General features: G+C 51.9%; 100 protein-coding genes and 1 tRNA gene (2 of these 101 running past the window's edge). 44 read left to right on the top strand and 57 right to left on the bottom strand.

Annotated elements, in window-relative coordinates; genetic code table 11:
* The 3 genes in view from NMD08_RS09275 to NMD08_RS09265 are tightly spaced (at most 15 nt apart) and all read right to left on the bottom strand, a layout consistent with a single transcriptional unit that may run on beyond the window.
* Positions 1 to 530: the 5' portion of a fumarylacetoacetate hydrolase family protein gene (locus NMD08_RS09275; protein WP_151219823.1), read on the bottom strand. It extends 172 nt beyond the left edge of the window; only the first 530 of its 702 coding nucleotides appear in the window; it begins with the start codon at positions 528 to 530; its stop codon lies beyond the left edge, outside the window.
* Between the two features lie 15 nt (positions 531 to 545).
* Positions 546 to 1,583 carry a gentisate 1,2-dioxygenase gene (gene gtdA / locus NMD08_RS09270; protein ID WP_210904567.1) on the bottom strand — a complete coding sequence of 346 codons (1,038 nt, stop codon included), beginning with the start codon at positions 1,581 to 1,583 and terminating at the stop codon, positions 546 to 548.
* Positions 1,584 to 1,594: 11 nt separating this feature from the next.
* Positions 1,595 to 2,953, bottom strand: a complete 1,359-nt coding sequence (locus tag NMD08_RS09265; RefSeq protein WP_286538944.1) for an aromatic acid/H+ symport family MFS transporter — start codon at positions 2,951 to 2,953, stop codon at positions 1,595 to 1,597.
* 127 nt (positions 2,954 to 3,080) lie between these two features.
* On the opposite strand from NMD08_RS09265, the gene NMD08_RS09260 reads away from it, so the two are divergent.
* The 8 genes from NMD08_RS09260 to preA all read left to right on the top strand — a co-directional run bounded on the left by NMD08_RS09260 (position 3,081) and on the right by preA (position 10,073).
* The gene (locus tag NMD08_RS09260; RefSeq protein ID WP_151219826.1) at positions 3,081 to 3,989 is read left to right on the top strand and encodes a LysR substrate-binding domain-containing protein; all 909 of its coding nucleotides are present in this window, start codon (positions 3,081 to 3,083) and stop codon (positions 3,987 to 3,989) included.
* Between the two features lie 131 nt (positions 3,990 to 4,120).
* Positions 4,121 to 4,519 (top strand): CidA/LrgA family protein, encoded by a 399-nt coding sequence (locus tag NMD08_RS09255; RefSeq protein WP_016153711.1) that lies wholly within the window; start codon positions 4,121 to 4,123, stop codon positions 4,517 to 4,519.
* The gene (locus tag NMD08_RS09250) at positions 4,516 to 5,211 is read left to right on the top strand and encodes a CidB/LrgB family autolysis modulator (protein WP_370620012.1); all 696 of its coding nucleotides are present in this window, start codon (positions 4,516 to 4,518) and stop codon (positions 5,209 to 5,211) included. The genes NMD08_RS09255 and NMD08_RS09250 overlap by 4 nt, the downstream gene beginning before the upstream one ends.
* A 148-nt stretch (positions 5,212 to 5,359) precedes the next feature.
* Positions 5,360 to 6,244: a cytidine deaminase gene (gene cdd, locus NMD08_RS09245; RefSeq protein ID WP_187253409.1), complete on the top strand. Its 885-nt coding sequence runs from the start codon at positions 5,360 to 5,362 to the stop codon at positions 6,242 to 6,244.
* A 163-nt stretch (positions 6,245 to 6,407) separates the two neighbouring features.
* Positions 6,408 to 7,127, top strand: a complete 720-nt coding sequence (sanA, locus tag NMD08_RS09240; protein ID WP_151219829.1) for an outer membrane permeability protein SanA — start codon at positions 6,408 to 6,410, stop codon at positions 7,125 to 7,127.
* 2 nt (positions 7,128 to 7,129) lie between these two features.
* Positions 7,130 to 7,369: a DUF2542 family protein gene (locus NMD08_RS09235; RefSeq protein WP_005129200.1), complete on the top strand. Its 240-nt coding sequence runs from the start codon at positions 7,130 to 7,132 to the stop codon at positions 7,367 to 7,369.
* Positions 7,370 to 7,602: 233 nt separating this feature from the next.
* Entirely contained in the window at positions 7,603 to 8,844 is a 1,242-nt protein-coding gene (locus NMD08_RS09230; RefSeq protein ID WP_210904564.1) for an NAD(P)-dependent oxidoreductase, read from the top strand.
* Positions 8,838 to 10,073 (top strand): NAD-dependent dihydropyrimidine dehydrogenase subunit PreA, encoded by a 1,236-nt coding sequence (gene preA / locus NMD08_RS09225; RefSeq protein ID WP_151219831.1) that lies wholly within the window; start codon positions 8,838 to 8,840, stop codon positions 10,071 to 10,073. The genes NMD08_RS09230 and preA overlap by 7 nt, the downstream gene beginning before the upstream one ends.
* Before the next feature lie 57 nt (positions 10,074 to 10,130).
* Here preA and mglC read toward each other — a convergent pair whose 3' ends face one another.
* The 6 genes from mglC to folE all read right to left on the bottom strand — a co-directional run bounded on the left by mglC (position 10,131) and on the right by folE (position 17,050).
* Positions 10,131 to 11,141: a galactose/methyl galactoside ABC transporter permease MglC gene (gene mglC, locus NMD08_RS09220; protein ID WP_003027393.1), complete on the bottom strand. Its 1,011-nt coding sequence runs from the start codon at positions 11,139 to 11,141 to the stop codon at positions 10,131 to 10,133.
* Between the two features lie 15 nt (positions 11,142 to 11,156).
* Positions 11,157 to 12,677: a galactose/methyl galactoside ABC transporter ATP-binding protein MglA gene (gene mglA, locus NMD08_RS09215; protein WP_005129207.1), complete on the bottom strand. Its 1,521-nt coding sequence runs from the start codon at positions 12,675 to 12,677 to the stop codon at positions 11,157 to 11,159.
* Positions 12,678 to 12,748: 71 nt separating this feature from the next.
* Positions 12,749 to 13,747, bottom strand: a complete 999-nt coding sequence (mglB, locus tag NMD08_RS09210) for a galactose/glucose ABC transporter substrate-binding protein MglB (RefSeq protein ID WP_003027399.1) — start codon at positions 13,745 to 13,747, stop codon at positions 12,749 to 12,751.
* A 295-nt stretch (positions 13,748 to 14,042) separates the two neighbouring features.
* Positions 14,043 to 15,065: an HTH-type transcriptional regulator GalS gene (gene galS / locus NMD08_RS09205; RefSeq protein WP_151219832.1), complete on the bottom strand. Its 1,023-nt coding sequence runs from the start codon at positions 15,063 to 15,065 to the stop codon at positions 14,043 to 14,045.
* Between the two features lie 144 nt (positions 15,066 to 15,209).
* Entirely contained in the window at positions 15,210 to 16,367 is a 1,158-nt protein-coding gene (gene yeiB, locus NMD08_RS09200) for a DUF418 domain-containing protein YeiB (protein ID WP_370620010.1), read from the bottom strand.
* 14 nt (positions 16,368 to 16,381) lie between these two features.
* Positions 16,382 to 17,050 carry a GTP cyclohydrolase I FolE gene (gene folE, locus NMD08_RS09195; RefSeq protein WP_003027410.1) on the bottom strand — a complete coding sequence of 223 codons (669 nt, stop codon included), beginning with the start codon at positions 17,048 to 17,050 and terminating at the stop codon, positions 16,382 to 16,384.
* 321 nt (positions 17,051 to 17,371) lie between these two features.
* On the opposite strand from folE, the gene fghA reads away from it, so the two are divergent.
* Positions 17,372 to 18,208, top strand: coding sequence for an S-formylglutathione hydrolase (fghA, locus tag NMD08_RS09190; RefSeq protein ID WP_370620008.1), 837 nt, complete (start codon positions 17,372 to 17,374; stop codon positions 18,206 to 18,208).
* 279 nt (positions 18,209 to 18,487) lie between these two features.
* Positions 18,488 to 20,473, top strand: coding sequence for a ligand-gated channel protein (locus NMD08_RS09185; RefSeq protein WP_151219839.1), 1,986 nt, complete (start codon positions 18,488 to 18,490; stop codon positions 20,471 to 20,473).
* A gap of 63 nt (positions 20,474 to 20,536) precedes the next feature.
* On the opposite strand, the gene lysP is transcribed toward NMD08_RS09185, so the two are convergent.
* Together lysP and yieE are read right to left on the bottom strand one after the other, a co-directional pair.
* Complete coding sequence (gene lysP / locus NMD08_RS09180) at positions 20,537 to 22,006, bottom strand: lysine-specific permease (protein ID WP_003027419.1); 1,470 nt, start codon at positions 22,004 to 22,006, stop codon at positions 20,537 to 20,539.
* 195 nt (positions 22,007 to 22,201) lie between these two features.
* Entirely contained in the window at positions 22,202 to 23,083 is an 882-nt protein-coding gene (gene yieE / locus NMD08_RS09175) for a DNA-binding transcriptional regulator YeiE (protein ID WP_151219840.1), read from the bottom strand.
* Between the two features lie 119 nt (positions 23,084 to 23,202).
* Between yieE and NMD08_RS09170 the strand changes: the two genes are divergently transcribed.
* From NMD08_RS09170 to NMD08_RS09160, 3 genes are all read left to right on the top strand, one after another.
* Complete coding sequence (locus NMD08_RS09170) at positions 23,203 to 24,252, top strand: YeiH family protein (protein ID WP_151219841.1); 1,050 nt, start codon at positions 23,203 to 23,205, stop codon at positions 24,250 to 24,252.
* Positions 24,253 to 24,317: 65 nt separating this feature from the next.
* Positions 24,318 to 25,175, top strand: a complete 858-nt coding sequence (gene nfo, locus NMD08_RS09165) for a deoxyribonuclease IV (RefSeq protein ID WP_151224731.1) — start codon at positions 24,318 to 24,320, stop codon at positions 25,173 to 25,175.
* Positions 25,176 to 25,177: 2 nt separating this feature from the next.
* Positions 25,178 to 26,266: a sugar kinase gene (locus NMD08_RS09160; RefSeq protein ID WP_151219843.1), complete on the top strand. Its 1,089-nt coding sequence runs from the start codon at positions 25,178 to 25,180 to the stop codon at positions 26,264 to 26,266.
* Positions 26,267 to 26,312: 46 nt separating this feature from the next.
* Here NMD08_RS09160 and NMD08_RS09155 read toward each other — a convergent pair whose 3' ends face one another.
* The 4 genes from NMD08_RS09155 to hypT all read right to left on the bottom strand — a co-directional run bounded on the left by NMD08_RS09155 (position 26,313) and on the right by hypT (position 30,737).
* Entirely contained in the window at positions 26,313 to 27,563 is a 1,251-nt protein-coding gene (locus NMD08_RS09155; protein ID WP_187258698.1) for a NupC/NupG family nucleoside CNT transporter, read from the bottom strand.
* 96 nt (positions 27,564 to 27,659) lie between these two features.
* Positions 27,660 to 28,595, bottom strand: coding sequence for a pseudouridine-5'-phosphate glycosidase (locus NMD08_RS09150; RefSeq protein ID WP_187253415.1), 936 nt, complete (start codon positions 28,593 to 28,595; stop codon positions 27,660 to 27,662).
* On the bottom strand, positions 28,583 to 29,524 hold the full coding sequence (locus NMD08_RS09145) for a pseudouridine kinase (protein ID WP_151219845.1): 942 nt from the start codon (positions 29,522 to 29,524) through the stop codon (positions 28,583 to 28,585). The genes NMD08_RS09150 and NMD08_RS09145 overlap by 13 nt, the downstream gene beginning before the upstream one ends.
* Positions 29,525 to 29,825: 301 nt before the next feature.
* Positions 29,826 to 30,737 (bottom strand): hypochlorite stress DNA-binding transcriptional regulator HypT, encoded by a 912-nt coding sequence (hypT, locus tag NMD08_RS09140; protein ID WP_210904560.1) that lies wholly within the window; start codon positions 30,735 to 30,737, stop codon positions 29,826 to 29,828.
* Positions 30,738 to 31,089: 352 nt separating this feature from the next.
* Here hypT and NMD08_RS09135 point away from each other — a divergent pair, with 352 nt between their 5' ends.
* Both NMD08_RS09135 and NMD08_RS09130 read left to right on the top strand, forming a co-directional pair.
* Positions 31,090 to 31,809: an aspartate/glutamate racemase family protein gene (locus NMD08_RS09135; RefSeq protein WP_187253416.1), complete on the top strand. Its 720-nt coding sequence runs from the start codon at positions 31,090 to 31,092 to the stop codon at positions 31,807 to 31,809.
* A gap of 76 nt (positions 31,810 to 31,885) precedes the next feature.
* Positions 31,886 to 33,184, top strand: coding sequence for an anaerobic C4-dicarboxylate transporter (locus NMD08_RS09130; protein ID WP_103770442.1), 1,299 nt, complete (start codon positions 31,886 to 31,888; stop codon positions 33,182 to 33,184).
* Positions 33,185 to 33,266: 82 nt separating this feature from the next.
* On the opposite strand, the gene fruA is transcribed toward NMD08_RS09130, so the two are convergent.
* From fruA to fruB, 3 genes are read right to left on the bottom strand one after another with little or no spacing between them, the layout of a single operon-like run.
* Complete coding sequence (fruA, locus tag NMD08_RS09125; RefSeq protein ID WP_151219849.1) at positions 33,267 to 34,955, bottom strand: PTS fructose transporter subunit IIBC; 1,689 nt, start codon at positions 34,953 to 34,955, stop codon at positions 33,267 to 33,269.
* A 16-nt stretch (positions 34,956 to 34,971) separates the two neighbouring features.
* Positions 34,972 to 35,910 (bottom strand): 1-phosphofructokinase, encoded by a 939-nt coding sequence (fruK, locus tag NMD08_RS09120; RefSeq protein ID WP_151219850.1) that lies wholly within the window; start codon positions 35,908 to 35,910, stop codon positions 34,972 to 34,974.
* Positions 35,910 to 37,040, bottom strand: coding sequence for a fused PTS fructose transporter subunit IIA/HPr protein (gene fruB, locus NMD08_RS09115; protein ID WP_151224734.1), 1,131 nt, complete (start codon positions 37,038 to 37,040; stop codon positions 35,910 to 35,912). Before fruB ends, fruK begins: the two co-directional genes overlap by 1 nt.
* A 368-nt stretch (positions 37,041 to 37,408) precedes the next feature.
* Here fruB and setB point away from each other — a divergent pair, with 368 nt between their 5' ends.
* A complete protein-coding gene (gene setB / locus NMD08_RS09110) occupies positions 37,409 to 38,590 on the top strand; it encodes a sugar efflux transporter SetB (RefSeq protein ID WP_187253417.1) in 1,182 nt (393 codons plus the stop codon).
* Here the strand turns inward: setB and NMD08_RS09105 are convergent.
* Entirely contained in the window at positions 38,587 to 38,841 is a 255-nt protein-coding gene (locus tag NMD08_RS09105) for a YkgJ family cysteine cluster protein (protein WP_151219853.1), read from the bottom strand. The genes setB and NMD08_RS09105 overlap by 4 nt on opposite strands.
* A gap of 158 nt (positions 38,842 to 38,999) precedes the next feature.
* Here NMD08_RS09105 and yeiP point away from each other — a divergent pair, with 158 nt between their 5' ends.
* Positions 39,000 to 39,572, top strand: coding sequence for an elongation factor P-like protein YeiP (gene yeiP, locus NMD08_RS09100; protein WP_151219854.1), 573 nt, complete (start codon positions 39,000 to 39,002; stop codon positions 39,570 to 39,572).
* Between the two features lie 54 nt (positions 39,573 to 39,626).
* On the opposite strand, the gene torD is transcribed toward yeiP, so the two are convergent.
* The 3 genes from torD to torC are packed head-to-tail and all read right to left on the bottom strand — an operon-like array spanning position 39,627 to position 43,890.
* Entirely contained in the window at positions 39,627 to 40,259 is a 633-nt protein-coding gene (gene torD / locus NMD08_RS09095) for a molecular chaperone TorD (protein WP_187253418.1), read from the bottom strand.
* Positions 40,249 to 42,747, bottom strand: coding sequence for a trimethylamine-N-oxide reductase TorA (gene torA / locus NMD08_RS09090; protein ID WP_370620005.1), 2,499 nt, complete (start codon positions 42,745 to 42,747; stop codon positions 40,249 to 40,251). Before torA ends, torD begins: the two co-directional genes overlap by 11 nt.
* Before the next feature lie 9 nt (positions 42,748 to 42,756).
* Entirely contained in the window at positions 42,757 to 43,890 is a 1,134-nt protein-coding gene (torC, locus tag NMD08_RS09085) for a pentaheme c-type cytochrome TorC (protein WP_252837773.1), read from the bottom strand.
* Positions 43,891 to 44,054: 164 nt separating this feature from the next.
* On the opposite strand from torC, the gene NMD08_RS09080 reads away from it, so the two are divergent.
* Positions 44,055 to 45,527: a PLP-dependent aminotransferase family protein gene (locus tag NMD08_RS09080; protein ID WP_370620002.1), complete on the top strand. Its 1,473-nt coding sequence runs from the start codon at positions 44,055 to 44,057 to the stop codon at positions 45,525 to 45,527.
* A gap of 45 nt (positions 45,528 to 45,572) precedes the next feature.
* On the opposite strand, the gene uxuA is transcribed toward NMD08_RS09080, so the two are convergent.
* Positions 45,573 to 46,763, bottom strand: a complete 1,191-nt coding sequence (gene uxuA, locus NMD08_RS09075; protein ID WP_187253422.1) for a mannonate dehydratase — start codon at positions 46,761 to 46,763, stop codon at positions 45,573 to 45,575.
* Positions 46,764 to 46,965: 202 nt separating this feature from the next.
* Between uxuA and NMD08_RS09070 the strand changes: the two genes are divergently transcribed.
* The 9 genes from NMD08_RS09070 (at position 46,966) to yejF (ending at position 58,626) form a co-directional block, all read left to right on the top strand.
* On the top strand, positions 46,966 to 48,432 hold the full coding sequence (locus tag NMD08_RS09070; protein WP_151219857.1) for a mannitol dehydrogenase family protein: 1,467 nt from the start codon (positions 46,966 to 46,968) through the stop codon (positions 48,430 to 48,432).
* A gap of 119 nt (positions 48,433 to 48,551) precedes the next feature.
* A complete protein-coding gene (locus NMD08_RS09065) occupies positions 48,552 to 49,538 on the top strand; it encodes a GTP-binding protein (protein WP_210904554.1) in 987 nt (328 codons plus the stop codon).
* 34 nt (positions 49,539 to 49,572) lie between these two features.
* Entirely contained in the window at positions 49,573 to 50,286 is a 714-nt protein-coding gene (locus NMD08_RS09060) for a phosphatase PAP2 family protein (protein WP_370620000.1), read from the top strand.
* A 413-nt stretch (positions 50,287 to 50,699) separates the two neighbouring features.
* Positions 50,700 to 51,269, top strand: coding sequence for a bifunctional murein DD-endopeptidase/murein LD-carboxypeptidase (gene mepS, locus NMD08_RS09055; RefSeq protein ID WP_003027474.1), 570 nt, complete (start codon positions 50,700 to 50,702; stop codon positions 51,267 to 51,269).
* Between the two features lie 172 nt (positions 51,270 to 51,441).
* Entirely contained in the window at positions 51,442 to 53,001 is a 1,560-nt protein-coding gene (locus NMD08_RS09050; protein ID WP_370619998.1) for a cyclic di-GMP phosphodiesterase, read from the top strand.
* 99 nt (positions 53,002 to 53,100) lie between these two features.
* Complete coding sequence (locus tag NMD08_RS09045) at positions 53,101 to 54,915, top strand: extracellular solute-binding protein (protein WP_151219860.1); 1,815 nt, start codon at positions 53,101 to 53,103, stop codon at positions 54,913 to 54,915.
* On the top strand, positions 54,916 to 56,010 hold the full coding sequence (locus NMD08_RS09040) for a microcin C ABC transporter permease YejB (protein ID WP_003834575.1): 1,095 nt from the start codon (positions 54,916 to 54,918) through the stop codon (positions 56,008 to 56,010). It abuts the gene before it with no gap.
* Positions 56,010 to 57,035 carry an ABC transporter permease gene (locus NMD08_RS09035; RefSeq protein WP_151219862.1) on the top strand — a complete coding sequence of 342 codons (1,026 nt, stop codon included), beginning with the start codon at positions 56,010 to 56,012 and terminating at the stop codon, positions 57,033 to 57,035. Before NMD08_RS09040 ends, NMD08_RS09035 begins: the two co-directional genes overlap by 1 nt.
* A gap of 1 nt (position 57,036) precedes the next feature.
* Entirely contained in the window at positions 57,037 to 58,626 is a 1,590-nt protein-coding gene (yejF, locus tag NMD08_RS09030; RefSeq protein ID WP_151219863.1) for a microcin C ABC transporter ATP-binding protein YejF, read from the top strand.
* Between the two features lie 3 nt (positions 58,627 to 58,629).
* On the opposite strand, the gene NMD08_RS09025 is transcribed toward yejF, so the two are convergent.
* The 3 genes from NMD08_RS09025 to rsuA all read right to left on the bottom strand — a co-directional run bounded on the left by NMD08_RS09025 (position 58,630) and on the right by rsuA (position 61,221).
* A complete protein-coding gene (locus NMD08_RS09025) occupies positions 58,630 to 58,974 on the bottom strand; it encodes a YejG family protein (RefSeq protein WP_087051313.1) in 345 nt (114 codons plus the stop codon).
* Between the two features lie 333 nt (positions 58,975 to 59,307).
* Positions 59,308 to 60,498 (bottom strand): Bcr/CflA family multidrug efflux MFS transporter, encoded by a 1,191-nt coding sequence (locus NMD08_RS09020; protein WP_151219864.1) that lies wholly within the window; start codon positions 60,496 to 60,498, stop codon positions 59,308 to 59,310.
* 15 nt (positions 60,499 to 60,513) lie between these two features.
* Positions 60,514 to 61,221: a 16S rRNA pseudouridine(516) synthase RsuA gene (gene rsuA, locus NMD08_RS09015; RefSeq protein ID WP_151219865.1), complete on the bottom strand. Its 708-nt coding sequence runs from the start codon at positions 61,219 to 61,221 to the stop codon at positions 60,514 to 60,516.
* A gap of 150 nt (positions 61,222 to 61,371) precedes the next feature.
* On the opposite strand from rsuA, the gene NMD08_RS09010 reads away from it, so the two are divergent.
* The gene (locus tag NMD08_RS09010) at positions 61,372 to 63,132 is read left to right on the top strand and encodes a DEAD/DEAH box helicase (protein WP_151219866.1); all 1,761 of its coding nucleotides are present in this window, start codon (positions 61,372 to 61,374) and stop codon (positions 63,130 to 63,132) included.
* A gap of 124 nt (positions 63,133 to 63,256) precedes the next feature.
* Positions 63,257 to 63,541: a 50S ribosomal protein L25 gene (gene rplY, locus NMD08_RS09005; protein ID WP_006683755.1), complete on the top strand. Its 285-nt coding sequence runs from the start codon at positions 63,257 to 63,259 to the stop codon at positions 63,539 to 63,541.
* Between the two features lie 101 nt (positions 63,542 to 63,642).
* Here the strand turns inward: rplY and yejK are convergent, their stop codons facing one another.
* Positions 63,643 to 64,650, bottom strand: a complete 1,008-nt coding sequence (yejK, locus tag NMD08_RS09000) for a nucleoid-associated protein YejK (RefSeq protein WP_151219867.1) — start codon at positions 64,648 to 64,650, stop codon at positions 63,643 to 63,645.
* A 134-nt stretch (positions 64,651 to 64,784) separates the two neighbouring features.
* Here yejK and NMD08_RS08995 point away from each other — a divergent pair, with 134 nt between their 5' ends.
* The 4 genes from NMD08_RS08995 (at position 64,785) to narP (ending at position 67,800) form a co-directional block, all read left to right on the top strand.
* A complete protein-coding gene (locus NMD08_RS08995) occupies positions 64,785 to 65,012 on the top strand; it encodes a YejL family protein (protein WP_003027506.1) in 228 nt (75 codons plus the stop codon).
* Between the two features lie 31 nt (positions 65,013 to 65,043).
* A complete protein-coding gene (gene yejM, locus NMD08_RS08990; protein ID WP_151219868.1) occupies positions 65,044 to 66,804 on the top strand; it encodes an LPS biosynthesis-modulating metalloenzyme YejM in 1,761 nt (586 codons plus the stop codon).
* Between the two features lie 74 nt (positions 66,805 to 66,878).
* Positions 66,879 to 66,955, top strand: a tRNA-Pro gene (locus NMD08_RS08985).
* A 197-nt stretch (positions 66,956 to 67,152) separates the two neighbouring features.
* The gene (gene narP / locus NMD08_RS08980) at positions 67,153 to 67,800 is read left to right on the top strand and encodes a nitrate/nitrite response regulator protein NarP (RefSeq protein WP_016153764.1); all 648 of its coding nucleotides are present in this window, start codon (positions 67,153 to 67,155) and stop codon (positions 67,798 to 67,800) included.
* 101 nt (positions 67,801 to 67,901) lie between these two features.
* Here the strand turns inward: narP and NMD08_RS08975 are convergent, their stop codons facing one another.
* From NMD08_RS08975 to napF, 15 genes are all read right to left on the bottom strand, one after another.
* Positions 67,902 to 68,951 carry a cytochrome c-type biogenesis protein CcmH gene (locus NMD08_RS08975; RefSeq protein ID WP_151219869.1) on the bottom strand — a complete coding sequence of 350 codons (1,050 nt, stop codon included), beginning with the start codon at positions 68,949 to 68,951 and terminating at the stop codon, positions 67,902 to 67,904.
* Entirely contained in the window at positions 68,948 to 69,505 is a 558-nt protein-coding gene (gene dsbE, locus NMD08_RS08970; RefSeq protein WP_005129316.1) for a thiol:disulfide interchange protein DsbE, read from the bottom strand. Before dsbE ends, NMD08_RS08975 begins: the two co-directional genes overlap by 4 nt.
* Positions 69,502 to 71,457: a heme lyase CcmF/NrfE family subunit gene (locus tag NMD08_RS08965; RefSeq protein ID WP_187253428.1), complete on the bottom strand. Its 1,956-nt coding sequence runs from the start codon at positions 71,455 to 71,457 to the stop codon at positions 69,502 to 69,504. The genes dsbE and NMD08_RS08965 overlap by 4 nt, the downstream gene beginning before the upstream one ends.
* Entirely contained in the window at positions 71,454 to 71,933 is a 480-nt protein-coding gene (gene ccmE, locus NMD08_RS08960; protein ID WP_016153767.1) for a cytochrome c maturation protein CcmE, read from the bottom strand. The genes NMD08_RS08965 and ccmE overlap by 4 nt, the downstream gene beginning before the upstream one ends.
* A complete protein-coding gene (ccmD, locus tag NMD08_RS08955; protein WP_370619996.1) occupies positions 71,930 to 72,142 on the bottom strand; it encodes a heme exporter protein CcmD in 213 nt (70 codons plus the stop codon). The genes ccmE and ccmD overlap by 4 nt, the downstream gene beginning before the upstream one ends.
* Positions 72,139 to 72,876 (bottom strand): heme ABC transporter permease, encoded by a 738-nt coding sequence (locus NMD08_RS08950; RefSeq protein WP_151224740.1) that lies wholly within the window; start codon positions 72,874 to 72,876, stop codon positions 72,139 to 72,141. Before NMD08_RS08950 ends, ccmD begins: the two co-directional genes overlap by 4 nt.
* A gap of 75 nt (positions 72,877 to 72,951) precedes the next feature.
* Positions 72,952 to 73,611 (bottom strand): heme exporter protein CcmB, encoded by a 660-nt coding sequence (gene ccmB, locus NMD08_RS08945; RefSeq protein ID WP_151219873.1) that lies wholly within the window; start codon positions 73,609 to 73,611, stop codon positions 72,952 to 72,954.
* The gene (ccmA, locus tag NMD08_RS08940) at positions 73,608 to 74,228 is read right to left on the bottom strand and encodes a cytochrome c biogenesis heme-transporting ATPase CcmA (RefSeq protein ID WP_151219874.1); all 621 of its coding nucleotides are present in this window, start codon (positions 74,226 to 74,228) and stop codon (positions 73,608 to 73,610) included. The genes ccmB and ccmA overlap by 4 nt, the downstream gene beginning before the upstream one ends.
* 20 nt (positions 74,229 to 74,248) lie before the next feature.
* Positions 74,249 to 74,851, bottom strand: a complete 603-nt coding sequence (napC, locus tag NMD08_RS08935; RefSeq protein ID WP_003027548.1) for a cytochrome c-type protein NapC — start codon at positions 74,849 to 74,851, stop codon at positions 74,249 to 74,251.
* Between the two features lie 9 nt (positions 74,852 to 74,860).
* Positions 74,861 to 75,310 (bottom strand): nitrate reductase cytochrome c-type subunit, encoded by a 450-nt coding sequence (gene napB / locus NMD08_RS08930; protein ID WP_151219875.1) that lies wholly within the window; start codon positions 75,308 to 75,310, stop codon positions 74,861 to 74,863.
* Positions 75,307 to 76,170, bottom strand: a complete 864-nt coding sequence (gene napH / locus NMD08_RS08925) for a quinol dehydrogenase ferredoxin subunit NapH (protein ID WP_370619993.1) — start codon at positions 76,168 to 76,170, stop codon at positions 75,307 to 75,309. Before napH ends, napB begins: the two co-directional genes overlap by 4 nt.
* Positions 76,157 to 76,852, bottom strand: a complete 696-nt coding sequence (gene napG / locus NMD08_RS08920; RefSeq protein ID WP_370619991.1) for a ferredoxin-type protein NapG — start codon at positions 76,850 to 76,852, stop codon at positions 76,157 to 76,159. Before napG ends, napH begins: the two co-directional genes overlap by 14 nt.
* Before the next feature lie 6 nt (positions 76,853 to 76,858).
* Positions 76,859 to 79,345, bottom strand: coding sequence for a nitrate reductase catalytic subunit NapA (napA, locus tag NMD08_RS08915; protein ID WP_370619989.1), 2,487 nt, complete (start codon positions 79,343 to 79,345; stop codon positions 76,859 to 76,861).
* Entirely contained in the window at positions 79,342 to 79,605 is a 264-nt protein-coding gene (gene napD, locus NMD08_RS08910) for a chaperone NapD (RefSeq protein WP_151219879.1), read from the bottom strand. Before napD ends, napA begins: the two co-directional genes overlap by 4 nt.
* Positions 79,595 to 80,086, bottom strand: coding sequence for a ferredoxin-type protein NapF (napF, locus tag NMD08_RS08905; protein ID WP_151219880.1), 492 nt, complete (start codon positions 80,084 to 80,086; stop codon positions 79,595 to 79,597). The genes napD and napF overlap by 11 nt, the downstream gene beginning before the upstream one ends.
* Positions 80,087 to 80,499: 413 nt before the next feature.
* On the opposite strand from napF, the gene eco reads away from it, so the two are divergent.
* Entirely contained in the window at positions 80,500 to 80,997 is a 498-nt protein-coding gene (gene eco, locus NMD08_RS08900; RefSeq protein ID WP_187253580.1) for a serine protease inhibitor ecotin, read from the top strand.
* Between the two features lie 47 nt (positions 80,998 to 81,044).
* Here the strand turns inward: eco and mqo are convergent, their stop codons facing one another.
* On the bottom strand, positions 81,045 to 82,706 hold the full coding sequence (gene mqo / locus NMD08_RS08895) for a malate dehydrogenase (quinone) (RefSeq protein WP_151219881.1): 1,662 nt from the start codon (positions 82,704 to 82,706) through the stop codon (positions 81,045 to 81,047).
* 276 nt (positions 82,707 to 82,982) lie between these two features.
* Between mqo and NMD08_RS08890 the strand changes: the two genes are divergently transcribed.
* On the top strand, positions 82,983 to 84,230 hold the full coding sequence (locus tag NMD08_RS08890; RefSeq protein ID WP_151219882.1) for a SulP family inorganic anion transporter: 1,248 nt from the start codon (positions 82,983 to 82,985) through the stop codon (positions 84,228 to 84,230).
* On the opposite strand, the gene mgtE is transcribed toward NMD08_RS08890, so the two are convergent.
* The 6 genes from mgtE to NMD08_RS08860 all read right to left on the bottom strand — a co-directional run bounded on the left by mgtE (position 84,193) and on the right by NMD08_RS08860 (position 91,531).
* Positions 84,193 to 85,629 carry a magnesium transporter gene (gene mgtE / locus NMD08_RS08885; RefSeq protein ID WP_187253435.1) on the bottom strand — a complete coding sequence of 479 codons (1,437 nt, stop codon included), beginning with the start codon at positions 85,627 to 85,629 and terminating at the stop codon, positions 84,193 to 84,195. The two genes, NMD08_RS08890 and mgtE, sit on opposite strands and share 38 nt — an antisense overlap.
* A gap of 105 nt (positions 85,630 to 85,734) precedes the next feature.
* Positions 85,735 to 87,378 (bottom strand): multidrug ABC transporter permease/ATP-binding protein, encoded by a 1,644-nt coding sequence (locus NMD08_RS08880; RefSeq protein ID WP_151224743.1) that lies wholly within the window; start codon positions 87,376 to 87,378, stop codon positions 85,735 to 85,737.
* A gap of 75 nt (positions 87,379 to 87,453) precedes the next feature.
* Positions 87,454 to 88,104 carry a DNA oxidative demethylase AlkB gene (alkB, locus tag NMD08_RS08875; protein ID WP_210904546.1) on the bottom strand — a complete coding sequence of 217 codons (651 nt, stop codon included), beginning with the start codon at positions 88,102 to 88,104 and terminating at the stop codon, positions 87,454 to 87,456.
* Positions 88,104 to 89,168, bottom strand: coding sequence for a bifunctional DNA-binding transcriptional regulator/O6-methylguanine-DNA methyltransferase Ada (gene ada, locus NMD08_RS08870; RefSeq protein ID WP_151219886.1), 1,065 nt, complete (start codon positions 89,166 to 89,168; stop codon positions 88,104 to 88,106). Before ada ends, alkB begins: the two co-directional genes overlap by 1 nt.
* A gap of 79 nt (positions 89,169 to 89,247) precedes the next feature.
* Positions 89,248 to 90,300: an FAD:protein FMN transferase ApbE gene (apbE, locus tag NMD08_RS08865; RefSeq protein ID WP_187253439.1), complete on the bottom strand. Its 1,053-nt coding sequence runs from the start codon at positions 90,298 to 90,300 to the stop codon at positions 89,248 to 89,250.
* Positions 90,301 to 90,415: 115 nt separating this feature from the next.
* A complete protein-coding gene (locus tag NMD08_RS08860) occupies positions 90,416 to 91,531 on the bottom strand; it encodes a porin OmpC (RefSeq protein WP_151219887.1) in 1,116 nt (371 codons plus the stop codon).
* Between the two features lie 738 nt (positions 91,532 to 92,269).
* Between NMD08_RS08860 and rcsD the strand changes: the two genes are divergently transcribed.
* Positions 92,270 to 94,939 carry a phosphotransferase RcsD gene (rcsD, locus tag NMD08_RS08855; RefSeq protein WP_187253441.1) on the top strand — a complete coding sequence of 890 codons (2,670 nt, stop codon included), beginning with the start codon at positions 92,270 to 92,272 and terminating at the stop codon, positions 94,937 to 94,939.
* A gap of 16 nt (positions 94,940 to 94,955) precedes the next feature.
* On the top strand, positions 94,956 to 95,606 hold the full coding sequence (gene rcsB / locus NMD08_RS08850; RefSeq protein ID WP_003027592.1) for a response regulator transcription factor RcsB: 651 nt from the start codon (positions 94,956 to 94,958) through the stop codon (positions 95,604 to 95,606).
* 49 nt (positions 95,607 to 95,655) lie between these two features.
* Here the strand turns inward: rcsB and rcsC are convergent, their stop codons facing one another.
* The gene (gene rcsC, locus NMD08_RS08845; RefSeq protein ID WP_151219889.1) at positions 95,656 to 98,502 is read right to left on the bottom strand and encodes a two-component system sensor histidine kinase RcsC; all 2,847 of its coding nucleotides are present in this window, start codon (positions 98,500 to 98,502) and stop codon (positions 95,656 to 95,658) included.
* Between the two features lie 365 nt (positions 98,503 to 98,867).
* Between rcsC and NMD08_RS08840 the strand changes: the two genes are divergently transcribed.
* Positions 98,868 to 99,623 (top strand): MurR/RpiR family transcriptional regulator, encoded by a 756-nt coding sequence (locus NMD08_RS08840; RefSeq protein WP_278237792.1) that lies wholly within the window; start codon positions 98,868 to 98,870, stop codon positions 99,621 to 99,623.
* A 93-nt stretch (positions 99,624 to 99,716) separates the two neighbouring features.
* Here NMD08_RS08840 and NMD08_RS08835 read toward each other — a convergent pair whose 3' ends face one another.
* The 5 genes from NMD08_RS08835 to gyrA form a co-directional block, all read right to left on the bottom strand.
* A complete protein-coding gene (locus NMD08_RS08835) occupies positions 99,717 to 100,733 on the bottom strand; it encodes a Gfo/Idh/MocA family protein (protein ID WP_278237791.1) in 1,017 nt (338 codons plus the stop codon).
* 11 nt (positions 100,734 to 100,744) lie between these two features.
* Positions 100,745 to 101,758 (bottom strand): PTS sorbitol transporter subunit IIB, encoded by a 1,014-nt coding sequence (locus NMD08_RS08830; RefSeq protein WP_278237790.1) that lies wholly within the window; start codon positions 101,756 to 101,758, stop codon positions 100,745 to 100,747.
* Positions 101,739 to 102,137 (bottom strand): PTS glucitol/sorbitol transporter subunit IIA, encoded by a 399-nt coding sequence (locus NMD08_RS08825; RefSeq protein WP_006683706.1) that lies wholly within the window; start codon positions 102,135 to 102,137, stop codon positions 101,739 to 101,741. Before NMD08_RS08825 ends, NMD08_RS08830 begins: the two co-directional genes overlap by 20 nt.
* Positions 102,138 to 102,146: 9 nt before the next feature.
* Positions 102,147 to 102,668 (bottom strand): PTS glucitol/sorbitol transporter subunit IIC, encoded by a 522-nt coding sequence (locus NMD08_RS08820; RefSeq protein ID WP_006683705.1) that lies wholly within the window; start codon positions 102,666 to 102,668, stop codon positions 102,147 to 102,149.
* Between the two features lie 357 nt (positions 102,669 to 103,025).
* Entirely contained in the window at positions 103,026 to 105,662 is a 2,637-nt protein-coding gene (gene gyrA, locus NMD08_RS08815) for a DNA topoisomerase (ATP-hydrolyzing) subunit A (RefSeq protein WP_370612251.1), read from the bottom strand.
* A 158-nt stretch (positions 105,663 to 105,820) separates the two neighbouring features.
* Here gyrA and ubiG point away from each other — a divergent pair, with 158 nt between their 5' ends.
* From ubiG to yfaE, 4 genes are all read left to right on the top strand, one after another.
* Positions 105,821 to 106,549, top strand: a complete 729-nt coding sequence (gene ubiG, locus NMD08_RS08810; RefSeq protein WP_151224749.1) for a bifunctional 2-polyprenyl-6-hydroxyphenol methylase/3-demethylubiquinol 3-O-methyltransferase UbiG — start codon at positions 105,821 to 105,823, stop codon at positions 106,547 to 106,549.
* Between the two features lie 444 nt (positions 106,550 to 106,993).
* A complete protein-coding gene (gene nrdA, locus NMD08_RS08805; protein ID WP_151219896.1) occupies positions 106,994 to 109,279 on the top strand; it encodes a class 1a ribonucleoside-diphosphate reductase subunit alpha in 2,286 nt (761 codons plus the stop codon).
* Positions 109,280 to 109,393: 114 nt separating this feature from the next.
* Positions 109,394 to 110,524 (top strand): class Ia ribonucleoside-diphosphate reductase subunit beta, encoded by a 1,131-nt coding sequence (gene nrdB / locus NMD08_RS08800; protein WP_151219897.1) that lies wholly within the window; start codon positions 109,394 to 109,396, stop codon positions 110,522 to 110,524.
* Positions 110,524 to 110,778: a ferredoxin-like diferric-tyrosyl radical cofactor maintenance protein YfaE gene (gene yfaE, locus NMD08_RS08795; RefSeq protein ID WP_016153800.1), complete on the top strand. Its 255-nt coding sequence runs from the start codon at positions 110,524 to 110,526 to the stop codon at positions 110,776 to 110,778. Before nrdB ends, yfaE begins: the two co-directional genes overlap by 1 nt.
* Positions 110,779 to 110,951: 173 nt before the next feature.
* Here the strand turns inward: yfaE and glpQ are convergent, their stop codons facing one another.
* Both glpQ and glpT read right to left on the bottom strand, forming a co-directional pair.
* A complete protein-coding gene (gene glpQ / locus NMD08_RS08790; protein WP_151219898.1) occupies positions 110,952 to 112,019 on the bottom strand; it encodes a glycerophosphodiester phosphodiesterase in 1,068 nt (355 codons plus the stop codon).
* Positions 112,020 to 112,022: 3 nt separating this feature from the next.
* The gene (gene glpT, locus NMD08_RS08785; RefSeq protein WP_151219899.1) at positions 112,023 to 113,381 is read right to left on the bottom strand and encodes a glycerol-3-phosphate transporter; all 1,359 of its coding nucleotides are present in this window, start codon (positions 113,379 to 113,381) and stop codon (positions 112,023 to 112,025) included.
* 270 nt (positions 113,382 to 113,651) lie between these two features.
* Between glpT and glpA the strand changes: the two genes are divergently transcribed.
* Together glpA and glpB are read left to right on the top strand one after the other, a co-directional pair.
* Positions 113,652 to 115,280, top strand: coding sequence for an anaerobic glycerol-3-phosphate dehydrogenase subunit A (glpA, locus tag NMD08_RS08780; protein ID WP_370619984.1), 1,629 nt, complete (start codon positions 113,652 to 113,654; stop codon positions 115,278 to 115,280).
* A protein-coding gene (gene glpB / locus NMD08_RS08775) for a glycerol-3-phosphate dehydrogenase subunit GlpB (RefSeq protein WP_151219901.1) crosses the window boundary here: on the top strand, positions 115,270 to 115,343 show its start. 1,186 nt of this gene lie beyond the right edge of the window; the window shows 74 of its 1,260 coding nt (coding positions 1-74); it begins with the start codon at positions 115,270 to 115,272; the stop codon falls past the right edge of the window. The genes glpA and glpB overlap by 11 nt, the downstream gene beginning before the upstream one ends.

Here is a 115,343-nt window from a genome sequence, read left to right as displayed (position 1 = left end):
TGACGAATATCGCTCCGCTGATGATCATCGCCATTAACCTGCAACCAGATAGGCGCACTGTTAACATCCGCGCTTTCACTGGCTCTATGCAACGGCGCGATAGGGGCAGAGAGATCAAACGCTTTGCCAATTTCCCACGGACGCCCCATCTGGCGCATTTCCATCTGCCTGTCGCGACGGGTCATATCCAGACCAGTGGCATAGCCCCAGATATACTCGTGCGCTTTTTCCAGCGGTATATCACTGCCCTTTTTACCGATCGCCACCACCAGCTCTATCTCATAGTGATAGTTATCGGTCTGCGCCGGGTATGGCAGCGCCAGGATTTGACCGGCTGCTACCGGGACCACCGCGTCGGCGGGTTTACAGAAGAAGAACGGCGGTTCGCGATCCGGGTCAAAACCCATTTCACGCGCATGAGCGGCATAGTTACGGCCCACACAGTAAACACGGTGCACAGGAAATAGTTCATCACTACCAACCACCGGAACGGTAACAGGCGCTTGCGGTTCGAATACGTATTGCGTCATTTTTTCTCTCCCAAATTAATAACGTGCTTCACGGAACAACCCCAGCGCTTCCTGAACCGGTCTGTCCGAAAAACTAAATAAAACGGTGTCTTCGCCGGTCTGGAACGACACGCCGTGCCAGGTTGGGACCACAAAGATATCTTTTGGCGAAAAATTGAAAGTCTCATTACCGATGGAGACTTGTCCGCGGCCTTCCACAACATGGTAGATAGTGCTGTCGGTGGTTCGCGCCATCCGCGAAGTAAAGCCCTTCGGCAACAGTTGCAGGAAGGTCCCCATTGAAGGCATGGGATAGCCGCCGGTTACCGGGTTGACGTAGCGCATCTTGTAGCCATCCCACTCGTCGGCATCGCCGAGGCGAGTCAGGTCATACAGCGCTTCACGACTGCGATCGTAGCGATAATTAAAAATTGGCGATGAGTTACCTTTCTGATGACGCAGCGGCAACATATTGGCTGCATAGCGCGGTAAATAATCTCCTTCCTTGCGCGTGACCGGCTGCTGATCCTCCGGGTAGTCTTCCGCAAAGCCGCAGCCCAGCAGATTCACCAGCGGCAGATCCAGACCGTCCAGCCACACCACCGGTTCACTGCCCGGATTGCCGTGATCGTGCCAGCGCCACTGCGGCGTCAGAATAAAATCGCCTTCATGCATCTGGGTTCGCTCACCGTCTACGGCGGTAAATGCCCCTTTCCCTTCAACAATAAAACGCAGTGCAGACTGATTATGGCGGTGACTCGGCGCAACCTCGCCCGGCATGATTAACTGCAATCCGGCATACAGGGTTGGGGTGATTGAAGACTGACCGCGCAGCATGGGGTTTTCCAGCACCAGTACGCGCCGAATCGCCTCTTTCGCGCCAATCAGATCGCCGCTTTCCAGCAGTAACGGACGGATCTCCTGATAATTCCAGTACGCAGGCGCGCAGTTCGCGTTCGGCGTTGGCGGCACCAGACGGTGCAGCGACTCCCACAGTGGGGTCAGATTCTGCCCGGAAATATGCTGGTAAAACTGCTGACGGCTGTTCTTAACATCCTGATTCAGTTCAGACATAGGGATTCTCCTTATTCATTCACAACGCTTGCACGTGGCAGGGTATTTGAGGCAGAGGCCGACTGGCGGATAACAACCGTCAGTAGCGTAAGCATCACCGCACTGATGGCCGCCGGAACGGCAATGATGAAAAACAAATTATCGAAAGAGAAATTCATTGCCATCATCACGCCGCCGGAAAGCGAGCCGACAATCGCGCCGCAGCGGCCAATCGCATTAGACCAGCTGACGCCCGTGGCCCGGCTCTGTGTCGGATACAGCGTGGCGGTTAACGCATTGAGACCCACCTGCGATCCGCTGATCCCGATACCGGTGCCAAAAATGGCCAGCGCCATCAGCCACAGGCCGTTTTCGCTTAAGCCAATCATGACGATACACACCGCCCCCAGCGCATAGCTCACTGCCAGCACGCGGAAAGGATTGTATTTATCCATCAGTACCCCGAGCGCCAGCGCCCCGAGCGTGCCGCCAATCTGGAAGGCGGCGGTCACCCATGAGGCGTGCTGCAGGTCAATTCCACGATGGTTTAACAGCGTTGGCATCCAACTGGAGAGCAGATAAATAATCAGCAGGCTCATAAAGAACACTACCCATAACATCAGGGTAATGGGCAACTGTCGCCCGACGAACAGTTGGCGGATGCTGCCTTTAGCAATTGCGGTGCCTTCGTTGAGATAAAAATGGGTATTGTCATAACGTTCCCGGGTGATGGCGCTAACGGTTCTGGCAATCACGTTAGGCGGCAACTGACGACGAACCTGCCAGCGCGGAGATTCCGGTAGTGCAAACAGCAGAGCGACAAACAGCATCAGCGGTAGAACGCCTCCCAGCACCAGAATGCCGTGCCAGCCAATAACCGGCACCAGTTGCGCACTCACAATCCCGCCCATCGCCGATCCCAGGGTAAATCCACAAAACATCATGGTCACCAGCGCGCCACGCCGCCGCGCTGGCAGGTATTCTGACGTCATGGTGATGGTATTCGGCATCGCACCGCCCAGACCTAATCCGGTAAGAAAGCGCAAAATAACCAGCGTTTGTAGATCGGGAGAAAAAGCCGAAATCAGGCTCAGGGCGCCGAACAGCGCCACGCAGAGTTCTATCACCCGTTTGCGGCCAAAACGGTCTGACAGCGGGCCGCAGAGCAGTGCGCCAGCGGTTAGTCCCAACAGGCCTGCGCCAAACAACGGTGCCAGATCGCCGGCAGTCAGCTGCCAGTGAGTCCGGATGTCTGGAGCGATGAAGCCGATAGCTGCGGTATCAAATCCGTCGAGCATGACGACCAAAAAACAGCAAATGATGACGCGCCATTGCGTCTTACCGACAGGAGCGGAATCGATCAGTGCTTGTAGATCACGTTGTTGAGTCATAGTGAATGCCTCAGTGCAGGTATAAGTAGATGTCTGTTTTGTTTTAGGTATGTTGCGACTTTGTATGTTTGGAGATGAAATGTACAATGGCTTTTCATGCAGAGGCATAACCTGGAGGTTATAGCAAATGGCTAACTGGGCGCAGAAACTTAAGTTGCATCACCTGCAAACGCTTATCGCACTGGGGGAACAGGGAAATTTGACTCACGTCGCCCGAATGATGAATATCACCCAGCCGGCGCTGTCAAAATGGTTATCACAGCTCGAAGATGAGATTGGCATCACGCTCTTTGAACGCCACAGTAAAGGCTTACGTCCCTCCGAAGGCGGCAAGCTGCTACTGCAGCACGCGCAACGCCTGATCAATGATATGGAACGTTCTCAGGTTGAAATCGCCCGTTTTAAACAGGGCGGTCTGGTAGGAAGTCTGAAGATCGGCTGCTCGCCAGTGGCGACCGACTGCGTCTCACAAGCGATACTGGGTTTGCTTAAAGAACTGCCGACCCTGCATCTTAATATTGAAGAGAAGGTGATGACCCCGCTGCTGCACGATCTGCTCGCGGGTTCGGTGGATGTGGTCGTCGGGCGCGTCGGGGGCCGGGCGCTACAACTGCCGCTCAATTATCAGGTGCTGTATACCGAGCCGGTTTGTTTCGTCGCCCGCCCTGACCATCCGCTGGCAAACTCTCCCCTGCTCACCTGGAATGATCTCGCTGACTGGCGCTGGATTGTCTGGCCGACAGGAACGCCCATTCGCATCAGCATTGACAACGCGCTGGTTGACAACGGTGTGATGCTGCCGGAAAACACGATTGAATCTGCATCAATGAACGTCAGCACCAACCTGCTGCAAAGTAGCGATATGATCTCTATTCTTTCTCTGCGTCTGGCGCAGCGTTATGCCACCCAGGGACAGCTGGCTATTCTGAATTTGCCGAAGATTGAACAAAAAGGCAGCGTGGGCGTATTCTGGCGCAACAATGAAACGCCCTCCACGGCCCTGAGTCGTTTTCTGTATTACCTGGCACAGGTTTAACGCGCTGATTTAGGGGCATCGCCTAATGTTCCCAATGTCTATTTCTCCTATGCTTAGAATTCATGATGTGATCGGTAGCACGTTTTAAAGTTTAATTGTATGATGAATCAGTCTCGTCAAGGGTTCCAATTATGAGCAAAGCACTGAATATTATCTGGCAATATTTGCGCGCATTCGTCCTGATTTATGCCTGCCTCTATGCAGGTATTTTTCTTGCATCGCTACTTCCTATCACCATTCCGGGCAGTATTATCGGCATGCTGATTCTGTTTGTCTTACTGGCTTTGCAGGTGTTACCGGCAAAATGGGTTAATCCCGGCTGCTACGTCCTGATTCGCTATATGGCCCTATTGTTTGTCCCAATTGGCGTAGGGATCATGCAGTACTTTGATCTGCTCCGCGCGCAATTTGGTCCGGTGGTGGTGTCCTGTACCATCAGTACGCTGGTCGTTTTCCTGGTGGTGAGCTGGAGTTCACATATTGTGCACGGTGAGCGCAAAATCGTTGGGCAAAAAGGGTCTAAAGAATGATGTCGTATATCTGGTGGTCGTTACCGCTTACCCTGACGGTGTTTTTTGCCGCACGTAAGCTGGCAGCACGATTTAAAATGCCACTATTGAATCCGTTGCTGGTCGCCATGGTGGTGATTATTCCGATACTGATGTTGACCGGTATTCCCTACGATCACTATTTCAAAGGCAGCGAGGTGCTGAACGATTTGCTACAGCCTGCCGTGGTCGCACTGGCCTATCCGTTATACGAACAGTTGCACCAGATTCGCGCCCGCTGGAAATCAATCATTGCCATTTGTTTTGCGGGGAGCGTCGTGGCGATGGTGACAGGTACAACAATCGCCTTATTGATGGGCGCATCGCCGCAAATTGCCGCATCTATTATGCCGAAATCGGTCACTACGCCTATTGCTATGGCGGTGGGAGGCAGCATTGGCGGTATTCCGGCTATCAGCGCCGTATGCGTCATTTTTGTCGGTATCCTCGGGGCGGTGTTTGGTCATACATTGCTCAACGCCATGCGTATTCGTACTAAGGCCGCTCGTGGGCTGGCCATGGGTACCGCTTCGCACGCCCTGGGCACTGCACGCTGCGCAGAACTGGACTATCAGGAAGGCGCGTTTAGCTCACTGGCGCTGGTTATTTGCGGCATTATCACCTCGTTGGTTGCCCCATTCCTGTTCCCAATTATTCTAGCAGTGGTCGGTTAACCTTTACTTTTTGCTGATTTATTTGCGATGCGTTGCACATTTTTAATTTAAGTTTCATAAGTTGCACACACAATGGGATTTGGATCACATATAAAGCCGTAACAGGCCCGTAAACTACGATTCCATTACATTGTTATGAGGCATCGCCATGCATCCACGTTTTCAAACTGCTTTTGCCCAACTCGCGGATAACTTGCAAACAGCCCTGGCCCCTGTTCTGGCGGATGTGCACTTCCCCGCTATGCTGACTGCTGAACAGGTCTCTTTGCTGAAACGCGAATCGGGACTGGACGAAGACGCGCTGGCATTCGCTCTGCTGCCGCTGGCTGCGGCCTGCGCACGTACCCCGCTGTCCAACTTTAACGTCGGTGCAATCTCTCGCGGCATCAGCGGAACCTGGTACTTCGGTGGGAACATGGAGTTCCTGGGCGCAACAATGCAGCAAACCGTTCATGCCGAGCAGAGCGCTATTAGCCATGCCTGGTTACGTGGCGAAAAAGGACTCGCCGCGATTACCGTCAACTACACCCCTTGCGGGCACTGCCGTCAGTTTATGAACGAACTAAATAGCGGACTGGATTTACGTATTCATCTGCCAGGTCGTGCGCCACACGCGCTGCGCGATTACCTGCCTGATGCCTTCGGCCCGAAAGATCTGGAAATTAAAACGCTGCTAATGGACGATCAGGATCACGGCTTCGTGCTGCAGGGCGATGCGTTGACCCAGGCAGCAATCACCGCCGCCAACAGATGCCATATGCCGTACAGCAAATCCCCAAGCGGTGTTGCGCTGGAGTGTAAAGATGGCCAAATTTTTAGCGGCAGCTATGCTGAAAACGCCGCCTTCAACCCAACTCTTCCGCCGCTGCAGGGCGCGTTAAACCTGTTGAATCTCAACGGCTATGACTACCCGGATATCCAACGCGCCGTGCTGGCTGAAAAAGCCGATGCGCCATTGATTCAGTGGGATGCGACCTCCGCCACCCTGAAAGCGCTGGGCTGTAATAATATTGAGCGCGTTCTCCTGAGTTAATCGTCTCAATAACGCCAGTTCGTAGGCCGGATAAAGTGTTTACACCGTTATCCGGCAATATGCAGAATGTCTAAAATCCCCTCAATCAGATTGCTGTTTCTTGCGCTACGTCTTCGGGTACAGTAGCCTGATTGAAATTCCATCCAAATAACGAGTTTTCTGCATGTTAAAGCGCGTGTTTTACAGCCTGTTAGTCTTGTCTGGCTTGCTGCTGTTGACTGTGCTTGGACTCGACAGATGGATGAGCTGGAAGACTGCTCCCTACATTTACGACGAACTGCAGGATTTACCCTACCGCCAGGTAGGTGTGGTTCTGGGCACGGCGAAGTATTACCGCACCGGCGTCATCAATCAGTATTACCGCTACCGCATTCAGGGTGCATTGAACGCCTATAACAGCGGGAAGGTAAACTATCTGCTGCTGAGCGGCGACAACGCGCAGCAAAGCTACAACGAACCGATGACGATGCGTAAGGATCTGATTGCTGCAGGCGTTGATCCGGCTGATATTGTGCTTGATTACGCCGGGTTCCGTACGCTCGACTCCATCGTGCGTACCCGCAAGGTATTTGATACCAACGATTTCATCATTATTACTCAGCGATTCCACTGTGAGCGCGCCTTATTTATTGCGCTTCATATGGGGATTCAGGCCCAGTGTTATGCGGTACCTTCGCCAAAAGATATGCTCACCGTGCGAGTACGTGAATTTGGTGCTCGTTTTGGCGCACTTGCTGATCTCTACATTTTCAAACGTGAACCGCGCTTTTTAGGCCCCCTGGTGCCAATTCCTACTATGCATCAGGTACCGGACGATGCACAGGGATATCCGGCGGTCACAGCCGAACAATTGCTCGAATTACAAAAGAAACAAGGAAAATAAGCATGGATGTACAAACCCTTTTTGTCGTATTGGCCTTTCTGCTCATCCCTGTGTTTTGTTTCCGTGAAGCCTGGAAAGGCTGGCGTACTGGCGCGGTAGATAAAATTAAGAAGAATGCGCGTGAGCCGGTTTATGCCTACCGGAATGAAGCCCCATTACAGTTCTGGTCTTATGTATTGGTTTATGCCGGATGCGGATGTTTATCTTTCGGTATGGTTATTTATTTAGTCTTTTATCGCTAAAGAGATTACCTTTATATTAGCGCTTGAGAATAGCTAATATTATGATAATGGTTAACATTTCAATATAAGGGATTAATGCTGCGCGCCAGCATTTCCCTCAAACTATCTTCTATTTGTGAATCTTTTCACAGAATACTCTTCCTGCAGTGCTTAGCCTTAAGAATAGCCTTTCTGTTTTTATATTTTGTTATTAACAGCTTGCCTTAATTTACTCAAGCATTAAGGAATAAAATATGCCACAACAAAATTATCTGGATGAGCTCACGCCTGCTTTTACCCCATTATTAGCAATAAAAGAGGCTTCCCGCTGTTTATTATGTCACGATGCCCCCTGTAGTCAGGATTGCCCGGCGCAAACCGATCCCGGAAAATTTATTCGATCCATTTATTTCCGCAATTTTAAAGGCGCTGCCGAAACTATCCGGGAAAATAATGCGCTCGGTGCAGTATGCGCCAGGGTTTGCCCAACCGAAAAATTATGTCAGCGCGGATGTACACGTTCAGGTATTGATAAACCGATCGATATTGCACGTCTGCAGCGCTTTATTACCGATTTTGAACAGCAAACGGCAATGAAAATCTATCAGCCAGCGACAAAAAAGCTGGGCAAGGTTGCCGTCATCGGTGCGGGCCCGGCAGGGTTACAGGCCAGCGTAACGCTAAGTAATCTTGGTTATGACGTCACCATCTTCGAAAAACAGGCTCAGCCAGGTGGCTGGTTGCGCTATGGCATCCCTGAGTTTCGTCTGCCGCAATCGGTTTTGGATCTTGAAATTGCCCGTATCGTTGAAATGGGCGTGACCATCACGTGCAATTGCGAAGTCGGCAATGCCCTTTCCGTTGAGCAACTCAAAGCGAATTATCGCGCCGTACTGGTTACCGTGGGGATGTCTTACGGTTCAACGTTACCTCTGTTTGAGAGAGCGAATAACGTTGAAATTGCCGTCGATTTCCTGCAACGCGCCCGGCAAGCCAGCGGCGATATTACCGTCGCGCAAAGTGCATTAATCATCGGCGGTGGCGACGTGGCGATGGATGTCGCCAGTACCTTAAAGTTGCTGGGCTGTCCGTCAGTCACCTGTGTAGCGCGTGAAGAACTGGCTGATTTCCCGGCCAGCGACAAAGAATTCAACAGCACCCAGGCATTAGGGGTATCGATTATTGACGGTTTCACGCCTGTGGCGGTTAACGGAAATCGGGTTTCCTTTAAACACGTACGCTTGCCAGGTGAACTCTCGCTTGAAGCCGAGCACATTATTCTTGCCGTCGGCCAACACGCTCAGCTTGATAATTTTGCCGCGTTAAAGCCCCAGCACAATCTTATCGATACGCAAAACTACCAAACCACCGATCCTGTCCTGTTTGCTGCTGGTGATATTGTTGAGGGCGATAAAACGGTTGTTTACGCCGTGAAAACCGGTAAAGAAGCAGCTCAGGCCATTCATCACTATTTAGAGGGAGCTTGCTCATGTTAACGAAAGATCTTTCTATTACCTTTTGCGGCGTCAAATTCCCCAACCCATTCTGCCTCTCTTCCTCTCCGGTGGGCAATTGCTATGAAATGTGCGCCAAAGCCTATGAAAGTGGCTGGGGCGGTATTGTTTTTAAAACGATCGGGTTCTTTATTGCGAATGAGGTCTCTCCGCGCTTTGATCATCTCAGCAAAGAAGATACCGGCTTTATTGGCTTCAAAAACATGGAGCAAATTGCCGAGCATCCGCTGGAGGAGAATCTGGCCGCAATCCGCCGACTGAAACAGGACTATCCGAACAAGGTTCTGATTGCGTCGATCATGGGGGAAAATGAACAGCAATGGCAGGAACTGGCCCGCCTGGTTGAAGAGGCCGGTGCCGACATGATCGAGTGTAACTTCTCGTGCCCGCAAATGACCTCGCATGCTATGGGCAGCGATGTAGGACAAAGCCCTGAGCTGGTTGAAAAATATTGTCGGGCAGTGAAACGCGGATCGCCCCTGCCAATGCTGGCAAAAATGACGCCGAACATTGGTGATATGAGTGAGGTGGCGCTGGCGGCAAAACGTGGAGGTGCGGATGGTATCGCGACCATCAATACGGTTAAATCCATCACTAACATCGACCTGAACAGGAAAATCGGGATGCCGGTCGTCAACGGCAAATCCAGTATTTCCGGCTACTCCGGCAAGGCCGTTAAGCCTATCGCCCTGCGATTTATCCAACAACTGCGGATGCACCCTGAACTGCGGGATTTCCCAATTAGCGGCATCGGAGGAATTGAAACCTGGGAAGATGCAGCCGAGTTTTTACTGTTAGGCGCGGCCACGCTGCAGGTGACCACCGGGATCATGCAGTATGGATATCGGATTGTGGAGGACATGATCAGCGGATTGTCACATTACCTCGCCGATCAAGGGTTTGACTCACTGGAGGAGATGGTGGGTCTGGCCAATGCCAATATTATCCCCGCTGAGGAACTTGACCGTAGCTACATCGTCTATCCGGATATCCATCTGGATAAATGCGTTGGCTGCGGTCGCTGCTACATCTCCTGTTACGACGGTGGGCATCAGGCGATGGAATGGAACGATGAAACCCGCACGCCGCACTGCAACACGGAAAAATGTGTCGGATGCTTGCTGTGCGGTCACGTTTGCCCGGTAGCCTGTATCGAACTGGGTGAGGTGAAATTTAAACCTGGTGAGAAAGCGCACGAGTTAACGTTGTAATACTGACAAAAAAGCCCGGTACAGATTGCGCTGTGCCGGGCTTTTTGCGTTATACGATTACTTCTTACGCGCGTACTTCAGTGAGTCCAGCGCGACCGCGAAGATAATAATGCCGCCCTTGATAATATACTGCCAGTAAGGGTTCACACCAATGTAGGTCAGACCATAGTTGATAACGGTGAAGATAATCACACCGGTCACCACGCCAAACACGGTCCCTACCCCGCCGCTGAACGACACGCCGCCAACCACGCACGCGGCAATCGCATCCAGCTCATACATAAAGCCGAGGTTGTTGGTTGCCGAACCGATACGCCCGGCTTCGAGCAAACCACCAAACGCATAGAACACGCCAGACAACGCATAGATGATCAGCAGGTTCAGCGCAACGTTTACCCCGGACACTTTCGCCGCTTCCGGGTTTCCGCCGATAGCAAAAATATTCTTACCGAAGCGGGTTTTATTCCACAGCACCCATACAAAGGCCACGGCAATCAGCGCGTAGAAGGTGATGTAGGAGAGTCGGAAACTGCCCAGCGCAATAAAGCCCTGCGCAAAGGTTGAGAATCCGCTGTCAAAGCCAGAAATTGGCGATGCGCCGACGAAGTCGTAGTACAGGGAGTTGATCCCGTAAACGATAATCATCGTACCCAGGGTGGTAATAAACGGCGTCACGTTCAGATAAGCGATGATGATACCGTTCACCAGACCGATAATGGCGCCAATCACGCAGACAATCAGCACCACCACGATAATTGGCATCGTCGCCATTTCCGGGAACACCTTGTTGGCGTTCTCCATCGACTGCAGCAAGGTTGCCGCCACGACCGCCGCAAGGCCAACCTGACGTCCCGCAGACAGGTCGGTCCCCTGGGTAACAATCAGCCCTGCCACACCCAATGCGATAATAATACGCACCGAAGATTGCGTCAGAATATTACTCAGGTTCAGTAAGCTTAAGAAAGTGGGATCCTGGAAAATAATAATCGCCAGCAAAACCAAAAGAACAACGTAAATTCCGCCTTCTTTCAGATAAGTAAGAAAACTTTTCTTATTTAACGCACTCATGAGGAGCCCCTAATCTTAAAGGTGCAAAGACGCAAGACGGAGGATTTCGTTTTGCGTTGTCGTTTTAGTGTCAACAATCCCGGCAACGAGACCATTACTCATCACCAGGATACGATCGGTAATACCCAATAGCTCCGGCATTTCAGAGGAAATAATAATAATCCCCTTATCCTTTTTCGCGAGTTCGGCAATCAGCTGATAAATTTCAAATTTCGCGCCGACATCGATACCACGTGTAGGTTCATCCAGCATCAGAATTTCTGGCTGCGTTAATAGCCAGCGGCCAATAACCACCTTTTGCTGATTACCACCAGACAGTGAACCGATTTGTGTACGATGGCCCGGCGTTTTCACCCTCATGGAGTCAATTACCCATTGGGTATCACTCTTCATGCGGGAATTATCCAGCAGACCGACTTTATTTTTATAGTTTTGGATATTGGAGATTAACGAGTTAAAACCAATATCCAGGTACGCGTAAATACCGGTTGAGCGGCGTTCTTCCGTGACCAGCGCAAAACCATGATTGATGGCCTCATTTGCGCTGTGGTTATTAATTTTTTTGCCGTGTAGCGTAATTGTACCCGATGATTTCTCACGAATACCAAACAGCGTTTCAACGATATCAGTACGTTTAGCGCCGACCAGACCAGCAATCCCGAGAATTTCCCCTTTGTGCAAATCAAACGAGACATCACGAATTGACGGCTGACGCAGCGAGGTCAGGTTACGCACTTGCAGAATCACTTCACCGGGCTTGTTTTCTTTGTCCGGAAAACGTTGGTTCAGTGAACGCCCTACCATCATGGCGATGATCTTATCCATATCCAGCCCTTCCAGCGGCTGGGTCGCAATCCACTGGCCGTCGCGCAGCACGGTGATTTCATCACACAGTTGGAAAATTTCTTCCATTTTGTGAGAAATATAAACAATACCGCATCCACGTTCTTTCAGCTTACGGATGATGGTGAACAGATGATTAACTTCTTTCTCGGTTAACGATGACGTTGGTTCATCCATGATGACGATTTTGGCGTCATAGGAGAACGCTTTCGCAATTTCAATCATCTGCATTTGTGAAACGGATAATGTGCCGACGCGTGCGCGCGGATCGATATCAATATCCAGCTCATCAAATATCGCTTTGGTATCACGGTACATTTTTTCCTGATCGACAAACATACCTTTGGTGGGATAGCGTCCCAACCACATGTTGTCCATCACAGAACGTTGTAATACCAGGTTTAATTCCTGATGTACCATCGAAATACCATTCTCAAGCGCTTCTTTAGCAGAATGAAAATCGATTTCTTTACCCTGAAATAAAATACTGCCGGAATCTTTTTGATAGATGCCGAAAAGACATTTCAATAATGTGGATTTCCCCGCACCATTCTCCCCCATTAAGGCGTGGATCGAATGTGGGCGGACTTTTAAATTGACATTATCAAGAGCCTTAACGCCGGGGAAGGACTTGTTGATGCCGGTCATTTCCAACAAGTATTCGCCTGACGACTGAGTATGTGTGCTGACCATAATTATACCTTGTTGGCCTTGCAGAGTGCGTTATTAAGGGCGCAATGATATTGCGCCCACAGACGGAGTATTTACTTATTGGTAAACTCTGCCAGATTATCTTTATCAACACCTACGTACGGAACACGAACAATTTTGTTCTCAATTTTCCAGTTGGTGCCATCAGCCGCACCTTTGCCATCAGCAAGGTTTTTCGCCAGATCAAAGGTAGCTTTCGCCTGGTTGTTAGCATCGTTCAGCACGGTACCGGCCATAGCGCCAGATTTCACCAGCGCCAGTGCTTCAGGCAGGGCATCCACGCCAAATACCGGTACGCTGGTTTTGTTATGTGCCTTCAGCGCTTCAACTGCGCCCATTGCCATCGCATCGTTGTTGGCGATAACCACTTCGATTTTGTTCGCGTTCGGACCGGACATCCACGCATCCATCTTATCTTTCGCCTGAGCGGTATCCCACATTGCAGTATCTAACTGCAGTTGCTCAGTTTTAATGCCTTTGTCGTTCAGCTCTTTAATCACGTAAGTAGTACGTGCTTCAGCATCCGGGTGTCCCGGTTCGCCTTTCAGCAGAACAAACTGAATTTTGCCGTCTTTGTTCAGGTCCCAGTTCGGGTTAGCTGCCCAGTGTTTAGCAATCAAATCACCCTGAATAATACCGGACTCTTTAGAGTCAGTACCGACGTAATACGCTTTGTCATAGCTGTCCAGCGCCTTGCGAGAAGGTTCTTTGTTGAAGAACACGATCGGTACGTTCTGCCCGCGTGCTTTTTCAATGACCGTGCCTGCCGCTGCCGGGTCAACCAGGTTAATCGCCAGTGCTTTAACGCCTTTTGCCAGCAGCACGTCGATCTGATCGTTTTGTTTGGACTGGTCGTTCTGCGAGTCGTTCATCAGCAACTGTACATCTGGCGCCGCTTTGGCATCTTTTTCAATAGCCTTACGTACTACTGACATAAAGTTATCGTCATACTTATAGATAGTCACACCAATGCGGGTATCAGCAGCGTGCGCAGCCGCGCCGAATAACATGCTTGCCATTACAGCAGACAGGGTCAACACCTTCTTATTCATGGTATCTCCGGTTTTAATATGCAGGGTAGTACTTGAGATAAATGCTCGGCAGGCAGAACGTTACTGAAGTGTTACTGAACGCCGAAGCTCACTTTTAAAAATATTTCTTCCGTGTCTGGCAACGCTCCAAAAACAGGCTTTATTAGTTGTTTAAGGCAGCTATACCTCGATGAAAGTGATTATTCACCGTTACATAGTAGTTACAGCGCAACAAACAGTGTCATCATAGCTATCGCATTGTTAATATACTGTGAATTTACTCACATATTGAAAGCGGTTACATCGCGCTGAGTTATTAGTTAGTGATCGATGCCGCATTCTGCCGCAGCGCCACTGAATGGCGACGTACCAGCGTCGGCATAAAGCAATGCGTCGCCTGCGGATCTAACGTACCTGCCGCCCCTTGTAACGCGAGCTCCGTCGCCATTTTTGCCATTGAGGCAATGGGATAACGCACGGTGGTCAGTTGCGGATCGGTGTAACGTGCGATGGGAATATCATCGAAGCCAATGATTGAAAGGTGTAATGGAATAGCAATACCGTTATCTTTTAGCGCGGTCAGCGCGCCGGCAGCCATATTGTCGTTGTAGGCGAACACCGCCGTTAGTTGTAAATTGCGCCCCAGCAGTTCCACCATCGCAGATTCTCCGCCCTGCATATCGGGCGAACCGGTGCCGACCCAGCTTTCTGCCGCCACTATCCCCTGCTCATTCAGGGCGCTTAACCATCCCTCTTTACGCATGGCATCATCTTCAATGCGGTGGCTTGATGCCAGATACCCGATGCGTTGATGACCATTATTAAGCAACATGCGGGTCGCCATTTTGGCACCGCTGATGTTATCCAGGCAGACGCAACGATGGGCGTAACCCGGCACCAGGCGGTTGATCAGCACCATGCCAGGGATCTGATCCATAAACTCAGCCAGCTCCCGATCGCTCAGTGCTTTAGAGTGAACAATCAGTGCGTTACAGCGTTGACGAATCAACACTTCAATGGCGTGGCGTTCTTTTTCAGCCTCATGGTAGCTGTTGCCAATCAGGACGTACTTCTGATGCTGTTGGGCAACCATATCCACGGCTTTTACCAGCGCGCCAAAAAATGCGTCTGAAACATCCATGACCACAACGCCAATTGTGTCGCTCACCTGCGTCGCCAGCGCTTGCGCGTTGGCATTTGGTCGATAGCCCAACTGAGTGACCGCCTTCATTACCGCTTCACGCGTATCGGGACTCACCAGCGCGCTGTTATTCAGTACGCGGGAAACGGTCGCGACCGAAACGCCAGACTGCCGTGCCACATCACGGATGGTTACCATATTCACTGCCCTGTTTTAGATTGCGGTTAACCGCAGACACCCCAGGCTGGATATTTTGTCAGCACAATGAAATGGGCTGCGTGAGTGAGGTCACAGGAATGAAAGCGCTTACATCCATTTTGTTAACGAATGTGATCCAGATCGTTATCTGGATGTACGAGGCAATGACGTCCCCGCCGCACGCAGAGTTAATTGGCGCCACAACCACTCCACCGGGCCCTGCCGGTAAAAACGTAGCCATATGACGGAGAACAGCAGATTTACGGCCCAGACCGGAATGACGAAATACAGCAGCTCCAGCCGGCCGAATTTCATAAACAAGCCCGCCTGGTAAAACAGCGTGGTACAGATTAAGGTCTGTAACAGATAGTTGGTTAGCGCCATGCGCCCCACGCAGGCGATGGCAATGACCCATTTTAAGCGGCTAAGCTGCGGCCAGAAACCGAACATCAGCGCTGCATAACCAAGGGTCTGCAACGGCGCGCCCAGCTCTCGCGGGGCTTGTAACAGGAAAGCACACCAGCGGTAGGCCCAGTCCAGTTGCCACTGAGCGATGATAGCAGGCAGGTTAATCGCCATCCCTGTAATGATCAGCAGCACGCCGGTACGTCTATAGTGCTGCAAACTATACTGTCCTTTTAGCCAGCCGCTGCGCATTAATGCTGCGCCGAGCAGCATCATCCCCGCCAGTTGCCAGCCGTACTGCGCACCCAACGCCAGCAAGCTATTGGACATCATATCCACGCGATTGCTGGCTGCTTCCATTCCGCCGTTCACCTTCCAGTATTTTTCATACAGCAACGCTGAAGCATCCGGTGTCCAGGCGCGACTGGTCTCACTCCCGGAGATCACGCCCAGCAGCAGCAGTACGCCAACGCCCACCAGATAAAGCAGCACGCCGGTATTAAATAAACTTTTTACCGACGGCGCATCACGGATCAACCGCCAACAAATCAGGCCGATTAAGCCATATGCCAGCAGAATATCGCCATCCCAGAAGAGTAAACCGTGAATAAAACCCAATAGCACCAGCAGCGTAAGCCGCGACTGGATCCAGCGTTTACCGCGTGGGAGCAGCATTTGCAGACCAGCACCGAACAGCAGCGCAAAAAGCGTGAGGAATTTTACCTGCGCAAAGAGATCAAGCAGCGCCCAGGTCCAGGCGTCGGATAAGGTGATGTTGCCATACCACGCGGGATTGAGGTATGCCGCCTTTGGCAGGCCAAAGGCGCTAATATTGAGAAGCAGGATACCCAGGATGGCGACGCCACGAATAAAATCCAGCGTGACATTACGCTCCATGGTCCCTGCCCCGATCAGTTGTGGTGGCGTACTGCGCGCAGGAATTCCTGACGCGTGTTCTGGCTGGACTTAAACAATCCGCCAAGAGACGTGGTCGTGGTCGCGCTGGTCGCATCACGAATGCCGCGCGCTTTCACACAGTAATGTACCGCATCAATCGACACTGCTACATTGTTCGTCCCGAGCAGCGTTTGCAGCGCGGTGAGAATTTGCTGAGTCAGGCGTTCCTGTACCTGCGGACGCTGAGCGAAGAACTGCACAATGCGGTTAATCTTCGACAGACCAATGACCGAATCTTTCGGGATGTACGCCACTGTAGCCTTGCCATCGATAGTGACAAAGTGGTGTTCGCAGGTGCTGGTCAGCGTGATATCGCGGACCGTGACCATCTCATCCACCTTCATTTTGTTTTCAATGACGGTGATTTTCGGGAAGTTGGCGTAATCGAGGCCGGAGAAAATCTCATCAACATACATTTTCGCAATGCGATGCGGAGTTTCCATCAAACTGTCATCGCTCAAATCAAGGTTGAGCAATTGCATAATCTCGGTCATATGACCTGAGATCAGACGTTTGCGCGTTTCGTTATCCATCTCTTGCACGGGCGGGCGTAGTGGTGTTTCAAGACCACGCGCCACCAGCGCTTCATGAACCAGGGCCGCTTCTTTACTGAGTGATGACATTTCTTCTTCTCCTGCAGGTGGGGCGCCTCTGCCCTGCATGGGGCAAAGTTTTTAGGCTGTGTCACAGCCAGAACATTGTGCGTGAGGCGGCGCACATAATCCAGTATTCACCGCGATAATTATTGAAATTGGCACAGCCTTTCAGCGTAGCAATTTCACTTACTGTTTAGCCCGGTGATATCGAGTGTTAATGTAAAGTTATATAGATGATGAAGTATGTTTGCTCAATGCGGAAGTGAAAGTTACTCACGGTGCAATGAATAATCTGTATTATGGTGAGTTCGCAAACACATTCAGGTTCAACACAACAAGGAGCCACGCATGGAAATGCTTGAAGAGCACCGCTGTTTTGAAGGTTGGCAGCAACGCTGGCGTCACGACTCCGCCACGCTAAATTGCGCTATGACCTTCAGTATTTTTCTTCCCCCACCCCGCGATAACGCCCCGCCTCCGGTGCTGTACTGGCTGTCAGGTTTGACCTGCAATGATGAAAACTTCACGACGAAAGCCGGGGCGCAACGCATCGCGGCTGAGCTGGGTATAGTCCTGGTGATGCCGGACACCAGCCCGCGTGGCGAGCAGGTTGCCAACGATGAGGGTTACGATTTAGGTCAGGGAGCCGGTTTTTACCTTAATGCCACCCAGCAGCCGTGGGCAAGCCATTTTCGCATGTATGACTATCTGCGTGATGAGCTTCCGGCCCTGATCCAATCGCAGTTTAACGTCAGCGATCGCTGCGCGATCAGCGGGCATTCTATGGGCGGTCACGGCGCATTAATTATGGCGCTGAAAAATCCCGGGAAATACACCAGTGTTTCCGCCTTTGCGCCGATCGTAAATCCTTGCCGCGTTCCCTGGGGCGAGAAAGCCTTCAGTGCTTATCTGGGTGAAGATAAATCGCTGTGGGCCGAATGGGATAGCTGCGCGTTAATGTTGGCCAGCAAGCCCGCAGATGCGATTCCAACGCTGATTGATCAGGGTGATAGCGATCAGTTTCTTGCCGATCAGTTGCAGCCCGCGGTACTGGCCGAAACAGCACGTCAGACCGCATGGCCAATGACCTTACGCATCCAGCCGGGTTACGATCACAGCTATTACTTTATTGCGTCGTTTATCGAGGATCACCTGCGATTCCACGCCCAGTATTTGCTGAAGTAACGCCTGATTGAGGGCGGCACAGCCCTCTTCATTTCTCCATCATTCCTTCACTTTCTCTCCTTTTTATTTCATCGCTATCTCATTGAACAGAAGAACTTTTTCCTGAAAATCACATTAAACACAAATGATTTCTATTATCATTTGTGTTTACAAATATTAATGATTTTGTACAATCACCCCGCTTCTTTACTGAAAAGAGTCCTTAAAAGACAAATACATACAATTGTCATGGCCTTTCACATGACGCGCAGTTTGATTCATTTAAATGGAATGATACAAATGACTATACCTCACGTTAAGGCTGTAGCTGCCGCAGTATGCGTCGCCAGTCTCCCATCACTCGGCCATGCCGCAGAACAAGACACCGTGGTAGTAACCGCTACCGGCTTTGAGCAGAAAATACAGGATGCTCCGGCGTCGATATCTGTTATTACCAAGCAGCAGATCGAAGATAAAGCCTATCGCGATGTCACCGATGCGCTAAAAGATGTCCCTGGCGTCGTCGTCACCGGCGGGGGGAGCAGCAGCGACATCAGTATTCGCGGTATGGCTTCGCAATACACGCTCTTCCTGGTCAACGGTAAACGCATCAGCACCCGCGGCACACGCCCGAACAGCGACAATTCAGGTATTGAGCAAGGTTGGCTGCCGCCGCTGGAATCCATCGAGCGTATTGAAGTCATCCGTGGCCCGATGTCGTCCCTGTATGGTTCCGATGCGATGGGCGGCGTCATTAACGTCATCACCAAGAAAGTCTCGAATACCAAAGCCTGGACCGGCTCTCTGCACGGCGACGCCACGTTCCAGGAGGACAGAGACTCCGGCGATATTTACCAGACCAACGCCTATGCGTCCGGGCCACTGATTGACGGATTACTTGGTGCGAAGGTGACCGGGTTATTCTCCCATCGGGCGGAAGATAAAATCCTCAATGGCTACAATGAACAGCGTATGCGTAACGGAGGGTTAACCCTGAACTTTACGCCAGATGATAAAAATGACGTCGACTTCGATTACGCTCGTGAATTGCAAGACCGCGACAGTACGCCGGGCAAATCTATGGCTGAGGAAAACTGCCGCAACGGAAGCTGTAAGCCCAACAGTAAAAGCGAAAGCAAGTATGTACACACGACCTATTCCTTAACTCACAGTGGTTATTACGACGACTTCAACTCCACCAGCTATGTCCAGCAGGAAGAGAGCGAAAACCCGGGTCGCCAGATGAAGTCTTACAACACGATTTTCAATAACCAGAATCAGGTCTTCCTCGGGGCGCACACCCTGACGTTAGGCGGGCAATACCGTTATGAGAAATTGCGTGATAACGGGAATCAGCTACAAGCTGCTGATGGGCTGAACAAACTGACCCGCTGGAGCTGGGCGTTGTTTGCTGAAGATGAATGGGCCGTTACCGATACCTTTACGTTGACCGGTGGTCTGCGTATGGATAAAGATGAAAACTACGGTGACAACTGGACGCCGCGCGGCTATGGCGTATGGCATCTGAGCGATCAATGGACCTTAAAAGGCGGCGTTTCGGCGGGCTACCGTGCGCCAGACCTGCGCCAGTCATCAGCAAACTGGGGACAGGTCACCGGCGGCGGACGTCTGAACGGAATCATTGTCGGCAATCCAGACCTGAAGCCGGAGAAAAGCCTCAGCGAAGAAATCGGCTTACTGTGGGATAACGGCGACAACCTCAACGCAGGCGTCACCCTGTTCAATACCGACTTCAAAAACAAAATCACCGAGGTGCGTCGCTGTAACAGCAGTTCCGACCCGGCCTGTACTATCGGCAATACCACTTATGACTTCGTCAGCGATCGCGTTAACGTCGATAAAGCTAATATGCGCGGCGTAGAATCCACCTTCGGCTGGAAAATAACCTCCGACGTCAACTGGACGGCGAACTACACCTACACGGAATCTGAGCAGAAAAGCGGTCAGTTCTCCGGCCAGCCATTGAACAAAATGCCAAAGCATATGTTCAACACCACGCTGGACTGGCAGGCCACGCAGGATCTCGGTTTCTGGAGCCGCCTGAATCTGCGCGGGAAAACGTCTGAATACCTGAGCCGTACTTCTATGGCGCAGGGCACGCCGTCCTATACCCAGGTCGATGTGGGTTTACGCTACTATGCCACCAAGGATCTGTTGATGACTGCCGGCGTGTATAACGTGCTGGATAAGCAAATCGATTACGATACCTACGACACCGTCCTCGATGGTCGTCGTTACACGGTTGGCCTGACTTACAGCTTCTAAGTCTGGCGCAATAAAAAACCCCGGCACTCACCATGCCGGGGTTTTGTTATGCTTTTTATACTGTTATTTCTTCACGCGGCCCGGGAATTTCATTTCGCTATAGCGAACAAAATGGGTTCCTTTCGTCAGCTTATAGCCAAACCAGATAATCAGGAACAGTGGGATACCGATATAGGTAGCCATCACGCCGCCCCAGTCAATGCTGTCTTTCAGGAACGCTTCGTAGTTCTGACCGAGGGTAATAATCAGGCACAGCACAAAGGCGAAGATCGGCCCCAGCGGGAAGAAGCCAGAACGATACGGCAGATCTTTCACATCATGACCTTGCAGCACATAACCGCGACGGAAGCGATAGTGGCTAATGGCGATCCCCAGCCAGGCGATAAAGCCCGTCATCCCGGAGGTATTCAGCAACCACAGGTATACGGTCTGGTTGCCAAACATCGAGGTCAGGAAGCACAGCCCCGCCACCACGGTGGTCGCATACAGCGCGTTACGCGGTACACCGCCACGAGACAGTTTGCCGAAAATACGTGGCGCTTTGCCGTCACATGCCAGGGTGTAAAGCATACGCGTGGAGGCATACATCCCGGAGTTACCCGCAGATAGCACTGCCGTCAGGATAACTGCGTTCATCACCGCCGCCGCAGACAGCAGACCCGCATGCTGGAATACCAGCGTGAACGGGCTAACGCTGATGTCTTTCACATCGTTACGCAGCAGGCTCGGATCGGTGTACGGAATGATCAGGCTGATAATCAAAATCGCGAACACATAGAACAGCAGGATTCGCCAGAACACCTGACGGACCGCACGAGGGATATTCTTCTCAGGATCTTCAGATTCGCCTGCCGCGATACCGATCAGCTCAGTTCCCTGGAAGGAGAAGCCAACGATCATCGCCACGCCAATCATCGCAGCAAAACCACCGGCAAACGGTGCATCACCGGTCGTCCAGTTGCTCCAGCCCACTGGCTGAGCGCCTTTGAAGATACCGAAAATCATCATCACGCCAACCACGATGAAGATAATGACGGTGGTCACTTTGATCAGTGAGAACCAGTATTCCGCCTCACCGAATCCGCGAACGGAAATGTAGTTCAGCAGGAAAATAACGCCGAGGAACAGCGCGCTCCAGATCCAGCCCGGCGTGTCCGGGAACCACCAGCTCATTACCAACTGTGCGGCCACCAGGTCAACGGCAATCGTTACTGCCCAGTTGTACCAGTAGTTCCACCCCAGCGCGAAACCAAAGCCTTCTTCTACATAGTTCTGACCGTAGGTGGAGAACGAGCCGGAAACCGGCATGTAGGCAGCCAGTTCACCGAGACTGGTCATCAGGAAGTACACCATCAGGCCAATCAGAATATAGGAAAACAGCGCGCCGCCAGGACCCGCCGCAGAAATGGTTGCACCAGATGCAACGAAAAGACCCGTACCGATGGAACCACCAATGGCGATCATCGTCAGGTGACGCGCCTTCAGTTCACGACGTAGCGTGGGCGCTTCTGTGGTTTTAGTTTCGGAAACCATGTGAAAATGCTATCCATCCAAAAAATGAGGCGCGATTGTAGCAGACGAAACGGCATTCTTCCGGCACAAATGCGCTGTTATAAGAGACCTTCATGACTGGCCGCGGATTATAAGTAAAGCAGAAAACAGAGGGTGCAAGGCGGTTAAAACGTAACCGCCATTATGCAAAAAGGAGTCATCACGACAGTGAACGTCTTATTCCCCCTGCTCTACCTGGTCGCTGTAGTGCAAAAAGCGCGTAATGGCATTGGAGATATGTTTTTGTCGATGATGAACACGCCATAGCGTGCGGACCAAATGCGGAAGCGGCACGGGAACTTCGCTCAGCGTTCCCGCCTGTAACTGCTCGGCAATGACCCGCCGCGACAAACAGCTGATCCCGAGACCATGGCGCACCGCATGCTTAATGGCCTCGGAGTTACCCAACTCCATTGCCATCTGAAATCTCGGTAAATGAGACAACAGCAGGTAATCCACCAGTTCACGCGTACCTGATCCTCGTTCACGCAGGATCCACGGCGAAGCAGCCAGCTGTTCCAGCGTAACGGGTCCCTTTGTCAGCGGTGACGACGGTGCCGCGAACACTACCAGCTCGTCTTCAAGCCACGGTTCAGAGATTATTTCCGTACTATGACACGGCCCTTCAATCAGCCCGATATCTACCCGGAAATCCAGTACCGCATTGATCACATCCTGGCTGTTGCCCACGCTAAGCTCCAGCGGCAAATCGGGGAAATCATGCCGATAGCGGGCAATCATGGCAGGCAGAATATAGTTGCCAATGGTGCTACTGGCATAAACCCGAATGGCACCATTATCTTCGCGGAAAAGCTGTTCGATTTCGGTCGTTTGCTCGAGTAGTGCCAGCGCCCGTGGGTAGAGCAAGCGCCCGTGCTCGTTGACTACCAGTCGTTTGCCCACCCGGTCAAAGAGCTGTACGCCAAGCTGTCCTTCCAGATCGGTAAGCGCGGCACTCACCGCCGACTGCGACAATGCCAGCATGACAGACGCCTGGGTCGTTGAGCCGCTTTTTAATACCTCAGCAAACACTTCAAGTTGTCGCAGGGTGATATGCATAGTCGTTTTCCACCGGATATCCGTCACTTACCACTTATAGAGATTAATTATAAATATATAATCAATTTTATTTTTAAACCACTTCGCCGTACTCTTTTACCCAGATAAAGGAGAAGGATATGACAGAACTCACCTTGCAGACTCATCGTCGTACAGCGTGGCATTTTATTCCGGGGCTCGCCCTGAGTGCAGTTATCACTGGGGTCGCCTTATGGGGTGGCTCCATTCCCGCCGTCGCAGGTGCCGGGTTCAGCGCCCTCACCCTGGCAATTTTACTGGGGATGGTTCTCGGCAATACCGTCTATCCGCACATCTGGAAAAGCTGTGACGGCGGTGTGCTGTTTGCTAAACAACATTTATTGCGTCTGGGGATTATCCTCTACGGGTTTCGCCTCACCTTCGCGCAAATTGCTGACGTTGGCGTCAGCGGTATCGTGATTGATGTGTTAACGCTAAGCAGTACCTTTATGATTGCCTGCTTCCTTGGGCAGAAAGTGTTTGGTCTGGACCGCCATACCAGTTGGCTGATTGGCGCGGGGAGCAGCATTTGTGGTGCCGCCGCCGTGCTGGCAACTGAACCGGTGGTGAAAGCGGAAGCCAGTAAGGTGACCGTCGCTGTCGCCACAGTGGTCATCTTCGGTACCATCGCTATCTTCCTGTATCCGGCGATGTACCCGCTACTGGCGCACTGGTTTAGCCCGGAAACCTACGGCATTTACATTGGTTCCACCATGCATGAAGTCGCTCAGGTTGTGGCTGCCGGTCACGCCATTAACCCGGATGCGGAAAACGCCGCGGTTATTGCCAAAATGCTGCGCGTCATGATGCTGGCACCGTTCCTTATCCTGTTGGCCGCTCGCGTTAAACAGCTTTCTCCGGCCACCGGTGGTGAGAAGAGCAAAATCACCATTCCGTGGTTTGCCATCCTGTTCATTGTGGTCGCGATTTTTAACTCGTTCCACTTTCTGCCGCAGTCGGTAGTGAATATGCTGGTAACACTGGATACCATTTTGCTGGCAATGGCGATGGCTGCACTGGGGCTGACCACTCACGTTAGCGCCCTGAAAAAAGCCGGCGCTAAACCATTACTGATGGCCCTGCTGCTGTTTGTCTGGCTGATTGTGGGCGGTGGCGCGATTAACCTCGCTATCCACGCACTGATGGCATAAACGAGCACGACTCCCCCCCATTAACCCGCTATACTCTCCCCTTTTGAGTATGGCGGGTTTAATTTATGAAATATATTGGAGCGCACGTAAGCGCCGCTGGCGGTCTGGCTAACGCCGCTATTCGAGCCGCAGAAATCGAAGCGACCGCATTCGCCCTGTTCACCAAGAATCAGCGTCAGTGGCGTGCCGCGCCGCTGACCACCGAAATCATTGATGGTTTCAAATCTGCCTGCGAGAAGTATCACTATACTTCCGCGCAAATCCTGCCTCACGACAGCTACCTGATAAATCTCGGGCATCCGGTCAGCGATGCGCTGGAAAAATCACGCGAGGCGTTTATCGATGAAATGCAGCGCTGCGAACAGCTTGGCCTATCCCTGTTGAACTTTCACCCGGGCAGCCATTTGATGCAGATCCCGGAAGATGAATGTCTGGCGCGCATTGCCGAATCCATCAACATCGCCCTCGCCCAGACCCAGGGCGTTACAGCGGTAATTGAAAATACCGCCGGACAGGGCAGCAACCTTGGCTTTAAGTTTGAGCACCTGGCCGCCATTATCGACGGCGTAGAAGATAAATCCCGTGTCGGCGTCTGTATTGATACCTGCCACGCCTTCGCGGCCGGTTACGATTTGCGTTCCGTTGAGGAATGCGAAAAGACGTTTGCGGAATTCGAACGTATTGTCGGCTTCAAATATCTGCGCGGTATGCACCTGAACGACGCAAAGAGCACGTTTGGCAGCCGCGTTGACCGTCACCACAGCTTGGGTGAAGGCAATATTGGCCACGACGCATTCCGATGGATTATGCAGGACAATCGTTTTGACGGCATTCCGCTGGTGCTGGAAACCATTAATCCAGATATCTGGGCAGAAGAGATTGCCTGGCTGAAAGCCCAGCAAACAGAAAAAGCGGTGGCCTAATCATGAACGACAGGGAAAAGCAGATCCTTAAGATCCTGCGCCGCAATCCGTTGATTCAGCAGAATGAAATCGCCGATATTTTGCAGATCAGCCGTTCACGCGTCGCTGCGCATATTATGGATTTAATGCGTAAAGGCATGATCAAAGGTAAAGGTTATATCCTTACCGAACAGGATTATTGCGTGGTTGTAGGGGCTATCAACATGGATATCCGGGGTGTTGCAGACATCCATTATCCTCAGGCAGCCTCTAACCCTGGTAGCATTCATTGCTCAGCGGGCGGTGTAGGACGTAACATCGCCCACAACCTGGCGCTGCTGGGGCGCGACGTACATTTAATTTCCGCTGTTGGCAGTGACTTCTATGGCGAAACATTGCTGGAACAAACGCGTCAGGCTGGTGTTAACGTTTCCAGCTGCATTCGTCTGCATGGACACAATACCTCAACCTACCTGTCGATCGCTAATCAGCGGGAAGAGACCGTCCTGGCCATTAACGATACCCATATCCTGCAACAATTGACGCCGCAGTTGCTGAACAGTTCGCGAGATTTGATCCGCCATTCCGGTGTCGTACTGGCCGATTGCAATCTGACCGCCGAAGCCATTGAGTGGGTCTTTACTATTGCCGATGACATTCCGGTATTTATTGACACCGTTTCAGAGTTCAAAGCGGCAAAAATGAAGACCTGGTTTACGCGTATTCATACGCTTAAACCCACGCAGAAAGAGCTTGCGATTTTATGGGGCCAACCTATTCATACTGATGCGGATCGCGTACAGGCCGTCAATAGCCTGCATCAGCAAGGGGTAAAACGCATTTTTGTCTGCCTGGAAGATGAATCCGTTTTTTGCAGCGAAAAGGACGGCGAACAGTTTTTATTGACGCCGCCTGAGCATACGGTGGTAGACAGTTTTGGTGCCGATGACGCTTTTATGGCGGGATTACTGTACAGCTTTCTGGAAGGCAGTGAGTTTCGTGAAAGCGCGCGCTTTGCCATGGCCTGCGCGGCATTATCGCGGGCCAGCGTCAGTATCAACAACCCAACGCTCTCTGCGGATAACGCTCTGTATTTGCTGCAAACAGCTTGAATGTCTGCCGGATAGCGCTACGCTTATCCGGCCTACAAACTTTATTTTATGCCAGTCCGATAAAGAAACCGGCGATAGTGGCGCTCATCAGGTTCGACAGCGTTGCTGCTGCCAGCGCACGCATTCCAAGCTGCGCGATTTCCGGTGCACGCTGTGGCGCAATCGCCGAAAATGCCCCGACCACGACGCCAATCGAACCGAAGTTCGCGAAACCACACAGCGCAAACGAGATAATCGCGATGGTCTTCACGTCCAGCGTCCCGCCCGTTTGCAGATACGGCGAGAAGTTGAGATAAGCGACAAATTCGTTGATCGCCAGCTTCTGTCCAATCAAGCTACCTGCCAGCGTTGCATCACTCCAGTCCACGCCCATAATCCATGCCAGCGGGGCTAACACATAGCCAAAGATCCCTTCCAGAGTGGCATGCCCATAACCAAACCAACCACCAATTCCGCCGATAATACCGTTAATCAGCGCGATAATGGCGACAAATGCCATAACTACTGTCGCCACACCTGCGGCGATCTTCAGCCCGGTCATCGCCCCACTCGCCGCCGCCTCGATGATGCTTTTCGGTGGTGTTTCAGTAAATGACAGGTTTTCAAAGGTGACGCGAGATTCTTCCGTTGCCGGACTCAGCATACGCGCGAACAAAATACCGCCAGGGATTGCCATCAAGGATGCCGCCAACAAATAATCAATCGGGACGCCCATTCCGGCGTAACCAATCATCATTGAGCCAGCAATCGAGGCCATCCCGCTACAGATAGCGGTAAACAACTCATTGCGATTCAGGCGATCAATAAACGGTTTCACGATTGCCGGGATCTCGTTTTGCCCGAGGAAAATCGTGGTTACGGCGACAAATGACTCGATCTTACTGATATTCAGCGCCTTCTGGAAAATACCGCCGAGGATGCGGATCAACAGCCCCATCACGCCAATGTAGTAGAGCAGACTGATGAGTGCGGTCACAAAAATGATGGCCGGGAGCACCCGGAAGGCGAAAATAAACCCGGCCCCGTCAAACAGCACATCCATTTTTGGCCCAACCAGAGAGCCGAAGATAAATGCGCTACCTGCATCACTATATGACATCACCTTGTGCACGCCGAGCGCGGCCTGTTCAACCAGCCATTTTCCCGGCGGGAAATAGAGCATAATGCCGCCGATGGCTATTTGCAGTACCAGCGCAGCCCCAACAGTGCGCAGACTAATACGTTTTTTATTTACTGACAGCAGAAACGCGATGGCCAGTAATACCACCATACCCACAACACTTCTCATTATATCCATAATGAAATTCCCTTCATGCCAGGAAACCCAGCGTTATCGCCAGGTTTTGGTAGGTTTGATATTCGCGGGCGACCGCATTCTGCCCGGGAAATTCTGTCAGGCGAGGCGTTGATACTCCTTCGCAATTTCACAGGCCAGCACTGCGTTGTTGAACACCAGCTGAATATTTGATTTCAGACTGTCGCCGCCGGTCAGCTCCGCAACTCGCGCCAACAGGAACGGCGTACTTTCTTTACCCACGACGCCCTGCTCTTCCGCTTCTTTTACCGCCCGATCGATAGCCGCATTAATTTTCTCTTCGGCCATAGCAAACTGCTCCGGGATTGGATTGGCGACAACCAGGCCTCCATTGAGACCCGTTTGCCATTTCACCGCCATGGCGCGGGCAATCTCTTTCGCGCTGTCCAGACGGATACTGACTTCAAAAGGACTGGTACGACAGAAAAATGCCGGGAGCGATGTTGTCTGATAACCAATTAACGGTACGCCAAAGGTTTCTAAATATTCAGTCGTTAAACCGAGATCCAAAATAGATTTCGCCCCGGCACAAATTACCGTGACATTGGTATGTGCCAGTTCCTGTAGATCTGCGGAAATATCAAACGTATGTTCAGCACCACGATGAACGCCGCCAATTCCCCCGGTCGCAAATACTTTAATTCCGGCCAACGCGGCAATAATCATCGTAGAGGCAACGGTGGTGGCACCATTTTTCCCTGCCGCGACCACAAATGGCAAATCACGACGGCTGACTTTAGTAACATTATGTCCTTCTCGTCCAAGCAACTCAATTTCATCTTTACTTAAACCTACTTTCATTATTCCGCCGATAATGGCAATGGTCGCAGGAACAGCGCCGTGCTTACGAATAGTTTCTTCTACTTCAATCGCTGTCTGAGCATTCTGCGGAAATGGCATACCATGAGAAATAATGGTTGATTCAAGCGCAACAATCGGTTTTTTACTGTTTAATGCTTGCTGAACTTCTGGTGATATTTGTAATAATTCAGAGGAAAGAGTTAATTCAGACATTCTGTGTTCTCCACTATTAAGCTAACATTCGCAACAGACAAATCAGGGTTATTGGTATATTCACAGGCTAATGCCATTGATGAACACGCCTGCGCAAATCGGACCGAATCAATAAAGGGCATACCATCTACCCAGCAGGAAGCCAGTCCAGCCATCATCGCATCGCCAGCCCCTGTAACATTAATGACGCGAGTTTTAATGGGGAGCGACCAACCGCAACTCCCCGTAATATCGCTGTAATAAACACCGTCGCCCCCCATGCTAAGCACCAGCCGGTTTAAGCCACGATCATGAAACCACGCAGCGACTTTTCCAACGTCATCGCGCCCGGAAAGCGCAATACCGCTAAGCGTTTCGGCTTCAAGGCGATTTGGTTTGAGGGTGTGAATTTTTGCAAGACGCCTGCGAATTTTCACACACTTCCAGGCCGATACCGGGTCAACAAACACCGGAACATCTCCGGCATTTTCCAGTACCCATGCCAGAGCGTCTTCATTGATATTGCAATCGGCGATAATGACTTTTGCCTGCCGAATAAAATCAAAATGCTGCGATAAAAATTCTGCTGAAATATGTTCTGTAATACTCATATCATTAATAGCAACTAACATTTCACCGGTGTTATCAAGCAACGATAAATAACTTGATGTATTTTCTCCGGGAACGATAAGACACTTATCAACATGTACTCCAGATTGATTGGTTTGTGCCAACAATGATTGACCATAAAAATCGTTACCAACCGCTGTTAGCAACCACGAATTTTTACCCAGCAGCGCGAGATTATGAGCAATATTGCGTCCTACGCCGCCGGGGGTGAATTTAATTTTACCTGGGTTAGAATCCGCATAATTTAGTGAAGCATGCGAATACCCAGCAACATCCATATTGGCTGAGCCAATCGTTACGATGTATTCCTTTTCACGCATAGCACGTCCCCTGGCAATTAACTTGCCACAAATGAGTTCGTTAAAAATAACCAACGCCACACATCAGGTTATTAGAGCACATGTTCATCATCAAACACATGTTCATAGTAAGCGTGTTTTTGACAAAGTAAATCTATCCACAAGCTATAAAGTCGATAGATATGAACAGAATCACAATTTTTTATAGATACAGTTTATCAGGGAGAGAGGAAATGAGAGGTAGTACACAAATTGATCAAATTAAAAGGTATCCTTGGTCATAACCGGAGATTTTCAGACACGCCAGAGGAACTGGCGCGTATCAACTAAGCGAAACCAGATCCTCTGGCATATGGTTGTACAAAATCCGCCAAAAGTGCTCAGCCGTTTTATTCAGGCGAGTGTCCATCCGGTAAATATAGGCCTGAATAGGCACCATCAGTTCCGGTGTCTGCAGGCAAACCAGCCGCTTATCGCGCAGTTCGTTTACGATAGTCCACGCAGGTAACCAGGCGATACCATGCCCATCCAAGGCCATATTTTTCAATAACTCACTCATCGAAGACATAAACAGCGTTCGTGCTGAAATACCGCCTACTTCTGCCAAATGGCGGTTTACCAGTCTCCCCATGTAGGATGTGCTGGTATAGTTCAGAATTGGCGCCTGCGGCTGATAGAGATCAAACAACGGTTTTCCCTGCGCACCAGCCGCACAGACGGGATACAGCTCAGACTCAAAAACCTTCAAGCCGCAGAATGGTGACTGCATTAAGTCTTCATCCCGAAAAGAGATAATAAAATCACTTTTCCCCTCGCGCAGAGTATTCACCGCCTGAACAACATCGATAGCTTCGACGTGCCAGACAAATTCCTCACCCCAGGCTGCCATTGCGTGCACTAATCTGGGCAACATCGTCAGCGACAGAGAATGTGCCGCCGCAATTTTAATATTGGGTACCCCAAGCAAGTTGTGGCCACTTAGCTCATCCAGATTACATTCCAGCTGTTGCAGCAGGCTACGGGTTTGCGAATGGAATAGCTTGCCCTCCTCCGTGAGTTGCAGGGGGCTCGTTGTACGATCAAAAAGTAACACGCCTACGGCGGATTCGAGTGCTTTGATCCGTCGGCTAAATGCTGGTTGGGAAATGTTGCGTTCCTCAGCCGCCTGGGAAAAATGACGGCACGCTTCCAGCGTCAGAAAGTCATATAACCATTTTGTCTCAATATTTTTCATGCGTATCACACGGATTTTGAAATATGCCGATTAACCTGAAACATCATGCCTGAATATTTCCGCAGATGATATTCATCATCAACACCTGATGATTTGTTTTTTGCATCAAACGTTCGTTTTTAACATTAACAGGTTCCTTTGCTCAACGGCTACGACCGCTTAGCCGCGCTGGAACGTCAGGTCTCTGGCTAAATACTGGCCTACCGAGAATGCAAAAGAAACCGCAGCTATGCAGTTTTTGCATTGAACCCAACATTATTGCATTTCTCCTCGCGTCTCACTGCTGTTAAACATGATCAGCAGACACAATCCAGATCTGAATATTAATTATCGGTCAGTCGAGGTATATATCGTGAAAGGTTTAATTGGCGTACTGGGTGGTATGGGACCAGCTGCAACCGTCGATCTGTTTAATAAGTTTGTCACCTTTACCGTAGCACAACGTGACCAGGAACATATCCCATTAATTATTTCCTCTATTCCAGATATTCCTGACCGAACCGACGCGTTAATGCATCATGGTAATTCCCCACTCCCGGCAATGCGCGATTATATGCATAAACTTGAAGATGCTGGTGCCGAATGTATTGTGATCCCCTGTAATACCGCCCACTTTTGGTTTGACGAATTAAAAAAGTGCTGTCACACAGAGCTGCTGAGCATTGTTGAAACGACTATCAACGAGGTCAGGAACTGTGGAAAATCGCGTATCGGATTACTCGCTACCAACGCCACATTGTACATGGGTCTCTATCAAAAGGGCATAGAATCTCTTGGGTTAACCTGCGTCAGCCCTGACTCGGCCAGTCAGGAAAAGGTGATGGAAAGTATCTATTGCTTAAAAGCCGGTGAGGTTAAGCGGGCGCAAACGCTGATGAATGAACAGGCAGAAGCACTCTTCTCACGCGGCGCACAGGTCATCGTGCTGGGATGTACTGAAGTTCCCGTCATTCTTGCTGAGGCAGTCAAAATGTCACCCGAAAAATATATTGATTCAACCGGTTCGTTGGTTCGCGCCGGTATTAAATGGTACGAGAAACGCGTTGGAAAAAATCATCTTTTAGCGCAATGAAAATAAAATTCAGGTTAATTATCGCATCAAATAAACACTCACATTAATAACGAATCACTCTCTGGCGGAGGCCATTATGATTTGGCTGGAAATTATCGTAGTGTTGGGCGCAATATTTTTTGGTATCCGCCTCGGCGGTATTGGTATTGGTTTATGTGGTGGATTGGGGCTGGCTATTTTAACACTGGGATTTGGGTTACAAATTGGTTCGCCACCCGTTGACGTGATTCTCATTATTATGACGGTGGTAGTGGCTGCCTCTGCACTACAAGCCGCCGGTGGTATGGATTATCTGGTTCGTGTCGCCGGCAATTTTATGCGTCGCAACCCTAAATATATCAATATAATTGCGCCAATTATCACCTGGTCAATGACCATTATGGCGGGAACAGGATTCATTGTCTTTTCCACTTTACCGGTGATTGCCGAAGTTGCCAAAGAATCAGGTATCCGCCCTTCTCGTACCCTCGCAGGATCCGTCGTGGCCTCTCAGGTGGCAATATCCGGCTCGCCGATCAGTGCCGCAATGGCGGCTATGCTGACCATAATGGAAGGCAACGGTATCAGCTTTATCCAGGTCATGGCGGTGTGTCTGCCAGCCTCGTTTGTCGCCGCGATGGTCGCAGCGTTTATCGCTTCCCGTCAGGGATGTGAACTACAGGATGATGAAGTCTATCTGGAACGTCTGCAAAAAGGGTTGGTGCGTAAATACGAAGGGCAAAACAGCACTACGCCGGGTGCCAGACTGTCAGTAGCCCTGTTTATGTTGGCAACGGTCGTCATCGTTATTCTTGCCGCATGCCCTCAACTACGCCCTGGATTCGATGCAGGTAACCCAATGAATACAAGGGACATTATCATTATCTGCATGCTGGCTGCCGCGTGTCTGATGGTGGTGTTATGCAAAACATCAACTGACGCCATTGTCCTGACATCCACGTTCCGTGCGGGAATGAGTTCGTTGGCGGTGATTCTGGGGATTGTTACGCTGGGCACAACCTTCATTGACGCCCACTTAACAGGGATAAAGGATATCGCGGGCGACATTCTACGGGCTTATCCGATGCTATTGGCTCTGGTGCTGTTTGGTACCTGCGCGCTTCTCTATTCGCAGGGAGCCACCACGCCGCTGATTATCCCGCTTGCCGTTGCGCTCGGTGTACCCACCTGGGCGATTCTGGCTTCCTATGTGGCAGTAACCGGGGTATTTGTTCTACCCACGTATCCCACTTCGCTGGCAGCAATGGAGTTCGACACCACCGGGACAACGCGCGTGGGTAAGTATGTCTTAAACCATCCGTTTATGCTGCCAGGACTGGGTGGGATCATCGCAGGCGTTGCCTTTGGTTTTATCATCGCGCCAATGATTGCCTGAACCGTTTTACACCTCTCCGGGCGGCGGTTAATAGATAAAAAAAAGGGGCAGAGAAATCTCTGCCCCCGATATCAGCATTCAATCATGCCGCTTTTGCCACAACCTCTGCTTCCGGGCGTTTCAGTACCGCGTAGGAAAGCCCGGCTACCAGCGTACCGGCGATAATGGCCAGCAGGTATCCCAGTACCGGTGTAATTGCGCCAGGAATCAACAGCACGAACAGACCACCGTGCGGTGCCATCAGCTTCGCACCTACCGCCATCGAGATAGCACCGGTAATCGCGCCGCCCACGATACAGCAAGGCAGAACACGCATCGGGTCACGGGCAGCGAATGGGATAGCCCCTTCGGTGATAAAGCACAGGCCCAGCACCAGCGCTGCTTTACCGCCTTCCTGCTGCGCTTTGTCGAACTTACGACGCGCAACCAGCGTTGCCAGACCCAGCGCCAACGGAGGCACCATACCTGCCGCCATGATGGCAGCCATCGGCGCATAGGTTTGCGTACTGAGCAGACCCACACCGAAAGCATACGCCGCTTTGTTAACCGGACCGCCCATGTCGGTACACATCATGCCGCCAAGAATTGCCCCAAGCAGTACCGCATTCGCTGTGCCCATGGTTTGCAGCCAGTGGGTCAGACCTTCCAGAATACCGGCTACTGGTTTACCGATCAGGTAGATCATGGCCAGGCCCACCACCAGACTTGAAAGCAGCGGAATGATCAGGATCGGCTTCAGCGCTTCCATACTCTGTGGGAGTTTCAGCTTCGTACTGATGAGTTTTGCCACATAACCCGCAAGGAAACCGGCAATAATCCCGCCAATAAAGCCGGACCCCGTACTCACCGCCAGCATACCGCCGATAAGACCCGGCGTCAGACCCGGACGGTCAGCGATGGAAAACGCGATATAACCCGCCAGAACCGGCACCATCAACGCAAAGGCTGAACCACCGCCAATCTGCATCAACGCCGCCGCCAGCGTACCCTGCTCTTTAAATGCTTCAATGCCAAAAGCGAATGAGAGTGCAATACACAGACCGCCAGCAACCACCATCGGCAGCATATAGGACACGCCCGTCAGCAGGTGACGATATGCACCCGCACTCTCTTTCTTACCTTCGGTTGCTGAAGTCTGCGCTTTGCCGGTTGGCTGATACGGCGTTGCTTCTTCCAGCGCTTTGTCCAGCTCCTGCTTGGTTTTCTTCAGTGCAAGACCAGTAGACGTACGGTACATTGGTTTCCCGGCAAACTTCGCCAGATCAACTTCAATGTCAGCCGCCACAATCACCAGGTCCGCCTGAGCCACCTCTTCCGGCGTAATAGCATTGCCTGCGCCAACAGAACCACGGGTTTCAACCTTCACCCACCAGCCACGTTTTTTCGCTTCTGTTTCAATAGCTTCAGCAGCCATAAACGTATGCGCAACGCCGGTCGGACAAGCCGTCACCGCCACAACGCGTTTTGGACCACTACTGGTCACAGGCGCTGTTGCAACCGGAGCGCTGTATGGTTTTGCATGACCTTTTGCTTCGCTGAGGAACAGTTCAGGATGCGCAACTGCACGACCTATATCGCCCAGCCAGACTTTTTTGCCGTTCAGCGAACTGTCGGCAGGAAGCGTGTCGCCCAGAACAATTGCCAGTTCTGCATCATTCGGATTATCAATAATTTCAAGATGTGCTTTCTGCGCCGCCGCTCCAAGCAGGGTTTTCGCCATGTAAGCGCGAGCCTGGCCGAGATTAGCGTCAATAATCAGCAGCGTTTTCATTATGCCTCTCCTGCTGTCAGTTAAACGGTTTTAAGTCGACACGCGCCATCATTGCGGCCAACTGAGGACGATCGGTAATGCCCACATTGCTTTGGCTTACCGCCAGGGCGGCAACAGCTGTCGCCAGACGCAGGGTATGTTCGCTGGACTCACGCATCAGCAGCCCGTAAATCAGACCGCCAACCATTGAATCGCCCGCGCCTACGGTGCTAACCACGTCAACTGACGGTGGTTTAGCAATCCATTCACCTGAAGCGTTAACCCACAGCGCACCTTCTGCGCCAAGTGAAATCACCACGTGAGCAATCCCCTGCTCGCGCAGCGCATGCGCCGCTTCAATCACATCTTTCATTTCCGGTAGCTTACGGCCCGCCCAGATTTCCAGCTCCCGACGGTTTGGTTTCACCAGCCACGGTGCTGCTTTCAGACCCGCCACCAGCGCTTCACGACTACTATCAAAGATAATGCAAGGACACTGACTGCGCAGGCGAGTCATCCAGTCGGTGAAGGCTTCCGGGCTCACGCCAGTCGGCAAACTGCCGCTGACGCACACCATGTCGAACTGGCCCAGCCAGCTCAGGGAGTCATTCACAAACCGTTCCCAGTCAGCCGGGGTGACGTCAAAGCCGGAGAAATTGAAATCGGTCACTTCGCCGTCTTTTTCGGTCAGCTTGACGTTGATACGGGTACGCCCTTGTACAACCTGAAAACGGTTGGCAATGCCCAGCTCGCTAAACAACTGCTGGAAACCATCCTGGTTGTCTTTACCCAGGAAACCGCCTACCGTGACATCAATACCTAAATCTTTCAGAACTTTAGCGACGTTAATCCCTTTCCCTGCCGCGTGCAGACCGGTTGTTTTAACCAGGTTCACTTCACCGCGTTCAATTTCCGGGCAGAAACCCACCAGGTCGTATGCCGGGTTGAGGGTGATAGTAGCAACACGTCTGCTCATTACGCGCCCTCCCCAAGACCTGCCGCGATGGCTTCGCCAATCGCTTTCAGCGCCTGTTCAGCATCCTCGCCCTGGGCGGTAAAGCGCAGGTGATGTCCTTTCTTCACGCCTAATGCCACAACTTTCATCAGACTGCGTCCATTCGCCGGTTTGCCGGTTCCATCAAGATTTGTCACGGTAATTTCACTGTTAAATTGTTTGATCGTATTCACCAGCATGGTGCCCGGACGGGCGTGTAAGCCATGCTCATTGCGCACAATAAATTCGGCGCTCAGTACATCATCAGTTAAGGCGTCATCGCTGGTCAGCAGCGCCAGCAACGTTGCCGCATCGGCTTTCAACAAACGGTCAGCTTTATTATTCAGCAGCAGATCGCCAAGACGCTTCAGCACCGCAACCGGTTGATCGTCATTCATGGCGACAGTCACCAGCAGGGCCGCAGCTTCACCTTGTACATCAAACGCTGTCGCTACGCGGCTGACCGCAACGGCGCTACGCACGTTACCTTCAGCACAGTCATTCAGCCAGATACCCTGGCCGAGATTCATCGGATGCTCATTTATCGCTCTGGCGACAAAGGCGGTGTCAACCGCACCGACCTCTTTCAGCCGCGCCGCGTTGAGCGCTTGCAGCGTTACCAGCGAGTTGGCAACGACGTCCAGCGACAGCGTTTCGTTATCAAGCTTTAGCTGTTCGCTTTGCTTTTCACCCATCAGCAACGCGCGCAGCTCTTCCGCCGTGGTCGCAGATTTCAGCTGTTCAGCGACGGAGTCATCACTCAGTACGTGCGTCAGCTGACGCAGCAAACCGAGGTGCTCATCCGAGCTGGCGGCAATACCGATCGCCACATATGCAACCTGCCCCTCTCCCCAGGTCACACCCTGCGGAAACTGAAACACCTGCACGCCGGTTTTCAACACTTGATCGCGCGTGTCCGTCGTACCGTGAGGAATAGCAATACCGTTGCCGAGGAACGTGGACGTCTGTTGTTCACGCGCCAGCATGCCATTGACGTAGCCTTCCGCGACGTTACCCGCCTGCACTAAGGCTGCGGCAACCTGGCGAATAGCCTCTTCTTTATTCCCGGCCTGTTCGCCCGGGTGAATATCCTGAACAGATAACTGGAACATGGTTCTCCTCTCCCGCTGAATTGAAACGATTCAGCCAACATGAGAAAAATGGCGTCACCTGACTCCATCAGTTATGGCGAGATGACGCTGAAACGTTTCAAGAAGTCTTGCTCTTTTTTCTGCAGCACACAAGTAAAGTTAACAAATTACTTGCTGAATTTAGAGATAACGCACATTTTCTCTTCGCCAGAGATCAAATTGCTGACGCAAAAACGGCGTCAGCTTGTCAAATTCAGCTACGTCAGCAAACTGCATTCTCTGACTGAAATGCTATTTTGATTTTTAATGCCGATTTTGATTTGGCTCCCTGTTTATTTTCTGACAAGCAGCGTAAACTCCGCGTCTCTTCACATCATTGATATCAAAACATGCATAACACCCCCGTAGCCGCCTCACCCCGGGCGTTTGATTTAACGTCTGCGGCGTTCCTGCTTGTCGCATTTCTGACGGGTATCGCCGGTGCGTTGCAGACGCCAACGCTTAGTCTTTTTCTGACGGATGAAGTCCATGCCCGTCCCGGCATGGTCGGGTTCTTTTTTACCGGTAGCGCCGTAATCGGCATTTTGGTGAGTCAGTTTCTGGCCGGACGTTCAGATAAAAAGGGCGATCGCAAAAACTTGATCGTATTTTGCTGCGTGCTGGGGATGCTGGCCTGCGTGCTTTTCGCCTGGAACCGTAACTATTTTATCTTGTTGTTTGTCGGGGTATTCCTCAGCAGCTTTGGTTCGACCGCCAACCCGCAAATGTTTGCCCTCGCTCGCGAGCATGCCGACCGTACGGGACGGGAAGCCGTCATGTTCAGTTCAATATTACGTGCGCAGGTTTCGCTGGCCTGGGTGATTGGCCCGCCGCTGGCCTACGCGCTGGCCATGGGGTTCAGCTTTACGGTCATGTACCTCAGTGCGGCAGTGGCATTTATTGTCTGCGGCATAATGGTCTGGTTGTTCTTACCCTCAATGAGTAAAAACGTGCCGCTCGCGACAGGCGCGGTGGAGGCCCCAAGGCGCAATCGACGCGATACACTGCTGTTGTTTGTTATATGCACATTAATGTGGGGAACCAATAGTCTCTATATCATTAATATGCCACTGTTTATTATCAACGAACTGCATCTGCCGGAAAAACTGGCGGGCATCATGATGGGAACCGCCGCAGGACTGGAGATCCCAACCATGCTGATTGCCGGATACTTCGCTAAGCGTTTAGGTAAACGCCTGTTGATGCGAATTGCCGTCGTCGCTGGATTTTTCTTTTATGCCGGTATGTTGTTGGCTCACTCTCCCGCGATATTGCTTGGCTTACAGCTGCTGAACGCAATTTACATCGGTATTCTCGGCGGGATTGGCATGCTCTATTTCCAGGACCTGATGCCGGGACAGGCGGGTTCAGCCACGACCCTTTATACGAATACTATTCGCGTGGGCTGGATTATTGCCGGTTCGCTGGCGGGTATTGCCGCAGAAATCTGGAACTATCACGCAGTGTTCTGGTTTGCGCTGGTGATGATAGTCGCCACCGTCGTGTGCCTGGCGCGCATAAAAGATGTTTAAGGCGCGGTCAGTGTTTCGAGCTCAATAAGATACACCATGGCCTGGTGCGTCGTCTGTCCGCACATTTCCGCACTGGGCTGTAAACCGGCGCACACTTTTGGTCGCAGCGGCGAGCCAAAAATTTTACAGCGCAGGGATTCATCAAGCTGAACACATGGCGTATTAGCGGGCTTGCCTTGTGGCATGCCGGGGATGGGGCTGGAGATTGAAGGTGCGGTGCAGCATGCACCACAATCCGGACGGCATTCCATACAAGTACTCTCTTAAGCGTAAACCATCGGATTGTGCGGGAAGCGCACAGTAACACCTTTTTTGCACCAGCAAAAGCATGAATTCCGCTTGCCTGAATGCCCCAGCGCGAGTAGTTTTACGCGATATTTTAGACACCCCTCATTACAGGATTTTTTCGATGCCAAGAGCGAACGAAATTAAAAAAGGTATGGTACTGAATTACAACGGCAAACTGTTGATTGTAAAAGATATTGACATTCAGTCACCCACCGCACGCGGCGCTGCAACGCTGTACAAAATGCGTTTTTCTGATGTTCGTACCGGTCTGAAAGTTGAAGAGCGCTTCAAAGGCGATGATATTGTTGATACCGTCACCCTGAGCCGTCGTGGCGTTGATTTCTCCTACGTCGATGGCAACGAATACGTCTTTATGGATAAAGAAGACTATACCCCGTATACCTTCACCAAAGACCAGATTGAAGAAGAGCTGCTGTTCATGCCGGAAGGTGGAATGCCAGATATGCAGGTACTGACCTGGGACGGCCAGTTGTTGGCGCTTGAACTGCCGCAAACGGTAGACCTGGAGATCGTTGAAACGGCACCGGGCATTAAAGGCGCCTCAGCAAGTGCGCGTAACAAACCGGCGACCCTGAGCACCGGTCTGGTTATTCTTGTTCCTGAGTATCTGAGTGCGGGTGAGAAAATCCGAATTCATATCGAAGAACGTCGCTATATGGGTCGCGCGGATTAATTTTCTGCCGCTCATCGACGACAAGGGACAGCGCAGGCTGTCCCTTTGTCATTTTCAGCACTGACTGCTGAAATAAAAATCATCCATCAACAGCGTTTCCAGATACTGTTCATCCTCGCGCATAAAACGCACTATCAGATTAACCGCCTGAGGATAAAACCCCTCGTTATCCCGCACCAGACAAGCGTCGCGAAATAACGGTGCCCAGCACAGAATATGATGATGTAAAAAGTAATACTGTGTTGAGAACGGCTCCTCTTTAGCAACCATCCTCGCCATCAATGCCAGTTGTACGGCAATATGATCGGAAGGTTCATTTTCCCGCGCCGCCAGCCCTTGTTCGACCAACAGAACATTCATTTGCCGGCGTTCTGCTGCAGCTGTCGTGTGCGGATAGTGTCCTGCGTAGGGAGAAACACTCGCAGGCGGTGCCAGCAGAAACAGCGAGGCAAAATCTGCAGCCAGTTCCAACTGTCGGGAGTCCCGCCGCAAAGCCCGAGCCAGGCTACGCTCAAATTGTTTTACCTCGGCAGACAATCCGGGGATCGCCGCCAGTGATGCAATCCACGCCCGATGCTCGCCGCTTTCCAGACTGGTGAGCTGTTTTTCGTCCAGCTCACGAAATAACAATTGTGAAAACCATTGGTAGATCGCCGCACGTTGTAGATGAATTTGATTATGCTGCACTTGCCCCCTCCTCTTGCACCGTCTGCGGTCCACCAAATGCCGTCACCTGCGGAGCTTTCTGCTGATAACGTTCGACCTCCACCAGCACGGTATGCGCCGACGGCCCCTGAGCCAGTTGCGAAGTACCCATATCCGCGCTCAGTACGTTCGGATCACCATAGGTGCATAACGTTCCGGCTTTCCCCCCTTCCTGCGGGGAGTACCACGCCCCTTCATGAATGCGGATCACGCCTGGGGTAAAATCCGGACTGACCACCACACCAGCCAACACCTGGCCACGAGCGTTAAAGACACGGGCGATATCACCGGCTTTTAAACCACGCGCGGCGGCGTCCTGTTCGCTGATGTAAAGCGGCTCTCTCCCGGCAACCGCGTAGGTGTTGCGAAACGCCTCGCTGGAGCACAACTGGGAGTGCAGACGTTTATCCGGGTGGCAGGATTGCAGATGCAGCGGGTATTTATCTGTTTTGCCGCTATAGGTACGCTCAAATGGCTCCATCCACACCGGATGCCCCGGACAGTCCTTGTAGGAGAAGCCTGCGATGGTTTTGCTGTAGATTTCAATCAAACCAGACGGCGTTCCCAACGGATTAAGATCAGGCTGGTCGCGAAACTCACCGTGACGCACCCACGGTTGCCCCGCCGGATACTCAATGTAGCCTTCCCCCTGCCAGAATGTAGTGAAGTCCGGTAAGGTGACGCCGAGCGACGCCCCCATCTTCACGCCTTCGTCATAAAGCGCCTGTATCCACTGCATTTCATCCCGGTTTTCACGGTACACCGTTTCCTTATCAAAGCGCTTACACAACCCGGCAAAGATATCAAAGTCATGCCGCGCTTCGTATTGCGGTTTAACAATCTGATGCAGCGCCATCAACCCTTTATTCGAATGCGTACCAAACTGCTCAATATCGTTACGTTCAAAGCGGGTGGTCACAGGCAGGACGATATCGGCAAAACGGCACGACGCGGTCCATTGGTGATCTAACACCACCACGGTTTCCAGCTTTTTCCACGCGTCGATCATGCGGTTCCTGTCCTGCTGCGCATGGAAGGGATTGGCCGCACTGTAGATCGCCATTTTGATGTCAGGATACGTTAACGTCTCACCGTTGAAGGCAATCTTGTTGCCTGGCGCAAGCAGGCAATCAACGATACGCGAGGTGGGAATATGCTCAGAAGCACCGCGAAAATCCGCTTTGTACTTCGCCTCCGGCGGATTATTAATACTCCCCAGCCCGGTGAGCACTGGCCCGGTCGATGTCACCGTCCCACCGCCGTTATAGTGCCAGCCAAATCCGACCCCGCCGCCCGGCAAGCCAATTTGTCCAACCATGCTGGCCAGTACCACCAGCATCCACGGATACTGCTCGCCATGATGCATACGCTGTACGCACCAGCCCCCCATAAACTGTGTCCGTCCCTTGACCAGCAGGCGGGCGAAGTCACGAATCTGCTCCGTCGTCAGACCACAGATTTCGGCCGCCCATTCGGCATTTTTCGGCTGCTTGTCACTCTCCCCAAGCAGATAGGGCAAAAACTGTTCAAAACCCACGGTGTAATCGTTAATGAATGCCGTGTCATACAGTTTTTCTTCATACAGGGTATGCGCCAGCGCCAGCATTAACGCGACATCCGTTTGTGGTCGCAACGCCAGTTGTTCACAGCCAAGATAGTTTTGCGACTTGCTACGCACCGGATCAACGCTGACAACGCGCAGCTTACCCTGCGCAACCGCTTCTTTAATCTGCTGCCAATAGCCAAACGCGTCGTGATCGGGAACCAAAAACTCGATCTGTAGATTCTTGATCGGATCGCAGCCCCACAGCACAATGGTATTACTGCTCTGAATAACCAGCGGCAGTGACGTTTGCTGCTCATAAACCTCCAGCGACCCCATCACATGCGGCAAAATAACCTGTGCCGCTGCCGCAGAGTAGTCACCGACAGTTGTCACATAGCTACCATGCAGACCAAGTGCCCGGTCCATTGCCCCGCCCGCTTTATGGTATTTGCCCACCATTTGCCAGTCGGCAAGCCCGGTAAATAGGCCCGATGAGCCGTAGGTTTTTTGCACCCGCTCCAGCTCTTCGTAAAACAGATCCAGCGCCCGACTCCAGCTCACCCGTACAAAATGGTTATCTCCGCGCTGGCTGCGGTCAGACTTTTCCCGCTTGCGCAGCCAGTCCAGACGCACCATCGGGTAGCGTACCCGCGAAGGGTTATAGACCACCTCGCGCACCGCGTTTAGCATATCGCAGGGCCATTTGTCATGTTTGAACGGGCGTGTTTCTGTCCATTCGCCGTTGACCACTTTGGCTTCAAAAGCACCATAATGTGAACCGGACTGGATCCACTGCTCGGGGTTTTCTCCCGCGGCCCACACTTTTGATATCAGCGGATTGGGCGCCAGTGCGCTGGCAACACCTACCGCCAGCATACCGCTCAGAAAACGGCGGCGGGACGAATTAACGTCATGAATATCCATACATTATCCTTAATTGTTATTAGGGTCGGACACATCGCTGGCGTGGGTCTGGAGATATTTCAACAACGTGCGTTCTTCCACCGGGTTAAGCCGGTAGTAGGTCGACATCGCTTTCAATCCGGCGATCCAGCCGTTGGCGGTATAGCGTGTGGTTGGGGGCGTGCTGTGACAGGCGCTACAAGTGGATTGCAGCATTTGATCCGAGTATTCCCAGATGGGATCCAGCGTGTTGATAAAGTCCTGCGCGGAGGTCCAGGCGGTGACGCTCACTTGTTGCCATTGCTGATGTGAGTCAGGATCGACCTGAGTTTGCAGCACGTTTACGTTAGCCATCAGGGCGTCATCGAGCACAGCGGAGAAAACGCGCTTCCCCATATACTGGGTAATCACCCGCCCACGCCCTTTACTTTCACGCCAACCTGTTACTTCAAGTTGTAGGTTGTTGCCCTCTTTTTGCAGCACCTTGACCTCGGTGGCAGGAAACAAAAGCGCTTTACCTGCCGCGCTCCCTGCCGTAGCCGTCAGGGCTTTTTCGCTTAGCGAGAACAGCGTGCTCACCTGTGACAACGACGCCCCCTGATGCTGTAGCTGCTTATAGCGATCGCGAAAACCGCTGCTCATATCGGGTTTGTGATGAGCAATGCCTTTGTGGCAATCGATACAGTTACTGTTTTTTGCCGCCGCCGCGGTCATTTGCGCCGCCGCATTGGCTGATTGCTTGCCGTGATCCATCGCCTCGTAGCTGTGGCAAGATTGACACGCCGCTGAATTATTCGCGCTCATGCGTGCCCATTCCCTCTGGGCCAGCTCCGCCCGTTTTGCGGTAAATTTTTCTGGGGTATCAATCGAAGGGGAAATAAAGGTGTGGTAGAGATCGTTTAAGGCCTGCGTTTTACGAACCAACGTTGGGACGATGCCAGGTGGAATATGACAATCCTTACACTCCGCACGCACGCCAGAAGCATTGCGAAAATGCACGCTGGTTTTATACTCCTCTCCTGCCGTACGCATTGAGTGACACGATAAACAAAACTCGGTCGTACTGGTGTAATGAACGCCTTGCCACGCTCCCCAAATAGCCAGGGCCATGACTACCGCTCCGGCGAATACACACCACAGTGCGCTTTTTCTTATCCACGACATGCTTGCCTCCATTTTTTAATAGCGACACGCTAAGGGATAATAAAAATCAAAAATAGAGACAGCGAAAGCAGATTATAGGAACAGCATCCACTCTATGAGGTGAGTCAAATAGTAAAGATCAGAAATTCGTAATATAGTGACCATCTGTAAATAAGGAATTTCTTATGCTAACACTGACGCTCAATAGAGAAAGCCGTACTCCACTGCAACTGCAGATATTTCAATTTTATTTCCAGGCCATTCAGCAGGGTGATTTGCTTTGTGGAGACAAACTCCCCTCTATTCGCGAGCAGGCTCAGGTATTGCACGTTGCTAAAATAACGGTAGTGATGGCCTATGACAAGCTGATGGCGGCTGGGTTAATTAAGAGCCGACACGGCATTGGCTATGAGGTGATATTCACCAGGCCTGTACGTGTAACCCCAGTGCATGCGCCCGTGACTCAGGGCTCCCCACCGGTAAAACCTAAAGCTGCCGGGGTCTCTACCGATGTTTACGCAGAACCCGGGCGGGAATGCTACTGCCGGATAGGCGTCCCCGACCCCAATGCTTTTCCCTGGGCAAGCTGGAGAAAATGGAATAATGCCCCGAGCGTGTTTAAAGAACAATTATTTACCCGATATCATTCACCAAACGGATTATTTTCACTGCGTGAGCAATTAGTCAGATACCTTAATTTAACTCGCGGCATTAATACCCGGGCAGAGAACATCATTATTACCAACGGGATTCAGGAAGGATTGTCACTGCTTAGTCAAATATTTATTATTCATCATGCTGTCAGTCAGCAAAAAAAGTGCCACGTTGTGACCGAGTCCCCTTGTTATTCTGGCGCATGGCATCTGTTTAATTATTATGGCGCAGATATTACGTCAATTGCGGTAGATAACCACGGACTGCAAACAGATAATTTACCCGAAGCGGAAACCCAGCTTTGCTATGTAACCCCAGCTCATCAATATCCGATGGGAAGCGTACTTTCGCTGGAGCGTCGTCAGTCGTTATTGACGTGGGCGCAGCGCGTCGGCGCTTATATCATTGAAGATGATTATGATGCTGTGTTTACCTATGGCGAGAATCCCCTCCCTGCGCTGAAAGCCATGGATTATCACAATCGGGTTATCTACATGGGAACATTTTCTAAAACGCTGGGACCGGGGGCACGTCTTGGCTATCTCATTTGCCCAGATGAACGGCTCCCGGCGGTACAGAATATGAAAGCGCTTAACAACAACGGGAGTCAGTGGTTATTACAGCAATTCTTAGCCGAATTAATGCAAAATCAGGTGTTTTATACGCACATCAGTAAACTGGCCTGCAGTTACGCCGCGCGCCTTATCTTGTTACGCGATGGCCTTTCCAGTCTGTTTTCGGCAGGGAAAATCGCTGGCGCAACGGCGGGTCTGCACCTCTCTTTACGCATTGACAGACACCCCGATACGATAGCGAGGCTGCAGCAGCGTTGCCTGCTGGCAGGGATCCGCTTTGACACGCTGCCGGATATAGAAAATGGGTCAGAAGCAGTGTGGCGTAAGGAAAACAGAGACGCAGTAATGTTTTTTGGGTTTGGCGGGTTGCAGATACAGCAGATCAATAAGGTGTTGTCGGTGCTGGAGCTGGCGCTAACACAGCCTTGATAAACAGCGGGGATTGTACCTGTGGCACAATCCCTGTTGTTAGCCTTACAGCAGATCGCGGAACTGCGTTTGTTTCAGCGCCAGCTCAACGCCGCGAACTTCCGCCAGTCCTTTCAGGCGGCCGATCGCAGAGTAGCCCGGATTGGTTTTCTTGTGCAGATCGTCAAGCATCTGGTGTCCATGATCAGGACGCATAGGGATAGGCCGCAAATCACCCGCTTTTTTACGTCGCTGCTCTTCGTTAAGGATGGCAGCCACCACCGATACCATATCCACATCGCCCTGCAGATGCGCACCTTCGTGGAAGGTTTTTGGGTTCTCTTCACGGCAGGTTGAGCGCAGGTGTGTAAAGTGGATGCGATCGCCAAAGGTTTCGATCATTTTCACCAGGTCATTGTCAGCGCGTACGCCGTAAGAGCCGGTACACATAGTGAAACCGTTATTAATGCTGTCGACAGTTTCTTTCAGCCACTGCATATCTTCGATAGTCGAAACGATGCGCGGCAGGCCGAGGATCGGACGCGGCGGATCGTCAGGGTGCACGGCCAGGCGCACGCCGACTTCTTCTGCCACTGGCACAATCGCCCGCAGGAATACCGCCATGTTATCGCGCAGATCGTCTTTGCTGATGCCGTCATATTCGGCAAGGCGCGCACGGAACTGATCCAGCGTATAACCCTCCTCCGCACCCGGCAGGCCGGCAATGATGTTACGGGTCAGCTTTTCAATATCGGCATCGCTCATGGCATTGAAGTAGTCGAGCGCCTGACGTTGTTCTTCTTCGGTGTAATCCGCTTCAGCTCCCGGGCGTTGCAAAATGTGCAGTTCAAAGGCCGCAAAAGCAATCTGATCAAATCGCAGCGCTTTGGAGCCGTCGGGCAGCTGATATTCGAGGTCGGTACGCGTCCAGTCAAGGATCGGCATGAAGTTATAGCACACGGTATCGATGCCACAGGTCGCCAGATTACGGATACTCTGTTGATAGTTGGCAATCCACGTTTGATATTGACCTGAACGTGTTTTGATATCTTCGTGAACAGGAATACTTTCCACCACCGACCAGGTCAGGTCTTTTTCTGCCAGAATAGCCTGACGTTTTTGAATCTCTTCTACCGGCCACACTTCACCGTTGGGAATATGGTGCAAGGCGGTCACAACACCCGTTGCGCCAGCCTGACGCACATCATCAAGTGATACTGGATCGTTAGGTCCGTACCAACGCCAGGTTTGTTCCATTGTTTCACCTCACAAGTTGTTATACCAAATTAAGCTAACTGAATGATGACTACCATACAGGCATCCCATAGATGATCAACAGATGGCCGGTCATTGATTGATCCAGCTCACATTCCCCTGATAAATGAGGCACACCAATTTAATTTGCTGTCATATAACTTTATACTGGCATTGTTAATTAATGGTTAATCAGGTGTATTTAATGAAAACTATTGCCTCAGCGCCACTGGCGGAAAATGTCATGATGCCGCAGTACGACCGCCAGCAATTAAAAACGCGGATTGTGCATTTTGGTTTCGGTGCTTTTCACCGCGCCCATCAGGCGTTATTGACCGACAGGGTGCTGAATGCGCAAGGCGGAGATTGGGGAATTTGCGAAATCAGCCTGTTTAGCGGCGATCGGCTGATGCGTCAGCTGCGCGAACAGGATCATTTATTTACGGTGTTAGAAAAAGGGGCTAACGGCAACCAGCCGATTGTTATCGGCGCCGTCAACGAATGTCTGAACGCCACGCTGGATTCGCTGACAGCCATTATTGAAAAATTCTGCGAGCCTCAGGTGGCGATTGTCTCATTGACCATTACTGAAAAAGGCTACTGTATCGATCCGGCAACAGGTTCGCTGGATCTCTCTAATCCGCGTATTATTCACGATCTGCAGACACCGGCTGAACCGCACTCCGCGCCCGGAATTATTGTTGAAGCACTGCACCGTCGACGTGAACGTGGACTGCAACCGTTTACCGTCCTCTCCTGCGATAACATCCCGGACAATGGTCACGTAGTAAAGAACGCCGTGCTGGGAATGGCGAAAAAACGCTCACCTGAACTGGCGCAGTGGATCCTGGCGCATGTCAGTTTTCCGGGCACTATGGTGGACAGGATCGTTCCTGCCGCTACCGAAGCATCACTGGCTGAAATTACCCACGAACTGGGCGTGGCCGATCCTTGCGCAATCAGCTGCGAACCGTTTATCCAGTGGGTGATTGAAGACAACTTTGTCTCTGGCCGCCCACAATGGGAAGCAGCGGGTGTGCAGATGGTCGAAAACGTCTTGCCATGGGAACAAATGAAACTGCGGATGCTGAACGGCAGTCATTCATTTCTCGCTTATCTCGGCTATCTGGCCGGATTCCAGCATATTAGCGAATGTATGCAGGACCGCGCATTTCGTGAAGCCGCTTACCGGCTGATGCTCAAGGAACAGGCCCCCACACTACAAATTACCGATGTGGATTTGGACCAATATGCACTAAGTCTGCTTGAGCGCTTTGCCAACCCGGCGCTGAAGCATAAAACCTGGCAAATCGCGATGGATGGTAGTCAGAAATTACCCCAGCGAATGCTGGAAGGGATCCGCGTACATTTAGCACGTCAAAGCGAGTGGCCGCTGCTGGCGCTCGGCGTCGCCGGCTGGATGCGTTACGTGAGCGGCGTGGATGACTCAGGCGCCGCAATTGATATTCGTGACCCGCTAAGTGAGAAGATTACCGCTCTGGTTAAACAGAGCACTGAATCAGAACGTGTCAGCGCCCTGCTTTCGCTGCGCGAAATTTTCGCTCCCGATCTCGTCCAGAATCCGCAGTTTGTCGCAGCGATTGAAAAAGCCTGGCAACGTATTACTCAATACGGAGCACATCAGGCTGTCATTACCACGTTAAATAATTAACGATTTCTGCCATTAAACCGGACGAAGTGCGTCTTCGTCCTCTCACCCCTTCTCTTTTTCGCCGTTTTTCGCCAGGATTGTTAAATGCCATTACGGTTATTTATGATTCTGGAGTAAATGTGACTAAAACCAATCTCATCACTGGTTTCCTTGGCAGTGGCAAAACCACCTCTATTCTTCATCTATTGGCGAACAAAAATCCCGCAGAGAAGTGGGCCGTGCTGGTCAATGAGTTTGGCGAAGTAGGCATCGATGGCGCGCTGCTGGCCGACAGCGGCGCACTGCTAAAAGAGATCCCCGGCGGCTGTATGTGCTGCGTTAACGGTCTGCCGATGCAGGTTGGCCTCAATACGCTGCTACGTCAGGGAAAACCTGACCGTCTGCTGATTGAACCCACTGGCCTCGGCCACCCAAAACAGATTTTGGATTTACTCACCGCACCGGTTTACGAACCGTGGATCGATCTGCGTGCGACCCTCTGTATTCTTGACCCGCGGCTGTTACTGGATGAAAAAAGCGTCGCCAATGACAATTTCCGCGACCAGTTGGCCGCCGCGGATATCATAGTGGCCAACAAAGCCGACCGCGCCACAGCGGAAAGCGAAAATGCCCTGCAAAGCTGGTGGCAACTCTACGGCGGCAATCGCCAGTTAGTTCACGCCGACCATGGGCAAATTGACGGTCAACTACTGGACTTGCCCCGACTAAACCTGGCGGAGCTTCCTGCAAGCGCTGAGCATACCCATAGTCATGCCGATAAAAAGGGGCTGGCGGCATTGAGTCTGCCTGCCCAACAGCGCTGGCGGCGCAGCCTGAACAGCGGACAGGGCCATCAGGCCTGCGGTTGGATTTTTGACGCTGACACAGTCTTCGATACCATCGGCCTGCTGGAATGGTCACGCCTTGCCCCCGTAGGGCGCGTGAAGGGGGTAATGCGTATTAAAGAAGGACTGGTACGCATTAACCGCCAGGGAGATGACTGGCATATTGAAACGCAAAATGTTGCGCCACCGGATAGCCGTATTGAACTTATTTCCGATACCGAGACCGACTGGAATGCGTTACAGGGCGCGTTGTTGAGACTTCGTTTAGATGGTGGCGCGTAAGGTTGCCTTCGTTTTATAGCAATGGTAAACGACGATGAAAACCCGATATCCTCTTATTCTCCTGCTTAATATTGCGGGTCTGGCGCTATTTCTGTCCTGGTATATTCCAACCGGGCATGGGGTCTGGTCCTCACTGGATACGGATGTTTTCCGCTTCTTTAATCAGAAGCTGGTGGAAAACCCGTTGTTTTTATGGATTGTTGCTATCACCAATAATCGGGCCTTTGATGGCTGCTCATTGCTGGCAATGGGCGCATTGATGCTGCACTTTTGGCTGAAAGAGGCGTCGGAAGGTCGCCGACGCATTGTGGCTATTGGCCTGGTAATGCTGCTCACCGCCGTGGTATTAAATCAATTGGGTCAGGCGCTAATTCCCGTTAAACGGGCCAGCCCTACTCTGATGCTGGATAATATTTATCGTGTCAGCGAGCTGCTGCATATTCCAACCAAAGATGCGTCCAGAGACAGTTTCCCCGGCGACCACGGTATGATGCTGCTTATTTTTTCCGCATTTATGCTGCGTTATTTCGGAAAAATCGCAGGCATAATCGGCCTTATTATCACTGTGGTTTTTGCCTTCCCGCGCGTAATGATTGGCGCTCACTGGCTCACCGATATCGTGGTCGGTTCCATGATGGTCGTCTTGATTGGACTTCCCTGGTGGTTAATGACGCCATTAAGCGACCGATTAGTCACGCTGTTCGTGAATTATCTGCCTGGTAAAAACAAACAATTTTCAAACAAATAACACAGAGTAATTAACATCATCAGGGATACTTCTGATTCCCTGATGATGCTTGCCGATATTTCATCATTCTGATTGTCATTCTCCTGTCACATTATTCATGTTGCAAATGAATGAGTTGCCTGTTTTTTCCTCTGATTGTTCTTATTTTATACAATGCCGTTTATTCACTTTCTGTATCAATTTTTCTTATAAGAAATCACGTAAAATCACTCGCAATGACCGGAGCGATCGGGTAATCTCGAACTCGTTTTGCCTCGCAGGGTAATTATTCTCTTTACGAATAAATTTGTGCGTTCTGCCACAGATTTGACCTTAAAGAATTGTCTCATCGTGCGATGGTAATTAGTCTCGTCACGTTTGGCATTTTTTATAACGATATTTATCGTTAAGGACTTCAAGGGAAAACAAACAAAATGGTCAAATCTCAACCGATTTTGAGATATATCTTGCGGGGCATACCCGCGATAGCAGTTGCGGTTCTGCTTTCTGCATGTAGCACAACGAACACCGCCAGGAATATGCATTCTGAGACGCATGCTGTGGGCAATGGAGATAACTCTTCACTGCAAGCCTCTCAGGATGAATTTGAAAATATGGTGCGTAATATTGATGTTAAATCACGTATTATGGACCAGTATGCTGACTGGAAAGGCGTGCGTTACCGCCTTGGCGGCAGCACTAAAAAAGGTATTGATTGTTCAAGCTTCGTACAGCGTACGTTTCGCGAGCAATTTGGTTTAGAGCTTCCTCGCTCAACCTACGAACAACAGGAAACGGGTAAATCCGTTTCGCGCACTAATCTGCGCACAGGCGATCTGGTTCTGTTCCGTGCTGGCTCTACTGGCCGACACGTCGGTATTTATATCGGCAACAACCAGTTCGTACATGCCTCGACCAGCAGTGGCGTTATCATTTCCAGCATGAACGAACCTTACTGGAAAAAGCGTTACAACGAAGCTCGCCGGGTCCTGAGCCGCAGTTAATTTCGTTTGGCAGCTATCCCTTGGCTATCCTGATGAGACATATAAAAAAGCACTGCTACGGCAGTGCTTTTTTTTGCGTTGCTTTTGTGACTAAGAAAAATCTCACAACATGAATCATTTCAGGTTATATTCATACAGGACAAATGGTTACTTCAGGTAAACATAAGGAACTATGTTAAGACGCTCCTCTTCTTCCGAACGTAAACTCCTGCTCACCTGCGTTATAACGGGGATAGTCGTCGCGTTACTCGTCAGCTCACTGCAGTTTTTTATGTCATGGCATCAACGAAACGCAAAGTACGACACGCTAACGTCTAACATACAAAGTTATATAGAAAGTTTCTTCGTTGACCTTGAAACCACCACCAACACGCTACAGCCTCTGGTAAAAGACACCTGCTCGCAAGCTTCAGCTCAACTCACTTCCAGCGCTGCGTTTAGCCTGAATGTTCGGGCCTTTTTACTGGTAAAAGACGGTATCGCTTTCTGCTCTTCAGCAACCGGTCCAATGAATACTCCTCTTCAGCAGTTGGTTCCCGTTCTGGACATGACGAAAGATATCGATATGGATCTCCAGCCCGGTACGCCAATGATGCCGAATAAACCGGCAATACTCATTTGGTATCGCAATCATTCATTACAGAACAGCGGCGTTTTTGCCACTCTGAATGTTAACCTGGCCCCCTATCTTCTCTATAACGCCAGGCAAGATGATTTCAACGGCGTAGCACTCATCGTCAGGAAGACGGCTATCACCACGTTTTCCGAACAATTAATCCCTGCGTCCAAACTCCCTGCCATCCCATCCTATAATGCACGGTTGTCTACATTCCCGTTGGAGGTGCGTTTTTACGCGGATCGGTGGACGTATAAAGATGTGGGATACGCCATCATGCTCGGATGCTTGGCCGGGATCATGACCGCCCTCCTTCTCTGGTACTACATCTATGCCGTCCGTTTACGCCCGGGGAAAGATATCCTTAACGCCATCAAACACAATCAGTTTTATGTGGTGTACCAGCCCGTCGTAGAGGTGCAAACGCTGGAGGTGAAAGGTGTCGAGGTACTATTACGCTGGCATCACCCGACCACCGGTGAGATCCCTCCGGATGCCTTTATTCACTACGCAGAATCACAGAAAATGATTGTGCCGCTAACCCAGCACCTCTTTAAGCTGATAGCCCAGGACGCACCGATGCTACAAAAAGCATTGCCCGCGGGCGCAAAACTGGGGATCAATATCGCGCCAACGCACTTACACGGCGAGACGTTTAAAGATGATATTCAACGCCTGTACACTTGTCTTCCCGCACACTTTTTTCAACTGGTGCTGGAAATCACCGAGCGGGATATGCTGCATCAACACAAGGCAATCGAGCTATTTGAATGGTTGCATTCAGCAGGTTTTGAAATTGCCATTGATGATTTTGGCACAGGTCATAGCGCACTTATCTATCTGGAGCGCTTTACCGTTGACTACCTGAAAATCGATCGCGGCTTTATTAACGCCATTGGGACGGAAACCCTGACCTCTCCGGTTCTGGACGCCGTGTTGACACTCTCTAAACGTCTTAATATGCTGACAGTTGCTGAAGGGGTTGAAACACCTGAGCAAGCCCGTTGGCTGCGCGAGCGTGGAGTACATTTTTTCCAGGGATACTGGATTAGCCGACCATTAAAGCTTGCTGATTTCGTGCGTTGGATGGCGCAGCCCAATAAGCCGACGTGGTGATCGCAGTATGCGAATCATAGACTCTCACTCGCCGCCGCATCTCTTATCTCTCAGGCATGATGCCTGTCGGGTTGTGGCAGGAAAAGGAAATCGCTTTTAATGATCCCTCGCGTATTGCTGCTGTTTATCGCCCTCATCGGGTTTAGCGCCGAGGCGCAGTCCATCAAAGAAAGCTATGCTTTTGCCGTACTGGGTGAACCGAAGTACGCGTTCAACTTTAATCATTTTGATTACGTAAACCCTGCGGCCCCCAAAGGCGGGCAAATCACTCTCTCCGCCATCGGCACTTTTGATAACTTCAACCGCTATGCAATGCGCGGTAACCCCGGTGCGCGTACCGAAACCCTCTACGATACGCTGTTTACTACCTCTGACGATGAACCTGGCAGCTATTATCCACTCATCGCCGACAGCGCACGCTATGCTGACGACTATTCCTGGGTGGAAATCGCCATTAATCCACGAGCGCGTTTTCATGATGGTTCTCCCATTACTGCCAGCGATGTCGCATTCACCTTCCACAAATTTATGACCGAAGGCGTGCCGCAGTTTCGTCTGGTCTACAAGGGAACAACGGTAAAAGCCATCGCGCCATTAACCGTACGCATTGAATTAGCCAAACCGGGTAAAGAGGACATGCTCAGCCTGTTTTCATTACCCGTGATGCCAGAGAAGTACTGGAAAGATCATAAGCTCAGCGACCCCCTATCCTCACCTCCGCTCGCCAGCGGTCCTTATCGCATCACGAAATGGAAAATGGGCCAGTATATTGTCTATTCGCGCGTCAAAGATTATTGGGCCGCTAATCTGCCCGTCAATCGCGGACGCTGGAACTTTGATACTATCCGCTACGACTACTACCTGGATGATAACGTCGCTTTTGAGGCGTTTAAGGCCGGGGCGTTTGACCTGCGTCTTGAGAACGATGCCAAAAACTGGGCGACGCGTTATACCGGGAAAAATTTCGCGAATCATTACATCATTAAAGATGAACAAAAAAATGAATCCGCCCAGGATACGCGCTGGCTGGCATTTAATATTCAGCGTCCGGTGTTCAGTGACCGACGGGTGCGGGAAGCCATCACCCTGGCCTTTGATTTTGAATGGATGAATAAAGCACTGTTCTATAACGCCTGGAGCCGGACCAACAGCTATTTTCAGAATACCGAATATGCTGCTACAAAATACCCCGATGCAGATGAACTGGTGATTCTCGCCCCTTTGAAAAAAGATCTCCCTCCTGAGGTCTTCAGCCAAATCTATCAGCCGCCAAAATCAAAAGGCGATGGCTACGATCGTGAGAACTTGTTGAAAGCTGATACCTTACTGGAACAATCCGGATGGGTACTCAAGGGGCAGCAACGCGTAAACAGCGTCAGCGGTAAACCCCTGAGCTTTGAGCTGTTGCTCCCGGCGGGTAGCAACAGTCAGTGGGTGTTGCCGTTCCAACACAACCTGCAACGCTTAGGCATTACGATGAACATCCGTCAGGTTGATAACTCGCAAATCACCAACCGCTTGCGCAGTCGCGACTATGACATGATGCCAAGGTTGTATCGCGCGATGCCATGGCCGAGTTCTGACCTGCAAATTCTGTGGGCTTCTGATTATATTGACTCCAGCTACAACGCTCCCGGCGTGCAAAGCCCGGTAATCGATAACCTGATTGGCCAAATCATTGCCGCGCAAGGTAATAAAGCCAAACTTATCCCACTCGGTCGGGCACTGGACAGGGTTTTAACCTGGAATTACTACATGTTGCCGATGTGGTTTATGGCAGAGGATCGTATCGCCTGGTGGGATAAATTTTCGCATCCGGCTATTCGCCCAATTTATACCATTGGCCTCGACAACTGGTGGTATGACGTCAACAAAGCGGCGAAACTGCCCGCTGCCAGACGGCAGGGAGAATAAATGGGCGCTTATCTGATTCGACGCCTGCTGCTGGTGATCCCAACGCTTTGGGCGATCATTACGATCAATTTTTTTATCGTGCAGATTGCCCCCGGCGGCCCAGTTGAGCAGGCCGTCGCCGCTATTGAGTTCGGGCAAAGCGGGGCATTACCTGGTGCGGGCAGTGAAGGCGTTCGCGCCAGCCACGCGCAAACCGGTGTTGGTAACATTAGCGACAGTAATTATCGCGGCGGCCGGGGTCTTGACCCGGAAGTCATCGCCGAAATCACTCGGCGTTACGGGTTCGATAAGCCCATTCATGAGCGCTATTTCAAAATGCTTTGGGACTATATTCGTTTCGATTTCGGCGACAGTTTGTTTCGTAGCGCCTCAGTACTGACACTTATCAAAGACAGCCTGCCAGTTTCCGTTACGCTGGGTCTATGGAGTACGCTCATCATCTATCTGGTGTCGATACCGCTTGGGATCCGCAAAGCGGTTCATAACGGCAGCCGATTTGATGTCTGGAGCAGCGCATTTATTATTATTGGCTATGCCATACCGGCCTTTCTGTTTGCCATTTTGCTGATCGTCTTTTTTGCCGGGGGTAGCTACTACGACCTGTTCCCGCTGCGCGGCCTGGTTTCCGCCAATTTTGACTCCCTGCCCTGGTATCAGAAAGTGACCGACTACCTTTGGCATATTACCTTACCCGTGCTTGCAACGGTGGTTGGCGGGTTTGCCGCACTGACCATGCTGACCAAAAACTCATTTCTGGATGAGGTACGCAAACAGTATGTCGTCACCGCACGCGCCAAAGGGGTCAGCGAGAAGAATATTCTCTGGAAACATGTGTTTCGCAACGCCATGCTGCTGGTAATCGCGGGCTTCCCGGCGACGTTTATCAGTATGTTTTTTACCGGCTCGCTGCTGATTGAAGTGATGTTCTCGCTTAATGGTCTGGGGCTACTGGGATATGAATCCACCGTATCACGCGACTATCCGGTCATGTTTGGCACGCTCTATATCTTCACCCTGATCGGCCTGCTGCTGAATATCCTCAGTGACATCAGCTATACGCTGGTCGATCCCCGTATTGATTTTGAGGGACGTTAATGTCGCGATTAAGCCCCGTCAATCAGGCCCGCTGGGCGCGTTTTCGCCATAACCGTCGCGGTTATTGGTCGCTGTGGATTTTTCTGGTGCTGTTCGGCCTTAGCCTGTGTTCAGAACTGATTGCCAATGATAAGCCGCTGCTGGTGCGCTACGACAACAGTTGGTATTTCCCCTTGTTCAAAAACTACAGTGAAAGCGACTTCGGCGGACCGCTGGCGACCCAGGCTGATTATCAGGATCCTTGGCTACAGCAGCGCCTGGAAGACCAGGGCTGGATCCTGTGGGCGCCAATACGCTTTGGTGCTACCAGCATTAACTTTGCCACCGATAAGCCCTTCCCTTCCCCGCCTTCGGCACAAAACTGGCTGGGAACGGATGCCAACGGCGGTGACGTGCTGGCGCGGATCCTGTACGGCACACGTATTTCTGTTCTGTTTGGTTTAATGCTAACTCTGTGCTCCAGCGTGATGGGGATAATGGCTGGCGCAATCCAGGGCTATTATGGCGGCAAGGTGGACCTGTGGGGGCAGCGCTTCATTGAAGTTTGGTCAGGTATGCCAACGCTGTTTCTGATCATTTTGTTGTCGAGCGTGGTCCAGCCTAACTTCTGGTGGCTGCTGGGCATAACGGTGCTGTTTGGCTGGATGAGCCTGGTGGGCGTGGTGCGCGCGGAGTTTTTACGCACCCGAAACTTTGATTACATTCGTGCCGCTCAGGCGCTCGGCGTGAGCGATCGCAGTATTATTCTGCGCCATATGCTACCCAATGCGATGGTTGCCTCTCTGACCTTTTTACCGTTTATTTTATGCGCCTCGATAACGACCCTGACCTCGCTGGATTTTCTTGGGTTTGGCTTACCGCTTGGCTCGCCATCGCTGGGAGAACTCCTGTTGCAGGGTAAAAACAACCTGCAGGCACCGTGGCTTGGCATTACCGCGTTCATCTCCGTTGCCCTGCTCTTATCGCTACTGATCTTTATTGGTGAAGCGGTACGCGACGCGTTCGATCCCAACAAGGCGATTTAAGATGACACAACCTCTGTTAGCTATTGACAATTTATCGGTAGGTTTTCGCCAACAGAACACCGTGCGCACCGTGGTCAACAGTCTGTCACTGCGCGTTGATGCCGGGCAAACGCTGGCACTGGTGGGTGAATCCGGCTCAGGTAAAAGCGTGACCGCGCTGTCTATTTTACGGTTGTTACCCTCCCCTCCGGTAGTCTACCTTTCCGGCGATATCCGTTTTCATGGCGAATCATTACTTCACGCCGATGAGCAAGTGCTTCGCGGCGTGCGGGGGAATAAGATCGCCATGATTTTCCAGGAACCAATGGTGTCACTAAACCCACTTCACAACCTGGAAAAACAGCTTTATGAAGTGCTGTCGCTGCATCGAGGAATGCGTCGGGAGGCCGCGCGTGCAGAAATACTGACCTGTCTTGATCGTGTCGGTATTCGTCAGGCGGCCAAACGACTCGCAGACTACCCGCACCAGCTGTCCGGCGGTGAACGCCAGCGCGTGATGATCGCCATGGCGCTGCTAACGCGACCGGAGCTGCTGATTGCCGATGAACCCACCACCGCGCTGGACGTTTCCGTCCAGGCGCAGATCCTGCAGCTGCTGCGGGAATTGCAGCGTGAGCTGAACATGGGATTGCTGTTCATTACCCATAACCTCAGCATTGTGAAAAAACTGGCCGATACCGTAGCAGTCATGCAAAACGGCCAGTGTGTTGAGCAAAATCATGCCGCACAGTTGCTCAGTGCGCCAACGCATCCCTATACGCAGAAATTGTTAAACAGCGAACCTTCCGGCGACCCGATACCTTTACCAGCCGGGCAAGCCCCGCTGCTGGAAGTGGAAAAACTGTGCGTCGCATTCCCCATCCGCAAAGGTATCCTGAAGCGTGTGGTGGACCACAACGTCGTGGTTAACAATATCAGTTTTTCTCTGCGACCCGGTGAAACGCTGGGGCTTGTCGGTGAGTCAGGGTCGGGGAAAAGCACTACCGGACTCGCGCTCCTGAGGTTAATCACCTCACAGGGAAGCATTGTGTTCGATGGTCAGGCGCTGCATACCTTAAATCGTCGCCAGCTGTTGCCGATCCGTCACCGCATACAGGTGGTCTTTCAGGATCCCAACTCCTCGCTGAACCCGCGCCTGAGCGTGCTACAGATTATTGAGGAGGGGTTGCGCGTTCATCAGCCTACCCTTTCAGCCGAACAGCGCGAAGCGCAGGTGAAGGCGGTAATGAAGGAAGTGGGACTGGATAGTGAAACGCGACATCGTTACCCGGCGGAGTTCTCTGGCGGCCAGCGTCAACGTATAGCTATTGCCAGGGCATTGATTCTCAAGCCCTCCCTGATCGTTCTGGATGAACCAACATCGTCGCTCGACAGAACCGTACAAGCGCAAATCCTGACGTTGTTAAAGTCTTTACAGGAAAAGCATCGGCTGGCTTATATCTTTATCAGCCATGATCTGCACGTCGTACGCGCGTTATGCCATCAGGTTATTGTGTTACGTCAGGGAGAGGTCGTGGAACAAGGGCAATGCGAGCACGTATTTAACGCGCCACAGCAGGCGTATACGCGTCAGCTACTTGCGCTAAGCTGACGCTCAAAACGGATTGTTGTTTGAAAATGGTTCTGCGATGGCCACGCCGAAATTTTTCAGTCTGCAGGTCGCGGCAAATTCATCCTGACGATTCACAAACAGACACGGCTCCCCTTCGCATTCCAGCACGGAACAAGGTACCTCAATGTCGCTGAGGGCTTGACTAAGTTTGTGCATGACTGACCATGCGCTGTCACCATCAGGGCTAAGCAATTTGAGAGCCACCAGGCTGTTTTCATTGCTCTGACCGTTGTGCGGAATCGGTTCAACCTTTGAACCTGCGAAACCCACCGACCAACGATAGCACTGCGGCAGACGATGAACGATTGAGAGTTGTAATGTCATCACTTTCTTTCCCTGGAAGCACAATCACTTCACAATTATTTTACATCAATATTAACACATTATTGACAATACGTCTTTAGACAGTTGGTAAACGTTTACACCCAGTCTTTACGACGCTTTCCGAACCCACTATTTAAATTTATTCAACGGTTCAGGCATGTTTCCGCGCTATATGTACTCGTTTCTGCGATCTAACTCAACCTTTTTAACTACAATGATGTGACTTTTTACATAAATTGATTTTACATAAAATAAACATACGCGGGGAAAATGATAGATTTGCGGTTGATGTACATCAACTCTGGAGGCCTTATGGCCCCCAGGTTGTGTAATAGATCACCGTTTTTTGGCGCGACTGGCGTAGAGATAGAAGAGAATTGAGCTGGTTGCGCAAAATGCTATCGACCATATCATTGGCCAGGCCGAGTTAAAGGTAGCCAGAGATAACAGCGCCCCAACGATAGCGCCAATGCCAAAGCGGAACGTCCCTGCCAGCGATGACGCCGTTCCCGCCATATGTGGAAATTCATCGAGAATCACCGCCATGGCGTTGGATGACACCATCGACACGCAGCCAACAAACGCCGCAACGCCTACCACCAGCGCCCAGAAGCCAACCCCGAACAATGCACTAAAGACCATCCAGCCTGCCATCACGAACTGGATCCACAGGCCAATACGGAACATATTCAATGCACCAACCCGCCGAACAAAGCGGCTGTTGATGATGGTCATCACGAACAGGAACACAATGTTCAGCGCGAAGTAATAGCCGAAATGCTGCGGTGAAACGTGGTTGATCTCAATGTAGACGAAGGGGCCGGCGCTCAGGAACGAGAACATCCCGGCAAAGCTGAACCCACTGGCCAGCATATAACTCAGCACGCGTTTATGGCGAAACAGCGAAGCAAAGTTACCAATAGTGGTACGCAGGCGAAACGGCTGGCGACGCTCTACCGGCAAAGTCTCTTTGATCAGAGTAAGGATCATCACCGACGCCAGAATAGCGGCCACGGCGAGGATCCAAAAGATGTAGTGCCAGCTCAGCCATACCAGCACCCAGCCACCGATAATCGGCGCCATTAATGGCGCGATAGTCGTGACCAGCATGACGAATGACATCATGCGCGAAAACTCTTCTTTCGGATAGATATCACGCATCAGGGCGTTGATAACCACGCTCGCTGCTGCAGCAGCCAGGCCGTGGAAAAAACGCATCACGATCAGCTGATCGATGGTTTGCGCCAGTGCGCAGGCCACTGCCGCCGCCGCAAACACCAGCGTCCCGCCCAGAATCACTGGCTTGCGTCCAAGACTGTCTGCCATTGGACCATAGAACAGTTGACCCACTGCAAACCCCAGAATATAGGTACTGAGGGTCATCTGCGCGCTACCAGCTGGCACACCAAACTGTTCAGAGATAACAGGCAGTGCCGGAAGATACATATCAATCGACAACGGCATCAACATGGCTAGCAAGCCAAGGATAAAGACAATGGCAATTGACGAGTTCTGCCGGGTGGTCACATTTAGCTCCTGAAATTAACGCGGGGTTAAGTTAACGCTGGCAATTTCTTCTTCGGTCAAAGGACGATATTCACCCGGCGCCAGATCATCATCAAGTCTGATGTCACCAATCCGTTCACGGTGCAGTTCCACAACGTGGTTACCCACGGCTGCAAACATACGTTTAACCTGATGATAGCGCCCTTCGCTGATGGTCAAGCGCACCTGAGTTGGCGTAATGACTTCCAGCAAGGCTGGCTTGGTCAGGTCTTTCTCATTATGCAACTGTACACCATGGGCAAACTGTTCGGCGGTATCATCTGCCACTGGCGACTCCAGCGTCACCAGATAGGTTTTCTCGCAATGGTGACGCGGCGAAGTGATGCGATGCGACCACTGTCCGTCATCGGTCATCAGCACCAGTCCGGTGGTGTCGATATCAAGACGCCCTGCCGCATGCAGTTTGTAGGCCACCGGTTCATCAAGGAAATAGAGCACCGTCGGGTGATCCGGGTCATCCGTTGAGCATACATAACCCTGGGGCTTATTCAGCATAAAATAGCGTGGGCCATTTTGTTGAACCAGGGAATTACCGTCATATTCTACGTCGTGTTCTGGCAGCAGCTTAAAAGCGCTATTTCTGACGATTTCACCGTCGACGGTAACGCGGTTAGCACGGATCTCACGCCCGGCAATAGCGCGGCTGACGCCGAGTTGCTGAGCGATAAATTTATCAAGTCGCATGAGTGTGATTTTGCCTGTAAAAATACGAGAATCGGGTTTACGCCCGAAAAGTGGGACCGTTATCCGCCCAGTATAGCGGCGTTACACCATCCCTCAAGAGAAATGATTCATGGCATACTACTCCTTGTTATTGTTTATTTTAGTGAGCCCATGATTTTTACTCTTCGCCCGTACCAAAAAGAAGCTGTTGACGCCACGCTCAACCATTTTCGCCATCACCGCACGCCGGCGGTGATCGTCCTGCCAACCGGTGCGGGCAAAAGCCTGGTGATTGCCGAGTTGGCCCGCGTGGCGCGCGGTCGCGTACTGGTACTGGCGCACGTCAAAGAACTGGTCGCGCAAAACCACGCCAAATATTGCGCGCTGGGGCTGGAAGCCGATATTTTTGCCGCAGGTCTGAAGCGTAAAGAGAGCCACGGGAAAGTGGTATTTGGCAGCGTACAGTCGGTGGCACGTAATCTGGATGCCTTTCAGGGAGAATTCTCTCTGCTTATCGTCGATGAATGTCACCGTATTGGCGATGATGAAGAGAGTCAGTATCAGCAAATCCTCACTCACCTGACCAAAGTAAATCCCCACTTACGCCTGCTCGGGCTTACCGCCACACCTTTTCGTTTGGGCAAAGGCTGGATTTATCATTTTCATTATCACGGAATGGTGCGCGGCGATGAAAAAGCGCTGTTTCGCGACTGCATTTACGAATTACCACTGCGCTACATGATTAAACACGGTTATCTGACGCCACCAGAACGCCTTGACATGCCGGTCGTGCAATATGATTTCAGCCGCCTGCAGGCGCAGAGTAACGGCCTGTTTAGCGAAGCGGACCTGAATCAGGAACTGAAAAAACAGCAGCGAATAACGCCGCATATCATCAGCCAGATTGTCGAGTTTGCCCAGACGCGTAAAGGGGTGATGATTTTCGCCGCCACCGTTGAGCATGCCAAGGAAATTCTGGGTTTGCTACCTGCTGACGATGCCGCGCTAATCACCGGGGACACGCCTGGCGTTGAACGCGACGTGTTAATTGAAGAGTTCAAAGCCCAACACTTTCGCTATCTGGTGAATGTGTCGGTCCTGACCACCGGCTTCGATGCCCCGCACGTCGACCTTATCGCCATTCTGCGCCCGACCGAGTCAGTTAGCCTTTACCAACAAATTGTCGGCCGTGGGCTGCGCCTGGCGCCGGGTAAAACCGACTGTCTGATCCTCGATTACGCTGGCAACCCGCACGACCTGTACGCGCCGGAAGTCGGTGCGCCGAAAGGGAAAAGCGACAACGTTCCGGTACAGGTGTTCTGCCCTGCCTGCGGCTTTGCCAACACCTTCTGGGGCAAAACAACGGCCGACGGCACGCTGATTGAGCACTTTGGCCGCCGCTGTCAGGGATGGTTTGAAGATGATGACGGCCATCGAGAACAGTGCGATTTTCGTTTCCGTTTTAAAAACTGCCCACAGTGCAATGCGGAAAATGACATCGCCGCCCGCCGCTGCCGGGAGTGCGACACGGTGCTGGTTGACCCGGATGACATGTTGAAAGCCGCGCTCAGGCTTAAAGATGCGCTGGTTTTGCGCTGTAGCGGGATGGCGCTACAAAATGGGCAGGATGAAAAAGGCGAATGGCTGAAAATAACCTATTACGATGAAGATGGCGCCGACGTCAGCGAACGCTTTCGCCTGCACACTCCCGCGCAGCGAACGGCCTTCGAACAACTGTTTATTCGCCCGCATACCCGAACGCCCGGCATTCCCTTACGCTGGATAACCGCCGCCGATATCCTCGCCCAGCAGGCGCTGTTACGTCATCCTGATTTCGTGGTGGCGCGCATGAAAGGTCAGTACTGGCAGGTACGTGAAAAGGTCTTCGATTATGAAGGACGCTTTCGTCGGGCACATGAATTACGCGGTTAATCGTACTTTTGATTGATGTGCCAGGCGTTTGAGTATAGAATCTCGCCCGCTTTTGCATACGCAAAGCAGATCACTTACCTGTTGCTGGGTCGCCTGTAGCAGGAATTATTAAAGAGAGATTTAAATGTTTACTATCAACGCTGAAGTACGTAAAGAGCAGGGTAAGGGTGCGAGCCGCCGCCTGCGTGCCGCTAACAAGTTCCCGGCAATCATCTACGGTGGCGCAGAAGCCCCGATTGCTATCGAACTGGATCACGATGCAGTTATGAACATGCAAGCTAAAGCTGAATTCTACAGCGAAGTTCTGACCATCGTTGTTGACGGTAAAGAAGTTAAAGTTAAAGCTCAGGCTGTACAGCGTCATGCGTTCAAGCCGAAGCTGACTCACATCGACTTCGTTCGCGCGTAATCGCCTACAAGTTGAAAAAAAACCCCGCCTCGGCGGGGTTTTTTTATGGGGCTTATCGGTTGGCCGGATATGGCTTTACGCCGCCATCCGGCATTAACATTTTACTTCCCGCCCGACGTGCGGCGCTGCAGCTGGTCGCGCAGGTTCGGTGGCGTACCTTTGATGGTCAAGGTGTCCGTCGCCGGATCCCAGAAAATACGTTCACCCAGTAACATGGCGTCGAAGTTGATAGTTAACCCACCGCCGCTGCCAGCAAATTTGGTTAACTGACGCAGCGTACTGCGATCCGCAGGGAAGCTCTCTTCCAGCTCGTAACCTTTATCAGCGGTAAATTCGCTGAAGCTAACTTCACTGACACCGGAAAGTTCTTTAGACAGCGACTCCAGCTCGATCTCTTCACCGGCTTGTAACTGCTCGTTGCAGTAGCTGTACACCTGCTGACGCACGTTCTGGCGTTCAGCTTTATCGAGCTGCGCCTCATTGGTAAAGTCATCGACAGCCTGCAGCAAACCACGGTTTTGCGCTTTGGCGTTCAGACCTTCGCTGGCACCGAGGAAATCCATAAAGAAATCGGCGACTTTGCGCCCTACCCGCCCTTTCAGGAACGTCAGATAGCGCGTGGACTCCGGGTTAGTTTCCCACTCGGTTAAATCAATGCGCGCCACGATATCCGCATGATTGATATCCAGATAGTGCGTCGGATTGATATCCAGATTTTCATTGACGCGCATGCTGCTTAAATTGTTCAGCACGGCGACCAACAGATACTCTACCGCCAGATATCGGTAATGGCAGAACAGGACAATGCCGCCGTCGGCAAAAGGATATTTCGCCAGCTCGTCCCGCAAGCGTCCGGTCGCGGCACGACTGAAAGCCAGAAAATCCTCTTCGCCCTGACGCTGTAAACGCAGCGTTTGCGCCAGTTCACTCTCTTCGCTAAACAGGCCATAGGCTTTATTCTTGGCGCTATATACCCGATGCAGCTCAGCCATCATCTCGACAACGGTCGCTGTCGGTTCCAGTAATGAATCGCGCAAGACCAGCTCAAGATTCTGCTCGTCACGTTTGATAAGCTGGTGCAGGGCAATCTGGTTGATATCCAGACTCATGATAAACTCTCCTTTTAGACCGGGCGGTATTCAACCACCTGCCGGGCAGTGACGCAATAGAAGATAAAAAAGCAGAAAAAAAACTGTCTGTACGGTAATATGTTGCCCTTTCATGAACAGACTGATTTCGATTTATGCCACAAATTTCCCGCTATAGTGACGAACACGTTGAACAACTGCTGAATGAGATGCTCAACGTACTGGAAAAACATAAGGCGCCGACCGATCTTTCCCTGATGGTATTGGGAAATATGGTAACTAACCTTATCAATACAAGCATCGCACCGGCCCAGCGCCAGGCGATTGCCAACTCTTTTGCCCGCGCATTGCAGTCTTCGGTAAACGACGACCAAGCGCATTAAGAGCCTGCTCCGGGGAAACGAACAACAGTTTATGGTAACTCATCGTCAGCGCTACCGTGAGAAAGTCTCCCAGATGGTTAGCTGGGGGCACTGGTTTGCCTTGTTCAACATTCTGTTGGCCGTGGTACTCGGTAGCCGTTACCTGTTTGTCGCCGACTGGCCGACAACGCTTGCAGGTCGCATTTATTCCTATGTAAGCCTGGTCGGACATTTTAGTTTTCTGGTCTTTGCCGCCTATCTGTTGATTCTGTTTCCCCTGACGTTTATCGTCATGTCCCAGAGGCTGATGCGATTCTTGTCAGCGATTCTGGCGACGGCTGGCATGACGCTGTTGCTCATCGACAGCGAAGTTTTCACCCGCTTCCATCTGCACCTCAACCCGATCGTCTGGGAACTGGTCATCAACCCTGACCAGAATGAAGCTGCGCGTGACTGGCAACTGATGTTTATCAGTGTGCCAGTGATTCTGTTAATTGAAATGCTCTTTGCGACCTGGAGCTGGCAAAAGCTACGTAGCCTGACGCGTCGCCGCCATTTTGCCAAACCGTTAGCCGCATTTTTCTTCATTTGCTTTATCGCCTCGCACGTGGTGTATATCTGGGCGGATGCCAATTTCTATCGCCCGATTACCATGCAGCGCGCAAACTTGCCGCTCTCCTACCCGATGACGGCGCGTAAGTTCCTGGAAAAACATGGTCTGCTGGATGCGCAAGAGTACCAGCGTCGCCTGATCGAGCAGGGGAATCCGGAAGCAGTATCCGTACAATACCCGCTCAGCGAACTGCGCTATCGCGATATGGGCACCGGCCAGAACGTCCTGCTGATCACCGTCGACGGCCTGAACTATTCACGCTTTGAAAAGCAGATGCCTGCGCTGGCTGAATTCGCCGGGCAGAATATCTCCTTTACGCGTCACATGAGCACTGGCAACACCACGGATAACGGGATTTTTGGCCTGTTCTATGGTGTATCGCCAAGCTACATGGACGGCATTTTATCGACCCGAACGCCTGCGGCGTTGATATCCGCGCTGAACCAGCAGGGTTATCAGTTAGGGCTATTCTCCTCGGACGGCTTTACCAGCCCGCTATATCGCCAGGCGCTGCTGTCAGATTTCTCCATGCCAAGCGTGCAAACGCAATCTGACGAACAAACCGCAAGCCAGTGGATTAACTGGCTGGGACGCTACGCGCAGGAAGATAACCGCTGGTTCTCGTGGGTCTCCTTTAACGGGACGAACCTTGATGACAGCAACCAGAAGAATTTTGCCAAACGCTATGCCAGCGCCGCTCAGGATGTGGATGCCAACATCAACCGCGTTATTAGCGCCCTGCGCGACTCAGGTAAACTGGATAACACGGTGGTGATTATTACCGCTGGTCGGGGCGTACCGCTGACGCAGGAAGAGAACAACTTTGCCTGGTCACGCGGTCATCTGCAGGTTCCTCTGGTTATTCACTGGCCGGGAACGCCTGCCCAGCGCATCAATAGTCTGACCGATCATACAGACCTGATGACAACGCTAATGCAGCGCCTGTTGCACGTCAGTACACCTGCTAACGAATACTCACAGGGGCAGGATCTGTTCAATGCAACCCGCCGCCATTACTGGGTTACTGCCGCCGACGGCAGCACGATGGCCGTTACCACACCGGAGATGACGCTGGTGCTGAATAACAACGGTAATTATCAGACCTATAATTTACGCGGCGAGAAAATAAAAGATCAGAAACCGCAGCTAAGTCTGCTGTTACAGGTTCTGACGGATGAGAAGCGATTTATTGCTAACTGATTAATTATAAATCAGTTAGCGAGACATCCTCTTGCATTCGTAGCGGAAAGCAGTAGTATTAGCAGCCATAGCGTCGGCACGTAGCGCAGCCTGGTAGCGCACCGTCATGGGGTGTCGGGGGTCGGAGGTTCAAATCCTCTCGTGCCGACCAAAAATCCCCAAAAAAACCAACCCTCGGGTTGGTTTTTTTATGTCCATTATTCAGCATTCCCACCCTTTTCTGCACAGGTTTTACTACTTACCCATGCACAAATTGGGGTAAAATTTATCCTCTTATCAGCGCGATGAATCTGGACGATTGATGCGCTGAAAACAATAATGATACTAATAAAAACTCAGGAGAATAGTATGCCTGAAGCAACGCCTTTTCGGGTGCTGATTGTCGACGACCACCCACTGATGCGGCGGGGAATTAGTCAATTATTGCAACTTGATCCCGCCTTTAACGTAGTCGCGGAAGCGGGTGACGGTGCCAGTGCTATCGATCTGGCAAATCGCCTTGACCTTGATGTGATCCTGCTGGATCTCAATATGAAAGGGATGAGCGGGCTGGATACCCTGAATGCGCTGCGTCGGGACGGCGTCACCGCGCAAATTATTATTCTAACCGTTTCGGATGCCGCCAGCGATGTGTATGCCTTAATTGATGCCGGCGCGGATGGTTATTTGCTTAAAGACAGCGATCCTGAAGTTCTGCTGGAGGCCATTCGCAGCGGCGCCAAAGGCGGTAAAGCCTTTAGTACCCGCGTTAGCGAATATTTGCGTGAGCGCGACCTGTTTGGCGCCCAGGAAGATCCATTCAGCATTCTCACCGAACGCGAACTGGATGTGTTACATGAACTGGCTCAGGGGCTGTCGAACAAACAGATTGCATCAGTGCTGAATATTTCTGAACAGACGGTGAAGGTGCATATTCGCAATCTGCTGCGCAAACTCAACGTGCGTTCTCGTGTAGCTGCCACCATCCTGTTTTTACAAACGCGCGGCATGCAGTAATCAGATATTGCCCGATGGCGCTACGCTTATCGGGTCTACAAGTCACGTGCATTAGTAGGCCGGATAAGACGCTTTGCGTCGCCATCCGGCATCTTCCAATCTTACTTCTCCTGCGGCGTTAGCTGTTCCATCGCCTGCTTAATGCTGCGTTCTATCACCGCCCGACGAGTATCGTTGGCGGGTAATAATTTCAGCATCATCTCCCACGCCGCAACCGCCTCGCCAAAGCGCTGCTGTTCAAAAGCGTTAAACGCGTACATGCTGAGAACCCGCACGTTGGCATGTTCGCCGCGTACCAACTGGCGTAGCAGCTCCCCTCCCCGACGGTTATCGTCAGGATCGGAAGAACGGGTCAGCGCTTCCGCATAGCCCAGCGCAGCATCGCTGTTTTTCGGATCCAGTCGATAAGCATTGGCATAGGCTTCAGTGGCCGTACTGGCGTTACCAAGTACCATGCCAATGCGCCCAAGCATGATCCAACCTTCAACGTTGGCAGGATCGGCTTGTAAGCGAGTGCGCAGACCCAGCGCCAGACGTGTCATATCTTCTTCATTGAGCGGATCAGCTTTTGGATCCAACGCCCGCTCCAGCAGCGCCGGAGCCTGAGCGGTGGCCTGTTGCCAGACCTGAACCTGCTTATAGTTGCCGGTTTCGTAATAGCTCACTGCGCCAACCCCCAGCGCCACCACGATGCCAGGCACAAACAACCCGAATCCACCGCGCTTGCCATCCGGGATAACGTCGTCAGGAAACGCCTCCTGTTTCACCCGAACGCGTCGGCGGGTACGAGCGAAAATAATCCAGCCTCCCAGACCAATGGCTACCACCGGCATTACCCACAGCAGCACGGTAAGCGGCGTCAATGGCGGATCGTAAGTGACGAAGTTGCCGTAACGCGCCACCATGTAATCAACAATTTCTTTCTGGCTTTTTCCTTCCTGCATCAGTTCGTACACTTTCTGGCGCAGGTCAGTGGCAATCATTGAGTTAGAATCAGCAATGCTGTTGTTCTGACATTTAGGACAACGCAGTTGTTCGGTAAGCTGACGGAACTGCTGCTCCTGCGCTTCGTCCTTAAACTGCATCACGTCAATAGTCGCCAGAGCGGATCCCGAGATAACCAGCATTAGCAGGCCCAGTAAAACTCTCATTGCGCAGCCTCCTTACTGTACTTATCCCACAACGGTTTGATCTCGCTTTCCCATACCCTGGCGTTTAAGTCACCAGCATGGCGGTAGCGAATAATGCCTTTCCCGTCGATCAGAAACGTCTCCGGCGCGCCGTACACACCAAGATCCAGGCCAAGCATCCCATCGCCGTCAAACAGGCTCAGCGCATATGGATTGCCCAGCTCTTTCAGCCAGACAATAGCTTTCTGGCGATCGTCTTTATAGTTCAGACCCACCACCCGCACGCCCTGCGCAGACAGCTGATTCAGATACTGATGCTCTGCGCGACAGGTCGGACACCAGGTCGCCCAGACGTTCAGCAATACCGGTTTGCCCTGCGTCAGCACATCGGCCTGATAATGCTGGCCCGGATTTTCCAGCGATTCGAGGCGGAATGTTGGAACCGGTTTGCCAATCAGCGCCGATTCCAGATTCGTGGGGTCGTCCCCTTGCGCGTTGCGCGCTAACTGCCACAGCAGCGCCGCAGCAATAATGAGAAAAATAATAAACGGGATTAACAGTGCGTTGCGCTTCATACAGCCTCCGACGCATTTTTTTGCACCGCAGCGCGAGGACGCGTGCGCTGGCGATAGCGTGGATCAAACAGGCAGAACAACCCACCCAGCGCCATCAGCAATCCTCCGGCCCAAATCCAGCGAATAAACGGTTTATAATACAGACGTACAGCCCAGGCGCCGTTATCCAGTTCTTCGCCCAGCGCAGCGTAAAGGTCACGTGTGAATCCGCCGTCAATTGCCGCTTCAGTCATCATCGAACTGGTGCTGTTATAGAAGCGTTTTTCCGCATGCAGCGTGGCTTCCGGTTTACCATCACGAGTGACGCCAATAATGGCAACGCCCCCCCGGTAGTTTGGTCCGGTAATATCTCTCACTTCGCGGAACGTGAACTGATAGTTATGGATACTGACGCTATCACCCGCCTTCATACGCACATCACGTTCAACGCTGTAGTTCTGGCTAAAGGCAATACCGACAATGGTGATCGCCAACCCTACGTGACCCAACACCATGCCCCAATAGCTTGGTGTTAACTTCGTTCCGCGGGAAATACGCAGGAACGCTTCGGCCATCGCCAGTACAAAAATCCAGCACGCCATCGCCAGGCCCACGACGGTCATCGCCGCAATGCGATCCTCAAACAGCCACGGCAGCAGCAGCGACAGGACAAGCGTGGTGACAAACGCGACAAGCAATAGTGTTTTCAGCTTACGCGGTCGGTCACGCCCCCAGCGCACTAATGGTCCAATCCCCAGCAACAGCGCGAACGGCGCCATTAGCCAGGTGAACATTGTGTTGAAGAACGGCTCGCCAATCGAAATACTGCCCAACCCAAGCTGTTTGTGCACCAGCGGCAGCAATGTGCCCAGTAGCACCACCAGCATGGCGGCAATCAGCAGAACGTTATTCCCCAGCAGCAGCGATTCACGCGACCACAGTGCGTTATTAACCCGCGAGCGAACCTTGTGACCGCGCACGGCAAACAGCAGCAGGGAGCCACCAATCACCAGCACCATGAAGGCCAGAATGAACATACCGCGCGACGGATCGGAGGCGAAGGCATGCACCGACACCAACACGCCAGAGCGCACAAGGAAAGTTCCTAACAGGCAAAGCGAGAAGGCGCAGATTGACAGCAGCAGCGTCCATGCTTTAAAGCTGGCGCGCTGTTCTGTCACCGACAACGAGTGCATCAGCGCCGTTCCTACCAGCCATGGCATAAACGAGGCGTTTTCGACCGGATCCCAGAACCACCAGCCGCCCCAACCCAGCTCGTAATAGGCCCAGGCAGAACCGAGCACAATGCCCAGCGTCAAAAAGACCCACGCCGCCAGCGTCCACGGACGCGAAAAACGGGCGAAGGTGCTGTCCAGTCGTCCACTCATCAACGCGGCAATGGCAAAAGCAAATGCCACGGAGAAACCGACATATCCCATGTACAGCAACGGCGGGTGGAAAATAAGCCCCGGATCCTGCAACAGCGGGTTCAGATCGCGCCCTTCAATAGGAAAGTTAGGAAGCGTGCGGGCAAACGGGTTGGAGGTAAACAGGATAAACAACAGGAAGCCGACGCTGACCATCCCCATCACCGCCAACACGCGGGCGACGATATCCAGCGGCATGCGCTGGCTGAACGCCGCGACGGCGAACGTCCAGCCACTCATCAGCAGCACCCACAGCAGCAGCGAGCCCTCATGCGCGCCCCACGTCGCCGCCACCCGATACCAGACCGGAAGCTGGGTATTGGAGTTGCTTGCGACGTAGGTGACGGTAAAGTCATTAACCACGAAGGCGTTGACCAGAATCAGGAACGCCCCCATCACACAGATAAATAACACCCAGGCAAAGGGCCGCGCGGAAGCCATCATCCGTACATCGCCGCGCGCTACGCCCCAAAGCGGATAGACCGACAGCAGTAATGCAACGCCAAGCGCAAGGCATAACAGCGCGTTGCCAATTTCAGGCATCATGACGTTTTATCCTTATAGACACTTTCCGGACGACGATGGTTTTCCTGCATCGCTTTTTCGACTTCCGGCGGGGTGTAGTTTTCATCATGTTTGGCCAGAACCTCTTTGGCCTGCACATGATTTCCCCCGTCCAGCTCGCCCTGAACGACGACGCCCTGCCCTTCACGGAACAGGTCCGGCAGAATACCTTCATAGGTTACATCCACCACACCTTCGGCGTCATAGATGCTGAAATTCACTTTCAATGACTGCGGATCGCGCTTTACGCTGCCGGGCATAACCATACCGCCCACGCGCAGGCGCTGACCGACTTCAGGCATCTGCTGGGTTTCACGCTTACCGTAGAGTATCTCTCCCGGCGTATAGAACAGATCGATATTGGAACGCAGCGCATAGAGCACCAGCGAAATGGTCAAAGCCAGACCAGCAAGCACCGCACAGGCTATCCATAGCCGATTTTTACGTCGAATATTCACGCCGCCTCCCGTTGCACTTGCGCCGCACGCATACGCGCTTCTCTCGCCCGCTGCTGCACCACACCGCGTAAGATTGCGCGATGCTGTAATGCAGAATGCAGCACCAGCGCCACCAGAGGAATAAGGGTCATGGCGACAGCCAGCCAGACATACAAGGCGTAACCGCCCATCGCGAAAAAATCACTCCATGATGCAAATGCAGGGGTCATTGGCGGCCTCTTTTTAAGATCAGTTCGCTCACCCAGGGGCGGCGTTTTTCCATCATCAAAATCAGGTTACGCATGCGCATCAGCGCCAGCGTGACAAACAGTAACAGGTAGCCGACGATAGCCAGACGCAGCGGCGCGCGCATTGCCGGATCGATGCTCTGCTGCATGCGGGTTGACCCCTGATGCAGCGTATTCCACCACTCAACCGAGTAGTGAATTATCGGTAAGTTGACCACGCCAATCAGCACCAGAATGCCGGCAGCACGCCCCGCCAGGCGGCGGTCATCAAACGCATGCCACAGCGCAATGGCGCCAACGTAGAGAAACAGCAGTACCAGTTCAGAGGTGAGTCGGGCATCCCAAACCCACCAGGTTCCCCACATCGGTTTGCCCCATGCGGAACCCGTCACCAGCGCAATAAAGGTGAACACTGCACCAATGGGCGCCATCGCAGCCAACGCCAGATTGGCCATTTTCATCTGCCAGACCAGGCCGACAAACGCGGCAACGGCCATCGAGGCGTAAATGCCCATCGACCATATTGCCGCCGGAACGTGCAGATAAATAATGCGATAGCTCTGCCCCTGCTGATAATCTGCAGGCGCGAAACCAAAGCCCCAGATCAAGCCTGTAATCAGTACCACCGCGCTGGCAATCGCCAGCCACGGAATAAACCAGCCACAGATCTGATAGAGCCGAGGGGGCATCGCCAATTGATGAAGTGTTTTCCACATAGTTCAGTCACCAGACTCCATAATTAATATCCGTTTTGCCTGAGCGTCTTGCCCGGCCTGCACATCTAATCTGCGCTATTGCACGCTTATCCGTAACGCCGCAGCCGTGGCAAACGGGCTTAGCGTGGCGCTGCCTACCAGCAACGCGCCCAAAATCGCCATGTACCCTTCAACCGGTAAGTGCATGGAAGCCGCATCCATCGCGGCGGTCGCAAAAATCAGTAAGGGGATGGTGAGCGGGAGAACCAGCACGCTCAACAACACACCGCCGCGCTTTAAACCTACCGTCAACCCCACGCCCGGTGCGCCGAGAAAGCCCAGCGTTGGCGTCCCAAGTAATAAGGTCAACGCCATAATTTTCCAGCCGTACATATCCATGCCCAGCAGCAGAGCGACTAACGGCGAGAGGATGAGCAAAGGCAAACCGGTCACAACCCAGTGCGCCATCACCTTCGCCAGAACTACTGCCGGCAGTGGCAGCGGCAGCAACATCAGTTGCTCAAGGCTGCCATCCTGTAAGTCATCACGAAACAACCGTTCCAGCGCCAGCAACGACGCCAGCAGTGCCGCAACCCAGATGATGCCCGGTGCAATACGCGCCAGCAGTTGCGGCTCCGGACCGATGCTCAAAGGGAACAACGTGATAACAATCAGGAAGAACCATAAAGGATTGGCGATTTCCGCACTATGACGAAACGCAACTTGCAGTTCTAAACGGAAGATTCGCCACATCATTGCGTTGTCCTCTCGCTGGTCAGCGCAATACGTCGCACTTTATCGGTTTCGACATTGAGCGGTTGGTGGGTAGTGAGAATAACAATACCCCCCTGCTCCGTATGCTGCGCCATACGCTGAGTCAGTCGCTCAACGCCGTTCACATCAATGGCGGTAAAGGGCTCATCGAGGATCCACAACCGGGCGCGAGTCAGCCACAAACGGGCCAGCGCCACGCGCCGCTGTTGTCCGGCGGAGAGTTGGTTCACCGGAATATCTTCATATCCGGCAAGCCCCGCCTGCGCCAGCGCCGCCAGACACTGTGCGATGTCGCCGTCGTGGTGGAAGAAACGCAGGTTCTCCAACGCCGAAAGCCGGGTTTTTATCCCCGGCTGATGTCCGATCCACAACAATTGTTGGTGGTAGCTATCCCGCACATGATGCAGCGGTTGCTCTTGCCAGCAAACCTCCCCTGCATCGGGACGCGCCAGCCCGGTAAGCAACCGCAGAAGAGTGGTTTTCCCTGCGCCGTTGCTGCCGGTAATTTGTACCCATTCCCCTGCGTTGACGCGAAATGACAACTCACTGAAAAGTATTCTGTCATCCCGCTCGCAAAGTAATTCTCTGGCTTCAAGCATACCTGGTTATCTACATCCTGTTAAAAGCCCGGTTTGACTTCGCGCATATCAGGCAGTTTGTGCGCTATCCCTTTATGGCAGTCAATACAGGTTTGCCCGTCTTTCACGGCCTGGTCGTGCATTTTGGCCGCTACGCCTTTCTGGGCGGTTAAATCCATAAACTCGAAGTTGTGACAGTTTCGACACTCTTGCGAATTGTTATCTTTCATACGCCGCCACTCATTTTGCGCCATCGTTAAACGATGATCTTCAAATTTCTGCGGTGTATCTATTAACCCCAGTGCTTTCGCGTACAGCTCTTTACTGGCCTTGATCTTACGGATCATTTTTGGACCCCACTCGTGTGGGACATGGCAATCAGGGCAAGTCGCTCGCACACCACTACGGTTGTTGTAGTGTACGGTTTCCATGTATTCCTGGTACACCGTATTGCGCATTTCGTGACAGCTAATGCAGAACTCTTCTGTATTGGCCTTTTCCATACCGGTATTAAAGCCGCCCCAGAAAATAATGCCGCCCACAAAGCCGATTAACAACAGCGTGCCGAGCGCCAGACGGCTGGGGCGACGCCACCATTGCCAGACGCGCTTAATCCAGCCTGGTTTACGGTTAGAATTTTCCATAATGACCTCTTATTTCCCGTAACCTTTCGAGGGGGTGAAGGTATTTTCAACAATCGGCGCAGCGTCAGCCTGCGGAACGTGACATTGCAGACAGAAATAACGACGCGGCGCGACTTCAGCCAATACCTTGCCGTCGCTATCCATAAAGTGCGTAGGACTGACGCGCAGCGCACCGGTGGTGCGATAGCTTTCCACACCGTGGCATTGCAGGCAGCGGTTAGTGTTAGTCGTCACCTGATATCCTTCAACGCTGTGCGGAATCATCGGCGGCTGATTCACATAGTTCAGCGGCATACGCACTTGCTCTTTCGGCATGCGAATCGCCCCTTCCTGCGTTCCTGAGACTTCCGGTGACTGGCTCAGATCCACTCCATTTGCAGCCCAAACTGCCCCACTGACTAGCAAGGCCAGCGCGGCCATCCATTGACTCAGCGCTTTAATCAGGTCATGGCTTTTCATGATTTCGCTCCCGAACTCCATCGTGTTGTTATTGTAAAAACATCCTCAGAACAGACATCCACACAGCGACCGCAGGCCATGCAATCGCGACTGGTTACCTGCACCGGACTTTGCTCATCCAGCACCGGCGCACGTAGCACATGCGGTTCCGGGCAAACATGAAAACAATCCATACAGCGGTTACATCTGTTACGTTCTTTTGCTGAGACGGTTAATGCACCTTTACTTCCCACTACGCTATACAGCGCACCCAGTGGGCAGAGATGCCCGCACCAGCCGTGTTCAACGACCAGTAAATCAAATAAAAACAGCGCGAGGATCAGCAACGCTCCGCTACCGAATCCCATTACCAGGATGCGTCCCAGCAGAGAAACCGGGTTTATCCACTCCCACAGCAGCGTACCAGTCAGCGCTGAACCGACCAGAATGACCACCAGCAGGACGTACCGTATATGGCGCGGTAGGGTCGCGGACTGATTCAAGTCAAACCTTCTGCGCAGCCAACTGGCTAAATCGGTAACCGGGTTCATTGGGCAAACCCAACTGCAAAACAGTCGCTTACCCGCCAGGGCATACAGCACCGTGATGATGATGGCGCCCGTTAACGCCACCGTCGCCGGCAGATGTCCGCTGGCCAGGCTTTGCAGGGTGATCAGTGGGTCGGTGAACGGAATGGAATCCAGCAACAGGCTGCTACTGTAATTGCCATGCAGGATCCACACGCCAAGCCACGGGCCGCTGAGGAACATCGCCAGGACCAAAAACTGACTCAGACGACGCAGCAACAGCCAGCGATGGCTCATCCACCATCCTTTTTTCGCCTGCGCTTCACGCCCGGCATCACGTTTACGATTTGCCATTGTTCCCCTCCAGCCAACCGAAGCGGTAATGGTGTCCTAACTCCCCTTTCGCCAGCGACAGCGGCAACACTTTTATTGCAGGCTGCTCCAGTACGCAGACTTTTTCGCATTTCCCGCAGCCGGTACAGGCATCGCTGTGCACGGTAGGAATAAACCGCGCGTGCTTGCCGGTACGCATGTTGCGGTCCAGCTCAAGGGTGATAGCCTCATCAATTTTCGGGCACTCGCGATAACAAACGTCACAGCGTAACCCCTGATAGTTGAGGCAGTTTTCGTGATCCAGCAGTACTGCCAGCCCCATACGTGAATCGTCTATGGATGCAATTTCCCTGTCCAATGCGCCGCTGGGGCAGACTTTGGCGCACGGAATGTCCTCACACATTTCGCAGGGAATCTCACGAGCGACAAAATACGGCGTACCCGCTGCCAGCCCGGAGGCCAGCGTCGCCAACTTCAACGTGTCATACGGGCAGACCTGAACGCACTGTCCGCAGCGCACGCAGGCGCTGGCGAACGCCTCCTCGCTAAGTGCGCCGGGCGGGCGCAACCGCACGCCGGTTGCTCGTGCGGTTTGCTGTTGCAACCCCAGCGCCACGCCAACGACGGCCAGCCCACCCGCAGCACGAACCATATCGCGCAGAAAGCGGCGGCGGCCATTTTGGGGTTTAGCTGACCGGGACATAACGCGTTACACCTTCGCCAGTTTCACGGCGCACTTCTTGAAATCCGTCTCTTTGGAGAGCGGATCTGTCGCATCCAGCGTCAGGTTGTTCACCAGCTGTGCGGCATCGAAGAACGGCATGTACACCAGCCCCTGCGGCGGACGGTTACGACCGCGTGTTTCAACTATCGAAATCACTTCGCCACGACGGGAAACCACTTTGACTTTATCGCCACGGCGCAGATCGCGCGCTTTTGCATCCAGCGGGTGGATAAACAGCACGGCTTCCGGGAAAGCGCGGTGCAGTTCAGGCACACGGCGTGTCATGCTGCCGGTATGCCAGTGTTCCAGCACACGTCCGGTAGACAGCCACAGGTCGTATTCTTTATCCGGCGCTTCAGCAGCAGGTTCAAACGGCAGCGCGAAGATGACCGCTTTGCCGTCCGGCTTACCGTAGAACTTGTAGCTTTCGCCCGCTTTTACATAAGGGTCGTTGCCCTCGCTGTAACGCCACTGGGTTTCTTTACCCTCAACGACCGGCCAGCGTAAGCCGCGCGCTTTGTGATAATCGTCAAATGGCGCAAGGTCGTGCCCATGACCGCGACCAAACCAGGCGTACTCTTCGAACAGTCCTTTTTGCAGATAGAAGCCCAGCTCACGGGACTCATCGTTGAGCTGATCGTTAGCCAGTTCAGCCACCGGGAATTTCGTCACTGCAGGCGTGGCAAACAGAACGTCATACAGCGTTTTGCCGCGGAGTTCCGGTTTCTGCGCCAGCAGCTCTTCCGGCCACACCTCTTCTGTTTTGAAGCGACGAGAGAACTGCACCAGTTGCCACAGATCCGATTTCGATTCGCCCGGCGCTTTAATCTGCTGACGCCAGAATTGTGTACGGCGTTCCGCGTTACCGTAGGCGCCTTCTTTTTCTACCCACATTGCGGTCGGCAGGATCAGGTCAGCAGACAGGGCGCTGACCGTCGGATACGGATCGGAGACAATGATGAAGTTGCGCGGATCGCGCCAGCCCGGCATACGTTCTTCGTTGATGTTCGGACCAGCCTGCATGTTGTTGGTACACATCGTCCAGTAGACATTGAGCTTGCCGTCTTTCAGCGCACGGTCTTGCGCCACGGCATGCAGGCCGACTTTCGCCGGAATTGTCCCCGCCGGTATATTCCAGTGCTTCTCGCAGATATCGCGGTGTTTTTCGTTCGTTACCACCATGTCCGCAGGCAAACGGTGAGAGAACGTACCGACTTCACGCGCAGTACCGCAGGCGGAAGGCTGGCCGGTCAACGAGAACGGACCACAGCCTGGCTGGGAGATTTTGCCGGTCAGCAGGTGCAGGTTGTAGACCAGGTTGTTGGCCCACACGCCGCGGGTATGCTGGTTGAAGCCCATCGTCCAGTAGGAGATGACTTTTTTCTTCGGATCGGCATACAGCTGAGCTAACTGTTCCAGTTGATCTTTCGGGACGCCGGTCATTTCGGCAGTTTTATCGAGTGTGTACTCGGCAACGAAAGCTTTGTAGTCCTCAAAGCTCATCGGTTCAGAGGCATCGGAACCCGGATTTTTCGCCGCTTTTTCCAGCGGATGGGTAGGACGCAGACCGTAGCCGATATCCGTTACGCCTTTACGCACGTTAACGTGCTTACTAAAGAAATCCTGATTTATCGCATTGTTTTGAATAATGTAGTTCGCGAGGTAGTTGAGGATCACCAGATCGGTTTGCGGCGTGAAGACCATACCGTTGTCCGCCAGCTCAAAGCTGCGGTGCTGGAAGGTGGAAAGAACCGCGACGTTAACGTTAGGGTCGGACAAACGACGGTTGGTGATGCGCGACCACAGGATCGGATGCATTTCCGCCATATTCGCGCCCCACAGGACGAAAGCGTCAGCATGCTCGATATCGTCATAGCAGCCCATCGGCTCATCCATACCGAAGGTACGCATAAAGCCGACTACCGCTGACGCCATGCAGTGACGCGCGTTCGGGTCGATGTTATTGGAACGGAAACCCGCTTTGAACAATTTAGCCGCAGCATAACCTTCCCAAATCGTCCACTGACCAGAGCCGAACATACCGATAGACTCCGGGCCTTTCTCTTTCATGGACGTTTTGAATTTCTCTTCCATCACGTCAAAAGCCTGGTCCCAGCTAATCGGGGTGAACTCGCCCTCTTTGTGATACTTCCCGTCCTTCATGCGCAGCATCGGCTGCGTTAAACGGTCTTTTCCGTACATGATTTTCGGCAAGAAGTAACCTTTGATACAATTAAGCCCACGGTTAACCGGCGCATCCGGGTCGCCCTGGCATGCCACAACACGCCCTTGCTGCGTCCCGACCAATACGCCACAGCCCGTCCCGCAAAAACGGCACGGGGCTTTATCCCATTTAATGGCCTCTTGCTGACCGGCTACCGCACGGGCTACGCCCGGCACGCTTAACCCGGCAGCCGCCGCAGCGGCCGCAACGGCGTTAGCTTTCATAAAGCTACGACGACTGAGTTTCATGGTGTTTCCTCACCTTGCTCATCCTGCTGGTGATAAACCAGCGACACCGCCAGTACGCCCGCAACGTTGCGCACTGACTCAATAGTTTTCATTAACGTTTCGCTGTGTTCAGCTTCCACCACCACGATCAGTTGGCCGCTTTCCATATCGCTGAGGGCAACTTCGCAACCGGGAAAGGAACGTAACTGTGTGGCGATATCATTGATATGCTGGCTTTTGGCCTGAACGACCAGGCTGCAGACCTGCCAGTTATTGTCCATGGTTGTACTCCGCGTTAATGGCTGATACCGGGCAGATAGCGACACATGCGCCACATCCGTTACAGTCCTGATTGTCGAGCTGCGGCTGATAAATGCCGGACAGCATGGGACGAAAGGTTATAGCCATGGGTTCACAGCTATCCTGACAGCGATGACATTCAACGGACTGGTGTGCGAGACAGTTTTCCCCGATAGTAAAATTCAGATCCCATGCCCTGGTGTGGCGCGGAAGAAAAAGTGATTCGGGACAGGCTTCTGCGCAGGCATAACAAAAGCTGCACTCGCCGTGTTTGAAATTTACGCTCGGGTAACCACCCTGGCCTCGCTGCAGGATGTCGGTTTCACACGCCTGGATGCAGGCGTCACAACGGAGGCAATGGGCCAGAAAGTGGGAGTCTTCCTTGCTCCATGGCGGACGGATCCCCGCGTTGGCATTTCGCCAACTGCCTGTCAACATACCTCGACGGGATAAATCAACCATGACATTGTCCTTCCATAATGACGCTCTCCCTCGACGGGTTGAACGACATAAAAAACTGCACTATTTATGAGTAATTATTTTTAGCCGTAAGATATTTCAGGATGTGTTAGAGGAGCATACCCCAATCGAGGTAAATGCTGTTGCCGGATCAAAGGAGTGTTGAGTTGGCGGGAAAAAATGCGCTTTTGCTCACATTTCAATGAGTTATATAAACACATATATAACGAATTTCGTAAAAAGCTGAAAATCTCAACATTAGGATAACTCCTGGAATATATCGCTATAGAGATAGATAAATACTATTTAATCCACCTTAAATATAAGTAAATACAGATTAATAGATTATGTAAATATGTTAACCTGATCCAGACTCGTTCATAAGACAGAAGAAAGGAAACACTGTGAACAATAAGATGAAGACAATTGTCCCTGCCGTACTTTTCGCCGCATTTGCCAGTACCTCTGCGTGGGCTGCCAGTAACGATACCAGCGCTCAGCCGTTGGAAAAAGTCGCCCCCTATCCTAAAGCGGAAAAGGGTATGAAACGCCAGGTTATCCAACTTACTCCTGAGAAAGATGAATCTACTCTCAAAGTAGAACTACTGATCGGACAAACACTGGAAGTTGACTGCAACCAACACCGCCTGGGCGGAGAGCTGGACAGCAAAACGCTGGAAGGTTGGGGATATGACTACTATGTCTTTGACAAAGTTACGTCTCCGATCTCAACCATGATGGCTTGCCCGGACGGTAAGAAAGAGAAGAAATTCATCACCGCGTATCTGGGTGATGACGGTATGCTGCGTTACAACAGCAAGTTGCCGATTGTGGTCTACACCCCGGAAAACGTGGACGTGAAATACCGCATCTGGAAAGCGGAAGATAAAATTCAGGACGCAGTCGCGCGATAAGTGAGAATATGCCGGATGGCGGCGTAGCGCCTCATCCGGCATTTTATTTACAGCGCGATATCCGCGACAGCTTTTTGCTCAGGCTGCTGTTGTGCCTGAGGTTTGAGCTGTGGTTTCGGCGCTTCGTCAGCGACCTGCGGCTTATCATACTTCAGCCCCAGAACGTCACTGGTGTACTGCAGCTCTTGTTCCGTAGCCTCAACATTACCGTTCAGCTTCGTGCCATAGGACGGAATAATGGTTTTCAGCTTAGCCTGCCACTCGGGACTGGCCACTTTATCTTTAAACACTTTTTCCATCAGATGCAGCATGATCGGCGCGGCGGTTGACGCCCCCGGAGAAGCCCCCAGCAGCGCAGCAATGGTGCCCTCTTTATCGCTGACCACTTCGGTACCCAGGCGCAGAACGCCGCCCTTCTCCGCATCACTTTTGATAATCTGCACACGCTGGCCTGCCTGCCATAAACGCCAGTCTTCTTTTTTCGCCTGCGGATAGTACTCTTGCAGCGCGGCAAAACGGTCATCGTCGCTGAGCATCACCTGGCTTAGCAGATATTTCACCAGATCGAAGTTATCCAGACCCACGTTAACCATCGGCATAAAGTTCGAAGTAGTAGTCGAGCTAAGCAGATCCCACAAGGAACCGTTTTTCAGGAACTTGGTGGAGAATGTTGCGAATGGCCCAAACAGCACCACACGTTTACCATCGAGGATACGAGTATCGATGTGCGGCACGGACATCGGCGGCGCACCAACGGAGGCCTGACCGTACACTTTCGCCAGATGGCGATTGACCACGTCCGGATTATCCGCAACCAGGAACTGCCCGCCCACCGGGAATCCGGCATAGCCTTTCGCTTCCGGAATGTCGGTTTCCTGCAACAGCTTCAGGGCAGCGCCACCGGCACCGATAAAGACAAACTTCGCCTTAATATCGTGTTCCGCTTCGTTATTTTTCAGATCGGCGACCGTCACGGTCCAGCTATTGTCAGCATTACGCTTAAAGCCACGCACCTCGGTGCTTAGCTGCAACGCGAAGTTAGGTTTTTTCTGTAACGAGGCAATCAGCTGGCGCGTGATTTCGCCGTAGTTCACGTCAGTACCAATCTCGGTACGCGTTGCCGCAACTTTTTGTTTTGGATCGCGACCTTCCATGACCAGCGGCGCCCACTCTTTAATCTGCGCGTGATCTTCAGAATAACGCATACCGCGGAATAACGTGCTCTGTTGCAGTGCAGCGTAACGGGCACGCAGGAAGTTGACGTTCTCGTCACCCCAGACAAAACTCATATGCGGAACGGTGGTGATAAATGAGCGAGGTTCATGCATTACGCCATTATTGACCTGATGAGCCCAAAACTGGCGGGAAATCTGGAAGGCTTCGTTAATTTCGACTGCCTTTTCAATGCTGATGCTACCGTCGGCCTTTTTCGGTGTGTAGTTCAGCTCCATCAGTGCCGAGTGGCCCGTTCCGGCGTTATTCCAGCCGTTCGAGCTTTCCTGCGCTACCCCGTCCAGTCGCTCAACCATGGTCATTGACCATTGCGGCTCCAGCTCCTGTAAATAGGTTCCCAGCGTGGCGCTCATGATGCCGCCGCCAATCAACAGCACGTCCGTTTCCTGCTCTTCCGCCGCTTTCGCTTTTGCCGCCATTGAGACAACATTCAGTCCTACGGCCATGGTGAAGAGCATGGCAGTCACTTTTTTCATAATGTTAATGCCTTACTTTTAGTATCGCTTTTTGCTTTTTATGCAGGTGAAAATCGAGCGGCATCAACGGTAACACTTAAGTAAAAATAATTAAATATTGTTTATAAATTATATTTAATTTTTAAAAATGTTATCAATACGTTGGCATTTTATAGGGTTATTGACAATCATTTCTGGAAACCGCCCCCTCAGACGGGTACTATGCTGCGCTTTGCTATTCACCGCACGGATGCCTGTCGGTCTGCTGTATCAGGCCATTTTGATCTCAGAGTAATTATGTCTGCATCTCACACCTCCTCTGCAACAGTGGCAGAACACACGACGCGCGGTGTGCTGCGCCAACCCCGTCTGCTGGTTCGCGAAACGCTGGCTGGTGTGGTCACCGCCCTGGCACTGATCCCGGAAGTGATCTCTTTTTCCGTTATTGCTGGCGTCGATCCGAAAGTCAGTCTGATCGCCTCGGTTGTATTGTGCCTGGCAATGTCATTTTTAGGTGGGCGTCCGGCAATGGTTACCGCCGCTGCAGGATCGGTTGCGCTGGTCATTGGCCCGATGGTGCATCAACACGGTGTGCAGTACATCCTGCCTGCGGTAGTGCTGGCCGGAATTATTCAGATCCTGTTTGGCGTGCTGGGCATGGCGCGTCTGATGCGTTTCATCCCTGGGGCCGTCATGACCGGGTTCGTCAACGCGCTGGGAATTTTGATTTTCTTTGCTCAGGTCCCGCATTTCTGGGGCAAAAGCCCGCTAATCTGGGGGCTGTTTATTCTGACCCTGCTGATTGTGCTGTGGGTTCCGCGGTTTATTAAAGCCATTCCCGCGCCGCTTATCGCCATCGTGCTGCTGACGGTGTTCACTGTCACCAGCGGGCAACTGTTGCCGACCGTCGGTGACGAAGGTTCAATGAGCGGCGGACTGCCGGGATTAACGCAGTTACTCGTACCGCTCAACCTGCAAACGCTGGCGATTATCTGGCCCTGTGCGCTAAGCATCGCTTTTGTTGGTTTGATGGAGTCGCTGTTAACCGCCCGCCTGGTGGATGACCTGACGGTTACGCCGTCGAATAAGAATCGCGAGAGCGCCGGGCTTGGGATCGCCAATATTCTGGCCGGATGTTATGGCGGCATTGCCGGGTGCGCGATGATTGGTCAAACCATCGTTAACGTCGAGATGGGCAAAGGACGCAGTCGCGTCTCGACGTTTGCCGCCGGGCTGGTCTTGCTGCTGTTGGTTACCGCGTTAAGCGAAGTGATGGCGAAAATACCCATGTCGGTGCTGGCGGGGATTATGGTGATTGTGGCGGTGAAAACCTTCAGCTGGCATAGCATTCAACCCACCACACTGGCGAAACTCCCTGTGACTGAAACGCTGGTGATGCTACTGACCGTCGCCGCGACGGTGTCGACCGGCAACCTGGCGATTGGCGTGGTTGCCGGCGTAATGGCAATGCTCATTCTGCCGCGTATCGTCAGAGGCAAACGCGCGGCTACATCAGAAACAGCGTTGCCAGACCGAGAAAAATAAAGAATCCCCCGGTATCGGTGATAGCCGTAATCATCACGCTCGAGCCGACCGCCGGGTCACGCCCGAGCTTCACCATCGTCATCGGAATGATGACCCCCATTAATGCTGCCATCAACAAATTAAGCATCATCGCCAGGGTCATCACGCCGCCGAGCGCCATGTCATCATACAGCCACCAGGTAATACCGCCCATAATTCCGCCCCATACGAGGCCATTAATCACCGCCACGCCCATTTCACGCAGGATCAAAAACGTCAGGTTCCCCGGTTGAATATTTTGTAGCGCCAGCGCACGAACGATCATGGTGATGGTTTGATTCCCGGTATTACCGCCAATTCCCGCCACAATTGGCATCAGTGAGGCCAGCGCCACCAGTTGCGAAATCGTGTGTTCAAAACCGTCGATCACCCGCGAGGCGATGAAGGCGGTACAGAGGTTAACGGCCAGCCACGCCCAACGCGTTTTTACCGCTTTGGTAACGGGCGCAAACACGTCCTCTCCGGCGCTTAAGCCCCCCATTCGACGCAAATCGGTATCAGTTTCTTCATAGACCACATCGACGATCTCATCGATGGTTAAGCGGCCCATCAGCTTGCCTGAAGGGTCAACGACCGCGGCACTGACCAGGTCGTCACGTTCGAAGGTACGTGCAGCGTTTTCAGCGATATCGTCCGGAGAAAAGGTGAGCGGGTCATCTTCCATCACCTCGCTGACTTTGCGTTGCACATCATTAAGCAGAATGCAGGTTAGCGTCAGTTCGCCAACCAGCACTTTATTGCGATCGGTCACGAAGAGTTTATCGGTGTTCTCCGGCATTTTGCCCAACCGTCGCAGGTAGCGTTGCACCACTTCCAGCGTCACGTCCGGACGCACGGTGATGACTTCGAACTCCATAATCGCGCCGACGCGATTCTTCTCGTAATGCATTACCTGGCGGACACGCGCCCGCTCTTCGGCCGGTAACGTCGCCAGCAGTCGTCCAGTGAGGTTACGCGGGAGATGCTGCACCAGATAAATCTGTTCGTCGATATCGAGATATTGCAGCGCGTCCAGTATTTCGCGGTCGCTCATCTCATCGATCAGGTCGTCCCAGACGTTTTCTGACGCCTCAAGCAAGACGTTACCACGCTTTTCACTTTCGACCAGTCGCCACAGGGCGTGACGCTCTTCTGAAGGTAATGCTTCGAGGGTATCGGCTAAATCGGGCGGCGGCAGATGGGCAACCAGCGCCCCTACCTCAGCAATATCGTCGGCTAACGTACCGACGTCATATTGCTCAGCCAGGGTAAGCTTGCCCAACAGTGTTGAAACAATGGCTTTATCAGTGGTCAGCAACCAGATAAGACGCGCACGCTCTTCATCACGCAGTCTGGCGCTATTTTTGTTTGTAACGGACATTAATCATAAATCCATGATATGAAATATCATTAATCATGATGCTGATTTATATAAATAACAACAAACAGCGCCGCCAGACGGATAAAAAACCGGCGGCACGTGAGATTATGCGGTGCGAGCCACAGCATCACGCGAGGCGGCATCACGCTCATCGCCCAGCAGTTCATTCAGCTGTCCATTACGCATTTCCAGCAGCCTGTCGGCATGAATAAAATAGTGATCGTCGTGGCTGATGGCGAAAATAGTTTTGCCCATTTCTTGCATCAAAGGTAACAGGACCTGATAGAACTCACGACGGAAATGGGGATCCTGATCGGCAGCCCATTCATCCAGCAAAATGATGTCTCGCTCCTCCGCCAGAGCCAGCAGCAGCGCCACGCGTTTCTTCTGCCCCTTCGACAGCTTCAGATTGAGGATGCGCCCCTCGCTCAGCTCCAGCTTGTGTCCCATTTTCAGATATTCCAGCCACTTCGCCACCAGCTGCGGATTGGCTTCTTTACCTTCCGGCCCCAGCAGTTTGTCGAATAGCCAGACGTCGGTAAATACGGCGGAGAACAGCTTGCGATAGTCTTCCGGCTTTTCAACGGCAACCGTTTTGCCATCAAGCAATATCTCGCCTGACTGCGGCTGGTAAAGCCCGGTCAGTAACATCGCCAGCGTAGATTTCCCGCTACCGTTACCGCCAATAAGAAAGATCAGTTCACCGCGATGAATCGTCAGATTCACTGGTCCAACGGAGAAGGCGTTATCCTGATAGTGGAAAACCACGTTACGCAACTCCAGCGTTTGCCAGTTCGGAAACGCATTTGGTCGCGGGAATTCGGCCTTAAAGGGTGCCAGGTCGAACTTATTCAACTTGTTGAAGGCCACCTGCGCAGTGAGCAGCGTCGGTAGCGCGCCAACGGCAGAGAGCAGCGGCGTGCGCAGGAATAACAGCGTCAGAGAATAGGTCGCCGCCACGGCGGTATCCGCCCAGCCCAGACTGTTGGCCATCCAGAACACCAGGCCAATGGCGCCCAGCATCATAATGTTCGACCAGTTGACCGCGCTCAGGTGGAAAGTATCGGCACGAATAATATGGTGACGGTACTCTTTGGCATCCGGGACGTACATCTGATTAAAGATATGCTCGGCACGCTCACGGTTGAGCGTCAGCTCCTTGCGCCCTTCCAGTACCGTCTGATAATCGTTGTACAGTTTGTCTTCGGTTTCACGCAGGGTCGCCATGTGTTTATACACTCGCGCCACCAGCACAAATCCGCCCCAGATGGTGAGTGCCATCCAGATAGCCGTCACCAGCAACATTTTAGTCGACAACATCGCCAGATACGCCGCAGACCCGACGGTCAGGATAATCCCCTGCACCAGTTCAGGCAGGCGGACAAAGGCAATGGTGATGTTGCGGATGTCGCTGGTTAAACCCGCCAGCAGCGAGGCGCTGCCAAGTTGTTCGATGCGTTCGACGTGGGTATCAAGAATACGTTTGATAAATTCACTGCGCAGACGATAGACAAAGTGGTGGCCCAGCGTGGTGAGTGCCAACTGTGAACCGAGGGTGACGACCATCAGTAACAGCAGCAGGCCAAGAAACTCCGGTAGCACCATCAGCGTGGTGTCGACCGTTTCAATCAGACGCTGGTTGATAAACGCAATCAGCCCAATCCCCAACGCGGCGCTGGCGAGGCTGAGCGCCATGACGCTGATAAATGGCCAGCGATACTGCCGCCAGACAAGAAGTAAAAGTTCCATGCGAACAACCCGGGCAAGTAATAACAGCCCGCAGTTTAAACATCTCTTCGCTGACAGCAATAATAATTCTTATTTTTATTCTTTTTTACCTGCCTGGCGAAACGTCAGGTTATAGCGACAGTCTCCGGTCAACGGATGATACCCCGCCTTAAGCGGCTGGATCCCATGATAAAACAGCCGCGAATTGCCGCCCCATACCACCACATCACCATGTTCAAGCAGCAAACGCTTTAAGGGGTCATTACGGCGCAAGCCGCCAAATTGAAAGATAGCCGGTAACCCCAGCGACACCGAGACAATCGGTGCCCGCAGATCAGACTCGTCTTTATCCTGATGTAATGACAGTTTTGACCCTGGCGTGTAACGGTTGATAAGGCAGGCATCGGGTTGAAAGTCAGCATAGCCCGCCGCCGTTGCCGCCTGTTGGCAAAGGTCAGCAAAGACGTCCGGTAGTGGCGGCCAGTGTACGCCGGTTAACGGGTCGCAGGGTGAATACAAGTAGCCATGTTGATCCGTCGTCCAGCCCAGATGGCCGCAGTTGGTCATTGCCACCGACATCGTGTAGCCGCCCGGCGTCACCATCTGGCGAAATGGCGAGTGCCTGGCGACAGCGGCTATTGCTTGCAGTAAAGACGGTGTGCGGTCAAAAGCAAAACGTCGCAAAATAACCGCACCGGACGCCAGCGGTTCTTGCCAGGGTTTCGTATCCGCAAAGAGATCGAGCATTATGGTTCCTCGCGCGTCGTTTCACGCTGTAGTAACTGTGCCTTGCGCCCAATCCCCCACCGATAGCCCGAAAGCGCGCCATCGCCACGGATCACGCGGTGACACGGGATGACTATCGCCAGTTTATTGGCTCCACAAGCACTGGCCACTGCACGCACCGCTTTCGGTTTGCCGATGGCGTTGGCCAGTTGTTGGTAGCTGACTGTTTCACCACACGGAATTGCCCGCAGCGCCTGCCACACCTGCTGCTGAAATGCAGTTCCCCGGATATCCAGTGGTAACGATAGCGGCGTATCGCGCGAGTTGATCGCGGCGATCACTTCGCGCACACGCTGCTGAAACTCGGCATCTGCAGGTACGTCCCGAGCGGCGGGAAACAGCTCATGCAGATCCGCAGCCAATCTGGCATCATCATCGCCAAGCAAGATCGCACAGATCCCGCGTTCGCTTTCCGCCACCAGGCAACGGCCCAGGTCGCAATCTGCCAGGGTATAGCGCACAGAAACGTTGTCGCCACCTTTGCGAAACTGCTTTGCGGTCATGCCCAAAGTCTCATCCGCTTTGCGGTAGTAGCTGCTACTGTCGGGGAATCCGGCGTTGAGGATCGCCTGCGTTACCGGAACGCCTTTCGCCAGGGCATCACGCAGACGGCGAGCGCGCCACGACTGCTGCCACGCTTTCGGGGTCATGCCCGTCGTGGCTTTGAACAAGCGATGTAAGTGATACGGGCTCATCGCCACCTGCCGCGACAGTTCCTCGAGCGTAAGTGGTAACTCTTGCTCCAGTAGCTGGCAGGCATGGGCTATTTTCTCCATGCGATGCTGCTGCGCGCTGTCTTTATCCGGTTGGCAGCGTTTACAGGGACGAAAACCCGCAGCCAGCGCCTGACGAGCATCGGCAAAGAAACGGACATTTTTGCGCAGTGCATGTTTTGCACGACAGGACGGACGGCAAAAAATGCCGGTAGTCTGAACGGCGAAAACAAACTGACCGTCGGCATCGACATCGCGATTCACGACGGACTGCCAGCGGTCATCATCAGTTATCTGTACACGATTTTTCATTATGGACTCCTTTGTTAAGCATAGCGCTTAGCGTCAGTGTGTCCCCATAGCTGGATACAAAAACCTGCAATCTTGCTTTTTAATTATTTTCGCTGACCAGGAAGCTTTTAAACTGCGGCGACATCCAGGTTTTAAATCCCTCACCTTCTTTCATAATCATATAGACCGCAAGCCCTTCCCGACGCACTACCTCCTGGGCCTTTTCCGGACCGAGTACCATCAATCCGGTATCCCAGCCGTCAGCTTCCAGCGCGGTTGGCGCAATGACTGTCACGGACACCAGGTTGTGTTCAATCGGACGACCGGTTTGCGGATCGATAACATGGGAAAGACGCTTGCCATTCAGCTCATAATAGTTACGGTAGCTGCCGGAGGTACTAATGCCATGCCCGTTAATGTCGACAATTGCCTGTACCGCGTTTTCACGATCGGTCGGTTTCTGAATCGCGACTCGCCACGGATGCCCTTCTGCATTCATACCGCGGCTGTTGAGCGCACCGCCAACGGAAACCAGATAACGGGCGACCCCTTCCTGCTCCATCAAACGGGCCAGATGATCGGCGGCATAACCTTCACCGACGGTTGAGAGATCCACGTACAACTCCGGCAGATCTTTCTGCAAGTAGTTCCGGTGTGCCTCATTAACAACCTTCAGATGTGAAAGTCCGGTTTGTGCTTTTGCGGCGTCAATTTGCGCCTGAGTGGGAATATGCAACGGTTGCTGATCCGGGCCAAACCCCCACAGATTAACCAACGGTCCTACGGTGATATCCATGGCCCCATCAGTTTTTGCGCCAATGCGTAACGCCAAGGTCACAATATCCGCCATCGCGTCATTAACCGGCCATGGTGACAAACTATTCGATAAGTTAAAGCGCATCAACGCAGAGTCATTTTTATAGGTTGAGAGAAGCTGATCGTCAGCATCGAGCTGAGTCTGGATCTTCACCTGTAGTTCTGCAGCGCGTTTTGCATCGACGCCAACGGCACTGACCCGCCAGAAAGTGCCCATGGTTTTACCTTCCAGAACGGTGGCAGGTACTGTGGTCTGAGCAGGTTTCGGGGCTTCATCGCACCCGACAAAAAAAATCGTCACCGTCAGCAGCGCTGCGCGATAAAATTTCATTTCCATACGTAATTATCCTCATGCGAACGGGCGCAAGAGTACACCAAAAATCATTGTTTGTACGGCGGAAAAACGGCATTAAAAAAGGCCCCGCAGGGCCTTTGATAACAATAAATGCAGATTAGAACTGGTAAACCAGACCCAGCGCTACGATATCATCGGTACCGATACCTGCGTCACGGGTGAACTGATTGTCATCCAGCAGGTTGATTTTGTAATCAACATAGGTGGACATGTTTTTGTTGAAGTAGTAAGTCGCGCCAACATCAACATATTTCACGATGTCCTGGTCGCCATAGCCACGGCCCAGGTCTTTGCCTTTGGACTGCAGGTAAGCCACGGACGGACGCAGACCGAAGTCGAACTGGTACTGAGCAACAGCTTCGAAGTTCTGTGCTTTGTTAGCCCAACCCAGGGAGCCTGCACGCGTTGCGTTGTAGGTCTGAGTGTACTGAGTTGCAAAGTAGAAGTTGTTGGCGTCGTATTTAATACCACCGGTATAGGTTTCAGCACGGTCGCCGGTACCGAAGTTCAAACGGTTCTGTTCGTCGGTACGTTTGGAACTGGTGACTGCAGTACCCAGAGAGAAGCCTTCGCCGATATCATAAGTGATAGATCCGCCAACGCCGTCGCCGTTTTGGCGCAGCGCGTCACGACCGTTGTTGGTTACGCCAGTGAAAGTTCTGCCGGTATCGTCTTCGCCACTCACGCTACCGTTTTTACCCTGGTACTGAATGGCAAAGTTCAGGCCATCAACCAGACCGAAGAAGTCGGTGTTACGGTAGGTCGCGAAGCCGTTACCACGCTGCTGCATGAAGTTGTCAGAACCGTAGGTGTCGCCGCCGAATTCCGGCAGAACGTCGGTCCAGGACGTTACGTCGTAAACTACGCCGTAGTTACGACCGTAGTCGAATGAACCCACGTCTGCGAATTTCAGACCAGCAAACGCCACACGGGTCCAGGCGTTGTTTTCATTTTCTGCGGAGTTACCCTGAATCTGGTATTCCCACTGGCCGTAACCGGTCAGTTGGTCGTTAACCTGGGTTTCGCCTTTGAAGCCGATACGCATATAGGTTTGGTCACCGTCAGCGCTTTTATCATCGGAGAAATAGTGCAGACCGTCGACTTTGCCGTACAGGTCTAATTTGTTGCCGTCTTTGTTATAAATTTCAGCCGCATTCGCTGCGCCTGCTACCAGCAGTGCTGGTACCAGGAGGGACAGTACTTTAACTTTCATGTTATTAACCCTCTGTTATATGCCTTTATTGCTTTTTTATGCCACTGCATACTGATTAAGGTGATTAACCAGTCGGCAACTTCATTCTCCGCAAAAACACAGAATAATCCAACACGAATATGATACTAATACTTTAAAGATGTTTCATTTGTCCACATACATGTTTCTAGATGTTAATAGCCGGGAACTTTTTTTAATTCAAAAATAGCGCAGAATAAGCACAAATAATCAAGAATTATTAATTTATTCATATAAAACATGCAATTACATTATAAAAACCTATAGCACTGAATGACAAAACAAAATCTTCACTCGCAACTAAAATAGACCCGCTATCATCATTAACTTTATTTATTACCGTCATTCATTTATGAATGTCTGTTTACCCCTATTTCAACCGAATGCTTCGCGTTCGGTTTTTTTTTACCCTTCTTTACACAAAACTTACCATTCTGTGCTACCAATGCAAAACTATAACGACTATTAACTATCTCATCGCAACGTGTACAGATATAAGATTGATAAATAATTTCTTGTTATTTAATGCTAAACGTATGCATTCCGTACAAATATATGTACCGACCGTTATCCACTGTACACCTTTGCAGCGTAATGGCTGCAACGATATGAAGCGTAAAAAATACGGGCTATGCAGTATGGTGTAAGTGTGGCAATTCATACATTACCCTTTATACTGCCCCTTCATCTTTCGCGTCGTTTAACAGGTCATAAACACGAATGAGTCAGTCTGACACAACGGTTTCTACCCGATTCTCCCTGCTACCGGGAAGTATTACCCGTTTCTTCTTATTACTGATCGTTGTGCTGTTAGTGATGATGGGCGTGATGGTTCAGAGCGCCGTCAATACCTGGTTAAAGGATAAGAGTTATCAGATTGTCGATATCACCCATGCGATTCATAAAAGAGTCGATACCTGGCGATACGTGACCTGGCAAATCTATGACAATATTGCCGCCGCGACCAGTTCGTCCGGTGCAGAAGGGCTGCAGGAAACGCGCCTGAAACAAGACGTCTATTATCTTGAGAAACCCCGCAGAAAGACCGAGGCGCTGATTTTCGGTTCTCATGACAGTTCGACACTGGAGATGACCCAGCGCATCTCCACCTATCTCGATACGCTGTGGGGCGCGGAAAATGTTCCGTGGTCAATGTATTACCTGAATGGTCAGGACAATAGCCTGATCCTTATCTCAACGTTGCCGCTAAAAGATCTCACCTCCGGTTTTAAAGAATCGACCATCGGTAATATTGTCGATTCACGACGTGCGGAAATGCTGCAGCAAGCCAATGCGTTGGATGAACGTGAAAGCTTCTCTTCACTGCGCCGTCTGGCCTGGCAAAACGGGCATTACTTCACGCTACGCACGACCTTTAATCAGCCTGGACATCTGGCAACGGTCGTCGCTTTTGACCTGCCGATTAATGACTTGATCCCACCCGGCATGCAACTTGACAGTTTCCATCTGGAACCTGACGCCGCCTCCACGACCGAACACCTGAATGAAAAAGAGTCGCCTGACAGCGTCAGTATTAATTTCAACAACAGTAAAATTGAGATCTCTTCGGCGTTAAATTCAACGGGTATGCGGCTGGTGTGGCAAGTACCGTTTGGCTCATTGCTGGTCGACACGCTGCAAAGTATTCTGCTACCGCTGTTACTGAACATTGCGTTGCTGGCCCTGGCACTGTTTGGCTATACCACCTTTCGCCACCTCCCCGCCCGTTCCACCGAAGTGGCGCCAAACCTTACGGCAAATAATGAACTGCGTGTTCTGCGCGCCATCAATGAAGAGATTGTGTCTTTGCTCCCGCTGGGCTTGCTGGTACACGATCAGGAAGCAAACCGCACGGTTATCAGCAATAAAATTGCCGACCACCTGCTGCCGCATTTAAATCTGCAAAATATTACCAGTATGGCGGAACAGCATCAGGGAGTGATTCAGGCCACCATCAACAATGAGCTGTATGAAATCAGACTATTCCGCAGCCAGATCTCATCGAGAACGCAGATCTTTATCATTCGTGACCAGGACCGCGAAGTGCTGGTGAATAAGAAGCTGAAGCAGGCGCAACGACTGTATGAAAAAAACCAGCAGGCCCGCGCGGCCTTTATGCAGAATATTGGCAGCGCGCTGAAAGATCCGGCTAAAACACTGGCAGCTAATGCCGCCGCGCTCGATACCCCTGACAGCCAGAAACTGGCAAATCAGGCAGACGTGCTTGTGCGTATGATAGACGAAATCCAGTTGGCCAACTTGCTGGAAAGCGACAACTGGAAGGGTGAATCGACGCTGTTTTCTATACAGGCGTTAATTGATGACGTGGTTCCGGAGCTTCTGCCAGCCATTAAACGTAAAGGGCTGCAGCTATTGATTAAAAATCACCTTAGCGCGCAGGATGAACGCCGTGGCGACCGGGATGCTCTGCGCCGTATTTTGCTGTTACTGATCCAATATGCGGTAACCACCACGCAAATTGGCAAAATCACGCTGGAAGTCGACCAGGATGAGTCGGAAGCTGAGCGCCTGACCTTCCGTATTCTGGATACCGGGGAAGGCGTCACGCTGAATGAAGTAGATAACCTGCATTTCCCGTTCATCAATGATACGCAAGGCGATCGGTATGGCAAAGCCAATCCGCTAACGTTCTGGTTATGCGATCAGCTCGCCCGCAAGTTGGGTGGACATCTGAATATTAAAGCGCGGGAAGAACTTGGAACACGTTATATAGTCCATGTTAAAATGCCCCTTCACGATCAGCATACTGAAAGTGAAGAACGTTTGTTAGATGACGTCTGCGTAATGGTTGATGTCACCTCTAATGACGTACGCAGCATTGTATTGCGCCAGCTGGAGAACTGGGGGGCAACGTGCATCACGCCCGATGAGCGGTTGAATAGTCAAGAATATGATCTCTTTTTAACGGATAATCCGTCTAATCTTACTGCCTCAGGCCTTCTTTTAAGCGATGATGAGTCTGGCGTGCGAAAAATTGGCCCTGGTCAACTGCGCGTCAACTTTAATATGAGCAATGCTATGCAGGAAGCTGTCCTCGAGCTGATAGAAGAGCAACTGGCACAAGAAGAACTCCAGGATCTTCCCCCTGGCGGAGATGAAAACGTCGAACTTCATGCCAGCGGCTACTATGCACTCTTTGTTGACACAGTACCGGATGATGTTAAGAGGTTGTATACTGAGGCAGCAACCAGTGATTTCGCTGCGTTAGCCCAAACGGCCCATCGCCTGAAAGGCGTGTTTGCCATGCTTAATCTGGTACCCGGCAAGCAGTTATGTGAAGCGCTGGAACATCTTATCCAAGAGAAAGATGCTCCAGGTATAGAAAAATACATCAGCGACATTGACAATTACGTCAAGAGCTTGCTGTAGCAAGGTAGCCCACTACATGAACACTATGAACGTAATTATTGCCGATGACCATCCGATTGTACTGTTCGGTATTCGTAAATCACTTGAACAAATCGAGTGGGTAAACGTTGTCGGCGAATTTGAAGACTCCACTGCACTGATCAACAATTTGCCTAAGTTAGATGCTCATGTGTTGATTACCGACCTCTCTATGCCGGGAGATAAATACGGTGATGGGATCACGTTAATTAAGTATATCAAGCGCCATTTCCCGAGCCTGTCGATTATCGTTCTGACCATGAATAATAACCCGGCTATCCTGAGCGCGGTACTGGATCTCGATATTGAAGGGATTGTTCTGAAGCAAGGCGCGCCAACCGATCTGCCGAAAGCGCTTGCCGCGCTGCAAAAGGGTAAGAAATTCACCCCGGAAAGCGTTTCTCGCCTGCTGGAAAAAATCAGCGCCAGCGGCTACGGCGACAAACGTCTGTCACCGAAAGAGAGCGAAGTTCTGCGTCTGTTTGCCGAAGGTTTCCTGGTCACCGAAATCGCGAAAAAACTCAACCGCAGTATTAAAACCATCAGCAGCCAGAAAAAGTCGGCAATGATGAAGCTTGGTGTGGAAAACGATATCGCCCTGTTGAATTACCTCTCCTCTGTCACGTTGAGCCCGTCAGACAAAGAGTAATTCTCTGTATCCAAAAAAGCCTGATGTGCATAACGCCATCAGGCTTTTTTTATCCCCGCGTCTTTCTCACTCTTTCCGCGTAAACCGTCAGCGTTTGCTTTAATACATCTAATGTCACTGGCTTAGACAAACAGCTATCCATACCTGATTCCAGGCAACGCTGCTTCTCTTCGGCCAGCGCGTTTGCCGTCACCCCGACAACCGGCAGCGTCAACCCTAACTGACGGATACGCTGCGTCAGGCGATAACCATCCATATTTGGCATGTTGACGTCGCTCAACACAATGTCGATATGGTTTTTGCTCAGCACATTAAGCGCGTCCACCCCGTCATTCGCCGTTTTACACTGATATCCCAACGATCCCAACTGATCGGCCAGTAAACGCCGATTGATAGGATGATCGTCGACCACCAGGATCATCATGTCATCGTTGGTCGCCCCCACTTTATCCGGGACTGGCAGCGCCGTGGAAAGCTCTTCACTGCTCAGCTCAACGCTGTAAATATGCGCCAGCAGCGCAGGCAGTTCATGCGGTGATGCCACGCTGTGTACCCACTCCCCCGGCACTCTTTCCAGCGGAATACCGATATGACGGCGGCAGAAAATTACCGCAGCCCGTCCCTGCCACTCCTGGTCCAGCACATCGTCGGCAATCAGCAGGTCATCTGCATCCGGTTGCTGCCCTTCATAACGCAGCACCGTCATCCCGTTACGTGTCAGACTGGATTCAACAAACTGATACAGCGACGCGTTGCGCACCGCCAGCCAGCAACGTTTGCCGACAAGCCCATCGATACCTTTGTTCAGCGGATACTGCGCGCCATACAGCGGAATACGCAGCATAAACTGGCTACCCATTCCCGGTTCTGAATCGACGGAAATATCCCCATCCATCATGCTGATCAGTTTTTCACAGATAGCCAAACCGAGCCCGGTTCCCTGGAAATTACGCTGAACGCCAGTACCTACCTGGAAGAAAGGATCAAATAGCCGGACGACTTCCTTGGCTGGGATCCCGACCCCGGTATCACGTACGCGAATACTTAGATAGTCGCCGTTACATTGCACGTGGAGCACAATGCAGCCGGTATCGGTAAACTTGATAGCATTACTCAGCAGATTAGAAATCACCTGCTGTAAACGCATCGGATCGCCATTAAGCGCAACCGGGACATTCGGGTCGATAAAGCAGTACAACCCCAGTTGTTTGCGAACCACCAGCGGCAGATAGTTAGCCGTAATATGATTCATTACTTCACGCGGTGAAAACTCGCGCGGTTCAATTTTCAACTGTTCAGATTCAATTTTCGAGAAATCGAGAATATCGCTAATAATCTTCAACAGCAGGCTGGAAGAGTTGTTCATCGCCGTCACCAGGCGATCCACTCCGTTGGGTAACTCTTTGGTTTGCAACAAATCAAGGTTACCAATAATACCGTACAATGGCGTGCGTAGCTCGTGGCTCACGGTCGCAAGGAACATCGATTTGGACTGGCTCGCCTGCTCCGCCGCTTGCGCCATCTCCTGCAATGACTCTTCCATTTTAACGCGCGCGCTGACGTCAACCAGCACGCAAATTGCCACGTTTTCATTACGATAGCGCGAGTGTACAAAGCTGATTTGCAGATTGGTATTGTTGCTGGTCAGCACATCAACAAAATTGACCTGCTGACCGCAGATAATTTGCGTTAACCGTTGCCGGTCTTCATGGGTCAGCATATTGAGATAGGTATGCGCCAGCTCATTACTCAGGATATTAATGCCATCCATCGTGCGCAGAATACAAATGCCAACCGGCGCGGAAGCCACGATTTTACGGTTAAACTGCTCGTGCTCTTCCAGCCGCTGAGCATCGCTTTCCGCAGGAATAAAAATGCGCCGCTCATACATGCGCGTGAGCATAAATAACGCCGCGCCAACCAGCACATTCAGCAGGATAGCATTCAGGATCATCATGCGGATCCGCTCCAGCACCAGGTCGACCGGCACGGAATACACAATGCTCAGCGCTGACGGCGGCAGATTTTTCTTCAGCACCAGTTCGTGAAAACCCGACGTATAGCCAAACCAGGAACGCTCCTGCATCCAGCGAGGTTCAGCCTTAATATTACTCTCGGGACCGGTAAGCGAAATTAGCGCATGACCATTTTCATCAAGAATTGTCACTCCCATTGGTAAACTGCCCGGCGTGAAAAAGTTCTCCATGCGAATAGGCTGTTCCACACCCAATAGCGCCTGCAGTCGGTTGGCAAGATATACCGGCGTCAGCGCATAGAAATAGCCGACTCCTGGCCGCGGCCCCTGGCTAATCCAGAACAGGTTGTTACCGTTTTCGTCCTGCGGCGCATTGCGATACTTAATAATGCGCTCATGCAGCGCCTTCAGCGCCCCGTCACGTTCAACCGGCGTATCACGCAAGCCGAAATTAGCCATACAAAGGTTGTCGCTGCCAATCAGAAACACGCGGTTCAAATCATAGGCCGCGGAAAAGTTGTCACGCCAGTAGCGCATAAACCACGCCAGTGATTCCAGCGAACCTCGCCAGGTATTGCCCATCACCGAGCAGTCAGAGTCGGCAAACAGCGGCTCAAAGTTTGGCACGACGGTTTTATCATCCCGCGCCCGCAACGACATCACGCCGTTTTCCGCCGTTAAGCGATTCTCCGCGATATATTTCAGTTCTTTAATCACATCAGAGGTGCGCTGAATGTAACGTTGCGCCTGATCGGAGCTGAGATTAAGCTCCTGGTGAATCTCAGACTCTCTCTGGTGCAACGCATTCACGATGTAGAAAACGGAGGCAAACGCGATTAGACACCAAATCAGAAGCGCCAACGCCCTGAACAGATAGCGAGAGACTTTTAGCGTTGAATGAACGGAAGCAAGGTATTTCAAAGGGGCGAAGCTCCGCCTCAGGGCATTAATAGAGTGTCGTTAAGGTAGCGGTAAATGTCCGGCGTCGCAATGCCCTCTCTTTACACGGCCATTATACACGGCCCTGGCTCTGCTGTCTTAACCCCGCGACTTTTACACCACCGAACGATTGCTGCGCCGATGACTTCTCTTGTTTATATCGTAGAAATCGCCAGCCGTTCAGCAGTCTTATCTGAAAATAAGAAAAAACGCTTCGCGCCTTGCCCTGCTTAACGACATGCAGAACATCGTCTGATCCCCTGCGCGTACACGAGTACGCGAGCGCCACAGAGGTAACTTGAAGGAAAAAGTGTATATGTCATAATAAACAAAACCGAGGGACCTCAATGAACATTATCGAACAGCTTCAGTTACTGGTAAAAACGGGCTCACACACGGAACAAACTATTAGCCGTTACATTCTGGCTACATTATCAGGTGCAGAAAAACTGACCTCGACGGCAATATCAAAAAAGACCCATACCAGCCAACCGTCTATTGTTCGTTTTGCCCAAGCTCTCGGTTATACCGGTTTTACTTCCTTTAAATATGATTTAATTAAGTGTCTACGCAGTGAGCCCGCCGCCCTGCTTCCGGCGCAGGCGGCCAGGAACAATATTATTCTCAGTGAATTTATTAACAATAATAACCCGGCGGCGATTAATACTTTCTTTGAAATTATCAGCTCCAGTCGTAATCTTTATTTTTGTCACTCACGGGAACTCGGTTCTCTGCTCAGCAATATTATTCAGGACTATAGTGATATTGGTAAGGTGTGTATTCCCGTTGAGTATCAAAACGCCGATTCGCTGTTAGCCAACAGCCTGACAGATTGTGATTCCGTCATCCTGCTGCCGGGCTCCAAGGATGAGCCGGATAACCAGTTGATTACATTGATTCGCGAGCATGAAGCCGCCTCGCTGGCCGTCGCCTGTCATCAGAGCGGTACATCACTGGCCGATGTGACGCTGTACACCCCGCAATCCAGCGTCAGTCCTCTGAGTTTCGCCGCGTTGAAAATGTCACTGCATACGCTTTTTTTTCATGCCCTGCAATATTGCTATCTGAATATGAATAATGAAAAGACGTCCCATAAACGATGATCGTTGGCAGGGTCAGGGGGAATAAGATACCCTGCTTTAATCAGAGAAATTAAAGCCAAAAAGAATGTTTATGGGACGTGAAAACCAGATTAATTACAACTGAACAATATTTCCTGTTGATAACGAATGATGCACCGCCTCACAGATTAACGTCGCCTGTAACCCATCTTCGGCTGTTGCCAGATACGGCGTATCAAATAATATGTGTTCCACAAAATCATGTATTGGCTGAATTCCGTATCCGCTGGCCTTATTATTAACGTAATTAATGAAGTTATAATTTGGCGTTGCGCTACGCTGTGGGGTAAACATTTCATAACCACGCAACTGCGCATCCGCCCGATAATAGTTATTTTCAGTGATCACAAAACTCCGACCATCATTGGCTTTGGGGAACGTTGGCGGTAAACACCACCCTACTTCCACCGTCCATTGCGCACCATTTTCAAACGTAACAAAAGACTGAATGGTATCCCAGGAATCGATGCCTTCAGCCACCAGTTTCTTCTTCTGTCCTATCGCATAGACGCTCACCGCGTTGGCGCCGTTCATATAATAGCGAATTAAATCAAAACAGTGAGTGCCGAGAAAATGGACCGGAGAGCTCTCGTTCGCCCACGATAACCAGTTTTTTGGCACGTCGATGATGTCATCCATGCTCATATAACCACGCAGTACCTGGCCGGTTTCCGGCTTCAACAGCTCATGATGAATATGTTGCGCCATGCCGTCCCAGCGCTTGTGGTAATCAACGCCGATTTTCACCCCATGCTCTGCGGCGCAGCGGATAATCTCCCGGCATTCCTCCGAGGTTGTCGCCATCGGTTTTTCAATCAGCACATGTTTGCCGGCGGTGATGGACTCAATCGTAGCATCAAAGTGGAACGGATCCGGGGTGGCGATCGACACCAAATCGACCTGCGTGGCGGCAAACAATTCTGCCAGCGATGCAAAACCGGGAATGCGAAACTCCTGCGCCACGCTGGCCCGGATTTCCGGGTTGATTTCGCAAAACCCGACCAGATTCACCCACGGATTATAGTGATAAGCATTGATATGGTGTTTGCCGTAAATTCCCGCGCCAACTACCGCGGCATTGATTTTGTTCATGACACGATTCCTCAGTTAAACAAACCAAAAGAGAACAGATAGCCGATAGCCACCGCCAGAGGGGCGGTAATCATTCGTGACAGCAGGAAAGCCGGCACGCCAAGGCGAATGGTTTTCTCTTTCGCCTCCTGCATAGAAAGCCCAACGGGGATAAAGTCGGCGCCTACCTGGACATTTATCGCAAACAGCGCCGGCAACGCCATCAGGGGTGAAACTACGCCGCTGCCGATGAGCGTCCCCACCAGCACGCCCACCACCTGTGCTATGGCCGCCCCCGGAGCCAGAATCGGCGAGATAAACGGTAAGCCGCAGATAATCGCGATGACAAACAGACCGGTTAACGATCCGGCAAGCGGTGACAGCGCATTCCCGGCCCACTGACCAATTGCCGTTTCCTGCACCAGAGCAATCAGCACGGAGATAAAAGCCATAAACGGAATAACGTTTTTAATGCACAGCTCAACCGACTCGCGCGCGGAGGTATAGAGCAGGCTGACAAAGTTACCGATCCCCGTCGCAAATCGGGTCATCAACTCCAGCGCGGTGTTGGTCGCCGAACCGCGCGGTTTGGTATCCCCCTGGCGACTGACGGCCACCGAAGCATCACCTGCGGGCAGAGGTTTAACAACATCCACCTCTTGGGCAGTGACCGGCTGATTAAGCGTTTCAATCAGCGATAGCGATTCACTGCTGACATCAGAAATGTAGATATCCTCGGTGATATATTTCGCCAGCGGCCCCATCGCGCCGGTGGGGAGAATATTGATGGTCTTGATTCTTTTTTGTGGGTAGATGCCGCAGCGCAATGAACCGCCACAGTTGATCACCACGCAGAGGATTTTCTTATCATCCGGCATCGCATCAAAGCCGTTAACAACCGGCATCTCCAGCATTTCACCCAATTTTTTGGCAATCGGGTCAATGCTTTTCCCGGTGAGCGACAAGATGACTTTGCTGGTATCGCGAGATAAATACATATCATCGCCAATCCCTGAATGACCTTTTTTAATCAGCACGGTTTTCATCGGTTTTCCTCATTATTGTCAATGGGCCCGTTAATTCATTAACGGCAGGCGGGCAATCGCTTTTTACGTGTAATGCACCATAGGCGATTGGCTTTTCTGCCCCGTCAAATACCACTGTCATATGCCCCAGCTCACATAAGTTTTGCCACGCCGCATCTCCCCAGCAGGTGATACCCCATATCTGGTTATTAATCTGTAAAACGTAGTTCGCTGTTTTTTGTAATGGCGCGCTATTACAAACAATATTCTTAATTACCAGCACATAATCGAGATAATCTTCCGGGGCGCGATCGTTAAACGTTATCAGCATGCCACTAAGTAACCCCTCTTCTACTTTCTTTCCAGCTTTTACGACGTCAGCCGAAAATAGTACTTTCATTGTTTTTCCTTATTCCTGGTTAAGTTCACGCTTCTCCAGCCTGGTGAAGATATATTCGGTAAGAAAACCGCGGATAAATCCAAGCAGAATACCTGCCGCGATATAACGCAATGCCAGATCGGCAACAGGAAGGTCGAGCCGGGTAATCCCCGCAGCCACACCCAGCCAGATAAATAGTTCAGATGGCACAATGTGGGGAAACAGCGAGGTCAGCGGGTGAACGGTACTGCCCAGCGCATCCTGATAAGCGGGCTTACACCGTTCTGGCAGGAATTTACCCATGGTCAGCGCGCCGGGACTGCTCAGGAAGAACCAGGCAAAACTGGGCAATATTCCGTAGGTTAATATTTTTGATTTACCCATCAGGGTGGCGACTTTTTCCATCCGCTGCTGACCTATTAACTTCATAATGAAATTAACCGTCAGAATTAACGTTATTAACATCGGAATAGTGCTGACGATCATCCCGGAGAATATCTTGCCAGCACTCTGAAAAAGATGGATAAAACCTTCCGCAATTTCAACTATCATAGTTAACTCCCAACGCCGAGGTAAAAGTATATTCATCCGTCAGAGGTGAACTGACAGACTGAGGCAGCCAACGCATTTCTCTTTCACACTTCAGGTGTTTTTTCTTAAATAATTTGTCGGTCTCCTATTCACAACGGATCTTAAAATTCTTTTAGTGGACAGAATAACGTTAGCGGTAAAAGTGTGAACAAACAGTGAGCACTCTCACGAAAATATAATTATTCATTAATTTTTGTATTTTTATACAAGAAGCCTGTAGCAAGCGGATAGAGGATAATTAGCTGATGGGAAAGAGAATATTCAGAACGTAAAAAAGGGAGGCAAAGCCTCCCTTTTGTGCAGTATTAAAATACTGAATTACTCTTCAGCGTCGTCCGCCGCATCGTCATCGCTTTCCGCTTCAGGTGCGATATCATCGTCCCCTTCAGCAGCGCTGCCGTCGATGGAGTCGAGCTCTTCATCATCAACCGGCTCAGCAACGCGTTGCAGACCCACAACGTTTTCATCTTCCGCAGTACGGATGAGGATCACGCCCTGAGTGTTACGCCCTACCACGCTGATTTCCGACACGCGTGTACGCACCAGCGTACCTGCATCGGTGATCATCATGATCTGGTCGGTATCCTCAACCTGCACTGCGCCCACAACGGAACCGTTGCGCTCGGTGACTTTGATGGAGATAACGCCCTGGGTCGCACGAGACTTGGTCGGATATTCTTCCGCCGCCGTACGTTTGCCGTAGCCGTTCTGGGTCACGGTCAGGATAGCACCTTCACCGCGCGGAACGATCAGCGAGACAACGCTATCGCTTTCCGCCAGTTTGATACCGCGTACGCCGGTCGCGGTACGCCCCATCGCACGAACGGCATCTTCTTTAAAGCGCACCACTTTACCGGCAGCAGAGAACAACATGACTTCGTCGGAGCCAGACGTCAGATCAACGCCAATCAGTTCATCGCCTTCGTTCAGGTTAACCGCAATGATACCGGCTGAACGCGGACGGCTGAACTCGGTCAGCGCCGTTTTCTTCACGGTACCGCTGGCAGTTGCCATGAAGACGTTTACGCCCTCTTCGTACTCACGTACCGGCAGAATCGCGGTAATACGCTCGTTAGCTTCCAGCGGCAGCAGGTTGACGATTGGACGTCCACGCGCGCCACGACTGGCTTCTGGCAACTGATAAACCTTCATCCAGTACAAACGACCGCGGCTGGAGAAGCAGAGGATTGTGTCATGGGTGTTGGCCACCAGCAGGCGGTCAATAAAGTCTTCTTCTTTAATTCGTGCTGCAGATTTGCCTTTACCCCCACGACGCTGTGCTTCGTAGTCGGTTAACGGCTGATATTTCACGTAGCCCTGATGAGACAAGGTCACGACAACATCTTCCTGGCTAATCAGATCTTCGATGTTGATGTCAGCGCTGTTCGCGGTGATTTCGGTACGACGCGCGTCACCGAACTGTTCACGAATCAGCTCCATCTCTTCACGGATGACTTCCATCAGACGATCGGCACTGCCCAGAATATGCAGCAGTTCAGCGATCTGCTCCAGCAGCTCTTTGTATTCGTCGAGCAGTTTTTCGTGCTCAAGGCCGGTCAGTTTCTGCAAACGCAGATCCAGAATGGCCTGAGCCTGCTGTTCAGTCAGGTAGTACTGACCGTCACGCACACCAAATTCTGGCTCCAGCCACTCAGGACGCGCGGCGTCATCACCGGCACGTTCCAGCATGGCAGAAACGTTGCCCAGCTCCCACGAACGCGCGACCAGCGCGGCTTTCGCTTCTGCCGGGGTTGGCGCACGGCGGATCAGCTCGATGATCGGATCGATGTTCGCCAGCGCAATCGCCAGCGCTTCAAGGATGTGGGCACGGTCGCGGGCTTTACGCAGTTCAAAGATAGTACGGCGAGTTACGACTTCACGGCGGTGACGTACAAACGCAGCAATAATATCTTTCAGGTTCATGATCTTCGGCTGGCCATGGTGCAATGCAACCATGTTGATACCAAAGGAAACCTGCAGTTGGGTCTGGGAGTAAAGGTTGTTCAGAACCACTTCCCCGACCGCGTCGCGTTTGACTTCAATCACGATGCGCATACCGTCTTTGTCAGACTCATCACGCAGCGCGCTGATACCCTCAACGCGTTTGTCTTTTACCAGCTCAGCGATTTTCTCGATCAGGCGCGCTTTGTTCACCTGATACGGAATTTCATGAACGATGATGGTTTCACGGCCTGTTTTGGCATCCACTTCGACTTCCGCACGGGCGCGAATGTACACTTTGCCACGACCGGTACGGTAGGCTTCTTCAATACCACGACGACCGTTGATGATCGCGGCGGTCGGGAAGTCCGGACCCGGAATATGTTCCATCAGCCCTTCAATGCTGATGTCTTCATCGTCAATGTATGCCAGACAGCCGTTGATCACTTCCGTCAGGTTGTGCGGCGGAATGTTGGTGGCCATACCTACCGCGATACCGGACGAACCGTTCACCAGCAGGTTAGGAATTTTGGTCGGCATGACATCAGGAATTTGTTCGGTGCCGTCGTAGTTATCGACGAAATCAACCGTTTCTTTTTCCAGGTCAGCCATCAGCTCATGGGCGATTTTCGACATACGGATTTCCGTATAACGCATCGCCGCTGCGGAGTCGCCATCGACAGAACCAAAGTTACCCTGACCATCTACCAGCATGTAACGCAAGGAGAATGGCTGCGCCATACGAACAATGGTGTCGTAAACGGCGATATCACCATGAGGGTGGTATTTACCGATTACGTCACCAACGACACGGGCAGATTTTTTATAGGCTTTATTCCAGTCGTTGCCCAATACGTTCATGGCGTAAAGTACGCGACGGTGAACCGGCTTCAGGCCATCTCGGACGTCTGGCAGCGCACGGCCAACAATGACCGACATCGCATAATCCAGATAGGAGCTCTTCAGCTCTTCCTCAATGTTGACCGGTGTAATTTCTCTCGCAAGGTCGCTCATCTAACCGCTATCCCTCTACTGTATCCCGGATTCAAAGGTCGCAAATTATAACACATACGTGAAGATTCAGGTAAATGGATTCCCCCTGACAGAGGCTTTATTCATCCTGTCAGGCTGATATACTCATTTGCATCGCAAATTTAGGAGTAGAAGCCCCAATGAATGCCGAAAAACCCCCGGTTACTCACAACGTTGACCATGAAGAAATTGCCAAATTTGAAGCAGTCGCGTCGCGCTGGTGGGATCTTGAGGGTGAATTTAAGCCACTACACCGTATAAACCCACTGCGCCTGGGCTACATTACTGAACGCTCAGGCGGCCTGTTTGGTAAAAAAGTACTCGACGTCGGCTGCGGCGGCGGCATTCTGGCGGAAAGCATGGCGCGCGAAGGCGCAACCGTCACCGGGCTGGACATGGGCTTTGAACCGTTACAGGTAGCAAAACTGCATGCATTAGAAAGTGGCATCCAGGTGGAGTACATACAAGAAACTGTCGAAGAACATGCGGATAAGCATGCGCATCAGTATGACGTTGTGACCTGCATGGAAATGCTGGAGCACGTACCGGACCCGCAGTCGGTGGTCAGAGCCTGCGCCAGACTGGTTAAACCAGGTGGCGAAGTGTTTTTCTCCACGCTTAACCGCAACGGCAAATCCTGGCTGATGGCGGTGGTCGGCGCGGAATATATTCTGCGGATGGTGCCGAAAGGCACGCATGATGTGAAAAAATTTATTAAGCCCGCTGAACTATTAGAGTGGGTTGACCAGACCGTGCTGAAAGAGCGTCATATGACTGGCCTGCACTACAACCCCATCACCAACACCTTCAAACTCGGCCCGGGCGTAGATGTGAACTATATGGTGCATACCACCGCCAGGATTGATTAAGCGCTTCAGTAGGCCGGATCAGGCGTTCAACGCCGCCATCCGGCATGCTAATGGGAACAATGCCTGATGGCGCTTCGCTTATCAGGCCTACCAATCCTGAGTAGTACCGACACAGCAATTTTTGCGCCAGATCATAAGAACTTTCCTTACCTTAGATGAAGAAATCAGCACTCGATCAAAATTTCTATTTTTTTTCTCAATTATTGACATCCCCGCCAGGCCTTATAAGACGCGCACTTAGCGATTCTTACCCTTTTGCAACCTCAATTTAACCTCAAAATCAACTCTTGTGCTGAAAAGAATCCCTACTAGAATACTCACCATATAGCGTCTATTTTATCAAACAACCCCTACATATAGTATTTATCCACAGACTTAGTCACAACATGACTTTGCGGATAATATGGGGGATATTTTTTCTTTCACGGACAGGTAAAAAACCACATGAATCAGAGTCTGCTGGTGACAAAGCGTGATGGTAGTACAGAGCGCATCAATCTCGACAAAATCCACCGAGTTCTGGATTGGGCGGCAGAAGGACTGAATAACGTATCGATTTCTCAGGTCGAGCTACGCTCCCACATTCAGTTTTATGACGGTATCAAGACCTCCGATATCCATGAAACAATCATCAAAGCTGCCGCCGACCTGATCTCCAGTGAAGCGCCGGATTATCAATATCTGGCTGCTCGCCTGGCGATTTTCCATCTGCGCAAAAAAGCCTACGGCGAGTTTGAGCCGCCGAAACTTTTCGACCATGTGGTGAAAATGGTTGAAATGGGCAAATACGACAATCATCTGCTGGAAGACTATACGGAAGAAGAGTTCAAGCAGATGGACTCGTTTATCGTTCACGACCGTGACATGACCTTCTCCTACGCTGCCGTGAAGCAGCTGGAAGGTAAATACCTGGTGCAAAACCGTGTTACCGGTGAGATTTATGAAAGCGCGCAGTTCCTTTACATTCTGGTCGCTGCCTGCCTGTTCTCCAACTATCCACGCGAAACGCGTCTGCAATATGTAAAGCGTTTTTACGACGCCGTTTCTACGTTTAAAATTTCGCTGCCGACGCCGATTATGTCCGGCGTACGTACCCCTACCCGTCAGTTCAGCTCCTGCGTACTGATCGAGTGTGGCGACAGCCTGGATTCTATCAACGCCACCTCCAGCGCGATTGTGAAATACGTTTCCCAGCGTGCCGGTATCGGCATTAACGCCGGTCGTATTCGCGCGCTGGGCAGCCCGATTCGCGGCGGTGAAGCCTTCCACACCGGCTGTATCCCGTTCTATAAGCACTTCCAGACGGCGGTGAAATCCTGCTCCCAGGGCGGCGTACGCGGCGGTGCTGCGACCCTGTTCTACCCAATGTGGCATCTGGAAGTTGAAAGCCTGCTGGTGCTGAAAAACAACCGCGGCGTCGAAGGCAACCGCGTGCGTCACATGGACTACGGTGTACAGATCAACAAACTGATGTACACCCGTCTACTGAAAGGCGGCGACATCACACTGTTCAGTCCGTCCGACGTTCCGGGGCTGTATGATGCGTTCTTCGCCGATCAGGACGAATTCGAACGTCTGTATACCCAATATGAAAACGACGATAGCATCCGCAAACAGCGCGTGAAAGCGGTTGAGCTGTTCTCACTGATGATGCAGGAACGTGCCTCTACCGGCCGTATTTACATTCAGAACGTGGATCACTGCAACACTCACAGCCCCTTCGATCCGGTTGTTGCCCCGGTGCGTCAGTCCAACCTGTGCCTGGAAATCGCTCTGCCGACCAAACCGCTGACCGACGTTAACGACGAAAACGGTGAAATCGCGCTGTGTACGCTATCCGCCTTCAACCTGGGTGCAATCAAAGATCTGAGCGAGCTGGAAGAGCTGGCCGTACTGGCGGTACGTGCGCTGGATGCATTGCTCGACTACCAGGATTATCCGATTCCAGCCGCCAAACGCGGCGCAATGGGCCGTCGTACGCTGGGTATTGGCGTGATCAACTACGCCTACTGGCTGGCGAAAAACGGTAAGCGTTATTCTGACGGCAGCGCGAATAACCTGACTCACAAGACCTTTGAAGCTATTCAGTATTACCTGCTGAAAGCGTCTAACGAGCTGGCAAAAGAGCAAGGCGCGTGCCCGTGGTTTAACGAAACGACCTACTCACAGGGTATTCTGCCGATCGATACCTATAAAAAAGATCTCGATGCGATCGCCAACGAGCCGCTGCATCTGGACTGGGAACAACTGCGTGAATCCATCAAGACGCACGGCCTGCGTAACTCCACGCTGTCTGCCCTGATGCCATCGGAAACCTCTTCGCAGATTTCCAACGCCACCAACGGCATTGAACCACCGCGCGGCTACGTGAGTATCAAAGCGTCGAAAGACGGTATTCTGCGCCAGGTCGTACCGGACTACGAACACCTGCACGACGCGTATGAACTGCTGTGGGAAATGCCGAACAATGACGGCTATCTGCAGCTGGTAGGCATCATGCAGAAATTTATCGATCAGTCGATTTCTGCCAACACCAACTACGATCCATCGCGCTTCCCATCCGGAAAAGTCCCGATGCAGCAGTTGCTGAAAGACCTGCTCACCGCCTACAAATTTGGTGTCAAGACGCTGTATTATCAGAACACCCGCGATGGTGCAGAAGATTCTCAGGACGATCTGGCGCCGTCTATTCAGGATGACGGTTGCGAAAGCGGCGCATGTAAGATCTGATATTGTGATGCCGGATGGCGGTGTAAAAGCCTTATCCGGCCTACAAAAGCATCGGTGTTGTAGGCCGGATTAGCGCGGCGCTATCCGGCATAAAACTCCAAACAGGACACATCAATGGCATACACCACTTTTTCACAGACGAAAAATAACCAACTTCTGGAACCGATGTTCTTCGGCCAGCCGGTGAACGTCGCCCGCTACGATCAGCAAAAATATGACATCTTCGAAAAGTTGATCGAAAAGCAGCTCTCTTTCTTCTGGCGTCCGGAAGAGGTCGATGTTTCTCGCGATCGCATCGACTTCCAGGCACTGCCGGAACATGAAAAACATATCTTCATCAGCAACCTGAAGTATCAGACGCTGCTGGACTCCATTCAGGGACGCAGCCCGAACGTGGCGCTGCTGCCGTTAATCTCGATCCCTGAGCTGGAAACCTGGGTAGAAACGTGGGCGTTTTCTGAAACGATCCACTCGCGTTCCTACACCCACATCATTCGTAACATCGTGAACGATCCGGCAGTAGTGTTTGACGATATTGTCACTAACGAACAGATCCAGAAACGCGCCGAAGGTATTTCCAGCTACTACGACGAGTTGATCGAGATGACCAGCTACTGGCACTTGCTCGGCGAAGGCACGCATACCGTGAATGGTAAAACGGTTGTCGTAAATCTGCGTGAACTGAAGAAAAAGCTATATCTGTGCCTGATGAGCGTTAACGCGCTGGAAGCGATTCGTTTTTACGTCAGCTTTGCCTGCTCTTTCGCGTTTGCAGAACGTGAACTGATGGAAGGTAACGCCAAAATCATTCGCCTGATTGCCCGCGATGAAGCCCTGCATCTGACCGGTACCCAGCATATGCTGAACTTGCTGCGCAGCGGTGTGGACGATCCGGAAATGGCGGAAATCGCCGAAGAGTGCAAACAAGAGTGCTACGACCTGTTTGTACAGGCCGCGCTGCAGGAAAAAGAGTGGGCGGATTATCTGTTCCGTGACGGCTCAATGATCGGCCTGAACAAAGACATTCTGTGCCAGTACGTCGAGTACATCACCAACATCCGTATGCAGGCTGTCGGACTCGATCTGCCTTTCCAGACCCGCTCCAACCCGATCCCGTGGATCAACACCTGGCTGGTGTCTGATAACGTGCAGGTCGCACCGCAGGAAGTAGAAGTCAGCTCTTATCTGGTCGGCCAGATCGATTCGGAAGTCGATACCGACGACCTGAGTAATTTCCAGCTCTGATGGGCCGCGTTACTTTGCGCATCTCTGGCACACAACTGCTGTGCCAGGATGAACATCCTTCCCTGCTTGCCGCGCTTGAATCGCACAATGTTGAAGTTGAATACCAATGTCGCGCTGGTTATTGCGGCTCCTGCCGTACCCGCCTGGTGGCGGGACAGGTCGACTGGATTGCCGAACCTCTGGCCTTCATTCAACCGGGTGAAATTTTGCCCTGTTGTTGCCGGGCAAAAGGCGATATTGAAATAGAGCTGTAACGCAAGGTGGGGTAAAAATTGTTACTGGCAAAAGAGCCGCCGATGAACGGCAGCTCTTTATTTCTCCTGCAGGCATGTAGGGAAACGTTGACAGCAGACGGCCTTATCTAGCAGTTAATAACGTTTCGTCCAATAAGGCCTGTGACCGGAGGTGCATCACAGGCCTTATGCCATTACTCTTTATTCAGGAATTTCACTGCTTTGTCGGGGAAGTCGGTGAACAGCCCGTCAACGCCCGCCTTGTTATACAGAATGTCATACAGTTGGTTTACGTCAGTGGTGTAATCCGGCAACTGATCGGCACGAACGGTATACGGATGCACCACCATCTTGTTCTGATGCGCATCCTGTACCATGCCAGTTAATGAGATATTGCCTTTCTTCGACTTCTCATCAACCAGCATATGGTAGTCCGGCCCAATGCCATCCGCATACTGTGCAACCTGCTTCATGGCACCCGGTTTAAACATCCAGTCGTAGTTGTAATTAACCCAACTGCCGTCCGGCTTTTTCTCCTGAGTTTCATTCCAGTCTGTATATGCAATTAACTGTACCAGATTGAGATCCATCCCCATCTTCGGTTCCAGTTCATTCTTAATACGTTTTAACTCTGCGACATCAAAACACTGCAGATAAACCTTGTCGTTCTTGTTGGTGTACCCGTACTTTTTCAGTACTTCCAGCGTTTTAGCCGCAATGTCCTTCCCTTCCTGATGATGGAACCACGGCGCTTTCATTTCCGGGTAAATGCCGATATTTTTACCGGTTGAATGATTTAATCCCTGAACGAACTCAATCTCTTCTTCGAAAGTGTGCACACGGAAATCAGATTTACCCATCGGGAAACGCCCTGGGTAGGTCTGGACCTTTTTGCCATTTTCGATATCGAAGCCTTCGGTAAATTTCAGCGATTTAATCTCATCCAGCGTAAAGTCGATAGCGTAGTAACGCCCATCTTTACGCGCACGATCCGGGAAACGCTCGGCAACATCGGTGACACGGTCAAGATAGTGGTCATGCAGGACGACCAGATGGTCGTCCTTGGTCATCACCAAATCCTGCTCCAGGTAATCCGCTCCCTGAGCATAGGCCATCGCTTTCGCAGGTAACGTATGCTCTGGCAGATAACCACTGGCACCACGGTGCGCAATCACAATTTTATCTGCGGCAACTGCCGCGCTGCTCACAACCATACCTGCCAGCATCAGCGCCACGCTGAGACTTTTCAATGCGGTTTTCATCTATTAGCCCCCGTTACGCTTGAGCTGCATCTCTTCGTGGTGGCGTTTTTCGCCAATCATGACGACTACCAGCAGAATAACCGCCAGCACGCTACCGCCAATCATCACCATAAAGCCGCCGTCCCAACCGAAGAAGTCAACGGTGTAGCCGACAATGGCGCTCGCGGCCACAGAACCGCCGAGATAACCGAACAGACCGGTAAAGCCAGCCGCCGTCCCCGCCGCTTTTTTCGGCGCCAGTTCCAGCGCGTGCAGACCAATCAACATGACCGGGCCGTAGATCAGGAAGCCGATGATAATCATACAAGCCATATCCACGTTCGGATTACCTGCCGGGTTCATCCAGTAGACGATGGTCGCAATCGTTACCAGCGTCATAAAGAACACACCGGTCGCGCCACGGTTTCCACGGAAGACTTTATCCGACATCCAGCCACACAGCAGCGTGCCAGGAATCCCCGCATATTCATACAGGAAGTACGCCCAGGATGATTTATCCAGTGCGAAATGTTTCACTTCTTTCAGGTAGGTTGGTGACCAGTCCAGGATGCCGTAGCGCAGCAGATAAACAAACACGTTAGCGATAGCGATGTACCACAACAGTTTGTTCGGCAGTACGTATTGCATGAAGATCTGCTTCGCAGTCAGCTCTTCTTCCGCTTTCTCGTTGTAATCATCCGGGTAGTCGTTCTTGTACTCTTCGATAGGCGGCAGGCCACAGGACTGCGGCGTATCACGCATCATAGCAAAAGCAAACAGCGCGACGACGATCGCACCGAAAGCAGGCATGTACAGCGCCGCTTTCCAGTCATTGAACCAGGCCATACCGAGCAGGAACAACAGAGGAGGCAGACCGCCGCCCACGTTGTGCGCACAGTTCCAGACGGAAACAATGCTCCCACGCTCTTTCTGCGACCACCAGTGCACCATGGTACGACCACACGGCGGCCACCCCATCCCCTGGAACCATCCGCAGAGGAACAGCAGCACAAACATAATCGCAATGCTCGATGTCGCCCACGGCACAAAGCCCATAAACAACATCACTGCCGCAGCCAGTATCAGACCCGCTGGCAGGAAAACGCGCGGATTCGAGCGATCCGAAACGGACCCCATGATGAATTTCGAAAATCCGTAAGCAATGGAGATACCGGACAATGCAAAACCCAGATCGCCACGCGAGAACCCCTGCTCAACCAGATACGGCATCGCAAGGGCAAAGTTCTTACGTACCAGATAGTACGCGGCATAACCAAAGAAAATCCCCAGAAAAATCTGCCAACGTAATCGACGATATGTCGGGTCGATCTCCGCTGCAGGCAAACGCGCCGTGTGTGACGCTGGTTTAAAAATACTCAACATAGTGTAGCCTCCGTGGCCGTCTCTCATTCGAAGTAAACACTGCAGTTCGTCATTACTACCCTACCGCTCCCAGTGTGGCCGCGATGTTAAGGAAAGATACATAACAAAAATGTGAAACGCAGCACATATTGTTACAGATTTATGACAAATGTTCATAAAGGCGCACGAAATCACGTTTCATTTTCGAATAATGAGCGATTATGCGCGAAATCAAACAATCCATGTTTTTTATGTGGCTAAATGATAAAAAACGAACTGTGAGGAAAAACAATGAAAACTCGCGACTCGCAAACAAGTGACGTGATTATCATTGGTGGAGGAGCAACAGGTGCAGGGATCGCACGCGATTGTGCGCTGCGCGGGTTGCGCGTCATCTTAGTGGAGCGCCACGATATCGCCACAGGTGCGACCGGACGTAATCACGGCCTGCTGCACAGCGGTGCGCGTTATGCCGTCACCGACGCTGAATCTGCCCGTGAGTGCATCAGCGAAAACCAAATCCTGAAACGTATCGCCCGCCATTGCGTTGAGCCGACGGACGGTCTGTTTATTACCCTGCCGGAAGATGAACTCTCCTTTCAGGCAACCTTTATTCGCGCCTGTGAAGAGGCCGGTATCCGCGCCGAAGCGATCGACCCTAAACAGGCGCGCATTATCGAACCTTCAGTCAATCCACAGCTGATTGGTGCAGTAAAAGTACCGGACGGCACAGTCGATCCTTTCCGCTTAACCGCTGCCAATATGCTGGATGCGCGCGAGCATGGTGCGGTTATCTTGACAGCGCATGAAGTGACAGGACTGATTCGCGAAGGCACGACGGTGTGCGGCGTTAACGTGCGCAATCATCTGACGGGTGAGATGCAGTCTCTGCATGCGCCAGTTGTAGTGAACGCTGCCGGGATCTGGGGTCAGCGCATTGCGGAATATGCCGATCTGAGTATCCGTATGTTCCCGGCGAAAGGTTCGCTGCTGATTATGGATCATCGGATTAACCAGCATGTCATCAACCGCTGTCGTAAACCCTCTGACGCCGATATTCTGGTGCCAGGCGATACCATCTCATTGATCGGTACCACCTCACAGCACATTGATTACGACGATATCGACAGCAACCGCGTTACCGCAGAAGAAGTCGACATTCTGCTGCGTGAAGGCGAGAAACTGGCGCCGATTATGGCGAAAACGCGCATTTTACGCGCCTACTCCGGCGTGCGTCCGCTGGTGGCAAGTGACGACGATCCGACCGGTCGTAACGTCAGCCGTGGGATTGTCCTGTTCGATCACGCACAGCGTGACGGACTGGAGGGGTTTATCACCATTACCGGCGGCAAACTGATGACCTACCGCCTGATGGCGGAGTGGGCTACAGATGCCGTTTGCCGCAAGCTGGGTAATACCGAACCTTGCACAACGGCAGCCACCGCGTTACCTGGCTCACAGGAATCTACCGAGCATACGCTTAAACGCGTCATTTCGTTACCAGCACCACTGCGCGGATCGGCGGTCTATCGTCATGGCGATCGTACCCCGGCGTGGCTAAGCGAAGGTCGCCAACACCGCAGCCTGGTTTGTGAATGTGAAGCGGTCACCGCGGGCGAAGTGCAATACGCCGTCGAAAATTTAACCGTCAACAGCCTGCTGGATTTGCGTCGCCGTACCCGTGTAGGAATGGGGACCTGCCAGGGCGAATTGTGTGCCTGCCGCGCCGCAGGTTTGCTGCAACGTTTTAATGTCACCACCGCTGCACAATCTATTACCCAGCTTTCCGATTTCCTCAACGAACGCTGGAAAGGCGTGCAACCTATTGCCTGGGGAGATGCGCTGCGCGAAAGCGAATTCACGCGCTGGGTCTATCAGGGATTGTGCGGTCTGGAAAAGGAGCACCAGGATGAAATTTGATTCCGTCATTATCGGCGGCGGCCTGGCCGGCCTGCTGTGCGGCCTGCAACTGCAAAAAAGCGG

It is taken from the genome of Citrobacter meridianamericanus (assembly GCF_041320245.1).
Classification (GTDB): Bacteria; Pseudomonadota; Gammaproteobacteria; order Enterobacterales; family Enterobacteriaceae; genus Citrobacter; species Citrobacter meridianamericanus.
This window is presented reverse-complemented; position numbering and strand designations above follow the sequence as displayed.

What these genes read in the sequence shown, in the direction of transcription:
- ccmA (WP_151219874.1), bottom strand. Translation starts at nt 74,228, where the DNA reads ATGCTTGAAGCCAGAGAATTACTTTGCGAGCGGGATGACAGAATACTT.
- NMD08_RS09130 (WP_103770442.1), top strand. Translation starts at nt 31,886, where the DNA reads ATGATTTGGCTGGAAATTATCGTAGTGTTGGGCGCAATATTTTTTGGT.
- lysP (WP_003027419.1), bottom strand. Translation starts at nt 22,006, where the DNA reads ATGGTTTCCGAAACTAAAACCACAGAAGCGCCCACGCTACGTCGTGAA.
- NMD08_RS08860 (WP_151219887.1), bottom strand. Translation starts at nt 91,531, where the DNA reads ATGAAAGTTAAAGTACTGTCCCTCCTGGTACCAGCACTGCTGGTAGCA.
- ccmD (WP_370619996.1), bottom strand. Translation starts at nt 72,142, where the DNA reads ATGACCCCTGCATTTGCATCATGGAGTGATTTTTTCGCGATGGGCGGT.
- yejF (WP_151219863.1), top strand. Translation starts at nt 57,037, where the DNA reads ATGACACAACCTCTGTTAGCTATTGACAATTTATCGGTAGGTTTTCGC.
- setB (WP_187253417.1), top strand. Translation starts at nt 37,409, where the DNA reads ATGCATAACACCCCCGTAGCCGCCTCACCCCGGGCGTTTGATTTAACG.
- nfo (WP_151224731.1), top strand. Translation starts at nt 24,318, where the DNA reads ATGAAATATATTGGAGCGCACGTAAGCGCCGCTGGCGGTCTGGCTAAC.
- mglB (WP_003027399.1), bottom strand. Translation starts at nt 13,747, where the DNA reads ATGAATAAGAAGGTGTTGACCCTGTCTGCTGTAATGGCAAGCATGTTA.
- fruB (WP_151224734.1), bottom strand. Translation starts at nt 37,040, where the DNA reads ATGTTCCAGTTATCTGTTCAGGATATTCACCCGGGCGAACAGGCCGGG.
- alkB (WP_210904546.1), bottom strand. Translation starts at nt 88,104, where the DNA reads ATGCTCGATCTCTTTGCGGATACGAAACCCTGGCAAGAACCGCTGGCG.
- apbE (WP_187253439.1), bottom strand. Translation starts at nt 90,300, where the DNA reads ATGGAAATGAAATTTTATCGCGCAGCGCTGCTGACGGTGACGATTTTT.
- NMD08_RS09160 (WP_151219843.1), top strand. Translation starts at nt 25,178, where the DNA reads ATGAACGACAGGGAAAAGCAGATCCTTAAGATCCTGCGCCGCAATCCG.
- NMD08_RS09010 (WP_151219866.1), top strand. Translation starts at nt 61,372, where the DNA reads ATGATTTTTACTCTTCGCCCGTACCAAAAAGAAGCTGTTGACGCCACG.
- cdd (WP_187253409.1), top strand. Translation starts at nt 5,360, where the DNA reads ATGCATCCACGTTTTCAAACTGCTTTTGCCCAACTCGCGGATAACTTG.
- yejM (WP_151219868.1), top strand. Translation starts at nt 65,044, where the DNA reads ATGGTAACTCATCGTCAGCGCTACCGTGAGAAAGTCTCCCAGATGGTT.
- NMD08_RS09230 (WP_210904564.1), top strand. Translation starts at nt 7,603, where the DNA reads ATGCCACAACAAAATTATCTGGATGAGCTCACGCCTGCTTTTACCCCA.
- sanA (WP_151219829.1), top strand. Translation starts at nt 6,408, where the DNA reads ATGTTAAAGCGCGTGTTTTACAGCCTGTTAGTCTTGTCTGGCTTGCTG.
- hypT (WP_210904560.1), bottom strand. Translation starts at nt 30,737, where the DNA reads ATGAAAAATATTGAGACAAAATGGTTATATGACTTTCTGACGCTGGAA.
- napD (WP_151219879.1), bottom strand. Translation starts at nt 79,605, where the DNA reads ATGGACAATAACTGGCAGGTCTGCAGCCTGGTCGTTCAGGCCAAAAGC.
- eco (WP_187253580.1), top strand. Translation starts at nt 80,500, where the DNA reads ATGAAGACAATTGTCCCTGCCGTACTTTTCGCCGCATTTGCCAGTACC.
- dsbE (WP_005129316.1), bottom strand. Translation starts at nt 69,505, where the DNA reads ATGAAGCGCAACGCACTGTTAATCCCGTTTATTATTTTTCTCATTATT.
- NMD08_RS08835 (WP_278237791.1), bottom strand. Translation starts at nt 100,733, where the DNA reads ATGAACAAAATCAATGCCGCGGTAGTTGGCGCGGGAATTTACGGCAAA.
- NMD08_RS09080 (WP_370620002.1), top strand. Translation starts at nt 44,055, where the DNA reads ATGCTAACACTGACGCTCAATAGAGAAAGCCGTACTCCACTGCAACTG.
- NMD08_RS09040 (WP_003834575.1), top strand. Translation starts at nt 54,916, where the DNA reads ATGGGCGCTTATCTGATTCGACGCCTGCTGCTGGTGATCCCAACGCTT.
- NMD08_RS09255 (WP_016153711.1), top strand. Translation starts at nt 4,121, where the DNA reads ATGAGCAAAGCACTGAATATTATCTGGCAATATTTGCGCGCATTCGTC.
- NMD08_RS09050 (WP_370619998.1), top strand. Translation starts at nt 51,442, where the DNA reads ATGTTAAGACGCTCCTCTTCTTCCGAACGTAAACTCCTGCTCACCTGC.
- nrdB (WP_151219897.1), top strand. Translation starts at nt 109,394, where the DNA reads ATGGCATACACCACTTTTTCACAGACGAAAAATAACCAACTTCTGGAA.
- gyrA (WP_370612251.1), bottom strand. Translation starts at nt 105,662, where the DNA reads ATGAGCGACCTTGCGAGAGAAATTACACCGGTCAACATTGAGGAAGAG.
- NMD08_RS08880 (WP_151224743.1), bottom strand. Translation starts at nt 87,378, where the DNA reads ATGGAACTTTTACTTCTTGTCTGGCGGCAGTATCGCTGGCCATTTATC.
- NMD08_RS09155 (WP_187258698.1), bottom strand. Translation starts at nt 27,563, where the DNA reads ATGGATATAATGAGAAGTGTTGTGGGTATGGTGGTATTACTGGCCATC.
- NMD08_RS08825 (WP_006683706.1), bottom strand. Translation starts at nt 102,137, where the DNA reads ATGAAAGTACTATTTTCGGCTGACGTCGTAAAAGCTGGAAAGAAAGTA.
- yeiP (WP_151219854.1), top strand. Translation starts at nt 39,000, where the DNA reads ATGCCAAGAGCGAACGAAATTAAAAAAGGTATGGTACTGAATTACAAC.
- napG (WP_370619991.1), bottom strand. Translation starts at nt 76,852, where the DNA reads ATGTCCCGGTCAGCTAAACCCCAAAATGGCCGCCGCCGCTTTCTGCGC.
- nrdA (WP_151219896.1), top strand. Translation starts at nt 106,994, where the DNA reads ATGAATCAGAGTCTGCTGGTGACAAAGCGTGATGGTAGTACAGAGCGC.
- yeiB (WP_370620010.1), bottom strand. Translation starts at nt 16,367, where the DNA reads ATGGAGCGTAATGTCACGCTGGATTTTATTCGTGGCGTCGCCATCCTG.
- yfaE (WP_016153800.1), top strand. Translation starts at nt 110,524, where the DNA reads ATGGGCCGCGTTACTTTGCGCATCTCTGGCACACAACTGCTGTGCCAG.
- napH (WP_370619993.1), bottom strand. Translation starts at nt 76,170, where the DNA reads ATGGCAAATCGTAAACGTGATGCCGGGCGTGAAGCGCAGGCGAAAAAA.
- NMD08_RS09185 (WP_151219839.1), top strand. Translation starts at nt 18,488, where the DNA reads ATGACTATACCTCACGTTAAGGCTGTAGCTGCCGCAGTATGCGTCGCC.
- NMD08_RS08965 (WP_187253428.1), bottom strand. Translation starts at nt 71,457, where the DNA reads ATGATGCCTGAAATTGGCAACGCGCTGTTATGCCTTGCGCTTGGCGTT.
- ada (WP_151219886.1), bottom strand. Translation starts at nt 89,168, where the DNA reads ATGAAAAATCGTGTACAGATAACTGATGATGACCGCTGGCAGTCCGTC.
- glpT (WP_151219899.1), bottom strand. Translation starts at nt 113,381, where the DNA reads ATGTTGAGTATTTTTAAACCAGCGTCACACACGGCGCGTTTGCCTGCA.
- fghA (WP_370620008.1), top strand. Translation starts at nt 17,372, where the DNA reads ATGGAAATGCTTGAAGAGCACCGCTGTTTTGAAGGTTGGCAGCAACGC.
- NMD08_RS08820 (WP_006683705.1), bottom strand. Translation starts at nt 102,668, where the DNA reads ATGATAGTTGAAATTGCGGAAGGTTTTATCCATCTTTTTCAGAGTGCT.
- fruK (WP_151219850.1), bottom strand. Translation starts at nt 35,910, where the DNA reads ATGAGCAGACGTGTTGCTACTATCACCCTCAACCCGGCATACGACCTG.
- NMD08_RS08950 (WP_151224740.1), bottom strand. Translation starts at nt 72,876, where the DNA reads ATGTGGAAAACACTTCATCAATTGGCGATGCCCCCTCGGCTCTATCAG.
- mgtE (WP_187253435.1), bottom strand. Translation starts at nt 85,629, where the DNA reads ATGTCCGTTACAAACAAAAATAGCGCCAGACTGCGTGATGAAGAGCGT.
- torC (WP_252837773.1), bottom strand. Translation starts at nt 43,890, where the DNA reads ATGTCGTGGATAAGAAAAAGCGCACTGTGGTGTGTATTCGCCGGAGCG.
- yieE (WP_151219840.1), bottom strand. Translation starts at nt 23,083, where the DNA reads ATGCATATCACCCTGCGACAACTTGAAGTGTTTGCTGAGGTATTAAAA.
- NMD08_RS08830 (WP_278237790.1), bottom strand. Translation starts at nt 101,758, where the DNA reads ATGAAAACCGTGCTGATTAAAAAAGGTCATTCAGGGATTGGCGATGAT.
- NMD08_RS09250 (WP_370620012.1), top strand. Translation starts at nt 4,516, where the DNA reads ATGATGTCGTATATCTGGTGGTCGTTACCGCTTACCCTGACGGTGTTT.
- napA (WP_370619989.1), bottom strand. Translation starts at nt 79,345, where the DNA reads ATGAAACTCAGTCGTCGTAGCTTTATGAAAGCTAACGCCGTTGCGGCC.
- NMD08_RS09265 (WP_286538944.1), bottom strand. Translation starts at nt 2,953, where the DNA reads ATGACTCAACAACGTGATCTACAAGCACTGATCGATTCCGCTCCTGTC.
- galS (WP_151219832.1), bottom strand. Translation starts at nt 15,065, where the DNA reads ATGGTAACCATCCGTGATGTGGCACGGCAGTCTGGCGTTTCGGTCGCG.
- NMD08_RS09145 (WP_151219845.1), bottom strand. Translation starts at nt 29,524, where the DNA reads ATGCGTGAAAAGGAATACATCGTAACGATTGGCTCAGCCAATATGGAT.
- NMD08_RS09260 (WP_151219826.1), top strand. Translation starts at nt 3,081, where the DNA reads ATGGCTAACTGGGCGCAGAAACTTAAGTTGCATCACCTGCAAACGCTT.
- yejK (WP_151219867.1), bottom strand. Translation starts at nt 64,650, where the DNA reads ATGAGTCTGGATATCAACCAGATTGCCCTGCACCAGCTTATCAAACGT.
- ubiG (WP_151224749.1), top strand. Translation starts at nt 105,821, where the DNA reads ATGAATGCCGAAAAACCCCCGGTTACTCACAACGTTGACCATGAAGAA.
- mglA (WP_005129207.1), bottom strand. Translation starts at nt 12,677, where the DNA reads ATGGTCAGCACACATACTCAGTCGTCAGGCGAATACTTGTTGGAAATG.
- rcsB (WP_003027592.1), top strand. Translation starts at nt 94,956, where the DNA reads ATGAACACTATGAACGTAATTATTGCCGATGACCATCCGATTGTACTG.
- NMD08_RS09035 (WP_151219862.1), top strand. Translation starts at nt 56,010, where the DNA reads ATGTCGCGATTAAGCCCCGTCAATCAGGCCCGCTGGGCGCGTTTTCGC.
- napC (WP_003027548.1), bottom strand. Translation starts at nt 74,851, where the DNA reads ATGGAAAATTCTAACCGTAAACCAGGCTGGATTAAGCGCGTCTGGCAA.
- glpQ (WP_151219898.1), bottom strand. Translation starts at nt 112,019, where the DNA reads ATGAAAACCGCATTGAAAAGTCTCAGCGTGGCGCTGATGCTGGCAGGT.
- NMD08_RS09235 (WP_005129200.1), top strand. Translation starts at nt 7,130, where the DNA reads ATGGATGTACAAACCCTTTTTGTCGTATTGGCCTTTCTGCTCATCCCT.
- rplY (WP_006683755.1), top strand. Translation starts at nt 63,257, where the DNA reads ATGTTTACTATCAACGCTGAAGTACGTAAAGAGCAGGGTAAGGGTGCG.
- rsuA (WP_151219865.1), bottom strand. Translation starts at nt 61,221, where the DNA reads ATGCGACTTGATAAATTTATCGCTCAGCAACTCGGCGTCAGCCGCGCT.
- ccmB (WP_151219873.1), bottom strand. Translation starts at nt 73,611, where the DNA reads ATGATGTGGCGAATCTTCCGTTTAGAACTGCAAGTTGCGTTTCGTCAT.
- rcsD (WP_187253441.1), top strand. Translation starts at nt 92,270, where the DNA reads ATGAGTCAGTCTGACACAACGGTTTCTACCCGATTCTCCCTGCTACCG.
- NMD08_RS09060 (WP_370620000.1), top strand. Translation starts at nt 49,573, where the DNA reads ATGAAAACCCGATATCCTCTTATTCTCCTGCTTAATATTGCGGGTCTG.
- NMD08_RS09070 (WP_151219857.1), top strand. Translation starts at nt 46,966, where the DNA reads ATGAAAACTATTGCCTCAGCGCCACTGGCGGAAAATGTCATGATGCCG.
- NMD08_RS08995 (WP_003027506.1), top strand. Translation starts at nt 64,785, where the DNA reads ATGCCACAAATTTCCCGCTATAGTGACGAACACGTTGAACAACTGCTG.
- NMD08_RS08975 (WP_151219869.1), bottom strand. Translation starts at nt 68,951, where the DNA reads ATGAGAGTTTTACTGGGCCTGCTAATGCTGGTTATCTCGGGATCCGCT.
- fruA (WP_151219849.1), bottom strand. Translation starts at nt 34,955, where the DNA reads ATGAAAACGCTGCTGATTATTGACGCTAATCTCGGCCAGGCTCGCGCT.
- gtdA (WP_210904567.1), bottom strand. Translation starts at nt 1,583, where the DNA reads ATGTCTGAACTGAATCAGGATGTTAAGAACAGCCGTCAGCAGTTTTAC.
- mglC (WP_003027393.1), bottom strand. Translation starts at nt 11,141, where the DNA reads ATGAGTGCGTTAAATAAGAAAAGTTTTCTTACTTATCTGAAAGAAGGC.
- NMD08_RS08890 (WP_151219882.1), top strand. Translation starts at nt 82,983, where the DNA reads ATGTCTGCATCTCACACCTCCTCTGCAACAGTGGCAGAACACACGACG.
- NMD08_RS09170 (WP_151219841.1), top strand. Translation starts at nt 23,203, where the DNA reads ATGACAGAACTCACCTTGCAGACTCATCGTCGTACAGCGTGGCATTTT.
- napB (WP_151219875.1), bottom strand. Translation starts at nt 75,310, where the DNA reads ATGAAAAGCCATGACCTGATTAAAGCGCTGAGTCAATGGATGGCCGCG.
- torA (WP_370620005.1), bottom strand. Translation starts at nt 42,747, where the DNA reads ATGGATATTCATGACGTTAATTCGTCCCGCCGCCGTTTTCTGAGCGGT.
- glpA (WP_370619984.1), top strand. Translation starts at nt 113,652, where the DNA reads ATGAAAACTCGCGACTCGCAAACAAGTGACGTGATTATCATTGGTGGA.
- NMD08_RS09105 (WP_151219853.1), bottom strand. Translation starts at nt 38,841, where the DNA reads ATGGAATGCCGTCCGGATTGTGGTGCATGCTGCACCGCACCTTCAATC.
- preA (WP_151219831.1), top strand. Translation starts at nt 8,838, where the DNA reads ATGTTAACGAAAGATCTTTCTATTACCTTTTGCGGCGTCAAATTCCCC.
- narP (WP_016153764.1), top strand. Translation starts at nt 67,153, where the DNA reads ATGCCTGAAGCAACGCCTTTTCGGGTGCTGATTGTCGACGACCACCCA.
- NMD08_RS09045 (WP_151219860.1), top strand. Translation starts at nt 53,101, where the DNA reads ATGATCCCTCGCGTATTGCTGCTGTTTATCGCCCTCATCGGGTTTAGC.
- uxuA (WP_187253422.1), bottom strand. Translation starts at nt 46,763, where the DNA reads ATGGAACAAACCTGGCGTTGGTACGGACCTAACGATCCAGTATCACTT.
- napF (WP_151219880.1), bottom strand. Translation starts at nt 80,086, where the DNA reads ATGGTTGATTTATCCCGTCGAGGTATGTTGACAGGCAGTTGGCGAAAT.
- mqo (WP_151219881.1), bottom strand. Translation starts at nt 82,706, where the DNA reads ATGAAAAAAGTGACTGCCATGCTCTTCACCATGGCCGTAGGACTGAAT.
- NMD08_RS09150 (WP_187253415.1), bottom strand. Translation starts at nt 28,595, where the DNA reads ATGTCTGAATTAACTCTTTCCTCTGAATTATTACAAATATCACCAGAA.
- folE (WP_003027410.1), bottom strand. Translation starts at nt 17,050, where the DNA reads ATGTCATCACTCAGTAAAGAAGCGGCCCTGGTTCATGAAGCGCTGGTG.
- NMD08_RS08840 (WP_278237792.1), top strand. Translation starts at nt 98,868, where the DNA reads ATGAACATTATCGAACAGCTTCAGTTACTGGTAAAAACGGGCTCACAC.
- mepS (WP_003027474.1), top strand. Translation starts at nt 50,700, where the DNA reads ATGGTCAAATCTCAACCGATTTTGAGATATATCTTGCGGGGCATACCC.